This is a genomic window from Halorhabdus sp. BNX81 (genome assembly GCF_029229925.1).
GTDB lineage: Archaea > Halobacteriota > Halobacteria > Halobacteriales > Haloarculaceae > Halorhabdus.
Window position 1 is genome coordinate 2,122,672 of the sequence record NZ_CP107254.1, and the last position, 115,343, is coordinate 2,238,014.

Annotated in this window: 91 protein-coding genes, 1 tRNA gene and 1 CRISPR repeat array; of the genes, 39 read left to right on the forward strand and 53 right to left on the reverse strand. The window is 63.5% G+C overall.

The annotated features are described in order from the left end of the window. Nucleotides 1–606 precede the first annotated feature (606 nt). On the forward strand, nt 607–2,400 hold the full coding sequence (locus HBNXHr_RS10735) for a pentapeptide repeat-containing protein (RefSeq protein WP_275882117.1): 1,794 nt from the start codon (nt 607–609) through the stop codon (nt 2,398–2,400). 1,367 nt (nt 2,401–3,767) lie between these two features. Here HBNXHr_RS10735 and HBNXHr_RS10740 read toward each other — a convergent pair. The 3 genes from HBNXHr_RS10740 to HBNXHr_RS10750 form a co-directional block, all read right to left on the reverse strand. Further along, nucleotides 3,768–4,805: a hypothetical protein gene (locus HBNXHr_RS10740; RefSeq protein WP_275882118.1), complete on the reverse strand. Its 1,038-nt coding sequence runs from the start codon at nt 4,803–4,805 to the stop codon at nt 3,768–3,770. A gap of 97 nt (nt 4,806–4,902) precedes the next feature. Beyond that, complete coding sequence (locus tag HBNXHr_RS10745) at nt 4,903–5,271, reverse strand: ribonuclease HI family protein (RefSeq protein WP_275882119.1); 369 nt, start codon at nt 5,269–5,271, stop codon at nt 4,903–4,905. Between the two features lie 737 nt (nt 5,272–6,008). Beyond that, nucleotides 6,009–6,082 (reverse strand) — tRNA-Tyr (locus HBNXHr_RS10750). Nucleotides 6,083–6,232: 150 nt separating this feature from the next. On the opposite strand from HBNXHr_RS10750, the gene HBNXHr_RS10755 reads away from it, so the two are divergent. From HBNXHr_RS10755 to ftsZ, 3 genes are all read left to right on the forward strand, one after another. After that, complete coding sequence (locus tag HBNXHr_RS10755; protein WP_275882120.1) at nt 6,233–6,769, forward strand: zinc-ribbon domain-containing protein; 537 nt, start codon at nt 6,233–6,235, stop codon at nt 6,767–6,769. A gap of 225 nt (nt 6,770–6,994) precedes the next feature. Beyond that, the gene (locus HBNXHr_RS10760) at nt 6,995–7,183 is read left to right on the forward strand and encodes a ribbon-helix-helix domain-containing protein (RefSeq protein ID WP_015790139.1); all 189 of its coding nucleotides are present in this window, start codon (nt 6,995–6,997) and stop codon (nt 7,181–7,183) included. Between the two features lie 3 nt (nt 7,184–7,186). Continuing rightward, nucleotides 7,187–8,401 carry a cell division protein FtsZ gene (ftsZ, locus tag HBNXHr_RS10765; protein WP_275737206.1) on the forward strand — a complete coding sequence of 405 codons (1,215 nt, stop codon included), beginning with the start codon at nt 7,187–7,189 and terminating at the stop codon, nt 8,399–8,401. Between the two features lie 24 nt (nt 8,402–8,425). Here the strand turns inward: ftsZ and HBNXHr_RS10770 are convergent, their stop codons facing one another. Then, a complete protein-coding gene (locus HBNXHr_RS10770; protein WP_275882121.1) occupies nt 8,426–9,385 on the reverse strand; it encodes a TIGR00269 family protein in 960 nt (319 codons plus the stop codon). Between the two features lie 34 nt (nt 9,386–9,419). Beyond that, entirely contained in the window at nt 9,420–10,112 is a 693-nt protein-coding gene (locus tag HBNXHr_RS10775; RefSeq protein WP_275882122.1) for an alpha/beta hydrolase, read from the reverse strand. Nucleotides 10,113–10,188: 76 nt separating this feature from the next. On the opposite strand from HBNXHr_RS10775, the gene HBNXHr_RS10780 reads away from it, so the two are divergent. After that, nucleotides 10,189–10,842 carry a hypothetical protein gene (locus tag HBNXHr_RS10780; RefSeq protein ID WP_275882123.1) on the forward strand — a complete coding sequence of 218 codons (654 nt, stop codon included), beginning with the start codon at nt 10,189–10,191 and terminating at the stop codon, nt 10,840–10,842. 21 nt (nt 10,843–10,863) lie between these two features. On the opposite strand, the gene HBNXHr_RS10785 is transcribed toward HBNXHr_RS10780, so the two are convergent. Both HBNXHr_RS10785 and HBNXHr_RS10790 read right to left on the reverse strand, forming a co-directional pair. Then, complete coding sequence (locus HBNXHr_RS10785; protein ID WP_275882124.1) at nt 10,864–11,652, reverse strand: class I SAM-dependent methyltransferase; 789 nt, start codon at nt 11,650–11,652, stop codon at nt 10,864–10,866. 48 nt (nt 11,653–11,700) lie between these two features. Continuing rightward, nucleotides 11,701–12,531: a deoxyribonuclease IV gene (locus HBNXHr_RS10790; RefSeq protein ID WP_275882125.1), complete on the reverse strand. Its 831-nt coding sequence runs from the start codon at nt 12,529–12,531 to the stop codon at nt 11,701–11,703. 156 nt (nt 12,532–12,687) lie between these two features. Here HBNXHr_RS10790 and HBNXHr_RS10795 point away from each other — a divergent pair, with 156 nt between their 5' ends. Continuing rightward, nucleotides 12,688–13,596 (forward strand): serine/threonine-protein kinase RIO2, encoded by a 909-nt coding sequence (locus tag HBNXHr_RS10795; protein ID WP_275882126.1) that lies wholly within the window; start codon nt 12,688–12,690, stop codon nt 13,594–13,596. A 292-nt stretch (nt 13,597–13,888) separates the two neighbouring features. On the opposite strand, the gene HBNXHr_RS10800 is transcribed toward HBNXHr_RS10795, so the two are convergent. After that, nucleotides 13,889–14,179, reverse strand: a complete 291-nt coding sequence (locus tag HBNXHr_RS10800) for a hypothetical protein (RefSeq protein ID WP_275882127.1) — start codon at nt 14,177–14,179, stop codon at nt 13,889–13,891. Nucleotides 14,180–14,273: 94 nt separating this feature from the next. Between HBNXHr_RS10800 and HBNXHr_RS10805 the strand changes: the two genes are divergently transcribed. Further along, the gene (locus tag HBNXHr_RS10805; RefSeq protein WP_275882128.1) at nt 14,274–15,683 is read left to right on the forward strand and encodes an ATP-binding protein; all 1,410 of its coding nucleotides are present in this window, start codon (nt 14,274–14,276) and stop codon (nt 15,681–15,683) included. Between the two features lie 158 nt (nt 15,684–15,841). Here HBNXHr_RS10805 and HBNXHr_RS10810 read toward each other — a convergent pair whose 3' ends face one another. The 15 genes from HBNXHr_RS10810 to HBNXHr_RS10880 form a co-directional block, all read right to left on the reverse strand. Beyond that, the gene (locus tag HBNXHr_RS10810) at nt 15,842–17,680 is read right to left on the reverse strand and encodes a hypothetical protein (RefSeq protein WP_275882129.1); all 1,839 of its coding nucleotides are present in this window, start codon (nt 17,678–17,680) and stop codon (nt 15,842–15,844) included. A gap of 132 nt (nt 17,681–17,812) precedes the next feature. Next, a complete protein-coding gene (locus HBNXHr_RS10815; protein ID WP_275882130.1) occupies nt 17,813–20,755 on the reverse strand; it encodes a glycoside hydrolase family 9 protein in 2,943 nt (980 codons plus the stop codon). Nucleotides 20,756–20,853: 98 nt separating this feature from the next. Next, complete coding sequence (locus HBNXHr_RS10820) at nt 20,854–23,862, reverse strand: fibronectin type III domain-containing protein (protein ID WP_275882131.1); 3,009 nt, start codon at nt 23,860–23,862, stop codon at nt 20,854–20,856. After that, nucleotides 23,834–24,004, reverse strand: a complete 171-nt coding sequence (locus HBNXHr_RS10825; protein ID WP_275737216.1) for a hypothetical protein — start codon at nt 24,002–24,004, stop codon at nt 23,834–23,836. The genes HBNXHr_RS10820 and HBNXHr_RS10825 overlap by 29 nt, the downstream gene beginning before the upstream one ends. Nucleotides 24,005–24,010: 6 nt before the next feature. Further along, nucleotides 24,011–27,163, reverse strand: a complete 3,153-nt coding sequence (locus HBNXHr_RS10830) for a fibronectin type III domain-containing protein (RefSeq protein ID WP_275882132.1) — start codon at nt 27,161–27,163, stop codon at nt 24,011–24,013. A gap of 5 nt (nt 27,164–27,168) precedes the next feature. Beyond that, nucleotides 27,169–30,840, reverse strand: coding sequence for a fibronectin type III domain-containing protein (locus tag HBNXHr_RS10835; RefSeq protein WP_275882133.1), 3,672 nt, complete (start codon nt 30,838–30,840; stop codon nt 27,169–27,171). Nucleotides 30,841–30,846: 6 nt separating this feature from the next. Beyond that, nucleotides 30,847–32,805: a cellulase family glycosylhydrolase gene (locus HBNXHr_RS10840; protein ID WP_275882134.1), complete on the reverse strand. Its 1,959-nt coding sequence runs from the start codon at nt 32,803–32,805 to the stop codon at nt 30,847–30,849. 121 nt (nt 32,806–32,926) lie between these two features. Then, nucleotides 32,927–34,717: a PKD domain-containing protein gene (locus tag HBNXHr_RS10845; RefSeq protein WP_275882135.1), complete on the reverse strand. Its 1,791-nt coding sequence runs from the start codon at nt 34,715–34,717 to the stop codon at nt 32,927–32,929. 163 nt (nt 34,718–34,880) lie between these two features. Next, nucleotides 34,881–37,349 carry an endo-1,4-beta-xylanase gene (locus HBNXHr_RS10850; protein WP_275882136.1) on the reverse strand — a complete coding sequence of 823 codons (2,469 nt, stop codon included), beginning with the start codon at nt 37,347–37,349 and terminating at the stop codon, nt 34,881–34,883. A gap of 39 nt (nt 37,350–37,388) precedes the next feature. Then, nucleotides 37,389–39,665 carry an endo-1,4-beta-xylanase gene (locus HBNXHr_RS10855; RefSeq protein ID WP_275882137.1) on the reverse strand — a complete coding sequence of 759 codons (2,277 nt, stop codon included), beginning with the start codon at nt 39,663–39,665 and terminating at the stop codon, nt 37,389–37,391. Nucleotides 39,666–39,704: 39 nt separating this feature from the next. Beyond that, on the reverse strand, nt 39,705–41,336 hold the full coding sequence (locus HBNXHr_RS10860; RefSeq protein ID WP_275882138.1) for a sialate O-acetylesterase: 1,632 nt from the start codon (nt 41,334–41,336) through the stop codon (nt 39,705–39,707). Nucleotides 41,337–41,424: 88 nt separating this feature from the next. Further along, on the reverse strand, nt 41,425–42,897 hold the full coding sequence (locus HBNXHr_RS10865) for a hypothetical protein (protein WP_275882139.1): 1,473 nt from the start codon (nt 42,895–42,897) through the stop codon (nt 41,425–41,427). A gap of 295 nt (nt 42,898–43,192) precedes the next feature. Further along, the gene (locus tag HBNXHr_RS10870; protein ID WP_275882140.1) at nt 43,193–45,502 is read right to left on the reverse strand and encodes a fibronectin type III domain-containing protein; all 2,310 of its coding nucleotides are present in this window, start codon (nt 45,500–45,502) and stop codon (nt 43,193–43,195) included. A 54-nt stretch (nt 45,503–45,556) separates the two neighbouring features. Next, the gene (locus HBNXHr_RS10875; RefSeq protein ID WP_275882141.1) at nt 45,557–47,668 is read right to left on the reverse strand and encodes a cellulase family glycosylhydrolase; all 2,112 of its coding nucleotides are present in this window, start codon (nt 47,666–47,668) and stop codon (nt 45,557–45,559) included. A gap of 413 nt (nt 47,669–48,081) precedes the next feature. Next, nucleotides 48,082–49,155 carry a TrmB family transcriptional regulator gene (locus HBNXHr_RS10880; RefSeq protein ID WP_275882142.1) on the reverse strand — a complete coding sequence of 358 codons (1,074 nt, stop codon included), beginning with the start codon at nt 49,153–49,155 and terminating at the stop codon, nt 48,082–48,084. 243 nt (nt 49,156–49,398) lie between these two features. On the opposite strand from HBNXHr_RS10880, the gene HBNXHr_RS10885 reads away from it, so the two are divergent. Next, on the forward strand, nt 49,399–49,989 hold the full coding sequence (locus tag HBNXHr_RS10885) for a 50S ribosomal protein L15e (protein ID WP_275737228.1): 591 nt from the start codon (nt 49,399–49,401) through the stop codon (nt 49,987–49,989). 176 nt (nt 49,990–50,165) lie between these two features. On the opposite strand, the gene HBNXHr_RS10890 is transcribed toward HBNXHr_RS10885, so the two are convergent. Both HBNXHr_RS10890 and HBNXHr_RS10895 read right to left on the reverse strand, forming a co-directional pair. After that, entirely contained in the window at nt 50,166–50,780 is a 615-nt protein-coding gene (locus tag HBNXHr_RS10890) for a 30S ribosomal protein S7 (RefSeq protein WP_275882143.1), read from the reverse strand. A gap of 2 nt (nt 50,781–50,782) precedes the next feature. Then, the gene (locus tag HBNXHr_RS10895; protein ID WP_008523925.1) at nt 50,783–51,211 is read right to left on the reverse strand and encodes a 30S ribosomal protein S12; all 429 of its coding nucleotides are present in this window, start codon (nt 51,209–51,211) and stop codon (nt 50,783–50,785) included. Between the two features lie 212 nt (nt 51,212–51,423). On the opposite strand from HBNXHr_RS10895, the gene HBNXHr_RS10900 reads away from it, so the two are divergent. Next, nucleotides 51,424–54,156, forward strand: a complete 2,733-nt coding sequence (locus tag HBNXHr_RS10900) for a methyl-accepting chemotaxis protein (protein ID WP_275882144.1) — start codon at nt 51,424–51,426, stop codon at nt 54,154–54,156. 156 nt (nt 54,157–54,312) lie between these two features. Next, nucleotides 54,313–54,705 carry a hypothetical protein gene (locus HBNXHr_RS10905; protein WP_275882145.1) on the forward strand — a complete coding sequence of 131 codons (393 nt, stop codon included), beginning with the start codon at nt 54,313–54,315 and terminating at the stop codon, nt 54,703–54,705. A 35-nt stretch (nt 54,706–54,740) separates the two neighbouring features. Here HBNXHr_RS10905 and HBNXHr_RS10910 read toward each other — a convergent pair whose 3' ends face one another. The 6 genes from HBNXHr_RS10910 to crtI form a co-directional block, all read right to left on the reverse strand. Beyond that, entirely contained in the window at nt 54,741–55,007 is a 267-nt protein-coding gene (locus HBNXHr_RS10910; RefSeq protein ID WP_275882146.1) for a hypothetical protein, read from the reverse strand. Between the two features lie 83 nt (nt 55,008–55,090). Continuing rightward, nucleotides 55,091–55,585, reverse strand: coding sequence for a type II toxin-antitoxin system VapC family toxin (locus HBNXHr_RS10915; RefSeq protein ID WP_275882147.1), 495 nt, complete (start codon nt 55,583–55,585; stop codon nt 55,091–55,093). A 2-nt stretch (nt 55,586–55,587) separates the two neighbouring features. Further along, nucleotides 55,588–55,893, reverse strand: coding sequence for a hypothetical protein (locus HBNXHr_RS10920; RefSeq protein WP_275882148.1), 306 nt, complete (start codon nt 55,891–55,893; stop codon nt 55,588–55,590). Between the two features lie 88 nt (nt 55,894–55,981). Beyond that, a complete protein-coding gene (cruF, locus tag HBNXHr_RS10925) occupies nt 55,982–56,842 on the reverse strand; it encodes a bisanhydrobacterioruberin hydratase (protein ID WP_345893725.1) in 861 nt (286 codons plus the stop codon). Nucleotides 56,843–56,858: 16 nt separating this feature from the next. Further along, complete coding sequence (locus tag HBNXHr_RS10930) at nt 56,859–57,740, reverse strand: prenyltransferase (RefSeq protein WP_275882150.1); 882 nt, start codon at nt 57,738–57,740, stop codon at nt 56,859–56,861. Beyond that, nucleotides 57,737–59,296, reverse strand: a complete 1,560-nt coding sequence (gene crtI, locus HBNXHr_RS10935; RefSeq protein ID WP_275882151.1) for a phytoene desaturase family protein — start codon at nt 59,294–59,296, stop codon at nt 57,737–57,739. The genes HBNXHr_RS10930 and crtI overlap by 4 nt, the downstream gene beginning before the upstream one ends. 95 nt (nt 59,297–59,391) lie before the next feature. Between crtI and HBNXHr_RS10940 the strand changes: the two genes are divergently transcribed. The 6 genes from HBNXHr_RS10940 to HBNXHr_RS10965 all read left to right on the forward strand — a co-directional run bounded on the left by HBNXHr_RS10940 (nt 59,392) and on the right by HBNXHr_RS10965 (nt 65,096). Further along, nucleotides 59,392–60,261: a ZIP family metal transporter gene (locus tag HBNXHr_RS10940; protein WP_275737240.1), complete on the forward strand. Its 870-nt coding sequence runs from the start codon at nt 59,392–59,394 to the stop codon at nt 60,259–60,261. Between the two features lie 122 nt (nt 60,262–60,383). Further along, on the forward strand, nt 60,384–62,825 hold the full coding sequence (locus HBNXHr_RS10945; RefSeq protein ID WP_275882152.1) for a DUF5059 domain-containing protein: 2,442 nt from the start codon (nt 60,384–60,386) through the stop codon (nt 62,823–62,825). Nucleotides 62,826–62,916: 91 nt separating this feature from the next. Beyond that, nucleotides 62,917–63,366, forward strand: a complete 450-nt coding sequence (locus tag HBNXHr_RS10950; protein ID WP_275882153.1) for a hypothetical protein — start codon at nt 62,917–62,919, stop codon at nt 63,364–63,366. Between the two features lies 1 nt (nt 63,367). Beyond that, a complete protein-coding gene (locus tag HBNXHr_RS10955) occupies nt 63,368–63,586 on the forward strand; it encodes a helix-turn-helix transcriptional regulator (protein ID WP_275882154.1) in 219 nt (72 codons plus the stop codon). A 2-nt stretch (nt 63,587–63,588) separates the two neighbouring features. Beyond that, entirely contained in the window at nt 63,589–64,443 is an 855-nt protein-coding gene (locus HBNXHr_RS10960; protein WP_275882155.1) for an ABC transporter ATP-binding protein, read from the forward strand. Further along, nucleotides 64,440–65,096, forward strand: coding sequence for a hypothetical protein (locus tag HBNXHr_RS10965; RefSeq protein WP_275882156.1), 657 nt, complete (start codon nt 64,440–64,442; stop codon nt 65,094–65,096). Before HBNXHr_RS10960 ends, HBNXHr_RS10965 begins: the two co-directional genes overlap by 4 nt. A 57-nt stretch (nt 65,097–65,153) precedes the next feature. Here the strand turns inward: HBNXHr_RS10965 and HBNXHr_RS10970 are convergent, their stop codons facing one another. Beyond that, nucleotides 65,154–66,044, reverse strand: coding sequence for a hypothetical protein (locus HBNXHr_RS10970; protein WP_275882157.1), 891 nt, complete (start codon nt 66,042–66,044; stop codon nt 65,154–65,156). Between the two features lie 181 nt (nt 66,045–66,225). Between HBNXHr_RS10970 and HBNXHr_RS10975 the strand changes: the two genes are divergently transcribed. Continuing rightward, nucleotides 66,226–66,540 (forward strand): ribbon-helix-helix domain-containing protein, encoded by a 315-nt coding sequence (locus HBNXHr_RS10975; protein ID WP_049941332.1) that lies wholly within the window; start codon nt 66,226–66,228, stop codon nt 66,538–66,540. Next, on the forward strand, nt 66,537–67,025 hold the full coding sequence (locus tag HBNXHr_RS10980) for a hypothetical protein (RefSeq protein WP_275882158.1): 489 nt from the start codon (nt 66,537–66,539) through the stop codon (nt 67,023–67,025). The genes HBNXHr_RS10975 and HBNXHr_RS10980 overlap by 4 nt, the downstream gene beginning before the upstream one ends. Before the next feature lie 513 nt (nt 67,026–67,538). On the opposite strand, the gene HBNXHr_RS10985 is transcribed toward HBNXHr_RS10980, so the two are convergent. The 5 genes from HBNXHr_RS10985 to HBNXHr_RS11005 all read right to left on the reverse strand — a co-directional run bounded on the left by HBNXHr_RS10985 (nt 67,539) and on the right by HBNXHr_RS11005 (nt 71,641). Next, nucleotides 67,539–67,862 carry a transcription factor S gene (locus HBNXHr_RS10985; RefSeq protein WP_015790098.1) on the reverse strand — a complete coding sequence of 108 codons (324 nt, stop codon included), beginning with the start codon at nt 67,860–67,862 and terminating at the stop codon, nt 67,539–67,541. 45 nt (nt 67,863–67,907) lie between these two features. Next, nucleotides 67,908–68,672, reverse strand: coding sequence for a hypothetical protein (locus HBNXHr_RS10990; protein ID WP_275882159.1), 765 nt, complete (start codon nt 68,670–68,672; stop codon nt 67,908–67,910). Next, a complete protein-coding gene (locus tag HBNXHr_RS10995) occupies nt 68,669–69,589 on the reverse strand; it encodes a hypothetical protein (protein WP_275882160.1) in 921 nt (306 codons plus the stop codon). Before HBNXHr_RS10995 ends, HBNXHr_RS10990 begins: the two co-directional genes overlap by 4 nt. Nucleotides 69,590–69,664: 75 nt before the next feature. Further along, entirely contained in the window at nt 69,665–70,501 is an 837-nt protein-coding gene (locus HBNXHr_RS11000; protein ID WP_275737252.1) for an HTR-like protein, read from the reverse strand. Nucleotides 70,502–70,570: 69 nt separating this feature from the next. Beyond that, nucleotides 70,571–71,641: a hypothetical protein gene (locus HBNXHr_RS11005; RefSeq protein WP_275882161.1), complete on the reverse strand. Its 1,071-nt coding sequence runs from the start codon at nt 71,639–71,641 to the stop codon at nt 70,571–70,573. Between the two features lie 139 nt (nt 71,642–71,780). Here HBNXHr_RS11005 and HBNXHr_RS11010 point away from each other — a divergent pair, with 139 nt between their 5' ends. The 5 genes from HBNXHr_RS11010 (at nt 71,781) to HBNXHr_RS11030 (ending at nt 77,687) form a co-directional block, all read left to right on the forward strand. Next, nucleotides 71,781–72,410 carry a ferritin family protein gene (locus tag HBNXHr_RS11010; protein ID WP_275882162.1) on the forward strand — a complete coding sequence of 210 codons (630 nt, stop codon included), beginning with the start codon at nt 71,781–71,783 and terminating at the stop codon, nt 72,408–72,410. A gap of 110 nt (nt 72,411–72,520) precedes the next feature. Then, the gene (locus tag HBNXHr_RS11015; RefSeq protein WP_275882163.1) at nt 72,521–73,558 is read left to right on the forward strand and encodes a saccharopine dehydrogenase NADP-binding domain-containing protein; all 1,038 of its coding nucleotides are present in this window, start codon (nt 72,521–72,523) and stop codon (nt 73,556–73,558) included. 76 nt (nt 73,559–73,634) lie between these two features. Beyond that, nucleotides 73,635–74,402, forward strand: a complete 768-nt coding sequence (locus HBNXHr_RS11020; protein WP_275882164.1) for a molybdopterin-binding protein — start codon at nt 73,635–73,637, stop codon at nt 74,400–74,402. Nucleotides 74,403–74,543: 141 nt separating this feature from the next. Next, nucleotides 74,544–76,601, forward strand: a complete 2,058-nt coding sequence (gene uvrB / locus HBNXHr_RS11025; protein ID WP_275882165.1) for an excinuclease ABC subunit UvrB — start codon at nt 74,544–74,546, stop codon at nt 76,599–76,601. A 51-nt stretch (nt 76,602–76,652) separates the two neighbouring features. Beyond that, nucleotides 76,653–77,687: an alpha/beta hydrolase gene (locus HBNXHr_RS11030; RefSeq protein ID WP_275882166.1), complete on the forward strand. Its 1,035-nt coding sequence runs from the start codon at nt 76,653–76,655 to the stop codon at nt 77,685–77,687. A gap of 44 nt (nt 77,688–77,731) precedes the next feature. Here the strand turns inward: HBNXHr_RS11030 and HBNXHr_RS11035 are convergent, their stop codons facing one another. Continuing rightward, nucleotides 77,732–78,700, reverse strand: coding sequence for a beta-ribofuranosylaminobenzene 5'-phosphate synthase family protein (locus tag HBNXHr_RS11035; protein WP_275882167.1), 969 nt, complete (start codon nt 78,698–78,700; stop codon nt 77,732–77,734). Between the two features lie 93 nt (nt 78,701–78,793). Between HBNXHr_RS11035 and HBNXHr_RS11040 the strand changes: the two genes are divergently transcribed. The 3 genes from HBNXHr_RS11040 (at nt 78,794) to ilvD (ending at nt 82,230) form a co-directional block, all read left to right on the forward strand. Continuing rightward, nucleotides 78,794–79,546, forward strand: coding sequence for a DICT sensory domain-containing protein (locus HBNXHr_RS11040; protein ID WP_275737260.1), 753 nt, complete (start codon nt 78,794–78,796; stop codon nt 79,544–79,546). 156 nt (nt 79,547–79,702) lie between these two features. After that, nucleotides 79,703–80,212, forward strand: coding sequence for a hypothetical protein (locus tag HBNXHr_RS11045; protein ID WP_275737261.1), 510 nt, complete (start codon nt 79,703–79,705; stop codon nt 80,210–80,212). Between the two features lie 278 nt (nt 80,213–80,490). Further along, nucleotides 80,491–82,230 carry a dihydroxy-acid dehydratase gene (gene ilvD, locus HBNXHr_RS11050; protein ID WP_275882168.1) on the forward strand — a complete coding sequence of 580 codons (1,740 nt, stop codon included), beginning with the start codon at nt 80,491–80,493 and terminating at the stop codon, nt 82,228–82,230. A gap of 172 nt (nt 82,231–82,402) precedes the next feature. After that, a CRISPR array of direct repeats spans nt 82,403–83,812; the repeat unit is 30 nt; unit sequence GTTTCAGACGGACCCTCGTGGGGTTGAAGC. Between the two features lie 25 nt (nt 83,813–83,837). Here the strand turns inward: ilvD and HBNXHr_RS11055 are convergent. Next, nucleotides 83,838–84,488 (reverse strand): helix-turn-helix domain-containing protein, encoded by a 651-nt coding sequence (locus HBNXHr_RS11055; RefSeq protein ID WP_275882169.1) that lies wholly within the window; start codon nt 84,486–84,488, stop codon nt 83,838–83,840. Nucleotides 84,489–84,568: 80 nt separating this feature from the next. Here HBNXHr_RS11055 and HBNXHr_RS11060 point away from each other — a divergent pair, with 80 nt between their 5' ends. Continuing rightward, nucleotides 84,569–86,218, forward strand: a complete 1,650-nt coding sequence (locus HBNXHr_RS11060) for an NADH-quinone oxidoreductase subunit D (protein ID WP_275882170.1) — start codon at nt 84,569–84,571, stop codon at nt 86,216–86,218. Between the two features lie 113 nt (nt 86,219–86,331). Here the strand turns inward: HBNXHr_RS11060 and HBNXHr_RS11065 are convergent, their stop codons facing one another. From HBNXHr_RS11065 to HBNXHr_RS11100, 8 genes are all read right to left on the reverse strand, one after another. Beyond that, complete coding sequence (locus tag HBNXHr_RS11065; RefSeq protein ID WP_275882171.1) at nt 86,332–87,759, reverse strand: MATE family efflux transporter; 1,428 nt, start codon at nt 87,757–87,759, stop codon at nt 86,332–86,334. 267 nt (nt 87,760–88,026) lie between these two features. After that, on the reverse strand, nt 88,027–88,716 hold the full coding sequence (locus HBNXHr_RS11070) for an urease accessory UreF family protein (RefSeq protein ID WP_275882172.1): 690 nt from the start codon (nt 88,714–88,716) through the stop codon (nt 88,027–88,029). After that, nucleotides 88,713–89,393 (reverse strand): hypothetical protein, encoded by a 681-nt coding sequence (locus HBNXHr_RS11075; RefSeq protein WP_275882173.1) that lies wholly within the window; start codon nt 89,391–89,393, stop codon nt 88,713–88,715. The genes HBNXHr_RS11070 and HBNXHr_RS11075 overlap by 4 nt, the downstream gene beginning before the upstream one ends. Further along, nucleotides 89,393–90,298 carry an urease accessory protein UreD gene (locus tag HBNXHr_RS11080; RefSeq protein ID WP_275882174.1) on the reverse strand — a complete coding sequence of 302 codons (906 nt, stop codon included), beginning with the start codon at nt 90,296–90,298 and terminating at the stop codon, nt 89,393–89,395. Before HBNXHr_RS11080 ends, HBNXHr_RS11075 begins: the two co-directional genes overlap by 1 nt. Beyond that, the gene (gene ureG / locus HBNXHr_RS11085; RefSeq protein ID WP_275882175.1) at nt 90,298–90,921 is read right to left on the reverse strand and encodes an urease accessory protein UreG; all 624 of its coding nucleotides are present in this window, start codon (nt 90,919–90,921) and stop codon (nt 90,298–90,300) included. Before ureG ends, HBNXHr_RS11080 begins: the two co-directional genes overlap by 1 nt. Continuing rightward, nucleotides 90,918–91,310, reverse strand: coding sequence for an urease subunit gamma (locus HBNXHr_RS11090; RefSeq protein WP_275737270.1), 393 nt, complete (start codon nt 91,308–91,310; stop codon nt 90,918–90,920). Before HBNXHr_RS11090 ends, ureG begins: the two co-directional genes overlap by 4 nt. After that, nucleotides 91,307–93,013: an urease subunit alpha gene (gene ureC, locus HBNXHr_RS11095; RefSeq protein WP_275882177.1), complete on the reverse strand. Its 1,707-nt coding sequence runs from the start codon at nt 93,011–93,013 to the stop codon at nt 91,307–91,309. Before ureC ends, HBNXHr_RS11090 begins: the two co-directional genes overlap by 4 nt. Further along, the gene (locus tag HBNXHr_RS11100; RefSeq protein WP_275882178.1) at nt 93,006–93,395 is read right to left on the reverse strand and encodes an urease subunit beta; all 390 of its coding nucleotides are present in this window, start codon (nt 93,393–93,395) and stop codon (nt 93,006–93,008) included. The genes ureC and HBNXHr_RS11100 overlap by 8 nt, the downstream gene beginning before the upstream one ends. A gap of 409 nt (nt 93,396–93,804) precedes the next feature. On the opposite strand from HBNXHr_RS11100, the gene HBNXHr_RS11105 reads away from it, so the two are divergent. The 5 genes from HBNXHr_RS11105 to HBNXHr_RS11125 are packed head-to-tail and all read left to right on the forward strand — an operon-like array spanning nt 93,805 to nt 98,727. Further along, nucleotides 93,805–95,091 carry an urea ABC transporter substrate-binding protein gene (locus HBNXHr_RS11105; RefSeq protein ID WP_275882179.1) on the forward strand — a complete coding sequence of 429 codons (1,287 nt, stop codon included), beginning with the start codon at nt 93,805–93,807 and terminating at the stop codon, nt 95,089–95,091. A gap of 3 nt (nt 95,092–95,094) precedes the next feature. Next, the gene (gene urtB / locus HBNXHr_RS11110) at nt 95,095–96,051 is read left to right on the forward strand and encodes an urea ABC transporter, permease protein UrtB (RefSeq protein ID WP_275737274.1); all 957 of its coding nucleotides are present in this window, start codon (nt 95,095–95,097) and stop codon (nt 96,049–96,051) included. Between the two features lie 2 nt (nt 96,052–96,053). Next, a complete protein-coding gene (locus HBNXHr_RS11115; protein ID WP_275882180.1) occupies nt 96,054–97,253 on the forward strand; it encodes an urea ABC transporter permease in 1,200 nt (399 codons plus the stop codon). Next, complete coding sequence (locus HBNXHr_RS11120) at nt 97,250–98,029, forward strand: ABC transporter ATP-binding protein (RefSeq protein ID WP_275882181.1); 780 nt, start codon at nt 97,250–97,252, stop codon at nt 98,027–98,029. Before HBNXHr_RS11115 ends, HBNXHr_RS11120 begins: the two co-directional genes overlap by 4 nt. 2 nt (nt 98,030–98,031) lie before the next feature. Continuing rightward, nucleotides 98,032–98,727, forward strand: a complete 696-nt coding sequence (locus HBNXHr_RS11125) for an ABC transporter ATP-binding protein (RefSeq protein WP_275882182.1) — start codon at nt 98,032–98,034, stop codon at nt 98,725–98,727. A gap of 7 nt (nt 98,728–98,734) precedes the next feature. On the opposite strand, the gene hypF is transcribed toward HBNXHr_RS11125, so the two are convergent. Next, a complete protein-coding gene (gene hypF / locus HBNXHr_RS11130) occupies nt 98,735–101,038 on the reverse strand; it encodes a carbamoyltransferase HypF (protein WP_275882183.1) in 2,304 nt (767 codons plus the stop codon). An 83-nt stretch (nt 101,039–101,121) separates the two neighbouring features. Here hypF and HBNXHr_RS11135 point away from each other — a divergent pair, with 83 nt between their 5' ends. The 5 genes from HBNXHr_RS11135 (at nt 101,122) to HBNXHr_RS11155 (ending at nt 107,761) form a co-directional block, all read left to right on the forward strand. Beyond that, nucleotides 101,122–102,294: an MFS transporter gene (locus tag HBNXHr_RS11135; RefSeq protein ID WP_275737280.1), complete on the forward strand. Its 1,173-nt coding sequence runs from the start codon at nt 101,122–101,124 to the stop codon at nt 102,292–102,294. A gap of 111 nt (nt 102,295–102,405) precedes the next feature. After that, entirely contained in the window at nt 102,406–103,584 is a 1,179-nt protein-coding gene (locus HBNXHr_RS11140) for an MFS transporter (RefSeq protein ID WP_275882184.1), read from the forward strand. Between the two features lie 221 nt (nt 103,585–103,805). Beyond that, a complete protein-coding gene (gene nrdR / locus HBNXHr_RS11145) occupies nt 103,806–104,288 on the forward strand; it encodes a transcriptional regulator NrdR (RefSeq protein ID WP_275883720.1) in 483 nt (160 codons plus the stop codon). Next, nucleotides 104,285–106,732, forward strand: a complete 2,448-nt coding sequence (locus HBNXHr_RS11150; protein ID WP_275882185.1) for a ribonucleoside-diphosphate reductase subunit alpha — start codon at nt 104,285–104,287, stop codon at nt 106,730–106,732. The genes nrdR and HBNXHr_RS11150 overlap by 4 nt, the downstream gene beginning before the upstream one ends. A gap of 36 nt (nt 106,733–106,768) precedes the next feature. Then, the gene (locus tag HBNXHr_RS11155) at nt 106,769–107,761 is read left to right on the forward strand and encodes a ribonucleotide-diphosphate reductase subunit beta (protein WP_275882186.1); all 993 of its coding nucleotides are present in this window, start codon (nt 106,769–106,771) and stop codon (nt 107,759–107,761) included. A 22-nt stretch (nt 107,762–107,783) separates the two neighbouring features. Here HBNXHr_RS11155 and hypB read toward each other — a convergent pair whose 3' ends face one another. The 5 genes from hypB to HBNXHr_RS11180 are packed head-to-tail and all read right to left on the reverse strand — an operon-like array spanning nt 107,784 to nt 111,645. Beyond that, nucleotides 107,784–108,713: a hydrogenase nickel incorporation protein HypB gene (hypB, locus tag HBNXHr_RS11160; RefSeq protein WP_275882187.1), complete on the reverse strand. Its 930-nt coding sequence runs from the start codon at nt 108,711–108,713 to the stop codon at nt 107,784–107,786. A gap of 21 nt (nt 108,714–108,734) precedes the next feature. Continuing rightward, nucleotides 108,735–109,157 carry a hydrogenase maturation nickel metallochaperone HypA gene (locus tag HBNXHr_RS11165; protein WP_275882188.1) on the reverse strand — a complete coding sequence of 141 codons (423 nt, stop codon included), beginning with the start codon at nt 109,155–109,157 and terminating at the stop codon, nt 108,735–108,737. Nucleotide 109,158: 1 nt separating this feature from the next. Then, nucleotides 109,159–110,229 (reverse strand): hydrogenase expression/formation protein HypE, encoded by a 1,071-nt coding sequence (hypE, locus tag HBNXHr_RS11170; protein ID WP_275882189.1) that lies wholly within the window; start codon nt 110,227–110,229, stop codon nt 109,159–109,161. 9 nt (nt 110,230–110,238) lie between these two features. After that, nucleotides 110,239–111,360, reverse strand: coding sequence for a hydrogenase formation protein HypD (gene hypD, locus HBNXHr_RS11175; protein ID WP_275882190.1), 1,122 nt, complete (start codon nt 111,358–111,360; stop codon nt 110,239–110,241). After that, nucleotides 111,361–111,645, reverse strand: a complete 285-nt coding sequence (locus HBNXHr_RS11180) for a HypC/HybG/HupF family hydrogenase formation chaperone (protein ID WP_275737289.1) — start codon at nt 111,643–111,645, stop codon at nt 111,361–111,363. Nucleotides 111,646–111,949: 304 nt separating this feature from the next. Between HBNXHr_RS11180 and HBNXHr_RS11185 the strand changes: the two genes are divergently transcribed. Continuing rightward, entirely contained in the window at nt 111,950–112,144 is a 195-nt protein-coding gene (locus tag HBNXHr_RS11185; RefSeq protein ID WP_275737290.1) for an HVO_2922 family protein, read from the forward strand. Between the two features lie 341 nt (nt 112,145–112,485). Next, on the forward strand, nt 112,486–115,191 hold the full coding sequence (locus tag HBNXHr_RS11190) for a cation-transporting P-type ATPase (RefSeq protein ID WP_275882191.1): 2,706 nt from the start codon (nt 112,486–112,488) through the stop codon (nt 115,189–115,191). The last annotated feature ends 152 nt before the right edge of the window (nt 115,192–115,343 follow it).

Below are 115,343 nucleotides of genomic sequence, written 5' to 3' on the forward strand. Positions count from 1 at the left end.
TGGAGAGACAGGTCCCTCCCTGTGGTCCGTCAGAGCCGCGAGGATCGGCCCGGATCGCCGACGGTGTCGCGCTCGACCAGCCACAATCGGGCAACCGACACCACAGCGTGTCAATACGTCCCAGATAGCAAGCCTTGGGTCGGTGATCGGTGGGGAGAGTGGAAAAGAGACAAAGCAACAGTCGATGGCCGGAGTTATTACCAGATTACTCAGAAACGACGTGGCGCTCTCGCCGGCGATCGCCCCGATGACCTGCAACTCAGTGACGAGCAGGAACCGTCCGCCGCTCGTGCACACATCGCCGTAAGTCAGGAATTCTTCGGTGAGACAACACTTCTCATATTTAAATCCCGGCCGAGTTTCCGGCCAGATCACGCCGGACGCCCACCCCGACCAGCTCGGCAGCCGCGAACTGTGCACACGCTCACGAGCAACTCGTGTGCATATCGAGAGGAGCGTATTTCTCTACGTGTGAACCCTGGGGGTTCCCCGGAGAGAAGAATGACTAAATTGGACCCAAAAGTCATTGGTGCTCTATACAAAAAATCGATCATGAATACCGAACGATGTAGACATGTTGTCACACCGAGCGATGTGGGCTCAAATATGCAGGAAGAAAATTTTTGGGAATATTACGGAATAGGAACCTGTTGGAGGGAAACCTGGGAAAATGGAAAATGCATCTGGCATGCTGACGAACAAGATAAACCCTCAAACGAAATTATCGAAAGACAACTCGCCGAATGGAATGATGAAAACCCCCTTTCTGACTCAGATTTAGAGCCATGGGAAGATCTTGACGGTGCTATTCTCGATAGCGTGATTTTTGATCGTAAACCAAATTTTTCAAAGTGTTCTCTCCAATTCAGTTCTTTTGATTCGGTAAAGTGCGAAGGTATTGATCTAAGAGAAGCAATATTACTTGGATCAGATTTCACAAATTCTTACCTCCAAGGTGCGAGACTCGAAGAAGCCAATATGAGAAAAACGAAATTTGAGAATGCATATCTTGGAAGTGCAAGCCTAGAAAATGCTAATATTGAACATTCGAACTTCAAGAGTGGGATTTTTGCGAATTCTCTGTTCAGTAACGCACGCCTCACAAACACCACGTTTGATGATTCAAACCTCCAAAATGCTAAACTAAACCACACTATGGCAACCAAAACAAGTTTTAAAAAATCCAATTTGACAGGGGTAGAGCTTGTTGATGGAGTATTTAGAGAAGGGGATTTTGAGAAGGCTGTATTAAGGGATGCAGATGCTTCAAAATCTGATTTGCGGTTTACAACTTTTGAACAAGCTAATCTTCGAGATGCCAACCTTAATGAGGCAAATCTATTCCGTTCGAACCTCAAGAATGCGAAACTTCCCTTTGCATCTTTAGAAAGAGCCCTACTTCGGCGAGCTAACCTCAATGAAGCGAATCTGTCTGATGCTAAGTTGGTTGATGCGAGTGCTAATGACAGCGATCTAGAAAACGCGAATCTCTCTGAGTCCACTCTCAAAAATTCGTCTTTCACAGATGCTTCTCTCAAAAAGACTAATATCAATTTGGCAGAGCTAGATGATGCTAACTTCCAAAGAGCAGACCTTGAGCAATCAGACTTGTCGATGTCTTCTTGTTCTGGTACAAATTTCGAAAGTTCAAATCTCAATTACGTAGATGCGGATGGGACAAACTTTACTGATGCTCGACTATACAAAGCTCGCTTACAAGACATATACATAACTGGCTCTACCGACTTTGGGGATCGATGTTTCTACGATAAAGAGGCCGGACCGATAGAATACCATTCAAGTTTATATAAGAGATTAATCAACTCATTCAATCGTTTCCGATATTGGATGAAGATCACTCCTAATAAGACGGAAGAGCCTGTTGAAGATCTCTCCCGGGCCCAACATATCTATCGGATATATGAAAGGCTACATCGAGAAAACTCTCTAATTGACGGAATCTCCTCAAACTTTGTCAAAGCGAAATACGCTCAGCAACGTCTCAAACTAGCAAAGAATCAATGGCTTGGCTGGCTAGATCTATCTGCCCGTCGTTGGACCATGCAATATGGGGAGAGTCCTTGGCGAATAATTGGTACTTCCTTATTCATTATAGGACTGTTTGCTTTACTGTACCCTCTTTCAGGTGGAGTCATAACATCAGGAGATGGTATAGCCCATGAGATTATATCTCCATTTGATATATCATTGTATGATGCCCCAGTTGGGGGTTGGCTCTTAAGTGTATATTTCAGTACAGTCACATTCACCACTTTAGGATTTGGAGATGTGAGTCCAAACGGAGCCTTAGCTCAAACACTTGCGGCAGCTGAGTCCTTCATGGGAGCGATCTTGCTTGCGTTATTCGTCGCAGTTGTCGCCAGACGGAAAATGCGCTGAATCCAGATCAATTTTTGAGAAGGCATCAAGACTAAATAAATATAAAAATATAATATAGAAAAGGATTGTAGCATCCAACAGACTGGATAAATGTCGTGGACAAGATAATGGGACTCAGTAAAAGACGGCAGGGCGATCGTGCTTTGTCCATGACCATGACCCCCCAGGTGTACGAAGGGATGGACGTGTATGACCGAGCGGGAGGAGACGATATATATGACGCACGTGCCGATCGAGTCCGTGAGTGGCGGCGCAGTGAGTATCGAAACCTGCTCGATGCCCCGGTCCCAGACGAGCGCGTAACCGCGTGAGGGCGCAGTACCGCGCCCGTCCCCGCCGCCGCGTACCCCCGTCGTGCAGGATATATCTATACAACAAGAGGCGTTCAACGAGGGTTATCCCAGTCTCTAATCTCGGCCGGGGTGGGTCGTCGACGTGATCCTAGTCAACTGGTAGAATTTTTCGCGCGACCCGCAAGGGGTGCGTTTCGGCTCGATTTGCGCAACCGCCTGCGGTGTGTTTTAGAGAAGTGGCCTTAGCCACACCCCTAAGCGAGAACCGAACCCCTGGGGTGGTGTTCTCGCGGCGGTGATCGTCCCGATCTCCCGACCGGCGCACTCGAGGAAGTCAACTCAGGTTGTGCTCCACAGCTGGGTAAGCACAATCTGAGTTGCATAACTCCCCGAAAAGAGGAACGAACGCGAGCGTCGCCACTACCCGCGGACCGGGACTTTCCCGGCCCGCGAGAGCTACCTACTACCCTGGGGTGAGCCAGCGCCAGGCGTCACCGCGGCTCCCGTCCTGAACACCGATTAGCCGACTATCTCCCCGAACGGCAGAGGTTTACCTTCACAGGCCAGCAGAAGCCTGTGAGTAAACAGGAGTTTGACTGAGGGGAGACGGATGCGACTCCCGAACAGGTGCGCCGAACCATCTGAGCCTGCGTCAAGCACAGTGAGTGGGACGTTGACCAAGAGGTACTCTGCCTCTGGCGAGTGAGCGACGAGGGTCGACCGTCTGCATCGGAGGCAGATATGTCCTTGGTGAAGCAACTGTACTACTGGTGTCAGGGTGACCAGCAGTTTATCGATAAGTGTTTCCGAGCCTCCGTCGAATGCGTCCGAAGTGGGACGAGTATCGGGGTGGCCAGACCCATGGTGAGATGACCATACGGAAGGTGTATCGAACCAATAGAGACACCTTCGGAGGGAGGGACATGGAGTGAGAGTAGATGTTCAAGAGTGGGGTCAATTCATACCTACAACCCCAGTGTTATCTCGTCGGTCATCAACTGAGGTACACGGTGTATTTCTTATATACGCCATCACTCTCTCAACCCCTTCATACAATCCCATGACAATCGGAGTTCAGAATTTATATCCAAGCGCTTTTAATAAATCCTCTGAAGACTGCGACGATGTCTTTTCACTTTTTTCAGGAGGTTTGGTTTCGGGTATGTACTCGCCAGAATCAGTAGCAGAGGTAGTTATCCACGGTACATACCTTACTTTGGGATGGATACTGCCTATCGAATGCAACCCCCTCCACACATCTAATGCTTCTCCGTGATCTGCCGAAATTACTAAACGTTCTGCATCTAAATTCTTAATCAAAATTTCTACATCATCTAATACATATCGTAATTCATCAAGATACCTCTCCCAAACAGTCTGAAAGTCGCCTGTTTTGCTTATATATTTTATTGGATTTTCTTCATAGTCGTACAACTCTCGGTTTTCTTTTATTGCATTAGCAATATAGGGCGTGTGCGGTTGATGATAATGTATAATAAGACGCTCATAGTCATAATTCCTACTCACATCTATCGCTCTCTCTGTCACAAATCGTGGTGGGGTAGCTGTATTTTGACTATTACCACCATCTGTTTCTATCTTACCCTTGTATTTCCATATGTTTTCGTGCCTTCCTAAATTTTCTAAATCCACAGTATTGTGTTTCGCTAATAACTTATACGCAGTATGCGACTCATCCAGCGTCCGATTAGCAGGCGATTTTTTGGCTAATATTTCATTAGAGGAACCATTTGCGGATAGATATGCCGTGTTCTGTATAGTATCACTATACTTTTCAACAAATGTCGCTGCAATCCATTCCGGTGATGCACCGCCTACTGACTTTACCTTATCAACATTTTCGATAAAATTGTATTCTGATGATACCGCTTCAAGCGCGTCAACGCGACCAGTATCCAATAAGATGAGAACGTCCCAATCTTTAGAAAAAACATTTGTTCCTATCGTAGAATGAGTCGAGATATATGTCAGAGGAACTCGATAAAGATTTTGTCGCAATATATTATTATATGCGAATCGGAGTGCCATCTTCGGATTGCTAATTCCGTTTTTAATTTCATCAAAGCCGATGTCCCCTTTCATTCCTCTCATATGCTACTATCCTGGATGGAGAGATATATGGATAACTGACCTCCACAGGGAGATTCTGAGATAGCACCTTTGGCGAAGTCAGTCGGGAAGGCTTGGTTCACCAACTCGTCTGCCTCCCAGATCCCCTCTTGCGGAATGTAGTGTATCTCGAACTCGTCAGCAGTTCCTGTACGCGCTTACGCAGTGGACTGAGTTCTGGCTGGTTCACCCCATACTCACCACGAACCTGTTTCACGATTACCTCGGAGTCACCCCTCGCCTCAACCTCGATACATCCCTTCTCGGAAACCAGTTCTAACCCTTGGATGAGAGCGCGAAACTCGGTTCGGTTGTTGGCTGATTCCCCGATATATCCGCTCCACTCATCGGTCCAGTCGTAGGTCTCTACGATGTAACCGATTGCCGAGGGTCCGGGATTATCTGGCCGAGTTCCACCGTCGAATTTCACGACAGCAGATGTGGTCATCTTCACCCACCACCTGTGTTATCTCCCTGTCGTTCGCTCAATACGTGACTCTCTACGTTTCTGATTGCATCATCATCTCCCCTCAGATAATTCTATGACAATCGGGCGACCTCCACGGGGTTTCCATATAGAGCAACTGGTCAATTCTGGATACTCGAACCACCCTGTTCGCATATGACTGGACGCATATCTGAGATATTTCCAGAGTCGGGGTGGCCTCTTTCTATGGAGCGAGTTCTGCGCACTCTGAAAAAGAAAACACGTCGATCAGGTCTTGTACGCATGACTAACAGCAGTGCGATATCTCGGGCCGAGAGGTTCTAATTTCCCCGAGACGTTCGTCTATGCGCGAACGCACGATGGCAGGCACCCGAGTTAGGTGACCTGTTCAACCTAAACACGTCGAGATGGAATCGCACGATAGCGTGGCTCCTCTCGGCTACAAACCGACTGGAAAGGAAGTCGACTCTCCCCGATTTGAATAGATGAGAGACGGTCCTGCTCGCTTCCTTCGGTCGCTGCGCGGGGCTGTGACTCGTCTGCTCAAATCGGCTCAGGATTGACTTTTGACTGCTCACGTTGTTCGCAGCAAAAGTCCGCCCTCCCCGATTTGAACAGATGCCAGACGTTCCGGGTCTGCGGCGCTACGCGCCGTTCCGGGGCTGCGACTGGCGTGTTCAAATCGGGTCGTGTGTGAATATACACGCGGCGCTCGCGAGTGAGCGCCGCGAGAAGTATCCGCCCTCCCCGATTTGAACGGGGGGCAAGTCGATCTACAGTCGACTGCTCTACCAGTCTGAGCTAAGGGCGGGCGTATCAGGACATTGGTCGGGTGTCGGACTTAACGGTTGCCATTCGGAACGAAATCCGGGCCCGACAGCCGCGTCCGATCGCGGCAAACGCACGTCAGACAGTCACGAAGATTGAAGTAGGCTGGCTGTCAACGAGTATGACAGGCCGTATGAGCAAGATCACGTTCCGCGCTGACGACGACCTCGTCGCGCAACTGGAAGCGTTCGACGCCTCCAAGAGCGAGGTCATGCGCGAGGCGCTCCGGACGTACCTCGAAGATGGGGACCGACAGCCGTCCGACTCCGAGCCGGAGCCCGAACCGGCGAGCGCCGAGGAGAGCCTCGACGACCTCATCGTGGAACGTGTCGACGCGGTACTCGCGGACCGACTCGGGGAGCGAAGGCAACCCCAGCCACAGGACGTCAACGTGAACATCTCCCTGGAGGACGCCGTCGCGTCCCAGTCGGCAACGCCGACAACGTCGGACGCCGAAGAGTCGACGGACACCGTCACCGAACGAGGCACCGAGCGGACGTGCTCCCAATGTGGCGAAACGGTGTCTGACGACCACGTCTACTGTCCCAACTGCGGCGAGAAAGCTGCCCGGCGTGTGTTCTGTGAGTGTGGCGACGAACTCCGCTCGGACTGGTCGTTCTGTCCGAGCTGTGGCAGGCGGACGGCGGCGGCTGACGTGCTCGATCCGTGAACGCGACGTAAACGCTGTTTAACCAGCGTTTTCGAGCGTTTACATCCAAACGTCTTACACTCGGGGAAACTTTTATAATGATTCAGTCTGTGGTACGGTATGCGTAAGACGAGTCGTCTTACACCGCGACGCTCCGTGCGTCACCGGCCGCCCTCTGGCGGTTTAATGGTGTAAGACAGGCGGACGTGCCATACCCTCGTCTTACCCAAAGGGGAACGATAACATATGGAGCGTGTGACACTACGGATTCCGAAGCAACAGATCGAGGAGGTCGAACGAATGGTCGAGACGGGGGAGTACCCCAACCGGAGTGAGGCGATCCGGTCGGCCGTTCGAGATATGCTCGCCGAGCAAGATACGGCAAAGGAACGTCCGTCCGAGAAGCGCAAGCGTCGGACGTGGGCAAAGGTGTAGACGATGCAGGACATCGTCAACTCCGCCCTGAAACACGAGGAGGAAGAACAGCGCGAGATGGACGCCGAGGGCGACGAGTTCGGCGATCCGCGGATCGTGATCGTCGGCTGTGGCGGCGCGGGTAACAACACCGTCAATCGCCTGTACAACATCGGCGTCGACGGCGCGGATACGATCGCGCTGAACACCGACAAACAGCACCTCAAGATGATCGAGGCCGACACGAAGATCCTCGTCGGCAAGTCCCTGACCAACGGGCTCGGGGCCGGCGGCGACCCCTCGATGGGCGAGCGCGCCACGGAGATGGCCCAGGGCACGATCAAGGAAGTGCTGGGCGACGCCGACCTCGTGTTCGTGACGGCGGGCATGGGCGGCGGGACCGGCACCGGCGCGGCCCCCGTCGTCTCGAAGATTGCCAAAGAGCAGGGCGCGATCGTCGTCGGCATGGTCTCGACGCCGTTCAACGTCGAGCGCGCACGGACGGTCAAGGCCGAGGAGGGTCTCGAAAACCTCCGCAACGAGGCTGACTCGATCATCGTCCTGGACAACAACCGGCTGCTCGATTACGTCCCGAACCTCCCGATCGGCAAGGCCTTCTCGGTGATGGACCAGATCATCGCCGAGACGGTCAAGGGCATCTCCGAGACGATCACCCAGCCGAGCCTGATCAACCTGGACTACGCGGACATGTCCGCGATCATGAACCAGGGTGGCGTCGCGGTGATGCTCGTCGGCGAGACCCAGGACAAGAACAAGACCCAGGAAGTGGTCTCAGACGCGATGAACCACCCACTGCTCGATGTCGACTACCGCGGAGCGAGCGGCGGACTGGTCCACATCACCGGGGGACCGGATCTCACCCTCGACGAGGCAGAGGGGATCGCGAGCAACATCACGGATCGCCTGGAGGCCAACGCGAACGTCATCTGGGGAGCCCGCATCGAGGACGACTACAAGGGCAAGGTGCGAGTCATGGCGATCATGACCGGCGTCCAGTCCGCACAGGTCCTCGGGCCGACGACCCAGAAACAGGCCAACAAGTCCCGCGCCGCGATCGAAGATGTCGACGTGAGCGAGGAGACCTTCGACGCGAGCGCGAACGTGGACACTGACTTCGGCGGCGGATCGGACGCTGGTGGCCGGAGTTTCGGTGAGACTGACGGCGGCCGCAACGAAGTCGAGAAGAACAACGGACTCGACGTCATCCGGACCGACTGAGTCCAGCGACTTTCTGCGTTTCTCTCAGGCCTCCAGAGCCGTGAGTAACTGGCACTTCCGGCAGCGACCGCCGGTCGTCGGCGCACCGCAGGTGTCACACGCGTCGTACGCACTGTCATCGGCGTCGACGCGTTCGGCCGCGTATCGCGCCAGTTGTTCGTAGCCAGCCATGATCGAGTGACGCGTCCCTGGATGGGTTTCCTCCATCGAGTACAGCAGTTTCTGGATCTCACCGCGGAACGATTCCGATGCGTGTGGACATTCGGTGATGTGTGCCGGCAGGTCGGCGAGGCGGGCGTACAGCGCCACTTCCTTCTCCGGAACGTCCCGCAGCGGCTTGGCACGCGGGACGTGCTTGTCAGTCAGCGATCGTTCGGGCATCGGTCCCAGGCTGGCGTCGAAGTGCTTGGCCATCTGGTCGACGTCACCTTCGAAGAAGTTCATCAACGCCGTCTCGGCCTCGTCGTCGAGGTTGTGGCCAGTCAACAGGAGGTCGGCGTCGTACTCGTCAGCATACCGCGAGAGGAGGTCCCGGCGGAACACGCCACAATAGGCACAGGCAGCCATGTTCTCGGGGTCGTTCTCGACGACCTCGTCCATCCGGACGCCGAACTCCTCGCTGTAGCTGACGGTCTCGTGGCGGAGGGCGAGGTCCTTAGTAAGCGCCTCGGCGGCGTCGAGGCTCTCGTCACGATACCCTTCGATTCCTTCGTGGATAGAAAGGGCAACGAGTTCGATACGCGGGTCCTCGGCGAAGGTTTCGGCCAGGAGTTGGGTGAGGACCACGCTGTCTTTCCCGCCGGAAAGGCCGATCAGCCACGTCACCGGATCGTCTGGCGTCGCATCCCGAGGGACGAGACCGTCCTCGCGGATCCGCCGGCGGAGTCGTTTTTCGACCGAGCGCCGGAAGTGGTCCTCACAAAGGTGAGCTCCCGAGTAGGCGGCATGCATGACGGCGTCGCCACCGCATCTGTCGCAATCCATTCGCTCCGGGGTAGCGGAGGGGCACGGTTGACCGTTACGGCTCTAACGCGGTGGCCCCGGACTCGATGGCGTCCAGGACGAGTGGAAGGTACTCCTCGCGCACCGTCGAGGAGAACAGTTCGTGCCCGCCGTCGTAGGGGACGCGATTGGCCGCCGGCGCGCGTTCCTGTATCGCGGCCGAGCTGACAACCTGGTCGTCGGGAGAAAAGAAGACGACGGCGTCGGATGGGAACGACGGCAACGCCGCCTGTGCCCGTCTGATTTCCCGGAGAAACGTCGGCGCGACGGCGTCGGGGGCGTCGGCCAGTTGGTCCCCGGAAGCGAGCGTACCGATGGCCTCGGCGTCGATCCCCGTCGGGAAGAGCGGACGGGCGATCGGGAGGCGGGCGAACACCCTCGCGAGGAGCCCGTCCTGGTCCTCGTGGATCCCCCACCAGGGACTGAGATAGACGCGGGTGTCCGGCCCGGTGAGGAACGCGCCGATGAGCCCGCCCGTGCTGTGGGTGAGCAGCCGATACGACGACAGCGTCGCGACGTACTCGGCGACCGGCTGGAGGTACTCGGCGTCGAAGTCGGTGATCGTCGTCGGGATCTCGATCGCGTGGACGCGATACCCAGCCTCGACGAGGTGATCGATCAGCCAGCGGACGGTCCCGTGTTCGGGCTTGTTCCCCCACCCGAGGACGAACACGAGGTCAGGCCCTGTCCCGTAGACCGCTGTGTTCATAGTTCACAATCGGGGAGTGTCGGCAAAAAGCCTACGCGGGATAACCGTTTTCGCGCCGCGAGCGGTAGCCCCGACGATGACTGAACTCGACCGTGCGGCTGCGGTCGATCGTCTCGAAACGCTGCTGGAGACGATCGAAGACGAGACGATGCCAGTCCCGGTCACAGAAGTGTGGGTGTACGGCGATCTCGCGCTCGGCGTCGATCCGGTCGAGCGCCTCGACGTCTATCTCACGAAAGACCTCCTCTTTGGCCAGGCCGACGAACGCGCGGCCGAATTGAACGACCGCTTCGGCGTCGACGGGATCGGCGAGACGGTCCGGGCCGAGTGGGCACGCGAGTACCCGGAGGCCGTGCGGGCAAACCCCAGCGGCCACGTCGCCCCGGAGAAGTGTCTCGGGGCTCACCTCTTGAGCGAGGACGAACCGGTCCATCTCGAAGTCTGTAACGCCTCCTTCGAGGACAACGTCACCCAGCGACTCGAGGGCGCACTCGCCCGGGAGTCCTACGAACACATTCTCGACCCGCGGGGCGTCTGCCTGTGGATCGACGGCGAACGGTCGGCCGACGCCTTCGAGAAGCTCCGGGACGGAGAGTACGCTTTCCCGCCGCTTTCGGGCGCACTCGAGATGCTCGGTGCCGAGCCAACGGTCGCCAAAGAGGCAGCCAACGCCGTCGAAACGTACCGCGAACGCCAGGACGGAGTTAGCGTCCGTGGCGACGTGGTCTGATGGACTGTCGGCGTCCCACACTCAGATCTGACCCACCGCGACGTAGAAGGGGACGGTCTCCGTCCGCTCGTAGGCCCGATCAGCCATCTGTTCGATGACGTCGCGGCCCATCTGGCGCCACCGCTGTCGGAGACGGTCGTACGCTTCCGTCGAGAGCCCGCCGTCGAGCAACGTCTCTCGGTCCGTGGCGATCCCCGAACCGCCGGCTTTTCGACGGGCTGATTCGACATCGGACTCGTCATACGGCGGCGAGATCGTGCGGGCGTGATCGTAGCGGGTGATCTCGACCGACGCCAGGCCGGCTTCCGTAAGGATCGACTCCGCATCCGACCCGAGCGTGACGTCGGTGTCGACGCCGGCGAGATACCGATCGCGAGCCTCACCGGCGAGCGCCGATTCGCCGTCGACGGTCGACTCGACCGTCACGCTCCCGTTGTCCGGTTCGATCACCGCAACGCCGTCCCGGGAGACACGAGCGAACTCCCGAACGGCGTCGACTGGTTCGGGGAGATTGATCAGGAGTGCCTGACAGACCACCAGATCGAAGGTGTCGTCGGGAAAGGGGAGTCGGAACGCGTCACCGACGACTGCCGGTCCCTCCACGTGGTCGAGGAGTTGCGGATCCGCATCGACGCCGACGACATCGCCCGGCGTTTCCTCGCGGAGAACCCTGGTGAGCGCGCCAGTGCCGCTGCCCACGTCCAGCACCCGCTCGCGGGTCGACAGATCCAGGGCGGAAAGCGCTTCACGCGAGTCTTCCCACATACCGCGGCGGGTGTGCGTGAGGTACTCGGCGTCGAACCTGCGCATACCGGTGATATCCCACGGGCGTCAAAAAGGTGCTCGAAACGTCCCGTGTCAGGCCTCGCGAAGCTCGCGGGCACGCTCGACGTTCCAGGCGAAGCCCCGGCCGTCCTCGGTCGGCGTCTCCAGGACGAACGGCAACTCCCGCAACGCGTCGTGGTTGACGACGGCTGCGATGCCCGCCTCGCCGATCTCACCCTCGCCGAGGTGGGCGTGTTCGTCCTTGTTCGTCCCGCAGGCGTGCTTGGAGTCGTTGAGGTGGAGACATTCGAGCGTGTCAAGACCCACCTCCTCGTCGAATTCGGCGACGGTCTCCTCGACGGCCTCGGGTGTCGAGAGATCGTACCCGGCGGCGAAGAGATGGGCCGTGTCGAGACAGATGCCGAGGTCCTGCTCGCTCGCCTCCAGGACCGTCGCGAGGTGCTCGAAGTCGTCGCCAAGCTTCGTCCCGCTGCCGGCGTCCGATTCGACGAGGACAGTCACATCCTCGGGAACGTCGAGTTCGTCGAGTGCGCTGGCGGCGTTCGCCAGTCCCTGCTCGACGCCCGCGCCCGTGTGGGCACCAAGATGGACGTTGACGTACTCGATGTCGAGTGTCGCCGCGGCGTCGACCTCCTCTTGGAGACTCGCGATCGACTTCTCCCGGAGGTCGTCTTTGGGCGTACAGAGGTTGACCAGATAGGACGCGTGGATCACCCACGGTCCGACGTCGGCTTCGATCGATCGATCCCGAAATGCCTCGGCCTCGCTGTCTTCGATCGACGGCTCCTGCCAGACCTGCGGTGAGTGTGAGAAGATCTGGCCGCAGTTGCCGTCGTATTCGAGCTGTTCCTCGACGGCGTTGGAAACGCCGCCAGCGATAGAAGTGTGAGCGCCGATTTGCATATCTCGACCCTCGGCCCTGCCGGACATAGGCGCTTCGGCGGTGACATTCCGGCGGTTGCCGCGCTAACTGGACTTCGTATAGCGAAATGGGATTTAATTCCGGGTGAACGCAACGACACGTCGGGCTTTTGCCGGACAAACCCCTACCGGACTCTAATGGTCTCGAACGTCGCCCCGGTGATAGCCGAGCTCGAGCCGGAGGACTTTCATCTTCTCTCGGGGATCGAGCAGGGAATGCGGTTCTCGGAGTGGGTTTCCCGAGAAAAGATACCCGAATTCGCGAGAATGACCGTCGAGGACGTCGATTACCGACTCGACCGGTGTGAGGACCAGGGGTTAATCGAGCGCAAGACGATCCAGTACCAGGGATTTTCACTGACGTTCGAGGGCTATGACGCACTGGCACTCCACACCTTTGCCGAGCGCGAGTCGATCCAGGGGGTTGGTTCGAGCCTCGGCGTCGGCAAGGAGAGTGACGTCTACGAAGTCCAATCCTACAAGCCCCTGGCACTGAAGTATCACCGTGAGGGCTATACGAACTTCCGGGAAGTGATGCGCGAACGCGAGTACACCGCCGATCGCGAGCACGTCTCCTGGCTGTACACCGCCCGGAAGGCCGCCGAGCGCGAGTATACCGCGCTCGAAGAGCTATACCCCGGGGTGAGCGTGCCGAGACCGGTCGATCACAACCGTCACGCGATCGTGATGGAGCGCATGGACGGCGTCGAACTCTCACGGACGAAACTCGAAGACGAACAGGTACGCCCGGTCCTGGATCTGATTCTCGACGAAGTCCAGAACGCCTACGAGGCGGGGTACGTCCACGCCGACATGAGTGAATACAATATTTTCGTCGGGGAGAGCGGCGTCACCGTCTTCGATTGGCCACAGGCCGTCCCGACAGAGCACGAAAACGCCCGCGAGCTGCTCGAACGCGACGTCACGAATATTCTTGGGTACTTCACCCGGAAATACCCCCACGCGATCGAGGACGTGGAGGACACGACAGTCGCCGCTGCCATCGCCGAAGGGCGCTTCGACTCGATCGATTCGGACGAAACCTGAGAATTCGCCTATTGCTGCCGTCGAGCAGCAGTTACCACGGAGAAGCGTCCGACCCGCGCCACACGCATAAATCATTATTGGCTATATCAAATATGTCGCCTGTCGTTGCGCATCCCTCTCAAACGCTCACGGATACACCCAGTTTCGACGGCCTACCCCCGGAGTCTCACCACGATCTCCCCACCGAAACCTATCAGAAAGCGCGACTACCAGCAAGGAACCAAGAAATCACCCGAAAAATAGCTGCGCTGCCTACTAATGGCTCTCCCGAAGCGCGAACCCGGAATGAGGATTAAACGAGTGTGACCAGCTCCTTCTTCAGCCAGTCAAGGAACCGGGATAGAGAGATGCGCGGTTCGCTCAGCGTTTCAATTACTCCGATGCGGTCCTGGATCAAGAAGTCCACCAGGAGCCACATATTGTAAACGAGACAGCCGAACGCGAAGTGGAACCACCGCACCTCGAACTCCTTCGATGCCGTCCAAGCGGCGGCCTCCTTGATTGACGAGTACGAATCCCAGCGCCGCTCGTGCGGGAGTTTGCTGTGTTCCGCAGCAACCTTTCCGTGAGCATTTAAATCCACTGGGTTAAGATGGTTTGAGCTAACTTAGTTGAGGCTAACTTAGGTAGGACTATCTTACAGAACCCCTTTAGAGGTGGCGCTATACGGAACACTCATGGTCGAATTTGTGAACCGGGACCGTGAATTAGACCGCCTTCAAGACCTCTACGAGTCTGATTCTGCGGCATTGGCTGTAATGTATGGCCGGCGGCGCATGGGGAAGACGACACTCGCGCTTGAGTCGATCCGAGACCGCGACGACGCTGTCTATTACCAAGCAACGCGGGGGACAGCCGAACAGCAACGGTCCGCCTTCGTCAGTGATGCCGCTGAAGCGTACTCCGGTATCACACGGATTCGAGACGAGTGGGAGCCGCTCTTCGAATATCTCGCTGAACAGGACGCAGTCGTGATTCTTGACGAATTCCCGTACCTCGTCGAGCAGACTGAAGCATTGCCGTCAATCCTCCAGCGCGTCTGGGATCACACCGCTACGGAGACAGCGGCCACCTTCGTGCTGACCGGCTCGGCCATCGGGATGATGTACGAGTACGCACTCGAGGGAACCGCACCACTGTACGGACGCGTTGCCAAAACTCCGAACGGAGAAATCGAAGTTAGCCCACTCCACTTCGCCGCAGCAATGGAATTCTTCCCCGAGTACCCGCCTGCCGAGCAGGTGATGACGTACGGGATCTTCGGCGGGACACCAGAATATCTCCGCGCAGTCAATAACGACGAATCACTAGAAGAGAACGTTACGCGAACACTCCTGGGCCGCGATGGCGGACTCCACGAAGAACCTGAAAACGTGCTTCAGCGAGAACTCGCTGAGGTTGACCGGTATTTTGCAGTCCTGAAGTCGATGGCTGAGGGGAACCGTGTCCAAAACGAGATTGCACAGGCCGCTGGCATCACTGATAGTAGCGTGGGGTACTATCTCGACCGGCTGAGCGAACTCCGGGTCATCAATCGGGACTATCCGGTGACGGTTGATCCCTCTCGCAGTCGGAAAGGCCGATACACGATCTCGGATCCCCTGTTCAGATTCTGGTTTCGGTTTGTCTACGGACGAACTGCTCGATACGAAGTCTACGGGGACGATGCGTATGCGGATCTGATTGACCCAGCATTGCCAGACTTCGTGAGCCGGACGTTCGAACAGTTGTGCCAGCGTGCTGTCCTGTATGCATACGGCGATGAGTACCGATTTGTGGAGGAGCCGGGGAATTGGTGGGATGGGAGTGGGCACGAGATTGATGTTGTTGCGCCGACGAACAGTCAGACGCTCTTGCTGGGCGAAGCCAAGTTCCGACAGTCCGAAGTTGGATATGAGGTGTTGAGTCAGCTTCGAGATGAGGCGCAGCTGGTTGACTGGACTCCCGACGACGGTGGGGAGCGTGAATATGAGTTTGCTCTGTTCAGCCGATCCGGGTTTAGTCAGTCCGTTGAAGAAGCAGCGACAAAACTAGATAACCTCCGGCTGTTCACTGTTGAGGAGGTCGTACGGTTGGTGACTGCATGAGGAGAACGGAGGGGTAGTTTTCAATTATCTGTATGCAGAAATATCCCGTGAACGTTTCGTGTCGTTCGCAACTCAACTGCCGCCGTCCCTGAGGCAGGGGAGGAAAACTGTGCGAAAAGTGGAAGCTGTTTGCTGGGCGCGGTATGACCCGTCGACGATCAGTTCGGGACCCGATATTTCAGGTCGATGGCGTCGATGAGCCGGTCGTTCCGGCTGAGGTTGGTCTCCAGTTCGACGTGCAACGAGTCCAGCATCGTGTCGACCAGGTCCTGGCGCGCCGAGGACGAGGACCACTGCTCGGGGTTCGCGGGCGTCCCGATCTCCATGGCGACCTGCTGGTTCGGGTAGATCGTCCGCATGTGGTAGGGCTCGTCGTGATTTGCACACCGGACGGCGTAGGCCGACATGCCCTCGTAGTCGGGGTGGATGACTTCGATCACGTCGCGCTGGGGGTGGCCCAGCGACTGACTCGGGCGGTGGGGGTTGTTCCAGTGGCCGTCCGCGAGGTTCGCGGCGTCGCCCGACGGCCCGAGCCACGTGATGACCATGCCGTCCTGGAAGTACGGCACCTCGCCCGTGTTCTTCAGGACGATGTACTGGTTCCAGTAGCCGCCGCCGTTCTCGTGGATCTCGACGGACGCTTCCATCGGCGCGTTGGCGGTGAAGCCGTCGCCGCCAAGCGACTCGCCGGTCCGCGGGTCGACCTTGTCGGCCACCATCTCGTGGATGGGGTTGTCCGGGTTGTTGACGACGTCCTCTGGCAGGTCAGCCGAACTCCCCCACTCGCGGCTGTCGTCGTACTCCGGCTGGTCGTGGACGCGATCACGCACGCGGACCTCGTCAGGCTGGTACGTTCGGGCGTCCGTCGGCCAGCGGTCCTGGATGAACTGGTCAGGACCGTTCGTCGCTTGGGTCGGGCCGGCGGTCTCGTCCCAGACGTTGTCGGGGTCGTCGTGCGTGCCGGGATCTTCGGTCTCGTCCGGCAACAGCGCGAGCCGCGGGAGGAGTTTCACGGTCGCATGGGCGGGGAAGTCGTTGTCGGCGAGTTGCTGGACGTAGGGCAGCGCCTGCGTGCCGAGTTGATCGAGGGTCAGCGACCCGTCGCTGATGTTGTTCTGGACGGCCTCGACGTCGTAGTTGAACTCCTCGGCCTTCTCGGCGTCCGTCCACGCCTGGCCGGTCGAGGACGTCTCGCCGGGTAGGTAGTCCGTGAAGTCCCGTGGGACGTAGTACGGATCATCGAAGTGTTCGTAGAGTTCGGCGACCGTCGTGCTACCGGTGATGTCAGACGGCAGGGTATCAGGCTCCGGCGGCCGGTCCGGGAACGGGACATCCCAGGTCGGTTCCCCGTCATCATCGTCGGGTTCCGTCTCCGTCGGCGTGTCGTCTGGCGTCTCCGTCGGCGTGTCTTCGGGCGTTTCAGTCGGCGTGTCTTCGGGCGTCTCCGTCGGTGTCTCCGAACCGTCGTCGTCCGGGTCGGTCGTCACCGCGATCCGATCGATCTCGACGGCCCCTGAGGCCCCCTGCCAGAAGTTGAACCTGACTGCCTGTGGACTCGCCAGGTCAGCACCGACCGATTCGAGATCGATCGAGACGGTCGAGTAGTCGGTGCCGATCGAGTCATCCGTCAGGTTTTCCAGCAGATCCGAGGCGCCGCCGATCTTGAGCATGAAATCCGACTGCTCGCCGCCCTCGTCCCCGCGGATTCGAAGCGTGAGATACTGGTAGTCGTCGATCGACTGGGAGACGTTGCTCCCGAACCAGCCGGCGTTGTCATACTCCAGACGGAGCGCGCCGTCCTCGACCTCGCCCGACCCGCTCCCGTTGGCGAAACTCCCCGCGTCCGCCCAGTTGCCGAGGTCGTTGGAGCCCGGATAGGTCCCCCCGTCGAACGAATGGACGACCAGCGGCGAATGTTCCTGGCCCAGGACTGACGTCGCCAGACCCAGGCTTCCGAGTGCGATGCTCCCTTTCAATACAGTCCTTCGTTTGACCATACCAGATGATAATAACCTTCTATTATTAAATAAACATCACGAACGAGGAGAATTTCCACCATAAATTAATAGACTGGTCGAATCCGAGACACCGAAACCCTGGGTTTACGCTATAGAGCGGTCAAGACACGCCTACTCGAAGCGCACCGCCTCGATTTCGAGCGTGCTATTGCCTCCTTGCCAGAAGTTGAGCCGGACCGCAAGCCCCTCGGCGGTGGGGTCGATACCGGCCGACTCCATGTCGATCGCAACGTCGGTAACGCTCGTTCCGATCGAATCGTCAGTCAGGTCGGACAGATATCCGCGCGTGCCGCCGACATCGACGATGAACTCCTCGCCCTCGCCACCGTTGGCACCGCGTACGCGCAAGACAAGTGTCTCGTACTCCTCGACACGCCGGTTGATCTGCTCCTGATACCACCCGCCGTTGTCGTACTCAAGCACCAGGGCACCGTCTTCGACATCGCCGCTCCCGTTCTCGAAGGAGCCGGCCCCACACCACTGGCCGAGGTCGTTGCGATTGCTCGACCACGCCGGGTCGCCGTCGTAGTCGTTGACGACCAGCGCCTCAGCGGGTTGGTCCTCGTTCCCGCTGTCGTCTGCGTCGTCGGTCGTCACCTCGACGGACACGGTATCGGACTCGTTGCCGGCACCGTCGACCGCCGAGACGCCGATCTCGTAGGTCGTCTCGGCGGCGAGTTCTTCGACAGTCGCCCTTGTCGTCCCGGCCTCGACCTGCTGGTCGAAGTCGCTCGCAACGGAGACAGTGTAGTGATCGAGGCCGGACCCACCCTCGTCGGTGGCGGCGTCCCACTCGATCTCGGCCGAGGACGCGGTCGTCTCGACCACCGAGAGGTTCGATGGGGCCGTCGGGGCGGTCGTATCGTCGGGCTCGGACTCGGACTCACCCGGAAGCTGGCCGTAAACCAGTTCGCCGTCGAGGTAGACGGGGATCGCCTCGGTGACGGTCGCCTCCTCGCCGATGTCCTGGAAGCTCGGATCGTTCGATGGATCCCAGTTGCTCTCCCAGTTGTCGTCCTGTTCGGCGATCATCGAGATCTGAATCTCCCGTGCGCCATAGATCTGGTTGCCCGACCAGTCGAGTTCGATGTAGTAGATGCCGGCATCCTCGTCCCAGGCGATCGGCCCCGAGACGTCGGCCGACCCATCGCCCATGGTTGATTGCTGGTCGTACTGGACCTCGACCGAGACGGCGTCGATCGACTGGCCGGCGTCGCGCAACTCGCTGACGTCGATGAAATAGCGGGCGCTGAGGCCGTCCTCACGATGGGGCGGGTGGATCGATTCGTTGTGGATCGTGACTCGAACCTGTGTCCGGTCGGCGTTCTCCTGGAGGACCTCCCCCTCGGCGTAGTAGGCGTCGATCGGCTCCTCACCCGGCGGGAACTCGGCGACTGGCTCGCCGGTATCGTCGTAGAAGGTGTTGAACCCCGCGAGCGCACCGACCAGTCCCGCGTTGAAGTCGATCGCGACCTCGTTGTAGACGTAATCGGAGGTCTCGTCGACGTGGGTGTCGTCCTCGTCGGGCCCGCCGACCAGGGCACCCCACAGCGTGTGGCGATGCTCTTCGGGTTCCTCCATGCTGTTTGTCTTCGAACCGTGGGCCGCCCGGTGGTGGGGATGCTCGGCGTGATCGTCGGTGAACCCGACGATCAGCGAGTAGCCGAAGGGATTGTCACCCATGATGTAGTTCATCTGGGTCGCCGCCCAGTCGGTGAACGCGACCGCCTTCTCGGTGTCGCGGTACTTCCGGTAGACCATCGCCTGGAACTGCGCGGCGGCGTTGTACCGGGCCGACCCCCACGTGTTGAGCACGGTGAACCCAGCATCCGACGTCGAGGCGTAGTTCGTGTCATTGGCGTCGTCATGCTCGACCGAACCGCCGGAGAGATACTCCAGGTTCCAGCGGGCGATCTGCCAGTGTTCGGGGTCGTCGGTGATCGGCGCGAGTTTGAGGAAGACGCCGCCCCAGACCGTGTCCCAGGAGTGGACCCAGATGTTCTGCCAGTCGTCGTCGGTCGAGTCGATGATCTCGCCGAAATACCCAGTGTAGGTGCCCGAATCGTCGGTCGCGAGGATGTCATCCAGATACGCGTCGTCCTCAGTCGCGATGTGCAACCAGACCGCCGCCCAGGAGAGTTCGTCCTCGTCGTAACTCGAATCGTAGAAGCCGCCGTCATACCCCAGTCCGCGGTTCTCGACAGCGAAGTCATACAGCGCTTGTGCGGTGTCGAGACACTCCGCCGCGTACGCCGAATCCTCGGACTCCAGGACGAGCGAGGTAATCGTCAGCGCCGCGGCCGCCCCGGCGCACTGGTCGCTGGCCGGATCCTCCGGCGTGGCGAAGTAGGCTGGCCGGGGGTACTCCTCGGACGACTGGAGTTCCGGCGGCCCCCAGTAGTTGTGGTCGATACTCCCCTCGCCGACGTGATAGCAGAAGGCGACGACGTTGCCTTCGTCATCCCGGAACGTCGACTTCAGGAAGTAATCGGCGAAGTGCCGCAGGATGTCGACCATGTGGTCGTAGACCCCCACGTCCCGGAAGGCGTCCTCGAACTCGTAGAGCGCCCAGGAAAGCGTCGAGGCGCTGTAGGACTGGGGGAGCCCGAACTTCATGTGGTCGCCGGCGTCGTGGAACCCGCCGCTGACGTCGACCGTCCCGGTGCCGTCGGGGTCGAGTACGTCGCTGTACTCCTCGATGAAGCTCCCAGAGAGGTTGGTCCCGCCGTCTTCGGTCGCCGCATCGAGCGGAATCTCAGTGTCCGAAGGGTGGCACTCGCCGCGCCACTGGAGGCGATCGCCCATCGTCGTCGCACCACAGCGATTGGCGTCATAGAAGTACAGTGACTGCTGGAGCGCGTGGGCGTAGTCGAAGCCCAACTCAGTCTGTGCGGCTGCTCGGGAGACCACGCTCGGCGTGGCCACGTCCGTCCCGAGCGCGACCGATCCCGCGCCCAGTCCCATCGCCGCAAGCAGGTCCCGACGGAACAGATCGGTGTCCCGGTCAGTTTTCGTCCGCCCCATTCCCCGTGAGTTCGCGTCGTGTTCTGTCATGGATATCGTGTCGTTGGTTGTGCCACCGGACCCTGGGCCGTCATCACCCCATCCCTAACGGGCCCGGTCCGGTGGCGTCTGATCGAACGGTTCGATGCCTATTCGAGTCGGATCTCTTCGATTTCGAGCGTGCTCGCACCTCCTTGCCAGAAGTTCAGGCGGATCGAGAGTCCCCCGCCCGACGGGTCGATCCCGGCCGCGTCCATGTCGATCGCGACGTCAGTGACACTCGTCGTGATCGAGTCGTCGGTCAGATTCGCGAGCAAGTCGCGCGCACCGCCCATGTCGAAGAGGAACTCGCTCTCCTCGCCGCCGTTCGCCCCGCTGACCCGCAACACGACCGTCGAGTAGTCGCTGACGTCTTGCTGGACCTGTTCGACGAACCACCCGGCATTGTCGTATTCGAGGACCAGCTCGCCGTCCTCGACCGCACCGCCTCCGGCAGTGCCATTCTGGAACGACCCGGCGCCGCACCACTTGCCGAGGTCGTTGCGATTGCTCGACCACGACGGATCGCCGTCGTAATCGTTGACGACCAGGGCGTCTGCCGGTGATTCGTCGTCCTCATCGCCTTCGCCGTCGTCGGCCTCGTCGGTGGTAGCCTCGACGGTCGCCGTCGCCGACTCGTTGCCGGCCGTGTCGATCGCCGAAACCCCGACCTCGTAGGTCGTCGCGGCGGTGAGGCCGTCGATCGTCGCCGTCGTCGTCCCTGCCTCAACCGCCAGATCTCGGCTCCCGTCGACGTAGACGGCGTAGGCGTCGACACCCGTGCCGGCGTCCGAAGCCCCACTCCAGGCGAGGTCAATCGAGGACTCACTCGTGCCCTCGACCGAGAGGTCCCCGGGGACAGTCGGCGGGGTCGTGTCGTCGCCGGCGTCGGTCGTCACGTCGACAGTCACCGTCGCCGACTCGTTGCCGGCCGCGTCGACGGCCGAGACGCCGATCTCGTAGCTCGTCTTGGCCGCGAGATCGGCGATCGTCGCCGACGTGGTCCCGGCTGGGACCTGCTGATCGAGACTGCCGTCGACGGAAATTGCGTAATGGTCGAGTCCCGAGCCTCCGTCGTCGCTCGAAGCGCTCCACTCGATCTCGGCGGATGACGGCGTCGTCGTGGTCACTGAGAGGTTCGAGGGAGCAGTCGGCGGGGTCACGTCCTCGCCGCCGCCGTCGCCGCCCGTGAACTCGACCCAGTCGAAGTTCCAGCCGCTGGTCTCGACGACGATCCGGATGACGTGCTCGCCCTCGGGGAGGTCGACCTCGCCGACCCGGATCTCCTCGAAGTTCTCCCAGCCACCGGTCGGCCAGACGTTCTGGGTCGCCACCTCGGCGCGGTCGACCTCGATCCGGAGGTCGCCACCCGAATCAGCGCCGTTGGCAACCCGAACGGTGGCCTCGTAGCTACCACCGGATTCGACGGTGACGGTGTACTCCAGCCACTCGCCGGTCTCGGTGTACCCGACGTTGTACCCCGACTCGACGGCCGTCCCGATGTCGACGCCCGTCTCGCGGTAGTCGGCCCCGGCCTCGTTCGTGGATCCCGTATCGTAATAGGCGATTCCCTGGCCACCCTCGTCAAAGTCCTCGGCCTGGATGCGGCCCGGGAGTTCGTGCTCGACGAACGCCGACTGGCCGGCGTCGGTGGCGATCGTTTCGGCGACCGTCGTCGTCTGATTGGACTCGTTGCCCGCACTGTCGACGGCAGAAACACCGACCTCGTAGGTCGAAGCCGGTTCCAGGCCGTCGACCGTCGTCGCCGTCCCGTCGATCACCTGCCCGCGGCGCTCGCCGTCGACGTAGACGTTGTAATGGGAAAAGCCGGCCTCGCCCTCGTCGGTGACGGCGCTCCAGGCGATCTCGACGCTGATCTCGGTCGAACGAGTTACCTCGAGCCCCGAGGGTGCCGGCGGTGCGACGTCGTCATCGATCGTACTCTCCGGGATGCCCTGGTCTTTGGTCGCCTCGAGCCAGGTCTTGATGTACCCGCCCATCTGGTCGGGGTCGTCCTTGAGCGTCCAGGGCTCGTTCGCTCCCGAGTCCGGCGACTCGAAGAAGGCCGGCTCCCAGGAGTCGTCGAAACACCACGAGATCCACCCCATGTTCTCGTAACCCTCGACCCACTCGCGGAACGGCTCGCCCCACCCGGAGGTGGTGCCCTGATCGACGGATCCCCCGGTGGGTTCCCAGCCGAACTCCGTGACGACGACCGGGACGTCGTTTGCCGGTTCGCCGTACCACTGGTCGAAGTCCGCGGGCGGTCCGTTGTCGGGGTAGATGTGCGCCGCGTAGATCAGGTTCTCCCCATCGAAGGGATACTCCGGCGCCATGTGGGTCACCGACGTCCAGCGCGGCGAGCCGATGATGATCGGCGTCTCCGGGGCGTGCTCGCGGACGAGGTCGACCCACGGCTGGGCGGCGTCACGCCAGGCCTGAAAGGCACCGGCGTCGTCGCCGTACATCGCCGGCTGGGTCGGCTCGTTGAACAGCTCGTAGATGACGTGTTCGTCCTCGGCGAACTCCGGGGCGACCCGATCCCAGAAGGTCGTCATCACGTCGTCGATCGGTGCGAGGTCGTCGTCGTTCTCCTCGTTGTAGGTCTCAGTTGCTTCCTGCGTATAGGGTCTGATGAGGTGGAAGTCCACCAGCGCGTAGACGTCCCGGGCCGCCAGCAGGTCGACCGCGGGGCGGAGTACCTCGGTGACGTACGTCTCCAGGCCCAGCGCGTCGATCGAGTCCTGCGTGCAGGGCAACCGGACGGTGTTTGGATGCCAGCCGCGCTCCGTGTCCGTCGCCCACTCCAGGACTTCCTCGAAGCTCTTGGGGTGGTACTGCCGGTAGAAACCGGGGTCAGCGGGTGCCATCCCCCGGAGCGTCACGTCGTTGCCCGCCGGGTCGCGGATCCACCGCCCCTCGGTGTGCAGGCGTGGTGTCGGAACCCCGGCGGCTCCGGTCCCAGTGGCGGCCGAAAGCCCGGCACCGATCGTCCCAGCACTCGCCATCGCCCCGAGGAACGTCCGGCGTGACGGCGTGAGGCCGGGGTCCTCTCGGGCCGCCTCGTCAGTGTGATCAGTCGCCGATGCGTCAGTCGATTCGGTCAGTTCGTTCGTCATCTGTCGTCATGTGTTCGCGATCGTTCATCCCCCGATACAGTCGAAACAGCGACGCGCCCCCGGCCGGGACGCCGGCGACAGTCCGGGCCGGCGGCCGCCCGCCGCCCCCGCGTGCAATCGCTCTCCGTGAGTTACGTCCCATGCCTGTTCACTCGAATCGTATCGCCTCGATCCGGAGCGTTCCGCTCCCGGCGCCGCCCTCCCAGAAGTTCAGGCGGAGTTCGCCCGGCGACGTGGCGTCGATGCCCGCCGATTCCAGATCGATAGAGATCGGTTCCGGCGTGGTCCCGATCGAGCCGTCGGCAACGGTACTGAACGTCGCTCGATCACCGCCGAGCGAGACAACGAAGTGATCGCCTTCGCCGCCGCTTTCCCCGCTGAGGACGACCACCAGCTCCGCGTAGTCCGAGACGTCCTGCTGGACCTGCTCGACGAACCACCCGGCGTTGTCGTACTCGAGGACCAGCGCGCCGTCCTCGACGTCGCCGCCGCCGTTCTCGAAGGAGCCGGCGCCACACCAGTTCCCGAGGTCGTTCCGGTTGTCCGCCCACGCCGGATCGCCGTCGTAGTCGTTGACGACCAGGGCATTTTCTGGCGGTTCTTCCCCGCCGTCGTCGCTCTCGGCGGTCGTCACCTCGATGACGGCCGGGTCGGACTCGTTGCCGGCACCGTCGATCGCCGAGACGCCGACCTCGTAGGTCGTCCCGGCGTCCAGTTCCTCGACGGTCGTACTCGTCGTGCCGGCCTCGACGGAGTGGACCGTTTCGCCGTCGACGGCAACGACGTACTGCTCGACCCCAGACCCGCCCGAATCCGTCGAGGCGTCCCACGAGAGCGAGACCGAGGAGCTCGTGGTTTCGGTCGCCGTCAGGTCGGCGGGCGCCGTCGGTGCCTCGTCGTCGCCGTCCCCGGTCGTCGCCGTCACCGTCACGGTCCCGGATTCGTTGCCCGCGCTATCGACGGCCGAGACACCGATCTCGTACTCGGTAGCGGGATCGAGTCCGTCGACCGTCGCGGTCGTCGTGCCAGCGGGGACCTGCTGGTCGAGCGCGCCGTCGACGGAGACATCGTAGTGGGCAAGGCCCGACCCACCGTCGTCAGTGGCGGCGTCCCACGAGAGCGAAATCGAGGAATCCGTCGTCCCGGTCACTGCCAGATCGCCGGGCGCCGTCGGCGGCGTCGTGTCCTCGTCGCCATCACCGTCGTCCGTGGTGCCGTCGCCGGCGGTCGTCGCGCCGGCCACCGAAACGGGGCCGACGTCGGACGCCGTCCAGTCCTCTAGCCAATCGACTTCGTCGAAGCGGGCGGCGGCGAGTTCGCCCGCGCTGTTGGCGCTGACGAACAGCCCGACGTGGACGTCCTCGGGGAGATCGACGTCGCCGGACCCGATCTCCGTCCAGTCCGAGCCGTCCGGCGAGACTGACGCCGACACCGACGACCCCGACCGCTTGACGCGCAACCAGATCGGCGGCGTGCGATCGTCGCCGGCACGCTCGCGCCACACCGTCGAGTCGTAAGCCCGCGTCAGTTCGCTCCCCTCGCCGGGCGTGATCGTGGCGGCACCGAGCGCGCCGGGCGCGGCCGGATCGTCGGCCACCAGCACACCGGCCTGGGTCTGGGGATCGACTGGTTCGAGATCCGCGACGCGGGCCGTGACCGCCACGTCGCCCGAGGCGGGCATCGACGCGAAGTGACACTGCTTGGTGTCGCGGTGGAACGTCTCGCCCGCGCCCTCGACGAGAAACGAGTCTTCCGGGATGCCTTCGACGGAAACTGACTCGGTATCGGCGTCAGTCGCGCCGCTATCGTCGGTGACAGTCAGTTCAGCCTCGTGGGAGCCGGCTTCAGCGAAACGGTGGGCCACCCGCTCGCCGGTGGCCGTCGCGCCGTCATCGAAGTCCCAGTCGTAGGCGGCGATCGAGCCGTCCGGGTCGAAGGAGTAGGTGCCGCTGAAATCGCCGGACTCGCCGATTCGGAGCGAAGAGGGTGCCGTCGCGTCGGCCGTCGGCGTGCCGTCGGTACTCCCGGACTTTTCGCGGATCGTCGATGCGTACCCCGAGAGGATGTCACCGGACTCGCTCCGGTAGACCTGGAAGCCGTCGTGGTCCTCGGTGTCCTCGAGCACCAGTTGCCAGATCGCCGCTGCGCCCGCGTCCTGGCTGTCGAGGGCGTCGTACCACGCCCGCAACCGATCGTTTCGCGTCGCCAGGTCGTGTTCCTGGACGTTGACGTTGAACTCCCCCAGCAACGCGGGCTTTTCGAGCGTCTCGCGGGCGTCGGCGGCGTGTTCGCGGATCCACTCGACGGCACTGACGACGTCGTCCTCGGCGAGTTGGCCCGCCAGCCCCATGCCGGGCCAGTGGTACGGATAGAGGTGGAACGAACACACGTCGATCGTGTCGATCTCGTGATGGGCGATGAAGTTCTGGCCGGTCCAGTCACCGTACATCCAGTTTGGCCCGTCCGGGCGTGTGTAGAAGCCCTCCAACCCGGTCGTCACCAGGTGGTTGTCGTCGAGATCCTTGATGAACCCGGACATGTCGGCGAACCACTCGGTGAGGGCGGCCTCCCGGTCGTCGATGGTTTCCGTGTCGTCGTCCTCCAGTCGGGGTTCGTTGGCGAGTTCCCACATCGCGATCGCGGGGTCATTGCGGTACTCGACGCCGGTGATCGAATTCTTTCGCGTGAGAAGCGTCTCGACGTGGGTGCGATACAGTTCACGACACGCCTCGTTGACGTAGAAGTCGCCGTGCTCGCTCGCGCCGTCCGCCCACTCGACGTACTGGGCGATGCCGCCGTAGTCGTCCCAGTTATTGACCAGCGAGAGGATGAGTCGCACCCCGTGTTCGCCGGCTTTCGCGACGAGATAGTCGAGGTGCTGCAGCGCTGCCTCGTTGAACACCCCCGGTTCGGGCTGGAGACACTGGCCGCCCTCGCCCGCACAGAACGCCCAGGTCCGCAGCAAATTCTGATCCAGGTCCGCACACAGCGCGAGGACGTCGTCGATCCGCGAGCGATCGCTGTAGGGATCGGTCACCCAGAAGTTGTTCGTCCCGCTGAAGTAGACGGGGTCGCCGCCGACGGTGAACTCCGGGCCGTCGGTGTCGACGAACTCGCGGTCCCCGGGTGCTGCCTGAACGCTCGCCGTCCCGATCGAGCCCAGCAGCGCCCCCGCACCGATGGTGCGGAGGACGTCCCGTCGCGACGCCGCGAGTGCCGACCGTCGGTCGTCCGGACGATACGTCCGTCCGTCGGGACGGTCTGCACCGCCGCCGGCGTCAGTATGGTTGTCTCGTGCCATCGGAATCACTCCAGTCGGATCTCCTCGATCCGAAGTGTCCCGCTCCCGGAGCCGGCCTGCCAGAAGTTCAGGCGGAGTTCACCCAGTGATCCGGCGTCGATGCCGGCCGATTCCATGTCGATCGCGACGTCGGCGACCGAGGTCCCGATCGAGCCGTCCGCGACGTCGCTGAACGTCGAGCGATTCCCGCCGACGCCGACGACGAAGTGATCGCCCTCGCCGCCGCTCTCGCCGGCGATCGAGAAGACGATCGAGGAGTACTCGCTGACATCCTGCTGGACCTGCTCGACGAACCATCCGGCGTTGTCGTATTCGAGGACGAGTGCGCCATCTTCGACGTCGCCGCCGCCGTTTGCGAAGGAGCCCGCACCACACCAGTTGCCGAGATCGTTGCGGTGGTTCGCCCACGCGGGATCCCCGTCGTAGTCGTTGACGACCAGGGCGTCTTCGGGCGGTTCTTCCCCGCCTTCGTCGGTCGTCGCTTCGACGGTCGTCGTCTCGGACTCGTTGCCCGCGCCGTCGGCGGCCGAAACCCCGATCTCGTAGGTCGTCGCCGGGTCGAGACCGGTGACAGTCGCCTCCGTCGTGCCGGCCTCGATCTGCTGGTCCTGGCTCCCGTCGAGGAAGATGGTGTAGTGGTCCAGCCCGGACCCACCGCTGTCCGTCGAGGCGTCCCAGGAGACGGCGATGGATTGGGCGGTCGATCCGGTGACCGAGAGGTTCCCGGGCATCGTGGGCGCTTGCTCGTCGTCGCCGTCGGTCGTCGCCACCGTCAGCGTCGCCGGACTGGACTCGTTGCCGGCAGCGTCGACCGCCGTGACGGCGATGTCGTAGCTCGTTCCTGGCGAGAGCTCCGAAACCGTCGCGGTGGTCGTCCCCGCGTCAACCTGCTGGACCTGTTCACTGTCGACGCTGACGGCGTAGTGATCCAGGCCGGACCCGCCCTCGTCGGTCGAGGCGTCCCACGTGAGGTCGATGGTCGTGGCGGTCCGGTCCGTCGAGGTGAGGTTCGCCGGCGCACTCGGTGCCTCATCGTCGCCACCGGCCGTCGAGACCGTCACCGTCGTCTGGCTGGACTCGTTGCCAGCGCCGTCGACGGCCGAGACACCGATTTCGTAGCTCGACCCGGCGTCGAGCCCCTCGATCGTCGCGGCGGTCGTCCCAGCCGGCACCTGCTGATCGATGCTTCCGTCGACGGAGACGTTGTAGTGATCGAGTCCCGAGCCTCCGTCGTCGCTCGAAGCGCTCCACTCGATCTCGACGGCCGTCTCCGACTGGGTCGGCGACTCGACGCTCGCGGGTGCCGTCGGGGCGATCGAGTCGCCGCCCTGGGCCGGTTCGTCGCTGTCCAGCCAGAGTTCGTCGATCGAGATCGAGCTATCGCCGGCATCGTAGAACCGGAGGGTGAGTTGACCGGGCGACTCCAGGTCAGCACCGGCCGCCTCGAGGTCGACGGAGACGATCGACTCGGTGGTCCCGATCGTGCCGTCTGTGACCTCCGAGAGCAATGGGTCGATGCCCGCGAACTGCAACTCGATGCCGCGGTGCTCGCCGCCGTTCTCGCCGGTCACCTTCATCCGCAGCGTCGGGTAGTCGGTGATGTCCTGGGAGACGCCAGTGCCGTACCAGCCACTGGCGTTGTAGTCGATTTCGAGGCGGCCGTCGACGACCTCTGCGCTCTCGAAGCCGCCGGTGCCGACCCAGTTGCCGAGGTCGTTCGAATCCGGCCAGGCCGGGTCGCCGTCGTAGTCGTTGATCAGCAGGTCGTTCGGCCCGGCGCGGGCGAGGTCCGTCGTGACGTCGATGGTCGCGATGTCGGACTCGTTGTCGGCACGGTCGACCGCGCTCACGCCGAACTCGTAGGTGCTGTCCGAATCCAGGCCGCCGATCTGGACTTGCGTCGTCTCGGCAGCGACTTCGCGTTCGAGTTCGCCATCGACGTAGACGACGTAGCCATCGAGTCCCGCGGTCTCGGCGTCACCTTCGTCGGTGGAGTCGTCCCACGAGATAGTCACCGACTGCCAGGTGTTCTCCGGCGACGACAGATTCGCCGGCACGGACGGCGGCGTCGAGTCCTCGAAGGCGTCGGTCGTCACCTCGACCGTGACCGTCTCGGATTCGTTGCGCGCGCGATCGACCGCGCTCACGCCGATCGTGACTGTCGTATCGGATTCCAGTCCCTCGACGGTCGTGGCCGTGGTCGCTTCGGGCACCTGTGTGATCTTTTGGCCGTCGACGGTGACGTTGTAATGGGAGAGACCGGCCTCGCCCTGGTCGGTCGAGCCGTCCCAGGAGAGCTCGACCGTCGTCTCGGTGACGTTTTCGGCGGTGAGGTTCGACGGGGTGGTCGGCGGTTGCTCGTCGTAGGGCACCGTCGGCGGGTTGGCGTCCTGATAGTCGATCAGGGCGTTCTTGACGGTCTCGCCCATGTAGCTGTCGCCCCCGAGCAACGTCCAATCGCAGGGCAGGTCGGCACAGTCCTCGGGCACGTCCTCCGCGTAGGGGTTGCCGATGTTGTCCTCGAAACTCTCTTCGGTGAACGCCCGGTCGAACATGACCGGCCGCCAGACGGGGTCGGCACACCAGGCCGTCCAGTGGATGGCGTCACTCTTCTCCAAAAATTCGAGGAACGGCTCGCCATAGCCGGAGGTCGTCCCGCCGATGTACTGGCCGCCGTTCTCCTCCCAGCCCCACTCGGTGACGAACAGGGGATACTCCTCGTAGACGCCGGCGACGCCCTCGCCGTTGTTCGTGGCGTCCTCCCAGTCGTTGTCCTGACTGGAGTTGTGACCGGGATAGATGTGGAAGGTATAGGCCAAGTTCTCGCCGTCGAAAGGCTCGACTAAGGCCCCCTCGGGGCTCTGTGACCAGCTGGGCGACCCGATCAGGATCAGGTTGTCGGGCGCGTGCTCGCGGATGGTGTCGACCCACGGCTGGGCCGTCGCCTTCCAGTCGCGCCAGACGTCCGCCCAATTCTGGCTCTGGGTCGGATCGCCCCACATCCCCGGCTCGGTCGGCTCGTTGTACAGTTCGTACATGACGTGGGGCTGGTCGGCGTACCGCGGCGCGACGGTGTCCCAGAACATCTCGACTTCCTCGCCCAGCGTGTCGTCGTTCCACTGGACGTCGCGGTGGCGATGATAGTCGATGATGGCGTATGCGCCGCGCTGAAGACACCGCTCGATGACGGGATCGAGGTGTTCTTCGAGGTACGTCTCGAGTTGGCCCTCGTCGAAGGCGACCGGCGGTGGCCCTTCACCGGGTTCGTGCTCGCCGATATCGACCGGCTGGACCGGGATCCGGATGACCCGTGAATGCCAGTCGTCGTCCGTGTTCGTCAGCAGGTCGACCACGTCCGTCGCGGTCTTGCCCCTGGCCGGCGCGGTGACGTTGATCCGCTTGGGGTCGGCCATGTTGACCCCCCGGAGGTTGACCGTCGCGCCGTCGGGGTCCTTGATGAGGTTGCCATCGACGTGCAGCGGCGGCGTCGGGATGACGTCCGCGGCCGCACTCCCGACGAGGCCACCGCCGAAGCCGGTCGCGAGCGCGCCGCCTGCCGCTGCTGCTTTCAGGAAATCCCGCCGTGACGCGCTCGCGATGCCGGCAGTTGACGGTGACTCCGTCGGCTCGGTCGTTCGTCGGGCTGTACTGTCGTCGTCTGGATTGTTGTGTGTCATGGGTTGCTATTCGAACCAGATTTCGTCGATCTCGATCGTTCCACTCGTTCCATCACCCGACCAGAAGTCCAGATAGACTGCACCGGGACTCGCCGCGTCCATCCCGGCGGCGGCCATGTCGATCGACACTGTCGAGAACGACGTGTCGATCGTGTCGTCAGTGATCTCGGCGAGGACGCCGCCCCCGCCGCCGAGATCCACTGAAAAGGCCGACTGCTCGCCACCATCGGCACCGCGAATCTGCAGGTTCAGCGTCGAAAACGACGAGACATCCTGGCGAACGTACGACTGCAGCCAGCCGCCGTCGTATTCCAGGACGAGTGCGCCGTCCGCGACCTCGCCGTCGTCGTTTGCGAAGGAACCGGCGCCACACCAGTTTCCGAGTTCGTTGCGACTGTCCGCCCACGCCGGGTCGCCGTCGAAATCGTTGAGGACCAGGCGCTCGCTCGCCGGCGGGTTGGTCGTCGCGGTGACGGCCCCGCTCCTGTCGGACTCGTTGCCCGCGCCGTCGACGGCGCTGACCGCGAACTCGTAGGTCGTCTCCGGCAGCAGGCCGCTGACTTCTGTAGCGGTCGTCCCGGCAGTGACCCGATGATCCAGCGCGCCGTCGAGGTAGACGGCATAAGTGGCGAGGCCGGAGCCGCCGGAATCACTCGCAGCGTCCCACGTCAGACCGACGCTCTCGCTTCCCGTCTCGGTCACGGCGAGGTTCGACGGGGCCGAGGGCGGCGTCTCGTCGCCACCGCCGGCGCTCGCCGGCAGGTCGTCGTTGCGCTTCTCGCGGAGTCGCTCCTTGAACAGCCGACCGTGGGGACTGTCGACCTCGTAGTCGCGATTCAACATCCCGGGCGACCAGGTGTGGTCGAAACACCAGACCTGCCAGTGGATGTCGTGGGCGTCGAAGAGGTCGAGGAACTGCTGGCCCTCGACCTCGTTGGTCCCGACGAGGTAGGGCGAGCCCTCGGTGCCGTACCCGAACTCGCTCATGAACACCGGAACCTCCTCTGAGGGCTCGCCGAAATACGTCGACAGCGGCCGGAGGTTCTCGTGGGCGTAGACGTGGCCCGCATATGCGAGGTTGTCGCCCTCGAACTCGTGTTCGCCCGCCCAGTAGGTGAACTGGCTCCAGCGCGGCGACCCGATGACGATCAGATTCCGGGAAGCGTGCTCCCGAATGAGGTCGACCCACGGTTGGGCCGTCTCACGCCAGTACAGGTAGTTCTCCTCGGCACGGGGGTCGGTGACGCCGACGTCGTCAGTCGGATCGCCGGCCCCCGGATAGGGCGTGTTGGGTTCGTTGTAGAGTTCGTAGATGACGTGTGAGCGATCGCTGTAGCGTGGTGCGACCTCGTTCCAGAACAGCCGGATCTCCTCGTCGAGTTCCGGCGAGTCCCAGTCGGGGCCCTCCGGATAGTGGCGGTGATAGTCCAGCATGATGTACGCGCCGACCTCCTCGGCAGCGTCGACCGCCGGATCGACGTACTCCGCGAGATAATTCTGGAGTTCGTCCTGCGTGAATCCCGGCGTCGGGGCCGCCGTGCCCGGACCGTGATCGCCGATGTCCTGAGGCTGCATCGGCAGCCGAATGACGTGGGCGTGCCAGCCCTCGCCCGGATCGGTCGCCAGCTCGATCAGCGGCTCGATGTTCTTGCGCCACTCCTCGGCGGCCCGCGCGGGGTCGATAACGTTCACACCCCGCAGTATCACCTTGTTGCCGTGGGGATCCCGCAGGAGGTTGCCATCGACTTCGAGCCACGGCGTTGGAATACCGGCTGCAGCCGCTGAGCCGACGGCACCGCTCCCGACGCCCAGGCCGGCCAGTCCCGCAACCGCCGTCGTCTGCAAAAACGACCGTCTGGACGTACTGGACTGTCGGTGTGTCTCGGACTCCTCGTCCGGAAGTTCGTCTCGGTCAGTCGTCGATTCGTCCGTCTCGGTTGGCTGTGTCGGCTGATCTGTTGTCATTGTGTATCCTGTGTCGTTGTTCTCGCGATGGGGAGTAGACCGTCAGGTCCAGGTTTAGCAGGCACCGTCGAACGAGCCGACGGCACCTAGCCCTCGATCTGACCGGAATCGAGCGACCGGCTCAGGAGATGGTAATGGTCACCTCGTGCGTCGTGGACGCCCCCTCGTTGTCGGTCGCGGTCAGGGCAACCGTGTAGGCCCCTGTCGAGTCGTAGGCATGTTCGGTCCACCAGCCAGTCGCCGTCTCCCCGTCGTCGAAGTCCCACGCAAGCGAGTCGATCCAGCGAGTGCTCCCGGACATGTCCGTCACCGAAAACGTGACGCGGTCACCAACGCCGGCGTCGGTCGTGCTCGGGTTCATCTCCGCAAGCAGATTCCCGGACGATCCATCGCCATCGTCTTCACCGTCGCTGGCGTCGCCGCCATCAGCACCACCGCTGGCGTCTCCATCGCCACTCCCGTCATCGCCATCGGTGCCGCCCTGGTTGTCGCCACCATCGCTTTCACCGTCGCCCGCTCCATCACCGACGACGATGTCGACCTCGTGCGTCGTGGACACGCCGTCGTTATCGGTCGCGGTCAGGGCGACCGTGTAGGTCCCCGCTGCCTCGAACGTGTGTTCGGTCCACCAGCCAGTCGCCGTCTCCCCGTCGTCGAAGTCCCACGCAAGCGAGTCGATCCAGCGAGTGCTCCCGGACATGTCCGTCACCGAAAACGTGACGCGGTCACCGACGCCGGCGTCGGTCGTGCTCGGATGGATCTCGGCGATGAGATCGTCGGTCGTCCCATCGCTACCGCTTGCACTATCCCCACCATCGCCGCCGTCATCCCCAATGTCGCTCCCGTCGCCATCCCCATCGCCGCTGTCGCCGGTGCTATCACCAAGTCTGTCGTAAACGACGTCGAAATAGCCACTCGCCGTATAGGAGTCGACACCGCACTCGTCACCCCAGTACGGATCGGCCATGTTCATGGGATCGTCCGAGCCGTCGCCGTTCCAGGCCCAGCCGATCACCGGCCAGCCGAGTTCCTTCGCGTAGTCGATGATCGCCGACCAGTCGGCACCCGTGCTGTCGGCGTAGTTGCCAAACTCCCCGATCAGACACGGATAGCCCGTCTCGTCCAGCACGTCGAGATCCGCGGGGACGAGGTTCTGGCCGGTCGTCGCGTTCCAGGCGCTGGGGTAGACGTGCGCCGAAAGGATCAAATCATCGTCCTCGATCTGCTCGACCGCGTCGGCCAGCCGATAGGTGCCCTGTCCCCACCCCGGAGCGTCACAGACGATCGGCCCGGCGTAGCTCGTGCTTGCCCGGACAGTGTTGATAGCCTGGTCGTATGCCGCTGCGTATGCCTCAGCAGTAACGTCGTGATCACCCCATTCGTTCATCATGTTGATCGTGAATTCCGTGTCTTGGGAAAGTGTCTCGTAGTGTTCGACCCAGAAATCCGCAGCATTCTGGAGCGCCGATGCCTCCGGCGACCCGTTGTCCGGATAATGATGATAGGTCGCGATGATATCCTTGCCGTTCTCGCCGGCCTCGTCGATCCAGCATTTGGCGTCCTCGACCGTCGTCGCCACCTCTGCAAAGGAGAACGGCTCGATCTCGATCCGGACGGTCTGGATATCCGGGTACTGATTCATCAGCTCCCAACCCAGCGCCTGCTCGCCATCACAGAAGTACGACGGCTGGAGATTTACCCCATCGCCGAACGTGGCCGGATCGGCGCTGGCGCTACCGGTCCCGAGGACACCGATCAGCGCCCCGCTACCGATGGCTTTCAGCACGTCTCTGCGAGCCGGCGACGGGAGCCCGCTCGAAACCGCCCGTGGCTCCTGGCCCCCCGTATCCCCGCTGGAAGTCGCTCGCTGGCTGTCCGCCGAATCCGTCGATTGTATCGTATTGTCGGTCATTTGTCGTCTTTGCCTCAGTTTGTTTCAGTCGTCCCCATCGAACTCGTCTCAGTTCACCCCCACATCGTCGCAGTCGTCTCCCCGACAGCGGGAGGCCGGCCGTGATCGGTCCCTATGAGTGTGCCCGGCCCAGTCCGGTCGCCGGCGGTTCGGCTTTGGCTGATCAGGAGACTGTGATGGTCACCTCGTCCGTAGTTGACTCGTCGTCGTTGTTGGTGGCGGTCAGCGTCACGGTGTAGGTGCCGGCCGACTCGTAGGTCGTCTCCGCATACCAGCCGCTCGCCGTGGACCCATCGCCCAGTTCCCACTCGGCGCCAGTGATCCAGTTCGCGGAACCGGATCGGTCAGAAACCCAGAACTGGACCGTCTCGCCGACACTCGCCTCCGTGGTGCTCGGGTTGATCTCAGCGATCAGGTCGTCGGTCGTGCCGTCGCCACCGTCGCCATCTCCGTCACCGTCGCCATCTCCATCGCTGTCTCCCTCTCCGTCGCCATCGCCGTCACCACCGCCGACGACGATATCGACCTCGTGGGTGGTGGACTCGTCGTCGTTATTCGTCGCCGTCAGCGCCACGGTGTAGGTGCCGGCGGACTCGTAGGTCGTCTCGGTGTACCAGCCACTCGCCGTGTCGCCGTTGCCGAGGTCCCACTCCAGGGAGCTGATCCAGTTGCCCGAGTCGGTCGTATCCGTCACCCGGAAGGTGACCCGCTCGCCGACCGCGGCGTCGGTCGTACTCGGATCCATCTCGGCGATCAGATCACCGTCGCCAGTTTCGTCACCGTCTTCTTCACCATCGCCATCGCCGTTGCCATCACCATCGCCATCTCCGTCGCCGTCGCCATCCTCGTCGGTCGTTGCCTGGACGGTCGCCGTCTCGGACTCGTTGCCCGCGCCGTCGACCGCCGAGACGCCGATCTCGTAGGTCGTGGCGGCATCCAGCCCGTCGATCGTCGCGGTCGTCATCCCGGCACCGACCTGCTGGTCCTCGCTGCCGTCGACGGAGACGACGTAGACATCCAGACCGGAGGTGCCGTTGTCCGTGACGCCGTCCCAGGAGACGGTGATCGAGGAGCTCGTGGAATCAGTCGCGGTCAGGTTCGTCGGCGTTTCCGGTGGCTGGGTGTCGCCGTCACTGTCCCCGTCGCCTTCGAGCGTCACTGTCACCGTCGTCGTCCCCGAGGCGTCCGAGACCGAGACTGTCTCAGTCGTCTCCGCGCTGTCGGTGCTGACGGTGACTTCGTGGTCACCCAGGAACGCCGTCGTGGCGTAGGTTCCACTGGCGTCGGTCGTGCCGGAATCGTCGGTCCACCACTCGTCGTACACCAGTCCGGTCCAGACATCGTACGCCGGCTTTGTCGACCAATCATCGTAGAACAGCGGTGCCTCGTTCTCCCAGTGGCGGCCGTCCCAGAAGCCCCACATGATGAAGTCGTCACACCCGGGATGGCTGAACGCTCCGCGGAGGTAGTTCTCTAAGACCTCCGCGCGCTCCTCGTCGGAATTCCAGTCGTCGCCGTTGTACGTGTCGAACTCCGTGATCTTCAGGCGCGCACCGAGATCCGCCCACTTGTTCATCTCCTCGGTGACCTGTGCGGCGCTGATCCGGCCGTCCGGGCTGTCGTTCGAGTTGAACTCGCCCGTCCGGGCACCGGCGTGAGCCTGAAGGCCGACCGTATCGAGCTGGACGGCGTTGGTGTTGATATGTTGAATCTCGTTGACGTACCGGTTGTCGGTGTAGCCGTACGCGAACTGGTTGAAGTCATTGACCGCGATCCCGAGATCGAGGTCGTTCTCCTCGATCACCGACTCGGCCTGGTCGTACCAATCGGCCAGCAGTTCGGAGGTCCAGGGCACGACGTCGCCGGTCCAAGGCTCCTCGGTGTCGATCTGGTCGCCGTAGACACCGATCTGGAGCTGGTAGGCGTGCATCGCCTCGTTGACGATCTCCCACTCGGTGAAGTCCTCGCCGTAGTGGGTGATGATCTCCTCGATGTGAGCCATCGAGCGCTCGCGAATCGTCTGCTCGTCACCCTCGTCGATCGCCGTCAGGATGTCGTCCGGGATCGCCGCGACGTCCTCCCGGCCCCAGATGCAGACGTGCCCACGCATGTCCAGGCCCTGATTCAAGATCCACTCGGTCGCCTCATCGGCCAGTTGCTGTTCGTTCTCCCAGAAGTCCCACTTGTGGCGGTTCTCCATCACCGCCTTGTTGAACAGTTCGGGGATGTACTCCCGATAGTTGTCGCCCTCGCTGGAGCTGTTGATCAACGTGTTGGCGTTGACGGCCGTCCCGAAGCCAAAGTCGTGTTCCTGCTGGGAAACCGAAACGCTGGCATCCGAGACCGTCGAGCCGTCGGGGTTCTCGACGACGACTTCCAGATCGCCGGTCCGGTGTTCCTCGATGCGCTCGTCGATATCCAGCGAGGTGTCCGCGGTCTCTGCGGCCGCGCCACCCGTTGTGGCAGCGCCGAGTCCGGCCGCCGCGGCCGCTGCCGCGACGGTCTGGAGATAGTCTCGCCGGTCCATCGAGCCGACGGGGCCTTCCCCGTCGGTCGTCAATTCGCTCGCGTCGCGGACGTCGTCTGATTCGTGCGCCGATGCGTCGATGTCGTGTGAATCGTCGGTTGTCATCGTGAGTTGGTATTTCGCCGCGTTTCGAGGGCGAATCCGCTACTGGAAGCGGATCTCCTCGATTTCGAGCGTGCCACTGCCGCCCTGCCAGAAGTTCAGTCGAACCGAGAGCCCCCCGGTCGACGGGTCGATACCTGCCGATTCCATGTCGACGGTGACGGTCGAGGCCGACGTTCCGATGGCGTCGTCGGTGAACGCAGAGAGGAGCCCCCGAGCGCCACCCACGTCCAGCAGGAACTCGTCCGCTTGGACGTCGTCACCGGCCAGGACCAACACCAGTTCCGAGTACTCCGAGACGTCCTGCTGGATCTGCTCGACGAACCAGCCGGCGTTGTCGTATTCGAGGACCAGCGCCCCGTCCTCGACCGCGCCGCCACCGTTCTCGAACGAGCCGGCCCCGCACCACTGGCCGAGATCGTTGCGATTGGACGCCCACGCCGGATCGCCGTCGTAATCGTTGACGACGAGTGCCTCGACAGGCGTCTCGCCGTCGTCTTCGCCGTCGTCGATGCCGTCGCCATCCTCGTCTCCATCACCGTCGTCGGTACCATCATCACTGTCCGCGGTCGTCGCCGATACCGTCGCGGCGTCGGACTCGTTGCCCGCACTGTCGACCGCCGAGACGCCGATCTCGTAGGTCGCCGCCGCGTCGAGCCCCTCGACCGTCGCGGTCGTCATGCCGGCACCGATCGTCTGGTCCTGCGAGCCGCCCACGGAGACGACGTACTGGTCCAGCCCGGCGGTCCCGTTGTCCGTCACGCCGTCCCAGGAGACGGTGACCGTCGAGTCGGTCGTCGTCGACACCGAGAGATTCGTCGGCACCGACGGCGGCTGGGTGTCGTCCGCGGCGCTGCCGTCACCCGCGACGGTGACCGTGACCGTCGTCGTGCCCGAGGCGTCCGTGACTTCGACTGACTCGGTCGTCTCTGCGCTATCGGTACTGACGGTGACTTCGTGGTCACCCAGGAATGCCGTCGTGGCGTAGGTTCCACTGGCGTCGGTCGTGCCGGAGTCGTCGGTCCACCACTCGTCGTAGACCAGGCCGGTCCAGACGTCGTAGGCGGGTTTCTGGGACCAGTCCTCGTAGAACAGCGGCGCTTCGTCTTCCCAGTGGTCGCCGTCCCAGAAGCCCCACATGATGAACGCGTCGACGCCAGGATGGCTGAACGCACCCCGGAGGTAGTTCTCCGTCACGTCGGCGCGTTCCTCATCTGAGTTCCAGTCGTCGCCGTTGTACGTGTCGAATTCAGTGATCTTCACGCGTGCGCCATGGTCGGCCCACGTGTTGATCTCCGAGACGACCTGGTCGGCGTCGATCCGGCCGTCCGGATCGTCGTTGGAATTGAACTCGCCCTCTCGGGCGGCAATGTGTGCCTGGAGACCGACCGTGTCCAACTGTGCCCCGTTGGCGTTGATGTGGTCGATCTCCGACTCGTAGCGGTTGTCCGTGTAGGCGTAGGGGAACTGGTTGAAGTCGTTGACCGCGATCCCGACGTCGAGGTCGTGCTCCGCGATCACCGACGCGGCCGTCTCGTACCACGCCGCCAGGAGTGGAGAGGTCCACGGGACAACCTCGCCGTTCCAGGGCTCCTCGGTGTCGATCTGATCGCCGTAGACACCGAGCTGCAGCTGGTAGGCGTGCATCGCCTCGTTGACGACATCCCAGTCGGTGATGTCGTCACCGTAGTGGGTGATGATCTCCTCGATGTGGGCCATCGAACGCTCGCGGATCGTCTCGGCGTCGCGTTCCTCGATCGCCGTCAAGATATCGTCCGGGATCGCCGCGACGTCCTCCCGGCCCCAGAGACAGACGTGCCCGCGCATGTCCAGTCCCTGATCGAGCAGCCAGTTGGTCGCCTCGTCGGCGACCTGCCGGTTGTTCTCCCAGAACCGCCACTTGTGGTGGTTACCGAGCACCGCCGTGTTGAACAGCTCCGGGACGTACTCGCGGTAGTTGTCGCCGGGGTCGCTCTCGTTGACGAGCCTGTCGGCGTTGACGGCGGTGCCGAAGCTGAACGCGTGTTCCTGCTGGGCGATCGAGACCTCGGCGTCCGAGACCGTCGAGCCGTCGGGGTTCTCGACGACCACTTCCAGATCGCCGGTCCGGTGTTCTTCGATCCGTTCGTCGATACTCAAGGAAGTGTCAGCCGTCTCGGCGGCTGCGCCACCCGTTGTGGCAGCGCCGAGTCCGGCCGCCGCGGCCGCTGCCGCGACGGTCTGAAGATAGTCTCGCCGGTCCATCGAGCCGACAGAATCGTCGGCCTCGACGGGGCCGGCCGTCGATGTGTCGATGTCGTCGTTCGTGTCTGGTGTCATCTGTATGAGTCAGTTGTGTGTTGGAGCCCGAAACGCAGTTTAGGAAACTGTAATCGTCACTTCGTGCGTGCTCGAATCACCGCCGTCGCTGGTGGCAGTCAGCGCGACCGTGTAGGTACCCGCCGAATCGTAGGTGTGTGCCGCCCACCAGCCAGTCGCTGTCGACCCATCGCCGAAGTCGAACGACAAAGACGCGATCCAGTGACCCTCACCACTCGTATCGGTGACCCTGAATGTGACACGCTCACCGACACTGGCCGACGTCGTACTCGGCTCCACCTCGGCGAGCACGGCATCGCTACCGTCGGTGTCCCCGGCATCGCCACCGGACCCGCTATCATCACTGCCGCCGATGTCGCCTCCAGCAGTGTCGTCGGTGGTGTCGCCGCTTCCCGCACCGACGTCACTGCCAGCGCTCCCCCCGGTGGAGCTCCCATCGACGGGTTGCCAAACGTAGTAGTCCTCCTCGCGGGGTTCCTGATCCAGGGTGTACCACTGGGCCTCCCAGACGCGTCCGTCGTGGACGACCCGATCGCCGGTGCGATAAACGGCAGTTGAATCCCACGTGGGATACTCGCTGGAACCCCCTGAGTCGCTACCGGCGTCATCGCCCGAATCATCGCCGGAGTCGCCAGTGTCACTGTCCGAGTCATCATCGGAGTCACTGCCCGACCCATCGCCATCGTTGCCACCCGAATCATCACCGGAGTTGCCGCCGGATCCGTCGTCGGTCCCGCCGCTGACGTCGACGTGTTCCAGCATCTCCGCGGCGTAGCGGCGACCGAGTTCCCGATACGCGTCTGACGTGAAGTGCGCGTAATCCTGGCCGGCAAGTCCTTCAGCCGAGACAACGTGGGCGTTCTCGATGACGTCCGGGAGTTCGTTGACTTCGGTGTTGTGCGAGCCACAACACCCCCCAGCCGAGTCATAGAGCATCTCGCCCGCCAGGAACGGGACGTTGCCGATACCGAGGTCGGCGCGGAGATCCTTGACGATACCCTCGACCTGGGCGGTCCACTGCTGATCGTTCGTGTTTGTCTCACCCTGGTGGAACAGGATGCCCTTGAACGTCCCGACTTGCTGGGCCGTCTCGGCGAGATCGACCATCCACTCGTACCCGCCGTCGAACTGCGGTGGAATGTCGCGGTCGTTCCGCCCGATCGGTGCCCCCTTTTCGAAGAGGGCAATGTCGGCCCCGCTGACGGCTGCGGGGACGAGCCCGATCGACCGATCGTCCGGCAGCTCCTCGATCAGGGTCTTGGCGAAGTAATCGCCGGGGCCGAGTTGTCCATAGCATCGGTTGAGCGGCGGTTCGGCCAGATACCACTCGCCATACTCGCGATCGAGGTTCGGACAGGTCTTGTCAGCGAGGACGTGGATCCGCGGGTTCGTCCCTCGATCCTGCTCTTCGATCGGTCCCTGCCCCTCCATGTTCGACTGGCCAAACAGCAGGTACAGATCGAGATTCGACGGGTCAGTCGCCGTGGCCGCCGAGGCCTGCTGGCCCAGGCCGAGCGCAACCGTCCCTGCGCCGACCGCAACACCGCTCTTCAGGAACGCACGTCGAGACGTGTCCCCCTGGGATCCGGCCGCCTCGTTCGAGCGATGTTGCTCACCCCCACTCCCCGATGCCTCGTCCACGTCGTCAGTGTCGTGCGCGCGTCGTGTCATGTATCGCGTCGTATCATATTGCCGTATTTCCTGCCCCCCATCGTCCCCAGTGGGACGCCAACGGCAGGCGAATCGAGCGGTTGCGTCCCTATTCGAACCGGATTTCGTCGATTTCGAGCGTACTGTCACCCCCCTGCCAGAAGTTCAGGCGGACCGAGAGCCCGCCGGCCGACGGGTCGATCCCTGCTTCGTCCATGTCGACGGTGACCGTCGACGCCGAGGTCCCGATGGTGTCGTCAGTGAACGCCGAGAGGAGCCCACGAACGCCGCCGACATCCAACAGGAACTCGTCCGCTTCGCCGCCGTTGGCTCCGCTGAGGACGAAGACGAGGTCCGAATACCCCGAAACGTCCTGATTGATCTGTTCCTGGAACCAGCCGGCGTTGTCGTATTCGAGGACCAGGGTCCCGTCTTCGACCTCGCCGCTCCCGTTCTCGAAGGAACCGGCCCCACACCACTGGCCGAGATCGTTCTGATTCGACGACCACGCCGGATCGCCGTCGTAATCGTTCACGACGAGGGCGTCGCCCGACGGCGTGTCGGTCTCCGTGGGCGTCTCCGTCTCGGTTTCGGTGGGCGTCTCGGTCTCTGTCGGCGTCTCGGTTTCCGTCGGCGTCTCGGTCGGAGTTGGCGTCGGCGTGTCCGTCCCGCTGCCACTGGCGTAGGTCGTCCCGTTGATCGTGACGTCGAAGGTGTTGTAGGTTGTTTCGCCGGAACTGCCCTCCCAGTACTCGTTGCCGAGTTCGACACCCGAGAGCCAGAGACTCTCGTCGACGCCGTGTTCCGCGGTCAGATAGTCGACGATCTCGGTCAGGTCGATCCGGCCGCCGTCGTGACCGCCCTGGATTCGGAAGATGTAGAACGTCGCGTCGGTCCCGCCGCCGGCGTAGGTCGTCCAATGATCGACGGTGTTGCCGAATCGGTCGGTCCAGACGTTCTCGGCCTCGACCGCGCCGTGACTGTGCTGGTCGTTCCAGTCCAAGAGGAGCATGATCTCGTACTGGTGGGTCCCGGTCTCCTGGCTCGGTGGCTGGTCCATCAGCCACCACTCCTCGGCCCAGTCCCACTCGCCGCCGGACTCGGAGTACTCGGCCTCGACGTCGATGACGAGTTCGTCAACGTCCCGACGCCGGATCGGGAACTCCGCCACCCCGGTGTCAGTCCCCCAGGGTTTCGTCCCACAGATCACCTCGGGATAGTTGATCCCACTGCCACCCGCGGCGTCGAAGTCATAGCCGTAACTGCCGTCGTCGTTGAGCCAGACACACTGATCGGCGTTTGAGTTCCCCCACTGGTTGTCCACCAGGGTGAACCCGTCGGCGACGTCGATCGACCCGTAGTCGTCGGAGTTACAGACCTCCTCGACCGTCGCCGCCGAAGCCTGGTCGCTCGCAGTCAGCGCGAGCCCACCCAACCCGACGCCCGCGCTCGCCAGGAGGAATCGCCGGCGGGTCTGGGTCGCGACGGACGGACGATCGCCGGACCGTTTCGCGGTGTCGGTGGTCGTGTCACTGGTAGTCGATTCTCCCGTCGATTCGTCCGTGTCGGTGTCGTGTGTCATGGCTGTGGATCGTGGGCTGTCCAGAACGGTCCCCAAACTGGGCCGGGCGTCTGTTACCCCCGTAACACGGCCGGCCGCAGGGTCGTTCTGACAGCCAGTGGTGGTTCGGAACGGCTCTCTGGAGCGCGTGGGGCTGTCTCTCGTTGGTCGCTGGATGGGTGATACGTCGATGCGTACGTGACTTCAGTCGGATTTCGTGTCGTGTCGATGGGTGCCGAACCCGAGGTCGGCGGGCCGGTCGGACGTGCGATCGTCGCCGGCCGCCGACGCTACGGAATCAGTCCTGACCGACGGCTCAGGAGATGGTCACCTCGACTTCGTCGGTGGACGTCTCGCCCTCGTTGTTGGTCGCGGTCAGCGTGACCGTGTAGGTACCCGGCGACTGGTAGCGCTCGTCGGTGTACCAGCCACGGCCGGTGGTGCCGTTGCCGAGTTCCCATTCGAGGCCGGTGATCCAGGTCTGGTTGCCGGTCTCGTCGGAGATCCAGAACTGGACCAGGTCGCCAGTCGACGCCGAGGTCGTCCCCGGGTCGATCGACGCGATCAGGTCACCGGTGGTCCCATCGTCGTCATCGTCGGATTCGCTCGTCGTGGCCCCGACGGTCGTCGCGGCGGACTCGTTGCCCGCACCGTCGACCGCGCTGACCCCGATCTGGTAGGACGTTCCAGCGGAGAGGCCGTCGACCGTCGCACTCGTCGTGCCGGCCGGGACCGTCTGGTCCTGGGAGCCGTCGACGAAGACGACGTAGCTGTCGAGGCCGGAACCGCCCGAATCCGTCGATGCGCTCCAGGAGACCTCGACCGAGGTTTCCGTCGTCGACTCGACCGAAACGTTCGACGGGGCCGACGGCGCTTGCGTGTCACCGTCGTCGCTGCCGGCGTCAGTGTCGGCCGTGATCGTCGTCGTCCCGGACGTGTTACCGGCACCGTCCTCGGCCGAGACCGCGATCTGGTAGGAGGTGTCGGCAGCCAGCCCGTCGATGGTCGCACTCGTCGTCCCGGCCGAGACCGTCTGCTCCAGCGAGCCGTCGACGAGGACGTTGTACTGTGCGAGTCCGGAGGTACCCGAATCGGTCGACGCGGACCACTGGATGGTGATCGACGAGCTCGTCTCGTCGGTCACGGTGAGGTTCGACGGGATCGACGGTGCCGTCGTGTCATCGTCGTCGCCGCCACTCTCGGGCAGGTCGTTATTGCGGTTCTCATAGAGGTACTCCTGCCACCACTGGGCGGGACGGGCCTCGTAGTCGTGGATGACCCAGTCGCCGTCCTGACTCTCGTCGTGGACGAAAAAGGAGGGCTCCCAGGTGTGATCGAAGTTCCAGCAGATCGGGTGGACCGGGTACTCATCGAGGAAGCTCTCGAAGCCGTCGGCGTACTCGGAGGTCGTCCCTTCGAGGAAGCTGAAGCCGTCGCGACCGCCGCCCTCGGCCCAGCCGAACTCGCTGAAGAACATCGGTACCTCCTCGGCCGCCGTGCCGAAGGAGTCCGACAGGGGTCGCATCCCCTCGTGGGTGTAGACGTGACCGGTGTAACAGATGTTCTCGCCGTCGAACTCGTTGGTCGGCGCCCAGTAAGTGAGCTGACTCCACCGCGGGGAACCGATCGTGATGAGGTTGTCGGGCGCGTGCTCGCGAACGGTGTCGACCCACGGCTGGGCACGGTCGACCCACATGTCCCAGTACTCCTGGTTCGCGTCGGCGTCGTATGAGGGGTTGCCCTCGCCCTCCTCGCCGGTCGCGGGCAGTTCGGTCGGCGAGCCCCAGTCACCGGCGTAGGGACCAGTCGGCTCGTTGTAGATGTCATAGACCACGTGCGAGCGGTCGTTATACCGCGGCGCGACGAAGTTCCAGTACATCTGGAGCTCCTGGTTGAGCTCGGCGGCATACTCCTCGGTGTAGCCATCGAGCTGGGAGGCCTGCTCCTCCGAGTGCCAGAGGACGCCACGTTCGCCACAGAAGCCGATGTCGTTCTCGAAGGACTCGTTCCCGCACTGATAATCTCCGAGATCCTCCTCGTGCTGGGGCTGGTGGAAGATCGGGAAGTGGCGGTGATAGTCGATCATGACGTAGAGCCCTTCCTCCTCGGCAGCGTCGACGATGGGATCGACGTAGTTCGAGAAGTACGTCTCCATGTCGGACTCGTCTATCTGACCGGGCAGCAGCGGGCCCCAGTCGTCTCCATGAGGCATGCTGCCGATGCTCCCGGACCCGGCGTCCCCGATGTCCTGGGGCTGGGTCGGAACCCGGAGGATGTTGTTGTGCCAGCCGCCGTCGTTTGACTCGTCGGTGTTCGTGGCTTTGTCGAAGACGCCCATCGAATCCTTACTGCGCCAGGACCGCGCCAGCCGGGCCGGATCGGCCATGTTGACCCCGCGAAGGATGACCTGATTGCCGTCGGGGTCCCGAAGCAGGTTGCCGTCGCGTTCGAGCCACGGCGTCGGAATGTCGTCTGCCGAAACCGAGCCGACGATGCTACTTGCGAACCCGGCCGTGAGCGCGCTCGCTCCCGCCGCCTTGAGAACGTCCCGCCGTGAGACGTCGTCGATGATTCGACTGTCGTTCGTCGCCGATTCTACGCTATCGTGTGTGTTGTCGTTCGTCATCGTTGTGTCCGTGAGTCGTTGTGTTGTGAGTCGCTGTGATCGAAACGGAGCGGTTTATTCGAGCCGTATCTCCTCGATTTCGAGCGTGCTAGACCCACCCTGCCAGAAGTTCAGCCGGACTGAGAGTCCCCCAGCCGACGGGTCGATACCTGCGGATTCGAAGCCGACCGTGACGTTCGAGGCCGACGTCGAAATCGAATCGTCAGTCAGATTCGCGAGCAAATCACGCGTCCCGCCCATATCGAGAAGGAAGTCGTCTTCCTCGCCACCGGTCGTACCGCTGACACGAATGACAAGCGACGAATAGTCCGAAATGTCCTGCTGAATCTGCTCGACGAACCAGCCGGCGTTATCGTATTCGAGGACCAGCGCGCCATCGTCGACCTCGCCACTCCCGTTCTCGAAGGAGCCGGCCCCACACCACTGGCCGAGATCGTTCTGATTCGACGACCACGCCGGATCGCCGTCGTAATCGTTCACGACGAGGGCGTCTGCCGGCGTCGTTTCGTCGTCATCGTCTTCACCGGTACCGTCGTCGTCGGATTCGCTCGTCGTCGCCGCGACGGTCGTCGCGGCGGACTCGTTGCCCGCTCCGTCGACCGCAGAGACGCCGATCTGATACGATGTTCCGGCGGAGAGCCCGTCGACCGTCGCCGACGTGGTTCCTGCCGGGACAGTCTGGTCCTCGCTGCCATCGACGGAGACGACGTAGCTGTCGAGGCCGGAACCGCCCGAATCCGTCGAGGCGCTCCAGCTCACGTCGACCGAGGTTTCGGTCGTCGACTCGACCGAGAGTGACGTGGGCGCCGTGGGCGGAGTGGTGTCCTCGTCGTCGCCGTTACCGTCGCCACCGCCGGTCCCCTCGCCGGGGATCCCGTCGTTGCGGTACTGTTCGAGGGCCGCCTTGATGTCGTCGCCCATGGCCCCGCTGCCGGTCGTGAGTTCCCACTCACAGGGCAACTCCGAACAGGCCTCGGGAACAGTCCCGTTGTAGGGGTCGCCGATCGAGTCGTCGGCGTTCTCGGCGAACGGCCGGCTGAACATCACCGGTCGCCAGACAGGGTCAGCACACCAGGCCGTCCAGTGGATGGCCTCGCTCTTCTCCAAGAAGTCGAGGAACGCGGTCCCGAAGTCGTCGGTCCCGCCGATGTACTGCCCGGCATTTTCCTCCCAGCCGAACTCGGTGACGAACAGCGGCGCTTGCTCGTAGACGCCGGCAACGCCTTCGCCGTTGTTCGAGGCGTCCTCCCAGTTCTGGCTTTGACTGGAGTTGTGACCCGGATAGATGTGGAAAGTGTAGGCGATGTCCTCGCCGTCGAACTCCTCGACGAGTGCGCCTTCCGGACTCTGTGACCAGCTGGGCGAGCCCATCAGGATCAGGTTGTCCGCGTGACTGCGGATCGTGTCGACCCACGGCTGAGCCATCTCGAGCCAGAGCTGCCAGATGTCGGCGACCCACTGGGTGGTCGTGGGGTCCTCCCACATGCCCGGCTCGGTGGGCTCGTTGTACACCTCATAGAGGACGTGTGATTGGTCGGCGTACCGCGGTGCGACCGTGTCCCAGAACATGTCGACCTCGTCCTGGAGCTCGGTGTTGACGGGGCCGTCCTGGCCCTCCGCCCACTGGACGTCCCGGTGGCGGTGGTAATCGATAATACAGTAGACGCCACGGTCGGCACAGCGCTGAACGACCTCGTCGAGGTGATTGCTGAGATACGATTCGAGCTCGCTCTCGTTGAACGCTGGGACAGGCGGCCCCGACCCGGGTTCGTACTCGCCGATGTCGACCGGCTGGACCGGGACGCGGATCATCCGCGGATACCAGCCGTTTGACTCGTCGGTGAGCATGTCGATGACCTGCGTCGCCGTCATCCCGCGCGCTTGGGCGGTCTCGTTGATCCGCTTGGGATCGGCGATATTGACGCCCCGGAGGGTGACAGTGTTGCCGTCGGGATCTTTGATCAGATTCCCGTCACGGTGGAGCGGTGGCGTCGGAATCGCCGCGGATGCCCCCCCAAGCGCACCCGTCCCGACGCCGAACGCGAGCGCGCCAGTCAGCACGCTGCTCTTGAGGAACGCCCGCCGTGACTGCCCGTCGCCGCTCGTCACACGGTTGGTTAGCGATGCCACTCTGTCTCCCGTCGGTGGTCTGTCTGGATCTGTCATACTGCCGTTGAACGCGCACTAGTTGGCGCGTGTGAATTTGCAATGCATTGGCACTATATAATTGTTTCCCTTGCTGAGATGTGTTTCGTTTATCAAAACGTAAAACGGCATAGAAGCCCAGATACACCTATTTTCTGGACTAACTGTCGACGACGACATAGCATAAAAAATATTATATGATTTGGTTCCCAGGGAGACACATCAGGCGAGACCAGTAATTCAGTCGTGCAGTTATTCCAAACAATCAGTGGATAACGGCGCTAATTTGCCATTTCCATTTCCTTTTGAGATAGATCAAAACGAGTTACTGACACATGAGGAATTGCACAGATCGGTCCAAACAATCCGGGAGGGTCCACCCAACAAGGCAGGAAGCGGCCGGGAAATCGTGGCCGCGCCCGTCGGGCCAACAGTTACCTGACCCACTCGATGCCGCGTAAGGTAATGCGGCGGGCCTCGATGTCCTCGATCAGCGCCCCCCACCCACCGACCGAACAGTGTCCAGCCGACGTCGAGAGAACCATCGACGCTTGCCCGGACAGTTCAGCCAGCGTCGGTTGGCGATCGTCCATCGTCTGTCCCGAATAGATGACCTCCCGCAGGACGCCGGAGACGGTCCGCTCGTCGCCGGAGTCAGTATCGATCCCTTCGACGGTGACGGAGATAATCGCCCCGTCCCACCAGAGCGGATAGACGTCACGGATGAATTCTTCGAGACAGACGTAGACCAGTGGATACCGCTGGCGTTTCCCGATCGGTTCCCAGACGGCCCACAGGCACGTCTGGAAGTACCACTGGAAGATAAACGAGATGATGTCGTCGTTGGCGACGATGCCGTACGGATCGGGCATCCGCGTGGTCGGAACGAGACACGCGTGGGTCCGATCGACCAACGCCAGAAACGGACTCCGAATGGAACGACGACGCAACTCGGTGACGAAATCGCCGACGGGATGGTCGGTAAGATCAGGGTCCTCACCAGCGGTTGGAAACACCGAAACACGCACGACCACGTCGTTCTCGAAGGCGGTCGTCAGCACATCTTCGAACTCCAGGAGCTGGGTGTCCGTGAGTGCAAGGTCGACTGTCGAGTCAGCCTCACGGATCAGGTCCTCGGCGTGATCGATCGTTGTCTCGGCCCGCTTGGTCACGTTCATCTCGTGTTCGCCCAACGGTGCCCGTTCCCAGCGGTCCTCGATCTCCTCGGCGACCGCCGTGAGACGCTCGCTCGTCACCTCGAGATCGTCGATGAGATCCGCCGGATCACAGGCGCGTGCGTGTAACGTTTCCCGATCGAGTGTCTCGACGTATCCCATCTGTTCGAGTTCCTTGAGCACGTCGTAGATCCGTGGTGCCGGAATCGAACAGTGTCTGGCGATGTCGACAGCCGGCGATACCCCCTGTTCGAGCAACGTGACGTACGCATCCGCCTGGTACGTCGAGAGCCCCGCGTCTGAAAGCCCCGATAAAAGTGTGTCCCTGTCCATCGTTCATACTCCACGTTATGTCTGTCCCATTTTGATATATAATTGTTTGGAAGCGGGAAGGCGACCCCGCCAGGAGACAGTGACGGGTTGTCCCGGCCACGAAGAGTTCGAACTGTTTAAGAGGACGAACGGAGTAGTTTCGATAACTCGCTGGTCGGCGGGCAGCCAGCGGGCACCTGTCTATGCAGGTCGGAATGTGGCCGGCCGAGCCGGCTGAACCACGCAACGCCCGCGGTGAAAGATATGGCACGAAGCTTCTACTCACACATCCGAGACGCCTGGAAGAACCCCGACGAAGGCAAGGTCGCCGAACTCCAGTGGCAGCGCATGCAGCGCTGGCGCGAGCAAGGGGCGATCGAACGCGTCGAGCGCCCGACGCGGCTCGACCGCGCCCGGTCGCTCGGCTACAAGGCAAAGCAGGGCATCGTCGTTGCGCGCGTGAGCGTCCGCAAAGGCAGCGCTCGCAAGGAACGACACACGGCCGGTCGACGCTCGAAACGCCAGGGCGTCACCCGGATCACGCGCCGGAAGAACCTCCAGCGCGTCGCCGAGGAACGCGCCACCCGGAAGTATCGCAACCTGCGCGTGCTCAACTCCTACTGGGTCGGCGAAGACGGCAGCCAGAAGTGGTTCGAGGCGATCCTGGTCGATCCGAACCACCCCGCGATCGAGAACGACGACGACCTCAACTGGATCTGTGACGACGATCACGAAAACCGCGCGATGCGGGGCCTGACCAGCGCCGGACAGCGCAACCGTGGCCTCAACGGTCGCGGCAAAGGTACCGAACACACCCGGCCGAGCAACTCAGGCGACAGCGGACGCGCGAAGTAACCGACGCTACCGCGTTTTTGCCGAGTCGTTTCGAGAATGCGACAGCGGCGGCTCCGCCGGCCACCTCACGGAGCGAAGCACTTGCTCGTTGTCGTCACCGATGGAACTCACGCTCCCCAGCGGAACGCGAGAAAATCGACACTGCGTGAGACGAAAGCAGAAGACGCTGGGATCGATTACCGGGCCGCAGCCGCGACGCGTTCTTTCTCCTCTTTCTGGTTGACGGCGTAGGTCTGGACGTCGTTGTTGGCGGCCCCCATCAGCTGCTGGGCGAGCGCCTCCTCGGCGTCCGTCGGCGTCTTGAACGACGCATTGTGGGTCCCTTCGGCGATGAACTTCAGGGCCTGATCGACGCGGCGCTGCGGGGAGATGTCGACGGCCTTGGGCACGCTGATTCCACCGTACTTGAGTCGAACCGTCTCCTCGCGGGGCGCGCTGTTCTCGATCGCCCGGACAAGGATCTGAATCGGGTTCTCGTCGGTGTTTTCGTGGACGATCTCGAAGGCCTCACGGACGAGGCGCGTACTCTGCTGTTTCTTGCCCGTGTTCTCCTCGGTCTGCATGAGGCGGTTGATCAGCCGCTCGACGATGGAGATCTCGGACTTCTGGAACTGCTTTTTGGCGTGGCGACCCATCGTGTGGGCGATCGGCGTGACCGTGATGTAGCGTTCGGTCGAGGGATCGCGGAACTCGATGTCCTCAGTCGCCCAGCTACCGAACAACTTTGCGCCGGTCGTCTCCGTCTCGGCCTCGGCGTCGGCCTCGGCCTCGGCGTCTGTCTCTGCACTCATGATTATCGCACCGGTTTCTCGGCGTTGCCCCGAACGAGTTCGATCATCGAGACGCCGTTGACTTTCTCGACCTTGTAGTTGACGCCCGAAAGGTCACCCATCGCCCGACCCTTCGCGCCACCGATGCCCGCGATCGTGACCTCGTCGTGCTCGTCGATGAAGGAGATAGCGCCGTCACCGGGGCAGAACGCAGTCACCTGTTTGCCGTTCTTGATGAGCTGGACCCGGACACACTTCCGGATCGCCGAGTTGGGCTGTTTGGCCTCGATCCCGACCTTCTCTAAGACGATACCGCGGCCCTGTGGTGCACCCTCGAGGGGATCCGATTTCGCGCCCAGGCCGCGCTCGCGGCGGGCGTACTTCGAGTCGGACCACCGATGTTGCTGGCGGTCCTTTTTGAGCTTGCGTGCGGCGTACTTGCCGTTTGCCATAGTGACCGGGAATACCCCGTGAAGCTACTTAAGCGTCTTCTTTTTCCGACACCGTCGACCGAACGATCGTGTCAAATGAGGGCGGATCACACACCCGGGTGAGCAACGCCCTTAGAAAAATACTGACACCAACAACACTGTATTTTTTATTTGATACTGACGGGGCAACACTTAGGCGAACCCTCGGGAAACGAGGAAAGCAGTGACGAATAATGAGTAAGTCGTCAGGGATTAGTAATCAGGTCGAGGGGCTACTACCGGACCAGATCAGAAAGCGGTACGTACGCAAGTTTCTACTCGTTGTCGTGGTCGTGACGGCACTCGTGTTGGTCGTTGGACTGTTCGCACAGTCCTCGGTCGGGGCACAGCTGACGGACATGCGGACCCAGCAACTCGAGACATCGGCCACCCAGAACGCCGATTCGATGCACCAGTGGGACGAGAGACAGGGCGACACCGCGGAGATGATCGCCAACCATTACATGACCTCGCAGTTCAACGCCGATGGGATCGAGGACACCATCACCAGCGAGGTGATGTCACGCGACCTACTCACGGCGATCCATTACGTCGATATCGAAAACGCGGAGATAATCAGATCGACGGTCAACGGCCTCCAGGGCGAATCCCTCTCCGTCCGAAACCTGTCGTGGGAACGGGGTGGGATCTCCCCAGCGAACGCGGACGCGAGTGGGGGCGCTCGAACGTTTTATACCGTCGACGGGGAGACGAGACTCGCCTACATCAGTCGAACGCCGGAGGCTACCACCGGCATGATCCTGGTCTATGACGTTCACAGTCGTGCGAGCGCTCTCACCGCGTCGATCAAGAACGGCTCCACGACCGTCATCCACGAGGATGGGACGATTCTGTTCGACGAGGATCACAACGTGACGCTGACGTCATATGGCGGGGGCAACGAAACGGCGGCGATGATTCAGGCAGCCGAAAACGGGAGTGTTGGCGTGACAGAGCGCGCTGACGAACTGGTCGGATACGCGCCGGTCAACGGGACCGACTGGATCGTCCTCGAACACGCGCCGAAGTCGACGGCGTTTGCCCTCCGGGATTCCATCACCAACCAGTTGATCATCGTGATCGGCTCGACGCTGGCCGGGTTGCTGGCGTTGACGCTGTTCGTCCGCCAGGACATCATCCCGTCGATCAGATCCGTTAGCGAGGGTGCAAACGAGATTGCCGCCGGCAACCTCGATGTCGAGATCGCAGATGACGGCCGAATCGACGAAATCGGGCAAGTGCGGGATGCGTTCCGGGAGACGCGGTCGTATCTCGGCACCGTCGCGGAGCAGTCCGAGGCGCTGGCCCGCCAGGACTTCGAGGATCCGGCACTCGACGAGGATGTCCCGGGCGACCTCGGCGAATCTCTCGACACGATGCGAGCCGACCTCCAGGAATCCATCGAAGAGATCGAAGCCGCCAGAAAGCAGGCACAGGTGTCCGAACAGGAGGCCAACGAACTGGCCGAGTCACTCCAGGCCAAGGCCAACGAGTTCAGCGATATCATGGCCGAGGCGGCCGACGGTGATCTGACCCAGCGCCTCGACGAGACGGCCGACAACGAGGCGATGGCCGACATCGCGGTCGCGGCAAACGAGATGCTCGACGAACTAGAGGACGCGCTTTCCCAGGTTCGGACCTTCGCCGCGGAGGTCGACGACTCCGCAGGGGAGATCGCATCCAGCGCCCGCGAAGTCAAGCGGGTGAGCGAGGACGTGAGTTCCTCGGTCCAAGAGATCGCCAGTGGTTCCGACCGGCAAAACGAGAACGTCCAGCGCGCCTCCGACGAGTTGACGGATCTCTCGGCCGCGATCGAAGAGGTGGCCTCTTCGGCCGACGAAGTCGCCGAAAAGTCCCAGCAGGCTGCCGAACTCGGTGAAACCGGCCGCGAGTACGGTTCGGACGCGATCGCGGAGATGAACGCGGTCGAGAGCCAGGCCGAAGCCACGATCGAGGAGGTCGAGAGTCTCGAATCGGCGATGACCGAAATCGAGGAGATCGTCGAACTCATCGACGAGATCGCCGATCAGACGAACATGCTCGCGTTGAACGCCTCGATCGAGGCCGCCCGCGCGGGCGAAGCCGGTGAAGGGTTCGCGGTCGTCGCCGACGAGATCAAGAGCCTCGCCGCCGAGACCAGCGACGCGACCCAGGACATCGAACAGCGCATCGAAGAGGTCCAGTCGGCGACCGACCACGTCGCCGAGGACATGCACGATATGGGCGAGAGCGTCACCGACGGCATCGGGACGGTCGAGGACGCCGTCCAGCTCTTAGAGGAACTCGTCGAGCAGGTCGAGGAAGCCAACACCGGCATCCAGTCGATCAACGACGCGACCGACGATCAGGCCGCCTCGACCGAGGAGGTCGTCGCCATGATGGACGAGGTCGGTTCGATCAGCGAGGAAACCGCGAGCCAGGCCGAGAACGTCTCGGCGGCCGCCGAGGAGCAGACGGCCTCGATCACGGAAGTCACTGGCCGGATCCAGTCGCTGACCGAGCAATCCACCGAGCTCCGGGACGCCATCGATCGCTTCGAACTCGACGCCGACGAGTCAGGCAATGACGGAGGCGACGACGTTGGTTTCGAGTTCGGCACTGTCGAGGACGGAGATACAGACACAGCAGTCCAAGCGGACAACTGGACGGAAGTCGGCGATGAGGAGCACAACGCCGACCTCGGCCTCGATGAGCCCGGGGAGAGCGGCGAACCCGAAGCCGACGACGAAAATCGGGACAGTGAGGAGGGCGAGACGAAAGACGCCGAGAACGAGGCCGACGATGAAGAGCAGGAACGCGATGAAATCGACGACGAAGACGAAAGTGACGCTCTCGACGCCGACGACGATTCCGGGCCGGAAGCCGACGAAGGAGAGTCCGTAAGCGACGTCGAAGCGACGCCCGACGGCGGCGAGACGGACCGCTGACGCTTCGATTCACCGTTCGGACCGCGGCCGAGTGATCGCCGCCGGGGCAATTTTCCGAAGCCAAGATCCGAGAGGGAGTTCGCATGTGCGCGGCAAAGGGAGATCGCCGACTGATCCGGGCCGTACCTTCAAATCAGGGGGCGACCAACATCGCCTATGCCCGACGATCCCTCGTTTGCGATCGCGGCGCGGCCCAGCCGGGAGTACGACCGCGCGGGCAGACTATCCTACGAGGGCGGGACGACGTTTCGTATCGAGCCAGTCGGCGGCTCGATGCCGGAGTTACAGGCGGTGGTCGACCGGGTTCTCGATACCGGGCCGTATCGCCACGGCGATTTTCTGGAGCTCCCGATGGTCGTGTATCTGGTCCGCGACGAGGAAACGGGGGACGTCTTCCGGGTGTCAATCCGGAACGGAGCGGTCCGGCTACACGTCCTGCCGGAGACGGAAGCCGAGGGGCTCCGTCGGTTTTACGAGCAGTTGAGCGAGCATAGCGACTGCGAATGGAACGTCGAAGATCGGGTCGAGAACGGAAGCAACTCGTCGTAGACGGCGTTGGGGGCTATGAGAGCGTTCCGTCGGCCTTAGACGCCGTCGACGGTCGCCCGATAGGTGCTGATTTCCGTGCGTGCGTCCTCGATAGTCGCGGCCGTCTCGTCATCGACATCCTGCTGAATCTCGTCGAGCGCGGTCTGGATGCGTGCCATGCGGCCGTGATCCGGGCCGCGCTCGGCGTCGGCCAGCTGGTCGAGTTGGCCCGCAAGGTCCGCGAGTCGGTCCGCGTTGTCCCCGGCACTGTCAACCGCTGATTCGAGTTTGTCGCTCGCCGTGGCGAGTTCAGTTCGAGTCATACATCCAGATGACAGGGGAGCTTGCAAAGGCGTGACGCCTGGGGCAAGGACGGGCCGGTATCTCGGACAAAAGCGAGTCTTGGTCACTGACTGAGATACGGTACCGTCGTGATGTCGAAGGCTTCGTAATGCTGGTCGTACGTGAGGAGGTACTCGATGTCCAGGTCGGCCATGTGTGATGCGACGACGAAGTCCGTACACGACGCATCAAGATCGGTCCACTCTCGAAAGCGACCTGTCCCTGCTTCGAATACGTCGCCGGGAACCGGTTCGAGTTGATAGAGAGTGCTCTCTTCGATAGTCTCCAGAAACGTCACTGCGTGCCGAATCGACGCCTGCTTCTTCAATCGGGTGGCGGCTTCGTCCACGATGTGGTCGTTGAGTATCAGCCGCCGATACGGCAGGTCGCCGTCGCGGATGAACGTCATGAACGCACGGGAAACGGCGTGCATCTCGTCACGCGGGTTGAACAAGGCATAGAGGAACTTCGGACCGAGAACGGCCTGATGATGCACTGCCGAGGGCCTGAAATGCTCCGGCGTAACCGTCCCGACCGGCGTCTCAACTGGCTCCGCCATGGTCACCGAGACGCCGGATCGTCAGCCAGCGAGATCGATGCGTCACGTCCGTGCCACTCCTCGACGAGATCGTCTTCCTCGCGAGCGTCCGCCTCCGTCGTCGATAGTGAGTGGGCTTCGATCTCGTCGAGAACGGTGAACGCAGGATCGGTCGGATCGACATCCTGGCGTCGTTCGATCCATTCGAGCAATGCCCGATGTCCTGCCTCTTTGAGCGATAGATCGCGCTTCTCAGCGAATTTCTGAAACTGCTCGTACTCGTCTTTGTTCAGCTCTGTTTGGACGTGCCTGGTATCGTTGCTGCTCATTACTGTCTATCTCTGCCAAGAAGTACAATCTCATGAAATATAAAATCTATCCATGAGTAGAAACATGAGATTTCCCGTTCGTCCGAATTCACTGTCGTAAGTCGACCAGCGGCACCGTCTCGCGGACGTCAAAGTCGAAGCGATCGGTGGCGAGCAAGCCGACGCCGAACAGTCCGGCAACGCCGACCGCCAGCCAGTTGCCGTACCAGGCGTTGATCGCGCCCCAGAGGATCACGAAACTCACCAGATCATCGAGCATGAACCCAGTCCGGTCGAGTCGGTCGAGCAGGCCGGCGCGCTCAAAGCCCAGGTCAAAGGCGAGGACGGCGACGCTCGCGCTCAGGATCCAGCCGAGATAGTTCGACAGCGGCACGCCGTAGAAGTGAATGGCGGTTGCACTCGCCCAGGCACCGTCACCCGTGAGTGGCGGGGCGTACTCCCAGAAGCCCAGGCCCACGGCCCCCGGATCGAGCACGAGATCCATCGCGAGGACGGTCGCGACGACTGCCGGGAGGCGGATTCGGGTCAGCGCGGCACGGTCGCCAAGCAGGAGCAAACAGAGCAGGTAGGCGTTCAGGACCAGCGGGAAGAAGAAGATCGGCAGTGCCGCCGGCACTGTATCCAGCAACATCGGCCCGAGATCGATGACGTACTCGAAGTCGCCGTAGGGCAGTCCCGTGAGAACGCCGAGAAACTCGATCCCGTACGTATACAGCGTCAGCCCGACGATCGCAAGGCCGGCCCGGCGGTCGATCAGCGGCGCGACGCCGGCGATCAGCGGGAGGCGCATCACGGCCGTCCCGAACAGGACGAGGTAGGGATTGAACTCCAGGATACCCGGGAACCATCCCTCCGCGCTGGCGACGAGCATGACGGCTCCGATCGCGGGGAAGAGGACCGCGATGGCAAAGCGGTTCTGGGCGACGTAGCTGTCGAGTCGGGCCTCCATGCGTCGGCGATCGAACTCAGCCACCGTACATCAGCCTCCAGAGATACCCCATCGTCAGGGCCATGCCGACGACAGTGTTGATCGCCGGGAACCACCAGTAGGCACGGTCGACCGCGACCCCCGAGACGGCGATTCCGACCTGCAACAGGGGGTAAACGGCGAGTGTCGCGCCGAGCAGCGGGTGAATCAGAGCGAACGCCCCGGCAGCCAGCGCCCAGACGATCCCGCAGTAGGCATAGGTCCGACGTTGCCCGAGGACAGTCGCCGTCGTGGCGATCCCGGCACGGCGGTCGGGTTCGATGTCGGGGATGGCCGAGAACGTGTGCATCGCCATGGTCCAGAGCCACCCCCCGACGATCGCCGGCGTGGGTGGTAACTCGCCCGCGACGGCCGTGAACGCCAACACGCCCGGCAGGACGTACAGGCCGTTCGACAGCGAATCGAGGCCGGGCGTCGTCTTGAAGCGGAAGGGTGGGGCGCTGTACTCGACAGCGAGGACGAGAAACGCCGCGAGCGTGACTTTCCCCGCAGGCCCAACGACGAGCGCGAAGGGAACTGCGAGCAGTCCGGAGCCGATCACGACGGCAAGGACCCACCGCTCGCCCGAAAAGCGGACTTCGGGTCCCTCGTCCTTTTTGGGGTTCTCGGTGTCGATGTCGGCGTCGAAGACGTCGTTGACGCCATAGAGGAAGACGTTCGCGGGCACGAGGAAGTACGCGAACAGCGCGACCGACAGCGGGGTGATGAGGTCGCCCCTCGAGCCGGCGGCGTAGACGACACCGATCACGACCGGGCCGGCCAGATACAGCCAAAAGCGAGGTCGTGAGAGAACCAGCAGGTACCGCAGCCGATCGAGCAGGCTCGACCGCCCCGCGCGTCCGGACGCTGTCGCCATCATCGACTGTTTTCGAGGACGGCCTGGGCTGCGTGTTCGCCGCTGATCAGACACATCGGCACGCCGACCCCGGGCGTCGAGTAGCCCCCGGTGAAGTACAGATCCTCGACCGCCGAGGACTCGATGGGCGGCCGGAGCATCGCCGTCTGGCGGAGGGTGTGGGCCAGCCCCATCGCGGTGCCCTTCGTCGCGTTGTACCGGTCGGCGAACTCCGAAATGGAGAACTGTTCCTCGACGACGATCCGGTCTTCGAGTTCGACGCCGGTGTTCTCGGCGATGTCGGCGATGATTTTGTCGCGGTAGCGATCCCGCGTCTCCTGTGGGTCGTCGAGTTCGGTGGCGATCGGGACCAGCGCAAAGAGGTTGGTGTGGCCCTCGGGAGCCACGTCGTCGTCGGTTTTCGAGGGGACACACAGGTAGTAAGAGGGGTCCTCGGGCCAGGCCGGGTCCTCGAAGATGTCGTCGAAGTACTCGCCCCAGTCGGTCGGGAACACGAGTGAATGGTGTTCGAGTTCGGGAACCTCGCCCTCGACGCCGAGATATAGCAGGAACGCCGAAGGGGCGTAGGTTCGGTCGTCCCAGTAGCCGGCGTCATATTGGCGTTCGTGGGCCGGCATGAGATCCTGCTCGGCGTGAGCGTAGTCGGCGTTGGCGACGACCACGTCGGGCCGGCGCTGGTCGCCGTCGGCCGTCTCCAGGAGGAACCCGTCCTTGCGGCGGGTGATCTCCGTGACCTCGGTGTCGGTCTCGATGGTCACGCCCAGTTCCTCGGCAAGGTCGACGATCGCGTCGACGACGGCTCCGATGCCGCCCGGTCCACCGTCGACGGGCTGGGGATAGTAGACGCCGAGGTTGAAGTCGGCGTGACTCATCATGTTGTAGATCGCCGGTGTGTTCGAAGGCGAGCCGCCGAGGAAGACCAGCGTGTACTGGACGATCTGCTGGAGTTTTTCGTTCTCGAAATAGTCCTCGACGTGGCCTTGCATCGACTGAAACAGTTTCAGTCCGAGTGTGCCAGTCTTCATGAGCGACGGGTCGATCCAGTCTTTCCAGGACGGACGGTACTCGTAGACGAAGTTCTCCATGGACATCTCGTAGTGGCGCTGACTCGTCCTGAGATACGCATCGAAGGCCTCGCCGGCCCCTTCTTCGTAGGATTCGAACAGTTCGCGGTTCTCGTTGCGGTTCGCGCTGATATCGACCACGTCGCTCCCTGCCTGCAGGGCCTGTTCGCCCGACCGTTCCGAGGCGCTTCCCGCCTCGTTGTCTTTGAAGAAGATCCGATAGTGGGGATCCAGTCGTTCGAGTTCGTAGTAATCCTCGGGTTCGTGACCGAAATGTTCGAAGAAGCGTTCGAACACCTCCGGCATGAGATACCACGACGGCCCCATGTCGAAGACGAACCCGTCACGTTCCAGTCGGGAGGCACGGCCCCCGACGGCCTCGTTTTTCTCGACGATCGTCACGTCGACACCGGCGTCGGCGAGGTGACAGGCCGCCGAAAGCCCGCCAAAGCCCCCGCCGACGATAGTGACCTCGGCGTCCGTTGCAGTGGTCATCGCGCTCAACCAACGGGTGGCTCCCGCTTAAATGTCGGCAACGGGGTCGACCCTCACCGACACGTTCATATCGATCGGCACGGAACGCCCAGGTAATGAATATTAAACCAAGAAAAATTCTTAATAATATTCGCCAGGAGACTCTGCTGGGGGGTGTCTCGACACTTTCGCTGGTCGGACTGACGATTCTGGCGGTATTAACAGCACAGCCCGAGGATAATCTGGAGAAGCTGGTCGTCATCGCCTGGGTTGCGTTCGGAGCGATGGCCGGCGGCGCGGCCGTCGGTGCGATGTCGAAGCGGAGCCATCCGCGGGGACTCGTCTGGGGATACGGGCTGGCCAGTGGGGCGATGATCGCGAGTGCCGCGGCGTTTCTGATCCCGCAGGCTATCGGCCAGCATGGAAAAGTCGGCGGATTCGGCATCGCCGCCGGGATCCTCGTCGGGTACAACGCCCACACGATCGGGCATCGGCTCTCCCATCTCGACCTGCCGATGGACACGACAGCCACGGAACTGGCCGCTCACGCGCTCTCGGCGGGATTGATCATCGGCATCATCTACGGCCAGATGCCCGAGCTCGGGATCCTGCTCGGGCTGGCGATCGTCTCCCACAAGGGGCCAGCGGGCTATGCGGCCGCGCGCCGACAGACGCTTGAGGGCGAATCGGCGCTCCCGCTGTTGTTGCCCTCGGCCGGCGTCGGCCTGACGGCGCTGCCGGTGGCCATGCTCTCGCTCCCGAGTTCGGCGACGATCAACGCGGCCATCTTCGGGTTCGCCTCGGGCGTGTTCCTCCACGTCGCGATGGACTTCCTGCCGTCCTGTGAAGTGGGCGGCGAGATCGACCAGGCTGCGGGCATCACCGAAACCTCACACGAACTGCTGGATCGCCTGCGCGTCCAGTCGCTGTTCTCGACGAGTCTGGGCGGCGTGGCGGTCGTGATCGCCTGGCTGCTGGTCCCCTGAAGAGACGCCTGAGAAGTTATGCATCAACCGATAGCCCCACCAGTTCCGGGTCCGTCCCACATGGTTTTTGGCTAGCCTAAAGAACGATACGCTTTTGACTCTTTAGGCGAGCCTAAATGACGATGCCAACGAGACGCAATATCCTTTCGAGCGGCGTAGCGATACTGGGCGGTCTCGGCCTCGCCGGCTGTTCAGCCCCCAACGATTCGACCGCTGGGGCCGATAGCGAAGGAACGGGGACGGGCGCGAGTCAGTCGATCGCCGTCGCCGCGGAGTGGACGGCGATGCGCGCACGAGTCCGGGACGCGCTGGTACTCGGCCGGGCCGGGGCGACCGGTCCCGGTGGGACTGTCGCCCAGGACATCTTCGCGCGCTTCGAGAACGCCGGTGGCGAATACGGTGCCCACGAGCAACTGGAGCACACCGACGAGGCGGCCTACGAGGAGTTCGAGACCGCGCTCGGGGCGCTCTACACGGACGGGCTCGGAAACGGTGATCTCGACCGGGCAGGCGAGGCCGCGGAGACCGCCACGGCACGACTCGCCGACGCCCAGCAAACGCTGGTCGGCGAGAACGCTGCCGCAGTGTTCGATCTGGACACGCTGGCGGCGACGATCCGGGACGTCATGTACCTCGCGGAGATCGACCGCCTGGATGCGGCGGCGACCGTCGCGAACAACGCCCGGACACGCTTCGAGGACAGCGATCTCGCTGACGCTCTCGAAGACGCCGACAGCGACGCATTCGATTCCCTGACGGGCGGGCTCGACGGACTGGCGTCGGCTGCCGAGGCTGGTGACAGCTCTCGGACGATGACGAACGCCGACCTGGCCTTCCAGGCGGCGATCCAGAGCAGTTACGCGCTGGCGGACAACGAGGCCGTGGCGGGTGCCGGTCACATCGCCATCCTCCAGGCGATGGGCTGGGACGCCGCCGCGCTGGCCGCCATGGGCGGTCCCTCGACCGGCGTCGCCCACGCCGCGACCTTGACGACCTACCGCGCCCGGATCGCGGACGCCGGCCGCCTCGCCGACGCCGGGGAGACCGAGCAGGCAGCAACCATGGTCCAGAACGTCTTCGCGCACTTCGAGGGCGCCCGCGCCCACGACGCGCTGGAATCCGCCGACGCCGAGACCTACGAGGCCTTCGAGTCGAGCCTGGAAGCGCTCCAGACTGCGATCGACGAGGAGTCGGGGGTCGAGGAGGCCGTCGCGACGGTCGACGAGCACCTCGTCACCGGGATCGAGGCGCTGGCTGGGGAGGACGCGCCGCTCCTGGCGGCCGCATTCTTCCGAGCCCGCGTGGTCGACGCCCGCGAGCGCTACCGGCGCGGCGAGGCGGACGCTGCGGCCGCCATCGCCCAGCGGTTGTTCGAGCGCTTCGAGGAGGACGAACTCGGGTTCCACGAGACCGTCGAGGAGACGAGCGAGGATCTCTATCACGCCTTCGAGGAGGAGCACCTCGCGGGCCTGATCGACGCCTTCGAGGCCAGCGACGACGACGCCGTGGCGACCCACGTCGAGGGCGTTCACTCGACGCTCCTTGAGTTCGCGACGACCGCGGCCGAGACGCCCGCGGTGAGTGCGGCCGAGGCCGCCTACGTCGCCGCCCGCGGGTTCAACGCCGGGACCCTGAGCGCGCGCGGCGAGAGCGACCGTGCCGCGGCGGTCGCTCAGTCGACCTTCGAACACTTCGAGGGCGACCCCGGTGGCTATCACGAGGCCGTAGAGCACGCCGACGAGGAGATCTACGAAACCTTCGAGCAAGCCCTGGGTTCGATCCGTCAGGCGGCCGACGCCGGCGACTCCGTCGCGACACCGGTCGAGACGTTCACGACGGCAGCCCTCGACTCGGCCTACGCGATCGTCGAGAGCGCCGGTGGCCCCCAGCGCGATATCGCACACGGCATCGTCGAGGACACCTTCGCGCACTTCGAGGCGGCTCGGGTGCACGAACTCGTCGAGGAGGCCGATCGCAACGCCTACGAGACCTTCGAGGGCCACCTGGAGGCCTACGTCGACGCGCTGGACAGCGGGGGTGACGTGCCCGCGGCGGCCGCCGGCTTCGCGAACGCCGCCCAGTACGCCCAGTTCGCCATCGTCGACGCGAGCGAGAAGGTCCCCCTGGATCTCGACCTCGCCGGATCGACAGTCGACGTCGAAAGCGAGGCCGGCGAGAACGAGAGCGAGTCCCCCTTCGAGGGCGGGCCCAACGTCGTCGAGGGCGTCCCGGACGACGCCGACCACGTTGTCGACATGACGGCCGCCGCCTTCGATCCCAAAGAGCTGACCGTCTCGGCCGGCGACACCGTCGCCTGGGAGTTCGCCAGCGGCGAACCGCACACGGTGACTGCCTACGACGACGGCATCCCCGCGGATGCCGAGTACTGGGCCTCCGGTGACTTCGACAGCGAGGCAGCCGCCCGTAAGGGGTGGGAAAACGGCGAAGGTGCGATCCAGTCCGGGCAGTCCTACGTCCACACTTTCGAGACGACCGGCGAACACGAGTACGTCTGTATTCCCCACGAAGCCGTGGGGATGGTCGGGACCGTGATCGTCGAGTAGCGAACCCGACCGGTAGCCGTTGTCCATTTTTTGGCCGCTGACGCGTAGCCGCAGGAATTAAGTAGCAGTGTTAAACAAATCTAACGCAATGATGTTAGATCGAGTTAACACCAGTGGGAAGCAACGGACGGTCTATCACGGCGGACGCATCGTGTACAAGTTGCTCACCGTTGCGACGTTGTTCGTTGGTATCTCGATCGAATCCTGGCCGCTGATCGCGTTCGGGACGGTGTTGTTCCTGGGTGTCTTCCGGGTTAATCAATGGGTGGCGAGCCAAACCGGGATCCAGCGAAACGACGAACGGACGCGCCAGTTGGTCAGGAAAGCGGCGATACGTGCCCTCTTCGGACTACTCGGCGTTTCGTTTCTCCTGTACCTGGGAGGTGAGGCGCTGGCAGCGTGGGACACCGTACCTGAGACACTAGCAACGCTCTCGAAACAGGGCGAGATCGTCGCCGTCTGGACCGCCGCGGCGACCATCGCGTCCTCGCTAGTCCACAAAGTTGGCGACCAACTTCGCCGTCGTCGACTGGAGGGCTAGGATGGATTTCGAGACGACCATTAAGGACCGCCGCGAGCAAGCAGGTCTGACCCAGGCCGAACTCGCCGATCGCGTTGGCGTCACCCGCCAGACTATCCTCTACGTCGAGAAAGGTGAGTACAACCCCTCGCTGGAACTGGCCTGGCGGATCGCCCGCGAGTTCGATACGCACGTCGAGGAGGTGTTCGACCTCCCCGAAACCACCCACGAACCCGAGTAGCCATGCACGCGAACACTGCCACAACGACGGAGAACCGCGATGCACAGGGCGAGGACGGCGAAACCGTCCTCGAAGCGACCACTCTCGAAAAGACAATCGACGGGACCCGGATTCTCGACGGCGTGGAGTTGTCCGTCCGCGGCGGCGAGACCTACGGCGTCGTCGGACCGAACGGTGCGGGCAAGACCACGACCTTCCGGTGTCTGCTTGGCCTCCTGCCCACCGACGGCGGATCTGTGTCGCTGTTCGGCGCGAATCCCCGCGCCGACGATGCCGTGCTGAACCGTGTCGGCGTCGTCTTCGAGTACGAAACCCTCCAGCCGCGATGGTCTGTTCGCGACGCGATGGCCCACGCCTGTCACGTCTACGGCATCCCGACCGATCGGATCGAGACCTGCCTGGCCGAGGTCGGACTCGAATCCGACGCCCACGATCGCGAATTTCGGGATCTCTCGAAGGGGATGCAACGCAAGGCGTCGGTTGCGACGGCGCTGGTCCACGAACCCGATCTGCTCGTGCTCGATGAACCCATGTCCGGCCTCGATCCCGGCACCCAGGCCCGGATGCGGGAGTTGATCGACGGCCTGCGGGAGGCGGGCCGGACGGTCGTGTTCAGCTCTCACGACCTCCAGCACGTCCAGGCGCTCTGTGATCGCGTCGCCGTGATCGCCGATGGGCGGACGGTCGTCGAAACGCCGCTTTTGAAACCAGTGCGGGTGATCGAGGAGCCACGGCCCGAGATCGAGGCCGAACCGGCAGGCGAGGTGTACGTCGTCCGGGACGACGACCCGCCCGCCGAGGCCAGGACGATCGACCTCGAAGAGCTGTATTTCTCCGCGCTGGGGGTGGAGACATGAGATTCCGCCAGCTCTGCCTGCTGGAAGCGCGCAACGTCAACTACCGGAGCCTCCTCCTGTCGGGGGTTGTGGTGGGGTTCCTCTTCGTGGGGACGCCCCTGCTGGAACTGCTGACCCGATCGGCGCTCCCACTCGAACTCCAGCGCTTTTACCTGTTCTTTCTGGGCTTCGAGGTGACCTACCTGCTCGTGTTGACACTGGGGCTGACGGCGACGATCCGGGAGAAACAGGCCGACGTGTTCGATCGCGTGTTCACGATGCCCGGGCCGACCTGGCAGGTCCTCGGGGCGAAGGTCACGGCCATCGCGGCGATCAGCTTCCTGTTGGGGTACGGAACGATCGTCGCGCTGGGAATCGACGCCGGGTTCGCGGCGTGGCTCCTCGCCGGGTACGCGCCGGTCATCGGCATCCTCGCTGTCGGCCTCGCGGCCGGTGCAGTCGCCGCAGTGCTGTACTTCGAGACGCCGCGGCTGGTCTTTTTCGGCGGCATCGTCGCCTTCATCGGGCTAAACGCCCTCCCGGAGCGACTACTCGAATGGGGGCTATCGCTGGAGATGGCCGTCGCCGGGACGATTGGGCTGGCAGTTATGCTGGCGCTGTGCGGCCTCGTTGTACTGCGTCGGGTCCCACCTGAACGTGTGGTACTGGCGTGACATTCGTCTTGAGGGCAGGAATTTTTCCTCAGGTAGAGAGAAGAACAGTGACAGAGATCATTCCTTGCTTTCGTGTTTATCAGCCATATCTTCCTTGAATTCTTCAATCGTGTTTGCGAGAAGATTGGTATCCACCGGCATATCAAATATGAACTCTCCCAATTGTTCTGCGCGCTCTCTGTCTGACCAAGTTGAGTTTCGGTGGTCTGATCTATGGGAATGATGTAAATCAAGTAATTGAAGAAAAGCATATTTTTGAAACTGGTTTTGGGACCGTTTTATCAGATCGAAGGCCCTTGTAATGTGCTCAGTATATTCTCCGATGGAACCTGAATACGGTAGTTTCACTTTGAGTTTGTCCGCATGTATTTCGCCTGTTTCAACTCCTTTGACATGTGGAGAAGTAAGAAAACCAATTGGATCAATATCTTGTTCATTTGAATATGTTCCAGCCGCCATTATTGATAGTCTTTTTAAACTTAGTCCGGGTGGGCAAACATCCTCAAGTTCACCAGTATCAATCTGAAGTGTGACTATCGTGATCCAGTGATTTGTCAATATTGCTTTGAACCGTTCAGAAAACGACGATGAGTTCCGACTGTCTTCCAAGCTTGAAAAGATATCATCCACTTCAATTTGTTGAACGTCACTTGATTGATTTTCTGGAGTGTACTTCGGTCGAACAGTTATTGATTCAACCGATAATTCTACTTGGTTATTTTTATAGTTTCTAAAAGTTATTGACTCGCCACGAAAATCAGAATGAAGCTCATTTTCTATACGATAGCCAGTCCGTCTATCCATGATTATGTCAAAAGTCGCTCTAGCCCCGGAGACGATTAGTTTTCCAATCATTTTCCCTGCTATTGAATTGCCGTAGTTGATAATGAATACTTCATCAATATGGATTTTGAGAAGGGCAATGAAATTTCTTGTGTATGAGGGCACAGATAACAACTTTCCGATCCAAAAACATTAATATATTATTATATATTTATTTCCTGACTGAGTTCCTCCGTGAGTTTTGTTTGGACATGGATTATTAGCCGAGTAATGTACTGCTCTTCTGATATCACTTCCAAGGAGCCACAGAAAACGCTTTAAATCTGTACATACAATGTACCCACACATGGGGACTAAACGGGTCAACTTTCGGTTGCCGGACGAACTGGTCGAGAAAGCCGACGTGGCCGCCGAGGTTAGCCACGCTGACCGGACGGAGATCGTCAAGGAAGCCCTCCGGGAGTATCTGGCCGAGGTCGAGGACGACGAGCGGTTCCGCGAGGCGGTCGTCGAACTCTATCTGGACGACGAAATCGGATTCGACGTGCTGAAGGCGTTCGTCGGCCGGCAGGACGCCGAGTCCGTCCGGGCCTCGAAGTCGCTGCTCGACGATGGTGAGGAACTGGCAGCCGATCTCGCCGCCCTCGACGACGAGGCATGATCGTCGCGGACACGAGCGCGCTGGTCTCACTCGCGTCGATCAACCGATTGGATCTCCTCCTCGCGGAGTTCGATGTCCGCACTACGGAGACGGTAGTTTCGGAACTGAAAGAGATGGCCGACTACGCGGATAGCCACGGCAGGGCCGCCCAAGCGGTGCTCGACCGGCAGGAAACCCTTGCCGTCCACGAAGTCGACGAACCGATCGAGTCGGGACGGATCGATGTTGGCGAAGGGAGCGCGGTTGTCCTCGCCCGGGAACGCAACGCCGACTTCCTCATCACCGACGACCTGCGTGCGCTCCCGGAACTCCAGGCCGTAACAGAGACACGAATCGCCGTCTCGCCGATCGTGTTGCGGGCGTTGGTCGATCGTGGCGTGCTGGATGGCGAGGACGCACTGGCGGCTGTGGAACAATTGGCTGACGAGCGGGACTGGCTCGGCGCACCGATCTATCGGCGGGCGAGAGAGTTGTTTGAGGGATAGTTCTAATGAGAATTTGAAAAGAGCGACACCACTCTGAAAGCCCTCGTCAGTTCCGGTCCCGCGACTCTCAAGGGTCGCTACGCTCCCCGTTCGAGCGATCCGAGACGCTCACTCCGTTCGCGTCTCGCGCTCGTTGTCGCCGGAAATCGGAGATTTCCGAGATGACCGTTGGACGTAGTCCAACGAACCTGCAAGCGGGCCTGCGGCCCGCGAGCAGATGACGAAAGAGTCGTCCGAGAGAGCGCGACGCGCTCTTTCGGACGACTTCGCTCTTTCGGACCACGCGCTTCGGACGATCCGCGTCCTGTAGTGTCTGCTCACGGGCGCGAAGCGCCGTATGCTCGCGGGCTGATGGCCCGTGCGCGGCGCTGTGCGCCGCGAGTTCGAGGCGGTGCAACCGCCTCGCAGCCGCCACGCGTGGCTCGCCCTTTCGGTCCACCAGGATTCAGCATATTCACCAGCAGAAAGTAGCACTTTGATTGATGCTTATCTGAACACCGCCGAGTGCGTATTTTAACTATACCCCCGCCAGCGGTGCCCACACTCCTTGCATTTGAAGAACCGAGTCGGCGGTTCGTCCGCGGACCCGGTCTGCTTGATCGTATACCAGGCAACCCCGTGGCCACACTCGTCACACACGACGTCGTCGGCGGTGGGCTTGCCCTCGAAGTTGGCGTCCTCCTCGGTCTCGATCAGGTCGTCGTCGGTCTGATCCTGCGTCGAGACGAAATCGTCGGCCAGGTCCTGATCCTTGGCTTCCCGATAGCCACAGCTCTGACAGACCATCTCCTCGCCGTCTGCATGCATCATCGAACCGCACTCCTCACAGAACTGCATACGTGTCAAAAGGGGATTCTGAGTCAAAAGCCTGCCCGTCTGCGATCAGCGCTCGTCGTCCATCTCGGCGAGTTCCTCCCGTTCGACGACGACCGGACAGTCGGCGACCCGGACCGTCTCGTAGTCGACGAACTCAACGATGTTGGTCCCCTCGTGTGCACACGCAACATCGGGGGGCTCCGAGAAGTACTCGCAGTTCTCACAGTAGCTGTGTTTGTCCACCTCGGCGAAGCGGCGCTCGCCGCGGGTTTCCGTCTCGGGTTCGGCGGCCGACCGCGAGAGGTTCTCCCAGAGGTCGCCGTCGATCTCGGCGCTCGTGGCGCGATCACGCGCCGTCTCCCCGAGCCCCTCGAAGGGATCACCCTGACGCGGCTGGCTTTCCAGTCGATCGAACGGATCCTCGGCAGCCGACTCGCCGGGGGTCGCCTCGGCGGACGCGTCCGTAGTCGACTCAGGGGCCGATCCGTGGCTGTCCTCGCCAGTCTGTTCAAATCCCAGGGCGTCGAACGACGAGGAGTCTGGCGTCTGCTCGGGGGCGGTCTCGTCGATCTCCGCGAACGGATCACGGCCCGGGGGGCGATCCGGCCCATCGAGGCGCTCGAACGGATCGGCCCCGGCACTGTCAGGCGCATCCGCGGCCGGTTCCGCCGCTTGCCCGTCCGAATCATCCGCCTCGACATCGTCCGGATCCGACGCTGGAAATCCGAAATCATCTCGCGCTGATTCGGCAGAATGGTCCTCTCGTGAGTCAGAATCGTCCTCTCGGGTGTCGGGGTCGTCGTCTCGTGGGTCAGAATCGTCGTCGCTCACGGTGAATCACCCCGTCGATCAGGGGCCTCGACGTCGCCGTCGGCGTCGTCCTCGACAGTCCCCTCGATCGGCGTGGCAGTGACGAGCCGGGGCTTGCCGAAGAACCCGCTCGACGGTTCGACGGTCGTGACCGCGGCCTCGCAATGGGGACAGGCAGCCCGGGTCAGCAACGCGATCTCGACGCCGTCGCCGCAGTTCTCACAGACAGCCCGACTCACGTCGTGGCGACCGGCAGCGGCTTTGATCCGGTCGACGGTTTCAGTTTCGTCTCGCGCCTGGGCCTCACGGAGGTCGCTGATCGCCCAGGCGACGGTCTGGAGTTTCTCCTCGACGTCGTCGAGGCGGTCGTCCTGGGCTGTCAGCGACTCGTCGGTGGCCGCGACGTCGTCGGCCAGTTCCTCGAGCGCCGACTGGGAGGCACGCGAGTCGATGTCGGCGGATAGGGCCGCAAAGTCGGCTTCGAGCGAATTCAGGCGCTCCTCGATCACGTCGAGGCGGTCGAACGCGTCGTGATCGTGGTCCGCGGGAGCCTTGGCGTCGGCTTCCCGCTTGACCTGAACGACGCGCGAGCGAACGTCGTCAAGCTTCTCCTGGAAGCGGTCATCGACCTCCTCGATGCGGTCAGTGAGCGCCTCGGTTGCGTCCTCGATCTCCCCACTGCCGTCCCGTGGCTCGCGCTCGTCGAGGACGTCCCGGACGATCGACTCGATGTGCTCACGGTCGAGGAGAACAGAGAGATCCGCATCGACATCGCCGTCACTGTCGCGTTCGGCGGTCGTCCGATACGTCGTAAGAAGTCGAGCCACGAGTACGTCCGGCTCGACATCGAGTTCAGCGGCGTGTTGGGCAAGCCATTCGTCAAGCTCAGGCGGCAACTGAACGGCGGCGTCCGGCGAATCCGTGGACTCGCTCGCCATCACCGGAGATTCCGCGAGCGGATAGTTAAGGGTTTGCCACCGATTCCCGCGATCGATACTGGCGGATGCGGAGAGTTACCTGATCTTCCGGACGTCGCTGATATCGAAGCCGGCATCGTCGATCTCAGTTTCGAAGCGGACGATGTCCTCGTCTTCGAGCTGTGAGAGGACGCCCCGGAACTGCTTGATGACGAGCGTCCGGGCACGGGTACTCCCGCCGCTCTCCCACTCGAATCGCATCGTCCCGTTGACCGCGTCACCCAACTGGCCGAGGCGTTCGGGCGAGATCGTCTCGTGGTTGACGTGGGCGAGGATCAAGCCGTCCCAGGAGTGGGCCGCCTTCTGGAGGCCCTTGACCACGTAGTTGATGTCGGACCAGGTGATATTCTCGCCGGTCGTGCTGATGAGGTCAGTCAGCGAGTCGATCACGACGAGGTTGTCGGGGGCATGCGCGGACATGAGATCGCCGAACGCCGACAATAGCTCCTCGCGGTCGGTCCGCGATCGGAGATCGGTCACGCTGGCCGTCCGCTCGGCGTACCAGTCCCGCGGGAGCGGGCTCTCGTGGAAGAAATGCGTCGAGAGATCGTGAAACGTCACCGCCTGCAGTCCGGCCTCGACGATCTCGTCGTCGATCGTCTGGGAGACTTCCCACCGGAACTGTGACTCGCCGGCGCTAAAGGAGACGTAGTGGATCTCCTCGGGGAGCGTCGCGTCGGCCGCGAGATCACCGTAATAGAGGTCGTGAAGTTCCGGATCACCGGCTGCCAGGCCGTTGATGAGCGCGCTGGTGTACATGAACTCGCGTGCGCCGGCCCCTGATTCGCCCGAAAGTAAGACGACAGTCCCCCGCGGGGCCCCGCCGTTGACGATCGAGTCCATCCGCTGGATTCCCAGGGGGATGCGTTCCATACCGATGGGTCTCGGCGGGCGGGCTTGTGTGTTACGGCGGGCGTCGATGTCCATGAGGTCGAAGCCTGACTACTCACGATCCGTCTCGGTGTCAGCCGTGAGGTCATGGGTACGGTCGGTTTCACGCAGGATGAACGGGCCGATGGAGAGCGTTCGTTTGGTAACCGTCACGATGCGGAGGACGTAGGAGAGCAGGAGGGCGAACGGGAGCAGCGAGACCGCGACGGCCCCGCTCACGACGAGGACACCGGTTCGGACGCCCAGCAGCGTCCCCGACAACACTGTCGGATCGAGGTACAGCACACCGGAGACAGCGGTGAGAAGTGCCGGGATCGAGGCGTACAGCATCGCCCGCGAGAGATCGATGAGCTCCCACTGGAAGTACAGCGTCTTGAAGTGCTCGCGCGCCGGGCCGAACAGTTCGAGCGCCTCGATCAACTCCGCCAGGGCGTCGTCCGCGGCCTCGGTGAGAACGTCGTCGTACTCGGCCCGAATTCGCCGCCCAGCGTAGAGTTTCCAGGAGTAGTTGTAGTTGAGCGCCGAGAAGACGACGTCGAACTCGCCGAACTGTGACCCCTCGAGGTTGTGGGCCACCGTATCCGCGTTCTCCACGACGCTGTCGACGAACGGGTCGACCTGTTCGGTGAGCGTGGGATCGTCGATGGCCGCGACGGCGTCCCCGACGGCCTCGGCCCGGCGTCGCGTGAGTGTGACCAGCGACCGCAGGAATGCCGAGGGCTGGGCCGGACTCACCGGTTCCTCGATCACGTCCTCGACGTCGCGACGGAACGCCATCGCGCCCTCCATGCGCTCGCGCTGGTCGCCGATCGGCCCCTGTTCCTGTGAGAGGACGAGTTGGCTCAGCGTGAGCACGAGCGTGACGCCGGTGATGATCGCGGTGAGCAGCCCCTGAAACAGCGTCTCCAGTGGATCGCCCTGGGTGAACAGGGCCGGCGTGCCGGCGGGATGAAACTGACCGATGGCGACGAGCGCGAGAAAGATCGCGCCCACGATCCCGGCCGCGACGGCCGATCGATCCGCGTCCAGCAACAGCCAGAACTTGCGGCTGCTCTCGGGCACCCGCTCGCGCATCGTATCGCTCGGCCGGTCCTCGCCGGCGTCCCCGCTCGCGTCGCCCATGTGGGATCCCTCGACCGCCAGCCGGAAAGGCGTGCGGTTGCCCGGCTCTCACCTGGGAGAACAGGAAATGAAACGGCGACCACGATCCAGTTTTGCAGGCATCGGTGGCTTCTAACCCAGGGCGTACTAGCAACGGGACATGAACGCTGAGCAATTCATCGACGGAATCCGCGACGACAACGACACCGCCCTCTCGCGACTCGGGTCCTCGAAAGCCCTGTACGCCGACACAGCGGGAGAGATGGGCGAGGAAACCGTCCTCTCGGCCGCTGCCGACGCGGAACACCACGCCGCCGTCACGTACCAGCAGTGGGCCGACAACGAGGGCAACGACGAGGTCGCCGACGCCTTCGCCGAGACAGCCGCCGAAGAGCGCGACCACTACGAGCGCGTCGCCGGGAAACTCGACGACCACGAGCCAAGCGAGGGCGTCCCCGCAATCCAGGACTATCTCCGCGGTCTCGATGGAACCGTCGAGCGCCTTGGTGGATTTGTCGGCCGCACGATCGCCGCCGAGAAGTCAAAAGAGCAGTTCACCGGCTACTTCGTCGGCGAGGCCGACCCACAGACGGCACAGCTGTTCCGGGACGTGGGCAGCGACCTCGATCCGCAACTCGATCGGGCGGGGGAACTGCTGGAATCGGTCTGTGAAAGCGACGACGACTGGGAGCAGGCCGCCGAGGCAGCCACGGGTGCGATCCAGACGGCCTACGACGCCTACACCGAATCGCTGGAGTCGATGGGCGTCAATCCGAAGCCCGTCTGCTGACCAGGAGAGCGAGCCTTCCGGGGTTCGTCGATCCGAGCGTCGGTATCCCTCGAATCGCCAGCGATGATCGACAGGACCGGACTTTTGTCAGTGAAGACTGATATGGGACCATGACGGCACTCATCTACGGCGCGTATGGCTATACGGGCGAACTGATCGCCCGGGAAGCAGTCGACCGCGGGCTCGACGTCATTCTCGCGGGGCGCAACGGGACGAAGACCCGCGGGCTCGCGATCCAGCTCGGTGTCGACTCCCGCGTGTTCGCCGTCGGGGAGGCCCACAACTATCTCGATGGTGTCGACGTGGTACTCAACTGCGCGGGCCCGTTCGTCGAAACCGCCAAGCCGATGGTCGAAGCCTGTCTGGCAACCGGGACCCACTACCTCGACATCACGGGCGAGATCCCGGTCTTCGAGGCACTGGCTGAACGGGACCGGGACGCCGAGGACGCGGGCGTCTGTCTGCTCCCGGGCGTGGGCTTCGACGTCGTCCCGACGGACTGCCTGGCGGCCCACCTCCACGACAGACTCCCGGGGGCGACCCACCTCAGACTCGGGATCGATGCGCCGGGATCGGTTTCGGGTGGGACGCTGGCGACGGCGATCGGACAGGCCGGTGCGGGCGGGATGGTTCGGCGAAACGGGCGACTCCAATCGGAACCGCCGGGTTCGAAAACGCGAACGATCGATTTCGGATCGGGACCGAAACACGCCGTTGGCGCGCCGATGGGCGACGTCTCGACAGCCTACTACACGACCGGTATCGAAAACATCGAGGTGTATCTGAGCGCGCCCGAATACACCGAATATCTGCTCCGGGCGGGCCACTATCTCACGCCGCTGTTGGCTGTCCCCAGCATCAAGAGTGGGTTGCAAGCACTGGCTCGGGCGATCGTAAGTGGGCCGTCCGGTGATACGGGCGAAAGTGAACGGGTATCGCTCTGGGGCGAGGCAACCGACGGCGAGACGACCGTCACGTCACGAGTGCAGACGCCCGAAACGTACGCGCTGACGGTTGAGGCGGCGACGACGGCCGTCGAGCGGGTGGAAGCAGGATCCGACATCACTGGCTACCAGACGCCGGCGGCGGCGTTCGGCCCCGACTACGTCCTCGATCTCGACGGCGTCGAGGGGTTTCTCGACGAGTGAGTCCTTTGGCGGGTGAGTGCTGCCCAGTTCGGTGGACGGAAACACTAACCACCATCGAAGACCGAACGGGTCTACAATGGATGTCGCCGTACTCACCGTCGGCGAGGAGCTACTGGCCGGTGACACCGACAACACGAACGCCTCGTGGCTCGCCGCGGAATTGACTACCCGCGGCGTCTCTGTCCGGCGGATTCTCACCGTTCCTGACGATCGTGATGTCATTGCTGATCGTACCAGGGCATACAGTGATGCCTTCGATGCCGTGATCGTCACTGGCGGGATCGGTGGAACGCCTGACGACGTGACGATGGACGCGGTCGCAGCTGCCTTCGATCGAGGGCTTGTCGCCAGTGACCTCGCGATTGGCGAAGTCAAGCAACGACTGGCAGAAATCAGCGATTCAGTCCCCGAACTCGACATCGACGTCGAGGCGGAAGCCGCGATCCCGGCGGGGGCCGAACCGCTGTCCAACCCCGAAGGACTGGCCCCGGGCTGCCGGCTGGAGAACGTCTACGTGCTCCCGGGGATTCCAAGCGAAATGCAGGCGATGTTCGAGACGATCGCTACGGATTTCACGGGTACGTTGACCGAACGACTCCTCTACACTGTCGAACCCGAGGCGAACATCGTCGGTGCCCTGGCCGACGCACGCGACCGCTTCGACGTCCGGGTCGGCTGTTATCCGGATCGAGCGGCGCGGCACAACCGGCTGAAACTCACCGGAACTGACGAGACGGCACTCGACGATGCCGCGGCGTGGCTTCTGGAAGTGATCGACGCCAGCGAGACACCGGTCGAGCGCGACTGGGATCCAGACCACGAGCCGGCGGGCGGACCAGACTGACTGCGGGGTGGCCGGTTGCTGGTGCCCGTCCCGAATCGGCTCCCGTATTTGCAAACCGGTACCGACAGGGTGGCGAACTCACGACGTCAGGGCTGCGTCGAGCGAGGCCGTCAAGTGCCTCAAGCGATTAAGATAGGCACAATGAGCGACACCGGCGGCCCCCTCTCCCCGGACCGGCCCGACGCAGAGACCGACTTTCGCGTCGACGCGCCGTTCGATCCGGCAGGCGACCAGCCCAACGCCATCGCGCAACTGGCGGAGGGCTATCGCTCGGGCATGGACGAACAGACCCTCCTCGGTGTGACGGGGTCAGGCAAGACCAACACCGTCTCGTGGGTTCTCGAAGAGATCCAGCAGCCCACCCTCGTGATCGCCCACAACAAGACCCTCGCCGCACAGCTCTACGAGGAGTTCCGCGAGCTGTTCCCCGACAACGCCGTCGAGTACTTCGTTTCCTATTACGACTACTACCAGCCCGAGGCCTACGTCGAACAGACGGACAAGTACATCGAGAAGGACGCCTCGATCAACGACGAGATCGACCGCCTTCGCCACTCCGCGACCCGCTCGCTTCTCACGCGCGATGACGTGATCGTCGTCGCCAGTGTCTCGGCCATCTACGGCCTCGGTGATCCCGCCAACTACGTCGACATGTCCCTCCGGCTGGAGGTCGGCCAGGAGATCGACCGCGACGAGCTGTTGGGCCGACTCGTCGACCTGAACTACGAACGCAACGACGTCGACTTCACGCAGGGGACGTTCCGCGTGCGCGGCGACACCGTCGAGATCTACCCGATGTACGGCCGCTACGCCCTCCGGGTGGAGTTGTGGGGCGAGGAGATCGACCGCATCTCGAAGCTCGACCCCCTGGAAGGGGAGTTACAGAGCGAGGAACCCGCCGCGCTGATCCACCCTGCCGAGCACTACTCGATCCCGGAGCAGGAAATCGAGAATGCGATCGAAGAGATCGAGGAGCTGATGGAACAGCGCGTGGGCTACTTCGAACGGCAGGGCGATCTCGTCGCCGCCCAGCGCATCGAGGAGCGGACGACCTTCGATCTGGAGATGCTCGAAGAGACCGGCTACTGCTCTGGCATCGAGAACTACTCCGTCCACCTCTCGGACCGGGAGTCGGGCGAGGCCCCCTACACCCTACTGGATTACTTCCCCGACGATTTCCTGACGGTCGTCGACGAGTCACACCAGACGATCCCCCAGATCAAGGGCCAATACGAGGGCGACAAATCCCGGAAGGATTCGCTCGTGGAGAACGGGTTTCGACTGCCGACGGCCTACGACAACCGCCCGCTGACCTTCGAGGAGTTCGAGGAGAAAACGGACCAAACACTGTACGTGAGCGCGACGCCGAGCGACTACGAGCGCGAGCAGAGTGATCAGGTGGTCGAGCAGATCGTCCGCCCGACCTACCTCGTCGATCCCGAGATCGAGGTCAGCCCCGCCGAGTCGCAGGTCGACGACCTCATGGATCGCCTCGACGCCCTGCCCGACGACGAGCGGGCCCTGGTGACGACCCTGACCAAGCGCATGGCCGAGGATCTCACCGAATACCTCGAAGAGGCGGGCGTCGCCGTCGAGTACATGCACGACGAGACCGACACCCTGGAGCGCCACGAACTGGTTCGGGGCCTGCGCGCGGGTGAGTTCGACGTGCTCGTCGGGATCAACCTCCTCCGTGAGGGCCTTGACATCCCGGAAGTGAGTCTCGTCGCCATCCTCGACGCCGACCAGGAGGGATTCCTCCGCAGCGAGACGACGCTCGTCCAGACGATGGGCCGGGCCGCCCGGAACGTCAACGGCAAGGTGGTGCTGTACGCCGACGAGCCCAGCGACGCCATGGAATCGGCCATCGCGGAGACGAAGCGGCGGCGGCGGATTCAACGCGAATACAACGAGGAGCACGGCCACGAACCGACGACTATCGAGAAGGCCATCGGCGAGACGAACCTGCCGGGGAGCAAGACCGAGACGGGCGGGTCGGCGACGGCCGACCCCGCGGACGAGGAGGCCGCGGCCAGGCTGATCGAGGAGTTGGAGGAGCGCATGGGGGAAGCGGCGGACAACCTGGAGTTCGAACTCGCGGCGGACATCCGCGATCGCATCCGGGAGCTGCGCGAGGAGTACGATCTGGACGGCCCGGATGGACCCGGCGAGGACGGCGTCCCGGCTCCCGAACGCTGATCGGGGCCAAACCACACACTATTATTTAGCTGTCACGTCTCACGGGCGAATATGACTGGTCCCCCGGCCTGGACGCGACGTGGCGTGCTGACGGCACTGCTCGCCGCCGGTGCCGGCTGTACAACCGAGACGGACGACGCGACGACGAGTACCCAGGAACCGTCGGACCCGGAGACGCCGACGGACGAGCCTTCCGAGCGTTCGACGACGTCAGCACCGACGCCCACAGAAACCGCGACGACGACCGAGGAGCCGACGGCGACGGACGAACCGACGACCGAAGAGCCGACGACAACCGCCGAATCGATAGAAGAGATCACCGACATCGAGTTCAGAGAAACGCCGCAGCGGACGCTTCGACTCGACCTCTATCTGCCATCGACCGAGGAATCCAGCCCGTTCGTCGTCTATGCCCACGGCGGCGCCTGGATCATGGGCGATAAGGGCCACCGGCCGATGTTCGATCGACTTGTCGAGGAAGGCTTCGCCGTCGCCGATATTCAGTACCGTCTGGCCCAGGAGAAGCAGTACCCGGCCGCAGTCCGGGACGTCGTCGCGGCCGTGAAATGGGTCCGGGCCAACGCCGGCGAGTATGGAATCGATAGCGATCGCGGGGCGCTCATGGGATATTCTGCCGGGGCACACCTGGCCGCGCTGGTCGCTGTCGCGCCCGATCACGGGACCTTCCAGCCCGACGAGTTCCACCCGGACGTCCGGGTCGGCGTCGACGCGCTCGTCGGCTACAGCGGCCCCTACGACTTCACTGAATCCGGGATCGGAGAGAACCCGCTCGTCGCGGCCTTTTTCGGCGCGGACGCCCCGACGGAGCGTCTCGAGGAGGGGTCACCCGTCAGTCACGTTGAGGGCGACGATCCGCCGGCACTGTTGATCCACGGCACCGATGACAACGTCGTCCCGTATCGGTCGACGACGGCCCTGGCTGACGCCTACCGGAATGCCGGCGTGCCGGTCGACGTCCTCACGGGGGATGGTGCCGGCCACGGGATGATCGACAACGACGAGTGGCGCGAGGAGACGCTACCGAGCCAGGAGCAGTTCCTCGCCGACCACCTCCAGACGCAATAACTCGGTTCGTTCTCACGGTCGAGGATGGTGCCAAGAGAAGTCCATCAAGAGTCCAACAGTCGGTACCCTTCGTTGTCCGGGGCGACGATCCGGACGTCTCCCTCGACGTCGTTCCGGGTGAGGGCGTCCTCGGCAGCCTCGCGGACAATCGCTGCCGTTTCCACGCCAGTGATCGCATAAACCGTCGGCCCCCAGGAGGACTGGCCGACGCCGTCGACACCCGAGACGGCCGAGAGCGACTCGATCAGCCGGCCGGCTGGCGGGCGATAGACCCCGCCCTGTTCGTCGGCATACCAGGCCCCGTTGAGCCGGCCGAGCCGGGTAACTGCCTCGCCGAATGTCCGGCGGTCATCGTCGGCGATCGCCGGCAGGAGGCGCTGGGTCAGAAGGGGTGCGATCTCGTCGGCGATCCCCGGATCGGCCCCCTCGACGATCGAGCGCATGCTCGCGTCCTCCTCGTTCCCGTGCTGGCCGGTCTCGACATCGGGCGTGACGAGGACGAACCGCCAGGAGTCGGGAATCGCGTGGCGGGCGACGACCGGCGGCGTGGTCCAGGCACCCGTCTCGGGTGGACTGTGAGTGAAGCGCTCGACCGGATGGCCACCGTCGACGACGAAGCCACCGTCGAGAACGGTCGCGATGCCGACCCCGCTTCGACCACCGCGCCCGAGGTCGGGAGCGCGGTCACGGACGTCCAGAGCGACGTCGTAAACGTCGGCGATGGCCATCAGCGTGGCCAAAGCGAGTCGCGTGCCGCTGCCCAGTCCGGCGTGGCGTTCGAAGCGCTGTTCGACAGTGATCGCCGCGCCGGGCACGTCAAGCACCTCGATGGCCCGGCGGGCATAGGGTTCGACCGCTTCGTCCGGGCAGACGAGTTCCTCGGCCCGCTCAACGTCAACAACGAGCCGCGGTTCGTCGATCGCCCACCCGATACCGCCATAGAGCCGATCGCGGGCCAGCGAGAGGTTCTGGAAGCCCGCGTGCAGGCGAGCGCCGATCGAGACGCGCGTCATCGTGTCTCGATTGGGCGAGGCGTCTCTTGAAGGCTGGTGTCTCGCCCGCGGGACAGGGTATTATGCCGGTCGGGAACCGAGAGTGTCGTAGCGATGACGCTCGCCCGGATCGTCGAGGCGATACACGACCACGAGAAGGAGCTGACGCTGTTCAACTGCGACCGCGACGATCCGATCGCCGACGACCTCGCCGAGTTCTTCCGCACGCAGAACGTCCGCATCCGGACGGCGAAGACGGCCTCGGGACAGCCGGCCGAGATCGCCGTGCTCAGCGATCGGGACCGCGTCCGCTCGGTCGTCGCCGTCTCGACACTCAGGGACCTGCTCGACGGCGTCCTGCCGGGCGCCGACGCCGTCGGCATCGCGGACGGGGCATACGAGCCCATCCTCGAACCGCTCAAGGAGACGACGTTCACCGCCTACGACACCGAGGAGATGCTGTATACGTCCCGCGAGATCGAGGATCGTGCCCGGCGAATGCGAGACGGGACGATCCACGCCGGCTTCCAGCGGCTCTCGCTGTTTGCCGAGCAGCGATCGATCTACGCCGACCTCGCGGCACGGGGCGTCGATGTCCACGCCTACGGAGTGCCCGATACGCCACCGCCAGACATCGACGGCGCTGTCCACCCGATCGAGAACGACGAGATCGCCGAGACGTGGTTCGTCGTCTTCGACGGGGGCGAGCAGGACGGACAGAAGTCTGCACTGCTCGCCGAGGAACGCGACGAGGGGTCGTTCTACGGGATCTGGACGTACGATGCGACGATCGTCGACAAGATTCTCGAGCACCTCGAAGCGACGTACCTCTTTCCGGATCGGGCCCATCCACAGTCCGACAGCTGAACACGCGATGATGACGATCGGCGGGGCCGGTTCGTTTTCGCGCCGGATGATCGGGATGCCCCACGGCTGACCATGTGAATGTAAATCTATTAGTGTCCCGTCCCGAAATTTTGGTAAGAAATACAACTCGAGGCGAGCAGTCGAGAGGATACCGCTATGGATCCGGATCTCACTCTCCCCATCGATCGAATCGGGCGACTACTGAAGCCGAGATACATCTCTTGGTTAGTCGCAAACGTCCTCGTCTTTTTTCTCATCAGCAGACAATCCGAAGAAGTCGTCGTCGAACCTGGCCAGGGTGGATACGTCGAAATATTCGTCTGGCCGACGCTCCGGGACGGATATAGACTAACGGATACTGGTTTCGGTGGCCCAACCGTTGATTTTGCCGGACTACTCTGGAATTACGTTGTCGTCCTTCTGCCGGTATATCTGGCACTCACGGTCGCCGCAAATCTGGTGTACCCTAAAACGTTCAGAGCCATGGAAGTAACACCAATAGTCTATCGCGATCTCTGGCTCGTCAGTATTCTTGGGGGCGTTCTCACGTTCTTTCTCGCTGCAATCGTTGGATATGAAGGGACCATATTGTGGCTGACGATGGGCCTGATCATTTTCGGCACACTGCTCGGCGGCATTACCGCACGATCCGAAGACAAGAACTAGCGGTGTTGGGGTGTCGTAATTGCCCACGCAGAAACCACATTGTGGCCAGCATGTTTTGCGTTCGGCCCGCGACGGTCCAGTATGGCAACTGGCCGGGCCATCGAAGAAGTGAAAGTCAACAATCAGGGGCTCATACCGCTCGATTCGGCCACAGATCCGTTCGAGTGAAAAGTCGAGGTTCAAGCTAGCCGGCCGATCCGCGATGACGCAGGAAGGCGATATCGGAGACAATCGGCCCCACCGGGTCCTTTTTACTCGCTCCGGGACTCGAATAGGGCATGTCCAACGACGACAGGTTCTCGCGTGACAAAGACGAGGACCTTCCGAGCACCGACGTCACCGAAGGGCCCGACAAGGCACCCCACCGGGCGATGTTCCGCGCGATGGGCTACGACGACGCCGACTTCGACTCGCCGCTGGTCGGCATCGCCAACCCCGCCGCCGACATCACGCCGTGTAACGTCCACCTCGACGACGTGGCCGAGACGGCCTGGGACGCCACCGACGAAGCGGGCGGGATGCCCGTCGAGTTCGGGACGATCACCATCTCCGACGCCATCTCGATGGGCACCGAGGGGATGAAGGCCTCGCTGATCTCCCGGGAGGTCATCGCTGACTCCGTCGAACTCGTCGCGTTCGGCGAGCGCGTCGACGGCCTCGTCACCATCGGCGGCTGCGACAAGAACATGCCCGGGATGATGATGGCGATGATCCGGACGGATCTACCGTCTGTGTTCCTCTATGGCGGCTCGATCATGCCCGGCGAGCACGAGGGCCGTGACGTCACCATCGTCCAGGTGTTCGAGGGCGTCGGCGCGTACGCCACCGGCGACATGGACGCCGACGAACTCGACGACCTCGAACGCAACGCCTGCCCCGGCGCGGGGGCCTGTGGCGGGATGTTCACCGCCAACACGATGGCCTCGATCTCGGAGGTCATCGGCCTCGCGCCACTCGGGAGTGCCTCCCCGCCTGCAGAAGAGGAGAGCCGCTACGACGTGGCCCGCGAGACCGGCGAATTGGCCGTCGAAGTCATCGAGGAGCGCCGTCGCCCCTCGGATATTCTCTCACGGAAGTCCTTCGAGAACGCCATCGCGCTGCAGACGGCCATCGGCGGGTCGACCAACGCCGTCCTGCACCTGCTGGCGATGGCCGCCGAGGCCGGCGTCGAGCTGGACATCGAGGACTTCGACGAGATCAGTCGTCGGACGCCCAAGATCGCCGACCTCCAGCCCGGCGGCGAGAAGGTGATGAACGACCTCCACGAGATCGGCGGCGTCCCCGTGGTGCTCCGGCGACTGCTCGAGGCCGACCTGCTGCACGGCGACGCGATGACGATCACCGGCCGGACGCTCGCCGAGGAGATCGAGCACTTAGAAGAGAAGGGGCGGCTGCCGCCCGAGGAAGAGATCGACGCCGACTTCCTCTACTCGATCGACGACCCGAAGGAACCCGAGGGCGCGATCAAGATCCTGACGGGCAACCTCGCGCCCGACGGCGCGGTGCTGAAGGCGACCGGCAACGACGAGTTCTACCACCAGGGGCCGGCGCGGATCTTCGAGGACGAGGAAGACGCGATGGAGTACGTTCAGGAGGACCGCATCGAGTCCGGCGACGTGATCATCATCCGCGGCGAGGGGCCCAAGGGTGGCCCGGGCATGCGCGAGATGCTCGGCGTTACTGCTGCCGTCGTCGGCCAGGGCCACGAGGACGACGTGGCGCTGCTCACTGACGGGCGCTTCTCCGGCGGGACGCGCGGGCCGATGATCGGCCACGTCGCCCCCGAGAGTTTCGTCGGTGGGCCGATCGGCGCGCTGAAGGACGGCGACACCGTGACGGTGGACATTCCCGAGCGCTCGCTCGACGTTGACCTTAGCGACGCGGAGATCCAACAGCGTCTCGATGAGCGCGACGACCCCGAACCGACCTACGAGAATGGTGTGCTGGCGAAGTACCACCGTGACTTCGACTCGGCGGCCAACGGTGCGGTGAGCAACCCCGGCGTCAAGCGGGAGTGAGTCACCGCAACAGCAGCGAACTGAGCACAGTGTAGCTCGTCTCTGTATCACGGTGCTGGGTGATTGGTGAGTTTTTCATCGACCCCCCGGGTCTCGTGGGCTATTGCCGGTCGACGAAAACACTAACTTCCAGGCAAGGGTATCACGCGCTATATGGCCGGTTTCGGCCATGGTTTCAGACGGACCCTCGTGGGGTTGAAGCAGACTACAAAGCCGAACGAACAGAGTAGACTCGTCGGTTTCAGACGGACCCTCGTGGGGTTGAAGCTACCGGAGTTTTTTGATTGTCGCGTGTGCCCATTTTGTTTCAGACGGACCCTCGTGGGGTTGAAGCAGGCGATTCCGGTAGGATACAGACCTGGTGACCGTCGTTTCAGACGGACCCTCGTGGGGTTGAAGCATCGCCGACAGTCGCGGATGGGACGGTATACGTTGGTTTCAGACGGACCCTCGTGGGGTTGAAGCTGGATTGGGATGTCGCGTGACGACTTTAACCGTGTCGTTTCAGACGGACCCTCGTGGGGTTGAAGCCAACCCGCCCACGCCGTCGTGCGGTACGACTACCACAGTTTCAGACGGACCCTCGTGGGGTTGAAGCATGATATACAATACATCTGAGTCATGGGCTGGTTCGTTTCAGACGGACCCTCGTGGGGTTGAAGCGTCTTCCGCGTCGTCGACGGCGACGGGACGGCGGTGGGTTTCAGACGGACCCTCGTGGGGTTGAAGCGGGAGCCCATCACTGACTGGTTTACGGTCCGTGATCTGGTTTCAGACGGACCCTCGTGGGGTTGAAGCTGTCGGGTCTTGAGTCGATAGCGTCAACTTGGTCCCGTTTCAGACGGACCCTCGTGGGGTTGAAGCCCGGACGGCCCCGCCGGTAGCCGAGTCTTCCGACTGTTTCAGACGGACCCTCGTGGGGTTGAAGCATCCGGTGGTGGTAAGACCACCAGAGTTCGGGAGTTGTTTCAGACGGACCCTCGTGGGGTTGAAGCGAGCGCGTCGCCGAATGTGAGGTCCTCAGTCATGGGTTTCAGACGGACCCTCGTGGGGTTGAAGCTATTGATCCGGATCGTGACGACCCGACCGAAGGCAGTTTCAGACGGACCCTCGTGGGGTTGAAGCATCCGCACGCGGAAGAGTGACTACGCGATCGAGTGGTTTCAGACGGACCCTCGTGGGGTTGAAGCTATTGATCCGGATCGTGACGACCCGACCGAAGGCAGTTTCAGACGGACCCTCGTGGGGTTGAAGCATCCGCACGCGGAAGAGTGACTACGCGATCGAGTGGTTTCAGACGGACCCTCGTGGGGTTGAAGCGGCGGGAGGATGCCCCAGGCATCGCTGTCGACGGGTTTCAGACGGACCCTCGTGGGGTTGAAGCGAGGCCAGCGCGCCGACGAACACGGACATCAACTCCTGTTTCAGACGGACCCTCGTGGGGTTGAAGCCCGGAACATACAACGACTCGGCTTCTAAGACATACTGTTTCAGACGGACCCTCGTGGGGTTGAAGCGATCCATGCGAGGTTTTTGATGGGAGGGTAGTACAGTTTCAGACGGACCCTCGTGGGGTTGAAGCGCGACGAAAAATCCACCGAAGAGACTCACTCGAACAGCCCGGCCATCACGGCGCGTTCGGCCTTCCGGAGGTGATCCGAGACGGTACTGGCCGCACAATCGAGCCGATCGGCGATATCAGCCACTGACGCGTCCCGTGGAACATCGTAGTACCCCATCTCGACGGCCATCTGTGCGACCTCCCGCTGGCGGTCCGTCAGCTCAAGGGTCTCCCGGCCCGGGCCGCGATACTCGCCGATCGACTCGATCGTGACGTCGATCGCGTCCGGAACGGCATCGATCACGCTTTCGAGGGCCTCACTGCGACCCACGATCCTGAGTCGCGTCGTTCCGTCGGCGTGGTAGATCACCGGCGGAACCAGGACGACGTGTTTGCCGTCGAAGGAATCGCGGAGCTGTCGGTCCATCTCACGGGTCTCGTGTTCGACGTAGGCGTAGAATGCGTCATCGTCGATCGGCGTGAGATCGTAATCGGTGACGAACCGCGCTGCATCGATCGCCTCACGATAGGGATCGATCGGGCCGACGACACGGAACAGCAGGACGTCGAGTTCGCTCCGCGAGAAGTTCCAGATCAACAGCTCCGCCCGCTCGAAGCCCGCAGTCTCCGCGATGAAGGTGTGCATCGGGTTGCGCCAGTCCGGCGGTTCCTGCATGGTGGCGGCGAGCGATTTCACAGCCGGCCTTGCCACCTGCACTTCAAGGGACTAGTGAATTCGGCAAAACCGGCTTTGGCTGAGTGCCCGTTCGCCGGCGTATGTGCGCCGTGCAGCGGACTGGTCGCGAGCGACGGGCGGACTGGGAGACGGTCGTCGAGGATCTCGATGGGGTAATCGACCGCGAGACCCACGAAAACGCGCCCGGGGTCGTCGTCCGAGCCGACGCCGTGGCTGCCGTCCTCGAAGCGCTCCGTGACAGCGCCGGGTTCGACCACTGTGCCTGCGTCACCGGCCAGGAGTACGACGACCGCTTCGAGACGATCTATCACCTCCGGCGGTACGACGAGCCGACTCGCGAACTCAGCGTCGTCGTTCCGACGAGTGCCGAGAATCCAGTGAGTCAGTCGGGCGCATCAGTGTACGAGACGGCCGACTGGCACGAGCGGGAGATCTATGATCTGCTGGGTATCGAGTACGAGGGGCACCCGGACCTCCGCCGAATTTTGCTCCCCGAGACCTGGCAGGGCCACCCGCTCCGAGAGGGATACGATCAGACCCAGTCGCAGGTCGTAACCCATCGGGAGAACGTCAACCCGATCGCCGATGACCACCAGCAAGGGCCGGACACGATGTTGCTCAACATCGGCCCCCACCACCCCGCGACTCACGGTGTGCTCCACGTCCAGTTGACCCTGGACGGCGAGACAGTCGTCGACGCCGAACCCGACATCGGCTACATCCACCGCTGTGAGGAACAAATGTGCCAGCAGGGCACCTATCGCCATCAGATCATGCCCTACCCCGACCGGTGGGACTGGGGCGGTGGGGGGCTGCTCAACGAATGGGCTTACGCCCGCACCGCCGAGGATCTGGCGGACATCGAGGTACCGGAATACGCCCAGGTCCTGCGGACGATGAGCGCTGAACTCTCACGGATGCTCAGCCACTTCCTCGCAGTGGGTGCCTACGCGCTGGACGTGATCGGGGACTTCACGGCGACGTTCATGTACGCGATCGAGGACCGCGAACGGATCCAGAGCCTGCTGGAGGATCTGACCGGCCAGCGGCTCATGTTCAACTACTTCCGGCTCGGCGGTGTCGCCTGGGATCTACCCCAGCCACGCGATGCATTTCTGGAGAGTGTCCGGGAGTTCCTCGCCTACCTACCGGACCGCCTGGCCGAATACCACGACCTCCTCAGTGCCAACGAGATCCTCCAGCTGCGGACGCTCGACACGGGACATCTCGACCCCAACGTCGCGAAGTCCTACGGCGTCACGGGGCCAGTCGCCCGCGGGTCGGGGATCGACTACGACCTCCGGCGGGACGATCCCTACGGCTACTACGACGAACTCGACTGGTCGGTCGTCACCGAGGACGGCTGTGACAACTACGCCCGCCTGCTGGTTCGGATGCGCGAACTCGAGGAGTCGGCGAGCATCGTCGCTCAGTGCGTCGATCTGCTCGAAGACTGGCCCGCCGAGGACCGGACGATCCAGTCGAACGTCCCCCGGACAGTTCGGCCCGAACCCGACGCCGAGACCTATCGGGCCGTCGAGGCTGCCAAAGGCGAACTCGGCATCTACATCCGCAGCGATGGGACGGACAGCCCGGCACGGTTCAAGATCCGCGGCCCCTCGTTCTCGAACCTCCAGGCCCTCCCCGAGATGGCCACCGGCGAGTACATCGCGGACTTCATCGCGACGCTCGGCAGTCTGGACACGATCATGGGGGAAGTCGATCGGTAAGGGCGTGGACATAGCCAACGAAGCCGCGTCCGCGGGTGCTCGATGTGCCTCCGACATCTCGACGGTCCGTCGGGTGGCGAAGTTAGACAGGGTGGGGCGAAAGAGTTCGGCGCTCACCCGGCCGTAGCACCGTCGTTTTCCCCCTCGATCTCACCCGCCCCCTGTGGCTCGGCGGCGCGTTCGAACAATCCCCGGCGGCTGGTGTAGACGAAGTACGCAAGCAGCCAGGTGGCGGCCGCGACGTTCGAGAGCGTGATTGCCCAGAAGACGGCCGTGACGTCGAAGGTGAGGACGTAGACGCCGACAATGGCAACCGGAACCCGCACCGCCCAGTACTGGGCCAGCGTCGAGACCATGCTGACCTTCGTCTCGCCCGCGCCGTTGAACCCGGCCTCGACGGTGTAGATCGCCCCCAGCGCCCAGTAGCCGTAGGCCAGGATCTGGAGGTACGCGACGGTGTATGTGAGATCCGGCCCCACCATCCCCGGCACGAAGACGTGGGCGATGAACTCGGGAAAGAGCCACTGGACGACGCCGAGAACGCCCAGGCCGACCGCGGCCATGACGACGGCGATCCAGGTCGTCCGCCGGGCGCGTTCGAAGTGTGCGGCGCCGAGGTTCTGGCCGACAACGCTGGTCGCCGCCTGAGCGAGACCCTGGGCCGGAACGAAGACGACGGTCGCGACGCGTGAGCCGAGGTGGTAGGCCGCCAGGCCCGCCGCGCCCCCTGCAAATGAGACCACCGCGATCACGACGAGGCGGGCGAGTTGCCGACCGAGATTCTGGCCCGCGACCGGCGCGCCGACAGTGACGACCTCGCGAGCGGTCGCGAGGCGAGGTCTGACAGCGTCGGCGGTGAGCCGGAACCCCTCCCGACCGTGGAGGACGACCGCGATGGCGACCAGTGCACCGACGCCGTAGCCGATACCCGTCGCAAGTGCCGCGCCGAACACTTCCAGGCGTGGGAACGGGCCATACCCGAGGATGAGTAGCGGATCCACCACGACGTTGACGAGGATCGCGACGGCGTTGACGGACAGCGCGATCCGCGTCTGGCCCCAGCCGGTGAAACCGGCTTCGAGGGTGTCCGACAGCGACGTGGTGAAGAGGGCGGGGATGTAGGCCGTCAGGTACGCGACCGCGTACGTCGCGACCTGGGCCTCGTCGGTGAAGCGATCGACGATCGGTTCGGCCCCGACGAGGACGGCAACGCCGACGACGGCAGCGAGGGGCATCGCGAGGGCAGCACCGGTAAACGGCACCCGCCGGGCGGCCGCTTCGTCGCCAGCTCCGACGCGCTGGGAGGTGATGACCTGCGTCCCGGTGAAGAGCATCATGAACGGGACCAACAGCAGACCGACGAAAACGGCGGCGAGGCCGACCGCGGCGACGGCCGTCCCGCCCAGCCGCCCCACCCAGAACAGGTCGACGACCTCCTGGGCGACTAAGGCGAAGTTCTGGACGACCAGCGGCGCAGCGAGCACGACCAGCACGCGCGAGAGCGACCCGCTGACGATGTCCTCCCGTGAGGCATCAAGCATGGGATGGTGACTCTCCTCCCGCATATGTTAAATATCCATTGTTTGTGTAGTGTTGACAAAACGCGATCCAAAATCGCCGACAGTGCACGACTCGGACGTGGGTCGCCGGTGGTCGAAGTGGGCACGGACAGATCGCGATCCGCACTACAACGATGTCGATCGGGAGGTAATTCCGGGGAGGATACCGCAGTGAAAGACGAGAGTCGGTCACAGCGAGGACAGTGTCGGAGGACCACTGGACGCCCGGTGAAGCTGAGTATGGCACGATCAGCTCAGAAACAGCCGCCGATCGGCGTCTTCGTGACGTGCCGCCGCGGTCTCAATGCCGGGCGTAAACGACTGGAGGTCGGCAGCCGATCGCTCGGCGCTGGTGGCCACAGCCCGGGTCATGGCCGGACGAAGGTCGACGAGCAGCCGCTGGAGATCGGTGTGGCCGACCGTGAGCAACCGCTGGGCGGCCTGGAGTTGACTCGCGACGAACGCGTGGACGAAGGCCCCAGCCGCTTGGCGGCCATCGAGCCCTTCGACGGCCGCCACGAGCGCGAACGCTGCGGGATAGGTCCCGGGAGCGGCCGCGTCGTCGACACGCGCTGCGTACGTCGAGATGCGGTCGTCTGCCAGCGTTTCCCGGGAGAGATCCAAAAGCCGACGACCGGACGCACGAGTACTCTCGCGAAACTCCGCCGGCAGCGTCACAGCGAGTACTCGCCGGTCGATCTCGACGACGCGGTCGAGATCCCCGGCTCCGGCCGCTTGTCGGGCGGCCCGAACGGCGACGGCATCACAGACTGCGAGTTGTCGAGCCAGGACCGTCTCGAGGAGCTGGCGGAGATCGGCGGCGTCGGTCACGCGGTCCTCCGCCACAAGCTGTTCGAGCCCGTACGACAGCGAGTCGCTGCCGGTCGGCAGCATCGAGTCGGCCAGCCGCATCGCGGCGAACGCGGGGCCGTCGCTCATCCGGACCCCCCTGTGTCGTCGGGCCGACCGCTCCCGGTCGCGTCGTGACCGTGCTCGTGTGCCGATCCGTGAGCGTGCTCGTGCGCGGGGCCGTGGGCGTGTTCGTGGTCTTCTGGACCGTGCGCGTGGCCGTTCGGTTCGTGCTCGTGGGTCGATCCCCGGTCGCGGTCTCCGGAAGCGTGCGCGTGATCGGGACTCGAGTGGCTGTGTTCCGGTGGGTCCGACTCGTCGAACAGGGTCGGATCGACCGTACGGCGAGTCACCTCGGCGCCATCCGGGAGCCGCGCACGGATCGCATCGGCGATGGGACGGTCGGCTTCGACAGGGACGAACGCCGTTGCATCCTCAACCACGAGATCGTAGTGGCGGTTCCCGAGAAAGTGCCCCAGTTCGAGGAGACACCCGTGGGTCCCGCCGTCGTCCGCGAGGGCACTCACGTCGATCGCCAGTGCCGGCCGATCCTCGAACGCGATGGCGATGGCGCGGTCGTCGTCAGCGTAGACGACATCGCCCGCCTCGACGCTGGTGTCACCGAGCACCAGCCCGACGTCCGTGCCGGCATCGGTCGTCGTTCGGACGCGCGATCGCTTGCGTTCGGCGTCGCTCAACCGGACGTATTCGATTGTGCGGTCGTCGAACGCCGCGATCGAGCCGACGACCGTTTCGGCGACGATCATCAGTACTTTCTGAGCGCCGGCGCGGGAACGCCGAGCAGTCGCTGCCGTGCGCCGTCCCAGGCGGCGTGCAGCGTGTCGGTCACCGATTCGGTACTGTCCCCAACTACCCGCACCCAGGAACCGGCGTCGTTGGGGAGCGTCGAGACGCCGGCCTCGGGATCGCAATCGGCGACCCGGTCGGCCATCGCGTCGGCGAGGGATGCGGCCGGACACTCGGTCGTCGTGACGGCATACAGCGTCCCGAAGACGTCGCCGCTGAGCACGCCGGTCGTCCGCGGTCCGGCTCCGTCGTCGCCTGGCGAAAGGGTGAGCCGATCGGCGAACAGCCGCCCGTCCGGCCCGCTGGCCTCGACTCCGGCGGCGTAGCGGTCGAACTCGAAGGCCTCGCCGCGGGCAAGTCGGCCGGGGACGATCACCTCGCCGACGATCGCCGTGGCCGCCGATCCCAACTCGATCGTCAGCGACTGGGTGTACCTCGCGTCCGGGTAGAGAATCGTCGCCCCCGGGACGTATTCGAGATGGGTGCCGTCCCCGGCTGCCACTTCGATCTCCGCCCGGGCGAAATTGTGGGTCATCGACTGGACTTTCGTCGCGCTCTGGGTCGAGACCAGCGCGGTCGCGCCCTGACGGGCGCGGATCGAGACGTCGTGTCGGTCACCCTGGGCGACGCCGCCGGTCGGTGACTGGACGTAGACGGCCGTCCCGTCCGCCGGCGGTGCGTGATCGAGCGTCCCCGAGACGTGAAAGGGGACACGGGCGAAGTCGCGCTGGAGAACCGTTCCACTGTCGGCGTCGGTCCCGAAGAGGAGTTCGAGCCGGCCGTCCTTGCCCGGCGACCCCACGGCCGCCTGGGGGACCGCCTCGCCGGCGTACTGCTCGAACCCGCGGGGAACGTCGGCGGCCATCAGGCGAACAACACCTCCTCGGAGAGGTACTCGCGGACCTGCGCGATGCCGTCGCCGTCCTTGCAGTTGGTGAACACGGTCGGCCCCTCCCGGACGCGGTCGGCGTCGGCGGCCATGACGTCGAGGTCAGCACCGACGTGGGGGGCCAGATCGGTCTTGTTGATCACCAGCAGGTCGGCATCGACGACGCCCGGGCCGCGTTTGCGCGGGATGTCCTCGCCCTCCGCCGCCGAGATGACGAACGCGTAGTAGTCGGCCAGTTCGGGATCGAACGTCGCCCCGAGGTTGTCCCCGCCGCTCTCGACGATCACGACATCCAGGGCCGGATGCGAGTCGAGAAAGGCGTCGATCTGTTCGAGGTTCATCGAGGGGTCCTCGCGGATACCCGTATGCGGGCACGCGCCGGTTTCGACCCCGGCGACCAGCTCGTCCGGGACGATCCCGGCGAAGCGCTCCCGAAGCGCGTCGGCGTCCTCCTGGGTGAGGATGTCGTTGGCGATGACGCCCACGTCGAGGCCGGCCTCGCGCAGGCGGGGAACGAGATCGGCGATCAGCGAGGTTTTGCCCGAGCCGACCGGCCCGCCGATCCCGACCGTCGCCACGTCGCGGTGGGTCGGACTCATGGCTGGAACCCCCCTGGTGGATCGTTCGTCCCGGTCGTGGCCCCGCCGTCGGTGACCGCCTCGCCCGTATCCTCGGCAGTCCCGTCCGACCGGACGGGGTCGTGGACTGTGACCAGTTTCGTCCCGTCGGGGAAGACCGGCTCGACCTGGATCATGTCGATCATCTCGGGGACGCCGGCCATGACGTCCCCCGGATCGAGCAACTGGGCCGCGCCCGATCGGATCTCGGCGACGCTGTCGCCCTCACGGGCGCGTTCGATACACCAATCCGAGATGTACGCGACGGCCTCGGGGTGGTTCAGCGCGACGCCGCGGTCCTTGCGCCGGCGCGCGAGCTCTGCGGCCATGAAAATCGTCAACCGTTCTCGTTCCTTTGGCGTGAGGTTCATAGCAGGTACCGTTGTGCGAGCGGGAGTTCGGAACTCGGTTCGCAGGTCACGTTCTCGCCGTCGATGCGGACGTCGAAGGTTTCGGGGTCCACCTCGATGTCGGCCGGGCAGTAGGCGTTGTAGTGCATGTCGTCTTTGCCGACCGAGCGGGTCCCGGAGACCGGGACGACCCGTGAATCGAGGTCGTATTCCTCCCCGACGCCGGCCTCGTGTGCGGCACCGCTGACGAACGTCAGCGACAGCGCCTGTTTCGCCCGGCCGACGGCCCCCGCACGAGGCCGCTGGACGATGGGCTCACAGGTCATCAGCGACCCGTTAGCCTCGCCCATCGCCGAGGAGACCGGGAATCCACCCTTGAACGTCATCTGTGGTTTGATCCCGAAGGAGTCGGGCTCCCAAAGCACGACATCCGCCAGCTTTCCCGGTTCGAGCGTCCCCACGTACGCGTCGATACCCGCCGAGATGGCGGGGTTGATCGTGTACTTCGCCAGGTAGCGCTTGATCCGGTGGTTGTCCCCCGACTCGCCTTCGTCCTCGGGCAGGGGACCGCGCTGGTCTTTCATCTTCGAGGCCGTCTGCCAGGTTCGGGGAACGAGTTCGGCCATCCGGCCCATCGCCTGGGAGTCGGTGGTCATCATCGAAATCGCACCCATGTCGTGGAGGACGTCCTCGGCGGCGATGGTCTCGGGCCGAATACGTGACTCCGCGAAGGCCACGTCCTCGGGGACATCCCGATCGAGGTGGTGACAGACCATCACCATGTCGAGGTGTTCGTCGAACGTGTTCTCGGTGTAGGGCATCGAGGGGTTCGTCGAGGAGGGAAGCATGTTCGATTGGCCGACCAGTTCCATGATGTCCGGGGCGTGTCCGCCGCCCGCGCCCTCGATGTGAAAGAGGTGCATCGTCCGGCCGTCGACCGCAGCCATCGTGTTCTCGACGAATCCGGCTTCGTTGAGCGTGTCCGTGTGCATACAGACCTGTACGTCCGCACGCTCGGCGACCGACAGGCAGGTGTCGATCGCTTCCGGCGTCGAGCCCCAGTCCTCGTGGAGTTTGAGCCCACAGACACCCGCCTCGACCTGCTCGCGGAGGGCGTCGGGATCTGAAGCGTTGCCCTTGCCGTAAAAGCCGACGTTGACCGGCCAGGCCTCGGCGGCCTGCAGGAAGCGCGCGACGTTCGTCGGGCCGGGCGTACAGGTGGTCGCACCGCCGCCGAAGCCACCGCCCAGCATCGTCGTGATGCCCGACGCCAGCGCGTGCTCGTGCAGCTGTGCGGAGTTGAAGTGGACGTGAATGTCAAGCGCTCCCGGCGTGGCGATCATCCCCTCGGCGGGGTAGACGTCCGTCGAGGGGCCGACGACCATGTCGACGCCGTCCATCGTGTCGGGGTTGCCGGCCTTGCCGACGCCGGCGATTTCGCCGTTCCGGATGCCGATGTCCGCGGCGACGACGCCCAGGACCGGGTCGAGGATCGTCGCATTGGTGATGACCCAGTCGAGTGCGCCCGCCGACTGCGTGACGCTGGCGGTCATACCCTGGCCGTCCCGGAGTGTCTTCCCGCCGCCGAAGACGGCCTCGTCGCCGGGCGTCCGGCGGTCCGCCTCGACGGTCGCGAACAGCGCGGTGTCGCCCAGCCGAACCTGATCGCCCGTCGTGGGGCCGTAGAGGTCGGCGTACGCGTCCCGATCGATGTCCTTACTCATGGTCCGCCCCGTCGATCCCAAACCCGGCCGCCCGAGCGCGTTCGAGCGCCCGATCGACGCCGCTTTCGACGCTGCCGTTCGTCAGGCCGTTCATTCCGTGGATACGGCGCTTCCCGCCGATAGCGACGAGTTCGACCGTTTTGGACTCGCCGGGCTCGAACCGGACGGCCGTGCCCGCCGGGATATTCAACCGCATACCGTAGGCCGCCCGCCGGTCGAATGCAAGGGCCGCGTTGGCCTCGAAGACGTGGAAGTGCGAGCCGACCTGGACCGGGCGATCGCCGGTGTTGGCGACCGTGACACGCCGGGTTTCCCGACCCTCGTTGATCGTCACCGACCCCTCGCCGGTGCGCACTTCACCCGGAACGACGGTATCGGTCATGCCCCTGTCACCGCCATTGTCGTGACGTTCGTCCAGTTATATCGCATATATCGAGACAGAAGTCCAGCTATCGATAAGATACCTCTATCGAACAAAAATTGCCGTTCCGCGAACCGGGAAGCTGACACTCGGGCACACTTCGCCACCCCAACCTCACAATTGCCCATCACATCTCCCGTACTGGGTTCGCAATTTTGGATATGCCTATTTTTGCGTGAAAATATAATCCCCTTATATTGTTGCCAGTTGCATCTATATTACTGGGGTAAAGTTTTAGTGGACTACCCAATACCGGACGATTGTCGATATATGATCGAAGAACATTCCAAGATTTCGCGTTTGGGCGCGAGAGAGCCGTCGGATATCGAGTTATCCTTCCGTTTCGGCAGTGATTCCGGGGGAGATTCGGATGAATGAGCGACCGTCGGTCGGCCGCCGGGAGTTCCTCGCGGGGATGGGAACGGCGGGTGTAGCCAGTCTCGCGGGGTGTGGTGGAATCCTCGGCGGGAGTGGCGGGTCGGACACCGTCAAGATCGGTGTCCTCGAGGATCGGTCGGGGAACTTCGCGCTGAACGGGACGCCCAAGTGGCGGGCCTCGAAGCTCGCGATCGACGAAATCAACGACGAGGGCGGGATCGACGGCAAGGAGATCGAGCTGTTCGATCCGGACCCCCAGTCCGACGACACGCGTTACGCGCAACTCACCAAGCGGTTGATCAACCAGAACGACGTCGACGTGCTGTGGGCGGGCTACGCCTCCAAGACCAGGGAGACGATCCGGCCGACCATCGACAGCAACGAACAGCTGTACTTCTACACCACCCAGTACGAGGGCGGCGTCGCCGACGAGTACACCTTCTGTATGGGGGCAACGGCCCGCCAGCAACTGGGCAGCGTGGTGCCCTACATGATCGAGAACTTCGGCGACCGGATCTACACGATCGCAGCCGACTACAACTTCGGTCAACTGTCGGCCGACTGGGTGAAGGTCATCGCCGACGAGAACGGTGGGGAGGTCATCGGCGAGGAGTTCATCCCGCTGTCCGTGTCGAACTTCGGATCGACGATCAGCGACATTCAGGCGGCCGACCCGGACTTCGTGATGGCGCTTTTGGTCGGGAAGAACCACTCGTCGTTCTGGAATCAGCGGACCTCCGCCGGACTGGACATCCCGATGGGCACCTCGACAGTCATGGCCCAGGGCTACCAGCACCAGCGGCTCGATCCGCCCGCTCTCGAGAACGTTTACGGCGGGTTCAACTACATGGAGGAGGTCCCGACCGACCGCAACCAGGACTTCGTCGACCGCTACTACGAGAAGTACGGCGACGACGCCGCCTACATCAACGAGGAGGCCGTCAACAACTACGTCTCGACGTACCTCTACAAACAGGCCGTCGAGGAGGCCGGGACGCTTGACCAGGCGGAAGTCATCGCCACCTTGGAGGAGGGGATGGAGATCACCGGCGACCAGTCCCCGGAGGGCGACATCAGCCTGCAGGGCGACGTCCACCACATGACCCACAACATGCGGGTCATGCGGTGTGATGCCGATCACAACATCACGGTCGAGGACACCCGGAAGATACCCGAACAGTTCCTCACCGAGACCGTCGACATCGATCTCAGCGGGGACGACGACGGCATGACCAAGCAGTTCACGCCCGTCGATTACTTCCCCGAAGCAGGAGGGTGACCGATGACGACAGGGAGCCCCGCGCTGATCGCCCAAAGCGGCTCCGCCGGCACCGTCGAGACGGTCCTGAAGACGCTTGATGGGGCCGGCGTGCCGATCGAACTCCTCCTGCAGATCGCCGACAGCTTCGCGTACATCACGCTCGCGGCGATCGGTCTCGCCGTCATTTTCGGCATGGTCGGCGTGATCAACCTCGCCCACGGCGAGTTCATCCTGATCGGCGCCTACGCGACGACGCTGTCGGTCAACGTCTACGGCCTGCCGCTGCCGATTGCGATGGTGTTCGGCAGCCTCCTGACGGGCCTGTTCGGGATCGTCGTCGAGCGGACGATCGTTCGCCGGCTCTACGGGCGGTTGCTCGACACGATGATCGCTACCTTCGGACTCGGGTTGATCATCACCCAGGGTGTCCGGATCGTCTACGGGAACACCATCGACTCGGTGTCGACGCCGTTCGGTGCGGTGCCCGGGTACACCTACTCGGCCTACCGGGTCTTCCTCGCGGTGGTCGCGATCGCCGTCCTGGTGGCGATCTACCTGCTGTTTACCCGGACGGAGTTCGGCGTCAAGGCCCGGGCCACCATCCAGGACCCCGACACCGCCCGGGCCATGGGCGTCGACACCGATCGGATGTACATGTTGACCTTCGGGCTCGGGTCGGCGCTGGCGGGCCTGACCGGCGCGTTGTACGCCCCGATGGAGTCGATGGTCCCCTCGATGGGCAACGGCTACCTCGTCGAGTCCTTCGTCGCGGTCGTCGTCGGCGGCTCCTCGGCGCTCGTGGGCACGCTCTCGGCCGGCGGGCTCCTGGGGACGATCCGTGGCGTCTTCGCCAGCGAGTTCGGCACCTTCGTCGCGAAGATGGCCTTGCTCGCGACGGCGATCCTCGTCATCCGGTTCCTCCCGGGCGGACTGTCCGGGCTGTACGATAGCCTCACCGATCGGGTGCAGGAGGAATGACGATGCCCGAATTCGATTTCGTTCCCGACAGACTGGATCGACTTCGCGACCAGTTGAGCGGGCCGAACACGGTCGGGGAAACGCCGGCCTTCTGGCGGACGTTCCTCCTCGCCGTGGCGGTGTTTGCCAGCCTCCCGTTCCTGCTTGGAAGCTACGGCGCAAACCAGTTCGCGCTGTTTATGGCCTATGGCCTGCTGGCGCTCTCGCTGACGATCGTCTGGGGGTACGCCGGTATCCTGAGCTTCGGCCAGATCGCCTTTCTGGGGATCGCCGGCTACACCTACGCGCTGGTGAGTCTCAACGTCGGCGGCGCGCTCGGGGCGACGGTCGCGATCCCCGCCGCCGTCCTCGCGGCGACGGTGTCTGCGTTCGTCCTCGGGTACTTCATGTTCTACGGCGACGTCCGGGACGTCTACGTCGCGATCATGACGCTGGTCGTGACCCTGGTGATCGGAACGTTCCTCGGCCGAACCGCCGGCGACGGCTGGACGATCGGGAGCGTCCCGCTCGGCGGAGCCAACGGGATACCCGGCCTCCCGGATCTGACGATCGGGATCGGCGACGTCGCCGTGGTCTTCAGCGGGACGATGTACTACTGGATCACCCTCGTGGTCGTCCTCGGCACCTATCTTGGCCTGCGGGTGCTGGTCAACGGCCGCCTGGGGTACGCGCTGGTGGCGATCCGCGAGGACGAGGACCGCGCCGAGATGCTCGGATACGACGTGCGCCGGCTCAAACTGCTGGTGTTTACGTTCTCCGGGACACTTGCGGGAGTCGCAGGCGTGTTCTACGTCACGTATTTCAACATCGTCAACCCCGAGCCCTTTACGCTGCTGTGGGCGACCTACCCGGTGCTGTGGGTGACCTTCGGCGGGCGGGAAACGCTGACCGGCGCGCTCGTCGGGGCGATCTCGATCGAGTGGATCCGACTCACGCTATCCCGGACCGTGCCCGAGTTCGCGATCGTCTTCGTCGGCGCGATCCTGCTCGTCTCGGTCCTGTTGGTGCCCCGCGGTGTCGTTCCCGGTATCCGGGACAGTTACGCCTTCTTCGAGAGGCGCGGACTCAGAGACGGCGTCGTCGTCGGTGGACGGCGGATCGCGGCCGGTCTCCGCAGACGGGTGCGGGCAGTCGGAGCCCGGGTTCGTGGGACGCTCCCGGACGCCATCGAGTCCCAGTCCCCGGAGGTGAGTCGCGAATGAGTTCGACTGACAGTAGCGACCCGTCGATCCGGAAGACGCCCGCCGGCGAGGCGACCGGACCGGACACCGACGCTATCCTCCAGACCGAGGGGCTCACCAAGCACTTCGGCGGGTTCACCGCCATCGACGGGATCGACTTCGGTATCGACGCCGGGCAACTGCGCTGTCTGATCGGCCCCAACGGGGCCGGGAAGTCCACGCTGCTGAAGTTGATCACGGGTCGACACGACGCCAGCGAGGGTCGGATCTTCTTCGACGGCCAGGAGATAACCGATGTCGTCCCGCACGCCCGCGTCGACCGGGGTATCGGCATGAAGTTCCAGGTGCCAAGCGTCTTCGAGTCGTTTACGGCCGCCCAGAACATGCGCCTGCCGCTCCAGCGCGGCGAAGAGGACGACCTCGGGGCGGCGATCGACGAGCGCCTCGGTCGCGTCGGCCTTCGGAACGTGGCCGAGACGCGCGCGGGCGAACTCTCCCACGGCGAGCAACAGCGCCTGGAGATCGGGATGGCCGCCGCGCTCGATCCCGATCTACTCTTGCTGGATGAACCCGTCGCCGGGCTCTCGATCGAGGAGCGCCGGGACGTGGCCGAGCTCGTCACCTCGCTGAACGACGACGGCATCGCCTTCGTCGTGATCGAACACGACATCGACTTCGTCGCCCGGATCGCCGACGAGGTGACGGTGCTCCACCAGGGGCGGATCTTCCGGGAAGGACCGATCGAGGACATCCGGGCCGATCCGGACGTGCGGCGTATCTACCTCGGCGGTGATTGACCATGTTAACATGTAACTCACTCACAGTCGCCTACGACGCGACCCCGATCCTGCGAGACGTCGACCTGACCGTCGAAGACGGCGAGATCGTCGGCATCATCGGCAAGAACGGTGCGGGCAAAACCACACTGCTGAAGGCGATCATCGGGTTGCTGGATGCGCGCTCGGGAACCATCGAGTACCGCGGGACGCCGGTGGGCAGGCTGACGCCGGACAAACGGGCGGCCCGTGGCATCGGGTACATCCCACAGGGCCGGGATGTCTTCCCCGAGTTGACCGTCGAGCAAAACCTCGTCGTCGGGGAGTCGATCAACGACGGCGCGGAAAGTCGCTACGAAGCCGTCTACGACTATTTCCCCGTTCTCGAAGAGCGGGCCGACCAGGCCGCGGGGACGCTCAGCGGCGGCCAGCGTCAGATGCTCGCCATCGGGCGGGCGCTGGTTGGCAATCCGGATCTCCTCCTGCTCGACGAACCATCCGAGGGGGTCCAGCCGTCGATCGTCGAGCAGATCAGCGAGGACATGCGGGCGATCAACGCTGACCTCGGCACGACGATCCTCTTCGTCGAACAGAACCTCGGCGTCATCCAGTCGATGGCCGACCGCTGTTATGCGATGGAACGGGGGACCATCGCCGACGAACTCGACGGCGCGGCCGTCGAAGACGAGGACACCGTCGCCTCCTACCTGGCGGTGTGAACTCAGGTTACTCTCGGCTCGCTCCGGCGGCCGCGACGGCCACCTGCCCGTAGGCGATCCCGCCGTCGCCAGGCGGGACGCGGTCGTGGCCCAGAAAGTCCAGCCCGGCCGTCTCGACCCGTTCGCGGATCGTCCGGGTGATCGCATCGTTGTACGCGACGCCGCCGGTGAACCCTACGGCGTCGACCCCACGATCCGCGGCGACCGCGACGGACAGCTCGGCCAGTCCACGTGCCAGCGCCCACTGGGCAGTCGCGGCCACGTCGGCGATCGGGTGATCGTCGGCCATAGCGTCGAGGTCACGAACGAGCTGTCGGGTGTCGAGCACTCGATTACCGTCCCGCGTCGCGTACGGAATATCGTAGTCGAGGACGGCACCGTCGACCGCCGCACTTTCGAGTTTCATCGCCGGTTCACCTTCGTAGCTGCGCTCGGTGCAAACGCCGAGAAGCGCACTCACCGCGTCGAGCAATCGCCCTGCGCTGGTCGTCGTCGGGGAATTGATGTCCTGCTCGACCTGTTTCCGGACGGTCGCCGCCTCGCCAGCCGTCTCGACCGTACCGCGCTCAAGGAGCAACTCGTCGATCCGGTCGTCGTCATCGAGCAGACTCGCCAGGATGCGAGGCGGCCGTTCGATCGCGGCCGTCCCACCGGGGAGTTCGAACGCCGAGAGGCCGCCGACGCGATCGTGATCCGCGAGGGTGGCGTCCAGCACTTCACCGCCCCAGATCGACCCGTCCGGGCCGTAGCCTGTCCCGTCAGCGGCGATCACGATTGCGCGCTTGCGCTCGCGCTCGGCCAGCAAGCTGGCGGCGTGAGCGTGATGATGCTGGACCTGAATCGGTCCCGCCATTCCCTCACGGTCGGCGTATGCTCCCGCTTCCTGGGTCGTCAGGAACTCGGGGTGGGCGTCACAGGCCACCACGTCGGGGTCAGTACCGAGCAGGTCTCGCAGATGGGAGACGGTCTCTCGGAGATATTCGACCGTTTCGGGGTTGTCGACGTCGCCGATATACTGCGAGGGGACGACCGCACCGTCCTGGGTCAGCGCGACAGTTGCGTCGAACTCCGCCCCGAGAGCGAGCACGTCGTGGGCCGTCTCGGTCGAGGACGGCAGCGGGAGCGACTCTGGGACCCACCCGCGCGACCGACGGACGAACCGCCGCTCGCCCCCGGCAAACCGAGCCACGCTGTCGTCACACCGCATCACGATCTCACGGTCGTGGACGAGGGCGGCGTCGATCACGCCATCGAGATCGGCGAGGATCGTCTCACGGTCGGTCGCCATCGGCACGCCGGGCATGTTGGCGCTGGTCATCACCAGCGGGCCCTCGACGTGATCGAAAAGGCGGTGATGCAATCCGGAGTACGGCAGCATGACGCCGACGGTGTGCAGTCCCGGTGAGACGCTATCGAACCAACCCGGTCGATTTTCTCGCCGTCCATCGAGCAGCAGGATCGGCCGGCGCGTGTCTTCGAGCGCGTCGCGTTCGGTATCCGAGACCTGGGCGACGGACTCTACCGCCTCCAGATCGGGGGCCATCAGCGCGAAGGGCTTCTCGGGACGGCCCGTTCGTTCGCGCAACGTCTCGACGACGGCCGGGTCGGTCGCGTCACAGGCCAGGTGGGTCCCACCGATCCCCTTGATCGCTACCAGTTCGCCGTCGGCAAGTCGCTGGCCAGCCCGCTCGATGGCGTCGTCACCGTCGGCGCGGGCATTCCCGTCGCCGTCGAGCAGCGAGAGCGTCGGCCCACACTCGGGACAGGCGATCGTCTGGGCGTGGTATCGGCGGTCGCTCGGTTCCTCGTAGTCCGCCCGGCACTGGCCACACATCGGAAAGTCGTCCATCGACGTGGTTGGACGGTCATAGGGCAACTCCCGGATGACCGTATATCGCGGGCCACAGTCCACGCAGGCGGTCGCCCAGTAGCCGTGAAACCGGGAATCGGGATCACGCAGGTCTTCGAGACAGCTGTCACACATTGCCGTGTCTGGCGGAATCGTCCCCGCTCCCCCCGTCGAGTCGGTCGAAGCGACGATCTCGAACCTGTCGAGACCCGCCGGCTCGCCGTCTTCGACCGTCACATCCTCGATTCGGGCCAGCGGCGGCGGATCCGTCCGGAGGGTCGCGAGGAACGCGTCGATGCCCGACTGGGGGCCCTCCAGAACGATCGTAACCCGTCCGTCGCCGGTGTTTTTCACCTGACCCGCGAGGTCATTGTCGGTCGCCGTCCGATAGACGAACGGGCGAAATCCCACACCCTGGACGACGCCCGTCACCGAGACGACCGCTCGCGTCCGTTCGCTCATTAGGTCGTAGGCAGCAGTCCGCAGTGTTGAATCTGCCGACCGGAGTTCAATGCGCTTAACTCGCCGAACGAGGAATATGAAACGTGGAAGAGATAGATAATCGTACGTACTGGCTGATCGCAGTCTTCCTGTTCGTCGGGGTCAGTGGTGCGACGATCCAGGCCCGCGGCGCGCTCGTCCCGACCTTCGAGGATTTCTTCGGGGTGACCAAGAGTACGCTGGGACTGATTACCCCGGTCGGGACTGTCGGGTACCTGGCCGCGATGCTGGCGCTGGGCTCGGCGAGCGGGCGGGTTGACATCCGGCGGTTTTTGCTCGTCGGCGTCGCGTTGACCGGGCTGTCGTTGCTGTTGATCGGTGCCGCACCGAGTTTCATCGTCCTCTTGGGGCTTGTCGGGATGCGGAGTCTCGCGACGGGGATCGTCCGGGCACTGGACCGCCCGACACTGAGTCATCTCTATCCGGAGTCGCGGGCGCGGATCTTCACCCTCCAGGAGATGACGTGGGCGGTCGGCGCGATGTTGGGGCCGATCCTCGTGACTGCGGTCTTGAGTCAGTACTCCTGGCAGGCGACCTATCTGGTGCTTGCGGCGCTCACCGTCCCCGTGTTCGTGCTTGTGTGGCGGCTCGACGCGCCGACCGGGACCACGAACGAGCGGACGTTCGAGCGCAGCGACCTCCGGCCGCTGTTGTCCCAGCCGAGCGTGTACGGGATGGTGATCGCACTGATCTTCGTTGGCGGCATCGAGAGCATCTACTTCACCTGGTTGCCGAGTTACGCGGACACGACGTTCTCCGGCTGGATCACCGGCATCGTTCTCTCGATTTACCTGGCGGCGTACGTCCCCGGACGGTTCGTTTTCAGTCAGCTCAGCGACCAATACAGCTTCACGCGAGTGCTCGTCGTGACGAGTATCCTCCTGACCGTACTGACCTATATTGCCTTCACCGCCGCGGAAGGGGCGTTGTTGCTCGGCTCGATCTTCGGCATCGGCCTCCTGATTTCGGGGCTGTTCCCGACGCTCATATCGATGGGCATCGAATCGATGCCCTCGTTCTCGGGTCCGGTCAACGTGGTCGCCAACGTCGCCACCCAGGTCGGGTTCTCCACCGCGCCAGTAATTGTGGGCGTGCTTGCCGACGCGACATCGATCGAGACCGCGATCCTCGTCCAGATCGGACTGGCAGGTCTGCTCGCCGTAGTCATGCTCGTCCTCGAGTTGGGACCCACGGGAACCGCTTCGGCGACCGCATGATCCGCACTCGATGTATGCAATCGCACAGACCACTCCGAGAAATGTCGGAAAACCACAGGATAGCAGTGTATTTCAATGGATTTACCCACGCGCCTGCGGGAGGACTCGACAGTGAGTGAGCAAGCGTCTCGGCGGGCCTGGACCGTGGTGCTGTTCGCGTTCGTCGCGATCGACGGGGCGATCATCCAGGCTCGCGGTGCCCTGGTTCCGGTCTTCAAGGACGTCTTTCCGGTGACCGAGAGCCAATTGGGGCTGGTCACGCCGGTCGGCACCGTCGGGTTCGTGCTTGCGATGCTCGTCTTCGGGACGGCAAGCGGGCGGATCGACATCAAGCGCTTTCTCGTTATCAGCGTCGCGGCGACGATCGGTAGTGTCCTCCTTTTGGGCCTCTCGCCGACCTATCTCCTTTTGCTTGTGTTCTTCGGGATCCGGAGTTTCTCGACGGGCATCTTCCGGTCGCTCGATCGATCGGTGCTGAGTCATCTCTACCCGAACTCGCGGGCGCGGGTGTTGAGCCTGCACACGATGATCTGGGCCGTCGGCGCGACGCTCGGCCCGCTGTTGGTAACCGTCGTGATGTGGGAGTTTTCCTGGCGGGTCACGTATCTCGTGCTTGCGGTCGCGTTGGTCCCGGTCCTGGTCGCGCTCTGGCGGCTCGATCGCCCCGACTCACTCGACAACGAGCGCTCGCTCGAACTGGACGACGTGAGAGTCCTGCTCCGGGAGCCGGCGATATACGGCATGGCGATCGCGCTGGTCTTCGTCGGCAGCATGGAGAGCGTCTTTTTCAACTGGCTGCCCTATTACGCGGAGGGACTGTTCAGTGAAAACGTTGCCAATCTCACGCTGTCGATCTACCTGGCAGCGTACGTCCCCGGTCGGCTCGCGTTCAGCTATTTGGCCGAGCGCTATCGGTTCAGCGACCTGCTCGTCGGCGTCGGGGTCGTCCTCGTGGTCGCGATGTACGCGGCGCTCGTCCACGCCGCCGGGCCCACGCTGCTGGCGCTGATCTTCGTGATCGGCTTTTTCATCTCCGGGCTGTTCCCGACGCTCATCTCGATGGGCATCGAGTCCAGGCCCTCCTTTACCGGCCCCGTCAACGTCATCGCCAACGTCGCGGCCCAGACCGGCTTCTTCATCGCCCCGGCTACCGTCGGCGTGATCGCCGAAGCGACGACCATCGGCACCGCAATGAGTCTCCAGATCGGTCTGGCCTCGGCGCTGGTCGTGATCGCCATCGCACTCAAGCTAGGTCCATTAGCTGGGCAGTCCGCCCCGAAGCAAGCCTGAGTGCCGACGGCTCGACCGGTGGACCACCACTCCCGGTCGCCACCCCGTGCGCTCTGTTCGCACTGCCGCCGCGAGTTCTCTCCCCACTAATACAAGTTTATTTGTCCTAGAACAAGCCGGTTGGCAAAGATTTATCGGCGTCACCCACACACCACATGTTGCGGCTGCTTCGCGTTGACCCCAAGATATAGGGCCTCAACGGGGGTTCGATAGTGACAACCATGGACTGTCCCGACTGCGGGAACGATCGCACGCACGTCCTCGACACGGAGCCAAGCGCTGACGGCACCTCGATCCGTCGTCGCCGGGAGTGCCAGGAGTGTGGCTTCCGGTTTACCACCTACGAACGCCCCGAATGGGAGTCCCTGCAGGTGAAAAAACGCGACGGAGCCATCGAACCGTTCGATCGCGCGAAACTCAGGGCGGGCATCGAACGTGCCACCGAGAAACGTCCCGTCGACGAGCAGGCGGTGACAGCGATCGTGGATGCCATCCACGACGAGCTCACCGACAACGAGGGACGGATCGTCACCACGACGCAGATCGGCGACCTGGTCTCCGAGCACCTGCGCGAACGCGACCAGGTCGCGTACCTCCGCTTTGTCTCGGTGTACGAGGCGTTCGCCGACCCGGAAGAGTTCCGACGGGAACTCGACGCCGTCATCGACGCCGAGACCGACCCGCCCGACGACTCAGACACATGAGCCACCAGACAGCAACTGCCACGGACCGAATCGCATCGATACTCGATCGCGCCATCGAAGACACACCGGCGATCTCTCCCGAGGACCGCGCCGACCTCCGCCGGGCGATCGAGGAGAACTGCTATGCCGGCGCCGACCGCGCCGAGGTGTACGAGGCGGCCCTCCAGACGCTGACCGCCCGCATCGAACGCAAACCCGAATACAAGCGCGTCGCCGCCCGCGTGTTCCGCCAGCGATACTATCACGAGGTGATCGGCGAGGACCTGCGTGGCGAGGACCTGGATGAGGCCTACCGCGAGACGTTCGTCGGGAACCTCCGCCGGGGCGTCGAAGCCGCCCTCCTCGACGACCGATTGCTCGACCGGTTCGACCTCGACGGTCTGGCCGACTATCTCGGTCCCGACCGCGACGAGCACTTCGAGTACCTGGCGATGGAGACGCTGTATCAGCGATATTTCCTTCGAACGAACGACGGCGAGCACCTGGAACTCCCCCAGGCGTTCTGGATGCGCGTCGCGATGGGGCTGGCCGTCGAGGAGGACGACCCGAATGCCCGCGCCAAGGAGTTCTACGACGTCCTCTCGAAGCTCGAATTTACCCCCTCGACGCCGACGCTCTTTCACGCTGGGACGACCCACCCACAGCTGTCCTCCTGCTATCTGACGACCGTTCCGGACGACCTGGAGGGGATCTTCGACGCCTACAAGCACCACGCGCAACTCTCGAAGTGGTCCGGCGGCCTCGGCAACGACTGGACGCCCCTGCGAGCCGAGGGCGCGCTGATCGAGTCTACGGGCGTCGAATCGACCGGCGTCGTCCCGTTCCTCCGGATCTCCAATGACGTGACGGCGGCGATCAACCGCTCTGGCAAGCGCCGCGGGGCCGCCTGTGCCTACCTGGCGATCTGGCACCTTGACTTCCCCGCGTTCCTCGATCTGAAACGCAACACCGGCGACGAACGCCGCCGGACGCCGGACATGAACACCGCCGCCTGGATTCCGGACCTCTTCATGGAGCGCGTCCAGGCCGGCGAGTCCTGGACGCTGTTCAGCCCCGACGAGGTGGGGGACCTCCACGAGGCCACGGGCCAAGAGTTCGCCGAGAAATATCGCGAGTACGAGCAGGCCGCCGAGAACGGCGAAATCGAGAACGTCGAGACTGTCGAGGCCGCCGAGTTGTGGCGCACCCTTCTGACGCGGCTGTTCGAGACCGGCCACCCGTGGGTGACGTTCAAGGACCCCTGCAACATCGGCTCGCCGCAGGACCACGAGGGGACCATCCGCTCCTCGAACCTCTGTACGGAAATCACGCTCAACACGAGCACCGACGAGCATGCGGTCTGCAACCTCGGGAGTGTCAACTTCGCGACGCACGTGCGAGACGGTGAACTCGATCGCGACTACCTCGAAGACACCGTCGAGACCGCGATGCGAATGCTCGACAACGTCGTCGACCTGTGTTTCTATCCGACCGACGAGGCCGAGGACTCGAACATGCGCCACCGGCCCGTCGGCCTCGGGACGATGGGCTTTCACGAAGCGCTAATGGAGATCGGTGTGCCGATGAACAGCGACGATGCCGTCGAGAAGGCCAACCGCTGGCAGGAGTTCGTCGCCTACCACGCGATCCAAACCTCCTCTGAGCTGGCCGCCGAGCGCGGTGCCTACCCCTCCTTCGAGGGCTCGAAGTGGGACCGTGACATCCTCCCGCAGGACACCGTCGACCTGCTGGAGGACGAACGCGGCCGCGAGATTCCGACCGAGCGGACCGAGACCCTCGATTGGGACGCCGTCCGGAAGTCGATCGCCGAGCACGGCATGCGAAACTCCAACACGATGGCCATCGCGCCGACGGCGACCGTCTCGACGATCAACGGCACCACGGCCTCGATCGAGCCCCAGTACTCGAACCTCTACGTCAAATCGAACATGTCCGGGGACTTCACGATCGTCAACGACCACCTCGTTGCCGACCTCCGGGAGCGGGATCTCTGGGACGACGAGATGCGCGACCGGATCAAGTACCACGACGGCTCGATCCAGGAGATCGAGGCGATCCCCGAGGACCTCCGGGAGTTGTATCGCGGGGCCTTCGAGATCGACCCCCGCCACCAGTTGCGGCTGACGGCCCACCGCCAGACGTGGATCGACCAGTCGGTTTCGCACAACGTCTTTTTCCCCTCGACGGACGGCACCCTGCTGGACGACATCTACACGACCGCCTGGGAACTCGGGCTGAAGACGACCTACTACCTCCGGACGCTGGGGGCCTCCCAGGTCGAGAAGTCCACGCTCGATCTCTCGGAGTACGGCAAGACCCAGCACCGCGACGGGGACGGCGATCCCGAGGACGGGACGACCCGATCGAACGAGACCGACCGCGACCAGGGCGGGCACAGCGACCTCGCCAGCGTCGAGGACCCCACCTGTGACGCCTGTCAGTGAATCGCCAGCGAAGAATCCATCCCAGCCACACATCCCATGCCAATAATTGACACTGCCGCCGAGCACGACCCGAACAAGATCCTGCCGATCGACTACGACTGGGCCCGCGAATACTACGAGGCGGGCGTCAACAACAACTGGGTTCCCGAAGAGATCCCCATGCAGGACGACGTCGCCCAGTGGAACGGCGACGAACTCAGCGACGCCGAACGCCAGCTCGTCGAGTGGAATCTGGGCTTCTTCTCGACGGCCGAATCCCTCACCGCGAACAACCTCGTGTTGGCCCTCTATGAGTACGTCACCGCGCCGGAGTGTCGCCAGTACCTCCTCCGGCAGGCCTACGAGGAGGCCATCCACACGGACACGTTCATCTACTGCTGTGACTCGCTTGGCTTCGAGCCCGAGTACCTCTACGGGATGTACGACCGCGTGCCCTCCATCGAAGAGAAAGACCAGTTCGTCGTCGACCTGACGCGCTCGATCGACGACCCCGAGTTCACGATCGACGGCGACGACGACGTGCGGGACCTCCTCCGTGACCTTGTCGGCTTCTACGTCATCATGGAGGGCATTTTCTTCTATGCCGGCTTCGCCATGATGCTCGGGCTCAAGCGCCAGAACAAAATGGTGGGGATCGGCCAGCAGTTCGAGTACATCATGCGCGACGAGTCCCTGCACGTGGGCTTTGGCGTCGACCTGATCGACCAGATCCGGACCGAGCACCCGGGCGTCTGGACCGACGAGTTCGATAGCGAGGTGATCGACCTGATCGAGGAGGCCGTCGAGTTGGAGCAGATCTACGCCCGCGAGGCCTGCCCCGAGGAGATCCTGGGGATGAGCGGCTCGCAGTTCGCGGAGTATGTCGAGTACATTGCCGACCGCCGACTCGATCAACTCGACCTGCCCGAGCAATACGGCACTGAGAATCCCTTCCCGTGGATGTCCGAGCAGGTCGACCTCAACAAGGAGAAGAACTTCTTCGAAACACAGGTCACCGAGTACCAGAGCGGTGGGTCACTGGAGTGGTGACGGCGGGACTTCCGTGCGGCCGTCAGTCGTGCGTGTGAGCGTGGTCGTGCCCGTCTTCGTGTGAATGGTCGTGCTCGTGCGTCTGGCCGTCAGCGTGGGTATGCTCGTGTGCGTGAGTGTGCCCGGTGCCGGCCACGTAGGCCTCGTGATCGCTCGCGTGGACGTGGCCCCGCTCGTCGAGGAAATCGACCAGATCGTCCAGACCGTCGCCGTGTTCAGCGCTGGTCCGGAACGTCGGCATCTCGGGGGCGATCTCGCTCACGTCGGATTCCATCAGGTCAAGATCAGCATTCACCGCTTCGGCGATGTCGACCTTGTTGATCACCGCGCCGTCGCAGGCCTGGAAGAGGAGGGGATGCTTGCGCACCACGTCGTCGCCCTCCGTGGCGGAGACGACCAGCACGCGAGCCTGCGCGCCGAGCGGGAAGTCCGCCGGGCAGACCATGTTGCCGACGTTCTCGATGTACAGGGTGTCCAGCGCGTCGAGATCCAGGTCCTCCAGGGCACCCTCGACCAGCGAGGGATCGAGGTGACACTCCTTGCCCGTGTTGACGTTGGCGACGGAGACACCCAGTTCCCGGAATCGGGTGGCGTCGTCCTCGCCGGCCACATCGCCGACGATCACGCCGATCTCCTCGTCGTCGGGCGCTCGCTCGATGAGCCGCTCGATGAGTCGGGTCTTCCCACTGCCAGTCGCGCCGAGGAACTCGGCGACGAAGATCCCGTGGTCGTGGACGACCCGCTCGTGGAGGTCGTCGGCCTGCTCGGCGAACTGGGCGAGGATGTCCGCCTCGGCGTCGCCAGCGTGTTCGTGATCGTCGTCGCCGTGGCCCATCCGATGGGCTCCCAGCGGCCCAAGCAGGCCGGACTGGCCGGAATCCGACAGCAAACGGTCGAGCAGGCGGTCGATCGGCGTCGCGTCCGTGAGTGGGTGTCGTGACGTGTGATACATTGTATTGTCTTGTATACGCAGTCAATCGGTCGTGTTCGCGTCCGGCGAGTCGGCGGCGTCAGGGTCGCTCCCGTCGTCCGTCTCTGGCAGCGTGACGCTCATCAGCCGGCACTCGTTGCCGGCCTGGAGTTCGAGGCGGGCGTCACATTCGGGACAGGTCAGGTTCGGCGCGTACGCCAGCGCGCGATCGATCTCCCCCGGCTCGCCGCTCCAGCCACAGGCACACTCGGCGTAGGCGGGCTCGGTCTCGATATCGATTGTCAGGTCGCCGTCGGTGATCGTCGAGTCCGCGGCCGCTTCGAGACAGGTCTCCAGCTGGTCGGGATTGACGTGGCTCGCCTCGCCGACTGAGACGGTAATACCCTCGAAGGTAGCAGCGCCGTGGTCGGCCGCGGCTTCCCGGGCGGCGTCGAGCACCTGTGTCGCGATGGAGAACTCGTGCATGTCAGCAGATGCGAGGCAGCTGTTCGCCTTCGGGCGGGGAGAGGTAGCGTCGACCGAAGCCGGTGTCCAAGACGACCTGGCCGGTGTGGTCCTCGACCACGTCGCCGATGATCGCGGCGTCCTCGCCCTTGGGATTGTCTCTGAGTGCGTTCAGTACGGCCTCGGCGTCCTCACTCGCGACCGCCATCACGACGACGCCCTCACAGGCCACGTCGAACGGTTCGATGCCGAGTACTTCGCCGGCCGAGGAGACCGGCCCCGAGACGGGGACGGATTGCTCCTCGACGTCGATGCCCACGTCTGCCTTGCTCGCCATTTCGTTGAGGACCGTCGCGAGGCCGCCACGAGTGGGGTCCTTCATCGCCGTCACCTCGCCGGCGTCCATCGCCGCCCGGACGAGGTCGTTGACCGGCTGGACGTCGCTCTCAAGGTCGCCGCCGAAGTCGAAGCCCTCGCGTTCCGAAAGCAGCGAGATGCCGTGGTCGCCGACCGTCCCCGAGACGATGAGCTTGTCGCCGACGGAGAGTCCGGCGTCCGGGACGTGGCCGCCCTTCGGGACGACGGCGACGCCAGTTGTGTTGATCGCGAGCGTGTCCATCTCGCCGCTTCCCATGACCTTCGTATCGCCGGTGGTGACCGTCGCGCCGGCTTCCTCGCAGGCCTCGCGCATCGACTCGGTGACCCGCTCGACGGTCGACTGTGGCGTGCCGGCCTCGATGATGAGGGAACTCGTCAGCGCCAGGGGCTCGGTCGCGCCCATCATCGCCAGGTCGTTGACCGTCCCCGAGACCGCCAGCCGGCCGATGTCGCCGCCGCGGAAAAACAGCGGGGTAACGACGTGACTGTCCGTCGTGACGACCACCGAATGCTCGTCGTCGATCGGCTGGACGCTGCCGTCGTCCAGTGCAGCGAGGCCGACATCCGCGTCAGTCTCGGCGAATCGGGAGACAGCCAGGCTCTCGATCAGCTCGGCCATCTGACTGCCGCCCGCGCCGTGGGCGTGAGTGATGACCTCGTCGTCACTGTTGTCCTCGCTCGACTCCGCCTCGCCGACGTCGTCTGTGTCGCTCATTCGATCACCTTAGAGGTCCGGCTGGCCGCCGTATTCGAGCCAGATCTTGCAGGTCCCCTCGCTGGAAACCATACACGCCCCGACGGGGTCCTGGGGCGTACACTCCTCGCCGAAGAGGTCACATTCGTCGGGATCGGCCTTCCCGGCCATGATATCCCCACAAATGCACTCCTCGGTGAGCGGGTCGGCCGCGCCCGGATCGACCGCGATGTCGAAGCGCTCGCGGGCGTCGAAGTGGGCGTAGTCCTCTGAGAGGACCAGGTTCGCGTCGGGGATTTCGGCGATCCCGCGCCACTCGCCGCTCGTGGTGTCGAAGACCTCCCAGAGTTGCTGTTTGGCCGGGACGTTGCCCTCCCGTGAGACACACCGGGGATAGGCGTTCTCCAGGCCGGCCTCGTCGTCGCGGATGAACTCCAGCAGGCGCGCGAGGGCGTACAGCACGTCGATCGGTTCGAAGCCACCGACCACGGCCGGGGTGTCGTACTCCTCGACGAAGTCCTCGAAGAGCCCGTAGCCCGTGATCGTCGCGGCGTGGCCCGCCGCGAGGAAGCCGTCGACGTCGGTGTCGGGCATCTCTGCGACGACCTCCATCGCCGGCGGGACGTACTTGTGGGCCGAGAGGACCGAGAAGTTCTCGGGCGGGTCCGAGGTGAGCACGGCCGCCGTGGGTGCGGCGGTCGTCTCGAAGCCCGTCGCGAAGAAGATGACCTCCCGATCGGGTTCCTCCTCGGCGATCTCGGCTGCCTCGCTGGCGCTGTAAACCACACGAACGTCCGCACCCTCGTCTCTGGCGTCGGCGAGGCTCTTCTCGGTCCCAGGCACGCGGAACATGTCACCGTAGGTGGTGACGATCTTTCCCTCCTCGGCCAGCGCGACGGCCTCGTCGACCTCGGGCATGTTGGTCACGCAGACCGGACAGCCCGGCCCCATCCGGACCGTCAGATCATCGGGCAGGATCGACCGCAGGCCGAACTTCGCGATGGCCTGCTCGTGGGAGCCACAGACGTGCATCACGTTGACCGGCTCGCCGATCTCGGCCATCAGCGCTTCGAGTTCGTCGGTCAGCTGTTCGGCCTTCTCTGGGTCCCGAAACTGGAGTTCGTCGTCCCCGCTTTCGGCGTTCGTCGCCATCTATCGGCCCTCGATCCCAAGCTGTTCGCCCTCGCCGGCACCGATCTCTTCGAGGGCTTCGTCCTCGTCACCTTCGAGGAACGACTCGTAGATCTCCATGGTCTCTTCGACCTCCTCGTCGGGTATCTTCCGGATGGCGAAGCCGGCGTGGTTGAGGATGTGATCACCCACCTCGACCGCCTCGTCGACGACGTCGATCCGGACGGTCTTCTCGACGTCCCAGAACTCGGCGCGCGCTTCCTGTCCGTCTATTTCGATTATCTCTCCCGGGATTCCTAGACACATATGGTATCACCTGTTTCCGTTGTGTTCGCGCTTTCGGCATGGTTCCGTCGGAACCGGTCGATCCAGCCGCCCAGCGTCCGATCGTCTCACTCCCCGGTCGATGGGGGACTGCACCGGTATAGCTGGATCCTATACGAAAAGACAGGGTATCAGGCTACTTGAGGGTGCGCCCTGTTGTAGCCCGCTGAAAACTGCGATGATCATCGATTGGGGATTCGAGGAGTGGGGCTCCTCAGCGCTCGTCGGTACACGACACCCGGAGCCCCTACTCTCTTGGCAATTGCCTGTGTAGGCGGAGACGAATATGCCAGCCCAAGCACGCTTTGAGTTGTTCCTCGATCGCGCTGAGGAGTGGCGATGGCGACTGGTCGCATCGAACGGCGAGATCATTGCAGATAGCGCCGAAGGCTACACCTCGAAACAGGGGGCCAAACGTGGAATCGAGAGTGTCAAACGGGTGGCTGGGGACGCGGCCGTCGTCGACACCGCCGGGGAGTGAGCCGCCTCGACCTGCGCTGTGTAGACCGCCGACAAGATATCGCTATACCCGTCGAATTCTTGATTTTGGGAGCGTCTCGCTGGGGAATCGCCGATATCTCGCCTGCGACGATCATCCCGGGGAAGAGCGCCTCTGGCTGTCGAATCACGCAGTCTCGGGTGAATTGTGTGGTTTATTACCCCAACCGCCATTGGTGTGGACGATTGCCGCATGTACGAGACGGGTCCACCGACGAACCGTGAATCGAGACGTGCCATTGTGCAGTCGACGCTCGATGCGTCGGCGGGCAAACGCAGGCCGGCCGCAATCACGGGCCGGACGGCCCGCGCTCGGGAGGGACAATGAGCGACGAGGGATCCGAGACAGCCTGGCACAGCCGCTCGGTCGAGGCTGTCCTCGGGGCGATGGACTCGGGACCGGACGGACTCAGCGAGGCCGAGGCCGCTCGTCGCCTCGAGGAGTACGGCCCCAACGAGATCCGCGACGATGACGAGATCTCGCCGCTTGCGATCTTTATCGATCAGTTCCGGGACGTCCTGATCTACCTGCTGATATTCGCGATGCTGATCTCGCTGGGGGTCGGGTTGCTTCCCAACCATCCCCCGGAGTACGTCGACGCGGCGCTGATCGCGCTCATCCTGCTGGCCAACGGGATCTTCGGGTTCGTCCAGGATTACCAGGCCGAGAAGTCCATCGAGGCGCTGAAGGATCTCTCGACCCCTGACGCGACGGTTATCAGGGAGGGCGAACGCCACGTCGTCGACTCCGCCGAAGTCGTTCCGGGTGACGTGATCGTCATCGAAGGTGGCGACGCGATCCCCGCCGACGCGCGACTCATCGAGACGGCAAGCCTCGAAACCGACGAGTCGGCCCTGACCGGCGAGAGCGCCCAGGTCACGAAGGACACCGACCCCGTCGAAGCGGACGCGCCGATCGCCGAGCGCACCGGGATGGTGTACATGAACACCTCGGCCGTCCGCGGGCGGGGCCGGGCCGTCGTGACCGAGACCGGGATGGACACCGAGGTCGGGGCCATCGCCGAACAGCTCAGCGAGACCGAGGACACCCAGACGCCGTTCCAGGCGGAAGTCGACGAACTCGGCCGGACGATCGGGCTCGGGATCATGGCGATCATCGTTTTCGTCGGGATCATCCAGTTGCTGTTCACCAGCGCCGGGCCGATCGCGACGCTGCTGGTCGCGATCACGCTTGCCGTCGCCGCCGTGCCGGAAGGGCTTCCCGCGGTCGTGACGCTGACGCTCGCGCTGGGGTCCCGGCGGTTGCTCACGAAAAAGGCCCTCGTGCGTCGGCTGCCGGTCGTCGAGAGCCTCGGGTCGGTCGACGTCATCCTGACGGACAAGACCGGCACGCTGACAGAGGACGAGATGACCGTCCGGCGGATCTTCACGAACGGACGCGAATACGACGTGACCGGGACGGGGACGACACCGTCCGGCGAGTTCGAGCACGACGACGAGGCAGTCGACGCGGACGCGCTCGAACCCATCCTGCGCTGTGGGACCATCTGTAACAACGCCGAACGAGCGCCGGCCGAAGAAGACGAGGCCTTCTTCGGCGATCCGACCGAAGTCGCGCTCAAGGTCTCGGCGGAGAAAGCCGGCATCGACCCCGACATCGAGCACGTCCGGGAGGTCCCGTTCTCCTCGGCTCGCAAGCGGATGACCGTCGTCACCGACGACGGGACTGCCTACATGAAAGGCGCGCCCGAGGTCGTGCTCGAACGCTGCGACCGGATCCGTGAGGGCGGCGAGGTCGTCGAACTCACCGACGAGCGCCGCCAGGCGATCCTCGATCGCAACGGGGCCTTCGCGAGCGACGCCCTGCGCGTGCTGGGGTTCGCCGAGAAGTCCGGCGTCGATGCCGACGCCGAGGACGACGCAATCGAGTCCGGCATGGTCTTCCTTGGACTGCAGGGGATGATCGACCCCGCCCGCGAGGAGGTCCCCGACGCCGTCGCGGACTGTCGGGCGGCCGGGATCGATGTCGTGATGGTCACCGGCGACAACCGCGAGACGGCGATCGCGATCGGCAAGGAGATCGGCTTCGACCCGGAGGGGGCGATGACCGGCGCGGAGGTCGAGGCGCTTTCGGACGAAGAGCTGTCCGAGGCCGTCGAAGAGGTCGAGATCTTCGCACGAATGGCACCCGACCAGAAGGTCCGCGTTCTCGAAGCGGTGCTCGAAAACGACCACAACGTCGCGATGACCGGCGACGGCGTCAACGACGCGCCCGCCCTGAAGCGGGCCGACGTCGGCGTCTCGATGGGCGAACGTGGGACCGACGTCGCCCAGCAGTCAAGCGACATGGTCCTGCTCGACGACAACTTCGCGTCGATCCGGGACGCCGTCGCCGAGGGCCGGGGCGTCTTTGACAACATCCGGAAGTTCGTCAACTTCCTGCTGTCGGCCAACGCCGGCGAGGTGCTTGCGGTCTTTTTCGGCGTGTTGATCGGCACCGCACTGTTCCCCGATCAGTTCACCAGCGGGTCCGAGGCACTGATCCTCACGCCCGTGATGTTGCTGTGGATCAACCTCGTGACGGACGGCCTCCCGGCACTGGCGCTGGGGGTCGACCCCAAGACCGACGGGATCATGGAGCGGCCGCCACGCGGGGCCGACGAGCCGGTGATCAACCGCCACAGTCTGGTGTTGATCGTGGCCTTTGGCCTCATCTACGCGGTGATCGGCCTGCCGCTTTTCTTCCACGGCCTCTCGGTGAGCGAGGATCTCATCGTCGCCCAGACGCTGTTGTTTACCTTCATCGTCATCGGCGAGATCATCCAGGCCCAGATCCTGCGATGGCCCTACGGCCTGTCGCTGTTCTCGAACAAGTGGCTGGTCGGGGCGCTCGCGAGTTCGATCGTCCTCCACCTGGGCGTGCTGTACACGCCAGTGAACACGTTCTTCGACGTGGCGCCGCTGGGCTGGACCCACTGGCTCTGGATGGCCGCCGCGGTCGGCGCGTTCACCATCCTCGGGACGGCACTGGTACTTGGCCTCGACCGGATCTACGACGAAGACGCCTGAGCGCGATCGAACAGTTTTCCCCGCTGGGTCGGCTTCGAAAGCACACCCTGCAAGCCGACATTGGTAGGGCACTGTGAAGCGATCGTCGGGTTTCTCCGTCGCTGATTTGGGGAGGTGAGACGCGGTACTCGCATCGTGAAACGGCAGGAGCG

Coding starts and splice junctions, on each gene's coding strand:
- HBNXHr_RS10980 (WP_275882158.1), top strand. CDS start 66,537: ATGATCGTCGCGGACACGAGCGCGCTGGTCTCACTCGCGTCGATCAAC.
- hypD (WP_275882190.1), bottom strand. CDS start 111,360: ATGGCGACGAACGCCGAAAGCGGGGACGACGAACTCCAGTTTCGGGAC.
- HBNXHr_RS10865 (WP_275882139.1), bottom strand. CDS start 42,897: ATGACACACGACACCGACACGGACGAATCGACGGGAGAATCGACTACC.
- HBNXHr_RS10755 (WP_275882120.1), top strand. CDS start 6,233: ATGAGCAAGATCACGTTCCGCGCTGACGACGACCTCGTCGCGCAACTG.
- HBNXHr_RS10840 (WP_275882134.1), bottom strand. CDS start 32,805: ATGACAACAGATCAGCCGACACAGCCAACCGAGACGGACGAATCGACG.
- HBNXHr_RS11115 (WP_275882180.1), top strand. CDS start 96,054: ATGCCCGAATTCGATTTCGTTCCCGACAGACTGGATCGACTTCGCGAC.
- HBNXHr_RS10805 (WP_275882128.1), top strand. CDS start 14,274: ATGGTCGAATTTGTGAACCGGGACCGTGAATTAGACCGCCTTCAAGAC.
- ftsZ (WP_275737206.1), top strand. CDS start 7,187: ATGCAGGACATCGTCAACTCCGCCCTGAAACACGAGGAGGAAGAACAG.
- HBNXHr_RS11045 (WP_275737261.1), top strand. CDS start 79,703: ATGGATCCGGATCTCACTCTCCCCATCGATCGAATCGGGCGACTACTG.
- HBNXHr_RS10965 (WP_275882156.1), top strand. CDS start 64,440: ATGAGATTCCGCCAGCTCTGCCTGCTGGAAGCGCGCAACGTCAACTAC.
- HBNXHr_RS11185 (WP_275737290.1), top strand. CDS start 111,950: ATGCCAGCCCAAGCACGCTTTGAGTTGTTCCTCGATCGCGCTGAGGAG.
- HBNXHr_RS10875 (WP_275882141.1), bottom strand. CDS start 47,668: ATGACAGATCCAGACAGACCACCGACGGGAGACAGAGTGGCATCGCTA.
- HBNXHr_RS10985 (WP_015790098.1), bottom strand. CDS start 67,862: ATGCAGTTCTGTGAGGAGTGCGGTTCGATGATGCATGCAGACGGCGAG.
- HBNXHr_RS11125 (WP_275882182.1), top strand. CDS start 98,032: ATGTTAACATGTAACTCACTCACAGTCGCCTACGACGCGACCCCGATC.
- HBNXHr_RS10760 (WP_015790139.1), top strand. CDS start 6,995: ATGGAGCGTGTGACACTACGGATTCCGAAGCAACAGATCGAGGAGGTC.
- ureG (WP_275882175.1), bottom strand. CDS start 90,921: ATGAGTCCGACCCACCGCGACGTGGCGACGGTCGGGATCGGCGGGCCG.
- HBNXHr_RS11000 (WP_275737252.1), bottom strand. CDS start 70,501: ATGGAACGCATCCCCCTGGGAATCCAGCGGATGGACTCGATCGTCAAC.
- HBNXHr_RS10825 (WP_275737216.1), bottom strand. CDS start 24,004: ATGGGACGTAACTCACGGAGAGCGATTGCACGCGGGGGCGGCGGGCGG.
- crtI (WP_275882151.1), bottom strand. CDS start 59,296: ATGACCACTGCAACGGACGCCGAGGTCACTATCGTCGGCGGGGGCTTT.
- HBNXHr_RS10850 (WP_275882136.1), bottom strand. CDS start 37,349: ATGACAACCGACGATTCACACGACATCGACGCATCGGCGCACGAATCA.
- HBNXHr_RS10830 (WP_275882132.1), bottom strand. CDS start 27,163: ATGGCACGAGACAACCATACTGACGCCGGCGGCGGTGCAGACCGTCCC.
- HBNXHr_RS10885 (WP_275737228.1), top strand. CDS start 49,399: ATGGCACGAAGCTTCTACTCACACATCCGAGACGCCTGGAAGAACCCC.
- HBNXHr_RS11020 (WP_275882164.1), top strand. CDS start 73,635: ATGGATGTCGCCGTACTCACCGTCGGCGAGGAGCTACTGGCCGGTGAC.
- HBNXHr_RS11090 (WP_275737270.1), bottom strand. CDS start 91,310: ATGAACCTCACGCCAAAGGAACGAGAACGGTTGACGATTTTCATGGCC.
- cruF (WP_345893725.1), bottom strand. CDS start 56,842: ATGGAGGCCCGACTCGACAGCTACGTCGCCCAGAACCGCTTTGCCATC.
- HBNXHr_RS10745 (WP_275882119.1), bottom strand. CDS start 5,271: ATGACCACATCTGCTGTCGTGAAATTCGACGGTGGAACTCGGCCAGAT.
- urtB (WP_275737274.1), top strand. CDS start 95,095: ATGACGACAGGGAGCCCCGCGCTGATCGCCCAAAGCGGCTCCGCCGGC.
- HBNXHr_RS10930 (WP_275882150.1), bottom strand. CDS start 57,740: ATGATGGCGACAGCGTCCGGACGCGCGGGGCGGTCGAGCCTGCTCGAT.
- ureC (WP_275882177.1), bottom strand. CDS start 93,013: ATGAGTAAGGACATCGATCGGGACGCGTACGCCGACCTCTACGGCCCC.
- HBNXHr_RS10790 (WP_275882125.1), bottom strand. CDS start 12,531: ATGCAAATCGGCGCTCACACTTCTATCGCTGGCGGCGTTTCCAACGCC.
- HBNXHr_RS10785 (WP_275882124.1), bottom strand. CDS start 11,652: ATGCGCAGGTTCGACGCCGAGTACCTCACGCACACCCGCCGCGGTATG.
- HBNXHr_RS10920 (WP_275882148.1), bottom strand. CDS start 55,893: ATGAGCAGCAACGATACCAGGCACGTCCAAACAGAGCTGAACAAAGAC.
- HBNXHr_RS11040 (WP_275737260.1), top strand. CDS start 78,794: ATGACGCTCGCCCGGATCGTCGAGGCGATACACGACCACGAGAAGGAG.
- HBNXHr_RS10845 (WP_275882135.1), bottom strand. CDS start 34,717: ATGACCGACAATACGATACAATCGACGGATTCGGCGGACAGCCAGCGA.
- HBNXHr_RS10835 (WP_275882133.1), bottom strand. CDS start 30,840: ATGACACACAACAATCCAGACGACGACAGTACAGCCCGACGAACGACC.
- HBNXHr_RS11070 (WP_275882172.1), bottom strand. CDS start 88,716: ATGAGCGACGGCCCCGCGTTCGCCGCGATGCGGCTGGCCGACTCGATG.
- HBNXHr_RS10950 (WP_275882153.1), top strand. CDS start 62,917: ATGTTAGATCGAGTTAACACCAGTGGGAAGCAACGGACGGTCTATCAC.
- HBNXHr_RS11005 (WP_275882161.1), bottom strand. CDS start 71,641: ATGGGCGACGCGAGCGGGGACGCCGGCGAGGACCGGCCGAGCGATACG.
- HBNXHr_RS11180 (WP_275737289.1), bottom strand. CDS start 111,645: ATGTGTCTAGGAATCCCGGGAGAGATAATCGAAATAGACGGACAGGAA.
- HBNXHr_RS10735 (WP_275882117.1), top strand. CDS start 607: ATGCAGGAAGAAAATTTTTGGGAATATTACGGAATAGGAACCTGTTGG.
- HBNXHr_RS10795 (WP_275882126.1), top strand. CDS start 12,688: ATGGTCTCGAACGTCGCCCCGGTGATAGCCGAGCTCGAGCCGGAGGAC.
- HBNXHr_RS10940 (WP_275737240.1), top strand. CDS start 59,392: ATGAATATTAAACCAAGAAAAATTCTTAATAATATTCGCCAGGAGACT.
- HBNXHr_RS10910 (WP_275882146.1), bottom strand. CDS start 55,007: ATGACTCGAACTGAACTCGCCACGGCGAGCGACAAACTCGAATCAGCG.
- HBNXHr_RS11155 (WP_275882186.1), top strand. CDS start 106,769: ATGCCAATAATTGACACTGCCGCCGAGCACGACCCGAACAAGATCCTG.
- HBNXHr_RS11030 (WP_275882166.1), top strand. CDS start 76,653: ATGACTGGTCCCCCGGCCTGGACGCGACGTGGCGTGCTGACGGCACTG.
- HBNXHr_RS11080 (WP_275882174.1), bottom strand. CDS start 90,298: ATGGCCGCCGACGTTCCCCGCGGGTTCGAGCAGTACGCCGGCGAGGCG.
- HBNXHr_RS10995 (WP_275882160.1), bottom strand. CDS start 69,589: ATGGCGAGCGAGTCCACGGATTCGCCGGACGCCGCCGTTCAGTTGCCG.
- HBNXHr_RS11100 (WP_275882178.1), bottom strand. CDS start 93,395: ATGACCGATACCGTCGTTCCGGGTGAAGTGCGCACCGGCGAGGGGTCG.
- ilvD (WP_275882168.1), top strand. CDS start 80,491: ATGTCCAACGACGACAGGTTCTCGCGTGACAAAGACGAGGACCTTCCG.
- hypB (WP_275882187.1), bottom strand. CDS start 108,713: ATGTATCACACGTCACGACACCCACTCACGGACGCGACGCCGATCGAC.
- HBNXHr_RS11190 (WP_275882191.1), top strand. CDS start 112,486: ATGAGCGACGAGGGATCCGAGACAGCCTGGCACAGCCGCTCGGTCGAG.
- HBNXHr_RS10890 (WP_275882143.1), bottom strand. CDS start 50,780: ATGAGTGCAGAGACAGACGCCGAGGCCGAGGCCGACGCCGAGGCCGAG.
- HBNXHr_RS11120 (WP_275882181.1), top strand. CDS start 97,250: ATGAGTTCGACTGACAGTAGCGACCCGTCGATCCGGAAGACGCCCGCC.
- HBNXHr_RS10860 (WP_275882138.1), bottom strand. CDS start 41,336: ATGACACGACGCGCGCACGACACTGACGACGTGGACGAGGCATCGGGG.
- HBNXHr_RS10780 (WP_275882123.1), top strand. CDS start 10,189: ATGACTGAACTCGACCGTGCGGCTGCGGTCGATCGTCTCGAAACGCTG.
- HBNXHr_RS10955 (WP_275882154.1), top strand. CDS start 63,368: ATGGATTTCGAGACGACCATTAAGGACCGCCGCGAGCAAGCAGGTCTG.
- HBNXHr_RS10905 (WP_275882145.1), top strand. CDS start 54,313: ATGCCCGACGATCCCTCGTTTGCGATCGCGGCGCGGCCCAGCCGGGAG.
- HBNXHr_RS10770 (WP_275882121.1), bottom strand. CDS start 9,385: ATGGATTGCGACAGATGCGGTGGCGACGCCGTCATGCATGCCGCCTAC.
- HBNXHr_RS10975 (WP_049941332.1), top strand. CDS start 66,226: ATGGGGACTAAACGGGTCAACTTTCGGTTGCCGGACGAACTGGTCGAG.
- HBNXHr_RS10895 (WP_008523925.1), bottom strand. CDS start 51,211: ATGGCAAACGGCAAGTACGCCGCACGCAAGCTCAAAAAGGACCGCCAG.
- HBNXHr_RS10880 (WP_275882142.1), bottom strand. CDS start 49,155: ATGGACAGGGACACACTTTTATCGGGGCTTTCAGACGCGGGGCTCTCG.
- HBNXHr_RS10775 (WP_275882122.1), bottom strand. CDS start 10,112: ATGAACACAGCGGTCTACGGGACAGGGCCTGACCTCGTGTTCGTCCTC.
- HBNXHr_RS11035 (WP_275882167.1), bottom strand. CDS start 78,700: ATGACGCGCGTCTCGATCGGCGCTCGCCTGCACGCGGGCTTCCAGAAC.
- HBNXHr_RS11165 (WP_275882188.1), bottom strand. CDS start 109,157: ATGCACGAGTTCTCCATCGCGACACAGGTGCTCGACGCCGCCCGGGAA.
- hypF (WP_275882183.1), bottom strand. CDS start 101,038: ATGAGCGAACGGACGCGAGCGGTCGTCTCGGTGACGGGCGTCGTCCAG.
- HBNXHr_RS11075 (WP_275882173.1), bottom strand. CDS start 89,393: ATGATCGTCGCCGAAACGGTCGTCGGCTCGATCGCGGCGTTCGACGAC.
- HBNXHr_RS10960 (WP_275882155.1), top strand. CDS start 63,589: ATGCACGCGAACACTGCCACAACGACGGAGAACCGCGATGCACAGGGC.
- HBNXHr_RS10915 (WP_275882147.1), bottom strand. CDS start 55,585: ATGGCGGAGCCAGTTGAGACGCCGGTCGGGACGGTTACGCCGGAGCAT.
- HBNXHr_RS11105 (WP_275882179.1), top strand. CDS start 93,805: ATGAATGAGCGACCGTCGGTCGGCCGCCGGGAGTTCCTCGCGGGGATG.
- HBNXHr_RS10815 (WP_275882130.1), bottom strand. CDS start 20,755: ATGACAGAACACGACGCGAACTCACGGGGAATGGGGCGGACGAAAACT.
- HBNXHr_RS11065 (WP_275882171.1), bottom strand. CDS start 87,759: ATGCTTGATGCCTCACGGGAGGACATCGTCAGCGGGTCGCTCTCGCGC.
- HBNXHr_RS10810 (WP_275882129.1), bottom strand. CDS start 17,680: ATGGTCAAACGAAGGACTGTATTGAAAGGGAGCATCGCACTCGGAAGC.
- uvrB (WP_275882165.1), top strand. CDS start 74,544: ATGAGCGACACCGGCGGCCCCCTCTCCCCGGACCGGCCCGACGCAGAG.
- HBNXHr_RS10870 (WP_275882140.1), bottom strand. CDS start 45,502: ATGACGAACGACAACACACACGATAGCGTAGAATCGGCGACGAACGAC.
- HBNXHr_RS10740 (WP_275882118.1), bottom strand. CDS start 4,805: ATGAGAGGAATGAAAGGGGACATCGGCTTTGATGAAATTAAAAACGGA.
- HBNXHr_RS11150 (WP_275882185.1), top strand. CDS start 104,285: ATGAGCCACCAGACAGCAACTGCCACGGACCGAATCGCATCGATACTC.
- HBNXHr_RS10820 (WP_275882131.1), bottom strand. CDS start 23,862: ATGACGAACGAACTGACCGAATCGACTGACGCATCGGCGACTGATCAC.
- HBNXHr_RS11015 (WP_275882163.1), top strand. CDS start 72,521: ATGACGGCACTCATCTACGGCGCGTATGGCTATACGGGCGAACTGATC.
- HBNXHr_RS10855 (WP_275882137.1), bottom strand. CDS start 39,665: ATGACACCAGACACGAACGACGACATCGACACATCGACGGCCGGCCCC.
- nrdR (WP_275883720.1), top strand. CDS start 103,806: ATGGACTGTCCCGACTGCGGGAACGATCGCACGCACGTCCTCGACACG.
- HBNXHr_RS10945 (WP_275882152.1), top strand. CDS start 60,384: ATGCCAACGAGACGCAATATCCTTTCGAGCGGCGTAGCGATACTGGGC.
- HBNXHr_RS10900 (WP_275882144.1), top strand. CDS start 51,424: ATGAGTAAGTCGTCAGGGATTAGTAATCAGGTCGAGGGGCTACTACCG.
- HBNXHr_RS11060 (WP_275882170.1), top strand. CDS start 84,569: ATGTGCGCCGTGCAGCGGACTGGTCGCGAGCGACGGGCGGACTGGGAG.
- hypE (WP_275882189.1), bottom strand. CDS start 110,229: ATGAGCGACACAGACGACGTCGGCGAGGCGGAGTCGAGCGAGGACAAC.
- HBNXHr_RS11010 (WP_275882162.1), top strand. CDS start 71,781: ATGAACGCTGAGCAATTCATCGACGGAATCCGCGACGACAACGACACC.